The organism is Natrialba taiwanensis DSM 12281, assembly GCF_000337595.1.
GTDB lineage: Archaea > Halobacteriota > Halobacteria > Halobacteriales > Natrialbaceae > Natrialba > Natrialba taiwanensis.
Genome location: NZ_AOIL01000070.1, coordinates 115,344 through 208,865, shown reverse-complemented (window position 1 = coordinate 208,865; position 93,522 = coordinate 115,344). Strand labels below are relative to the sequence as shown.

Annotated in this window: 97 protein-coding genes and 1 pseudogene (1 of these 98 cut by a window edge); 52 read left to right on the top strand and 46 right to left on the bottom strand. The window is 63.2% G+C overall.

All coding sequences use genetic code 11. The features are described from left to right. Positions 1 to 160 precede the first annotated feature (160 nt). Both C484_RS21815 and C484_RS23830 read left to right on the top strand, forming a co-directional pair. Positions 161 to 559 carry a type II toxin-antitoxin system death-on-curing family toxin gene (locus tag C484_RS21815; protein WP_006828030.1) on the top strand — a complete coding sequence of 133 codons (399 nt, stop codon included), beginning with the start codon at positions 161 to 163 and terminating at the stop codon, positions 557 to 559. Between the two features lie 33 nt (positions 560 to 592). After that, on the top strand, positions 593 to 763 hold the full coding sequence (locus C484_RS23830) for a hypothetical protein (RefSeq protein WP_006664308.1): 171 nt from the start codon (positions 593 to 595) through the stop codon (positions 761 to 763). Between the two features lie 156 nt (positions 764 to 919). On the opposite strand, the gene C484_RS25075 is transcribed toward C484_RS23830, so the two are convergent. The 3 genes from C484_RS25075 to fdhF form a co-directional block, all read right to left on the bottom strand. Beyond that, on the bottom strand, positions 920 to 1,138 hold the full coding sequence (locus C484_RS25075; protein WP_083867393.1) for a hypothetical protein: 219 nt from the start codon (positions 1,136 to 1,138) through the stop codon (positions 920 to 922). A 137-nt stretch (positions 1,139 to 1,275) separates the two neighbouring features. After that, entirely contained in the window at positions 1,276 to 1,701 is a 426-nt protein-coding gene (locus C484_RS21805) for a methylated-DNA--[protein]-cysteine S-methyltransferase (RefSeq protein ID WP_006828029.1), read from the bottom strand. Positions 1,702 to 1,798: 97 nt separating this feature from the next. Further along, on the bottom strand, positions 1,799 to 3,907 hold the full coding sequence (fdhF, locus tag C484_RS21800; RefSeq protein WP_006828028.1) for a formate dehydrogenase subunit alpha: 2,109 nt from the start codon (positions 3,905 to 3,907) through the stop codon (positions 1,799 to 1,801). A 156-nt stretch (positions 3,908 to 4,063) separates the two neighbouring features. On the opposite strand from fdhF, the gene C484_RS21795 reads away from it, so the two are divergent. After that, the gene (locus C484_RS21795; RefSeq protein WP_006828027.1) at positions 4,064 to 4,681 is read left to right on the top strand and encodes a hypothetical protein; all 618 of its coding nucleotides are present in this window, start codon (positions 4,064 to 4,066) and stop codon (positions 4,679 to 4,681) included. 57 nt (positions 4,682 to 4,738) lie between these two features. Next, on the top strand, positions 4,739 to 5,452 hold the full coding sequence (locus tag C484_RS21790; RefSeq protein WP_006828026.1) for a molybdenum cofactor guanylyltransferase: 714 nt from the start codon (positions 4,739 to 4,741) through the stop codon (positions 5,450 to 5,452). Between the two features lie 24 nt (positions 5,453 to 5,476). On the opposite strand, the gene yqeC is transcribed toward C484_RS21790, so the two are convergent. The 4 genes from yqeC to C484_RS21770 all read right to left on the bottom strand — a co-directional run bounded on the left by yqeC (position 5,477) and on the right by C484_RS21770 (position 8,380). Then, complete coding sequence (yqeC, locus tag C484_RS21785) at positions 5,477 to 6,238, bottom strand: selenium cofactor biosynthesis protein YqeC (RefSeq protein WP_006828025.1); 762 nt, start codon at positions 6,236 to 6,238, stop codon at positions 5,477 to 5,479. Positions 6,239 to 6,316: 78 nt separating this feature from the next. After that, the gene (locus C484_RS21780) at positions 6,317 to 7,159 is read right to left on the bottom strand and encodes a BKACE family enzyme (RefSeq protein WP_006828024.1); all 843 of its coding nucleotides are present in this window, start codon (positions 7,157 to 7,159) and stop codon (positions 6,317 to 6,319) included. Then, entirely contained in the window at positions 7,156 to 7,440 is a 285-nt protein-coding gene (locus C484_RS21775) for a hypothetical protein (RefSeq protein WP_006828023.1), read from the bottom strand. Before C484_RS21775 ends, C484_RS21780 begins: the two co-directional genes overlap by 4 nt. A 151-nt stretch (positions 7,441 to 7,591) precedes the next feature. Next, entirely contained in the window at positions 7,592 to 8,380 is a 789-nt protein-coding gene (locus C484_RS21770) for a hypothetical protein (protein ID WP_049915898.1), read from the bottom strand. A gap of 119 nt (positions 8,381 to 8,499) precedes the next feature. On the opposite strand from C484_RS21770, the gene C484_RS21765 reads away from it, so the two are divergent. Beyond that, positions 8,500 to 9,480, top strand: coding sequence for a ring-cleaving dioxygenase (locus tag C484_RS21765; protein WP_006828021.1), 981 nt, complete (start codon positions 8,500 to 8,502; stop codon positions 9,478 to 9,480). Positions 9,481 to 9,510: 30 nt separating this feature from the next. On the opposite strand, the gene C484_RS21760 is transcribed toward C484_RS21765, so the two are convergent. Beyond that, on the bottom strand, positions 9,511 to 10,710 hold the full coding sequence (locus tag C484_RS21760; protein ID WP_006828020.1) for a M48 family metallopeptidase: 1,200 nt from the start codon (positions 10,708 to 10,710) through the stop codon (positions 9,511 to 9,513). A gap of 118 nt (positions 10,711 to 10,828) precedes the next feature. Here C484_RS21760 and C484_RS21755 point away from each other — a divergent pair, with 118 nt between their 5' ends. Then, a complete protein-coding gene (locus C484_RS21755) occupies positions 10,829 to 12,082 on the top strand; it encodes an iron-containing alcohol dehydrogenase family protein (RefSeq protein ID WP_006828019.1) in 1,254 nt (417 codons plus the stop codon). 12 nt (positions 12,083 to 12,094) lie between these two features. Here C484_RS21755 and C484_RS21750 read toward each other — a convergent pair whose 3' ends face one another. The 5 genes from C484_RS21750 to C484_RS21730 form a co-directional block, all read right to left on the bottom strand. Then, a complete protein-coding gene (locus C484_RS21750) occupies positions 12,095 to 12,547 on the bottom strand; it encodes a hypothetical protein (RefSeq protein ID WP_006828018.1) in 453 nt (150 codons plus the stop codon). Positions 12,548 to 12,611: 64 nt separating this feature from the next. Continuing rightward, the gene (gene queC, locus C484_RS21745) at positions 12,612 to 13,388 is read right to left on the bottom strand and encodes a 7-cyano-7-deazaguanine synthase QueC (protein ID WP_006828017.1); all 777 of its coding nucleotides are present in this window, start codon (positions 13,386 to 13,388) and stop codon (positions 12,612 to 12,614) included. 30 nt (positions 13,389 to 13,418) lie between these two features. After that, a complete protein-coding gene (locus C484_RS21740) occupies positions 13,419 to 14,240 on the bottom strand; it encodes a 7-carboxy-7-deazaguanine synthase QueE (protein ID WP_006828016.1) in 822 nt (273 codons plus the stop codon). Positions 14,241 to 14,245: 5 nt separating this feature from the next. Further along, positions 14,246 to 14,734, bottom strand: coding sequence for a 6-pyruvoyl trahydropterin synthase family protein (locus tag C484_RS21735; RefSeq protein WP_006828015.1), 489 nt, complete (start codon positions 14,732 to 14,734; stop codon positions 14,246 to 14,248). Positions 14,735 to 14,932: 198 nt separating this feature from the next. After that, entirely contained in the window at positions 14,933 to 15,286 is a 354-nt protein-coding gene (locus C484_RS21730; RefSeq protein WP_006828014.1) for a winged helix-turn-helix domain-containing protein, read from the bottom strand. Positions 15,287 to 15,426: 140 nt separating this feature from the next. Between C484_RS21730 and C484_RS21725 the strand changes: the two genes are divergently transcribed. Continuing rightward, positions 15,427 to 16,110, top strand: a complete 684-nt coding sequence (locus tag C484_RS21725) for a competence/damage-inducible protein A (RefSeq protein ID WP_006828013.1) — start codon at positions 15,427 to 15,429, stop codon at positions 16,108 to 16,110. A 27-nt stretch (positions 16,111 to 16,137) separates the two neighbouring features. Here the strand turns inward: C484_RS21725 and C484_RS24720 are convergent, their stop codons facing one another. Further along, the gene (locus tag C484_RS24720) at positions 16,138 to 16,266 is read right to left on the bottom strand and encodes a hypothetical protein (protein ID WP_006828012.1); all 129 of its coding nucleotides are present in this window, start codon (positions 16,264 to 16,266) and stop codon (positions 16,138 to 16,140) included. A gap of 127 nt (positions 16,267 to 16,393) precedes the next feature. Here C484_RS24720 and C484_RS21720 point away from each other — a divergent pair, with 127 nt between their 5' ends. The 6 genes from C484_RS21720 to C484_RS21695 all read left to right on the top strand — a co-directional run bounded on the left by C484_RS21720 (position 16,394) and on the right by C484_RS21695 (position 20,709). After that, positions 16,394 to 17,581: an ATP-NAD kinase family protein gene (locus C484_RS21720; RefSeq protein WP_006828011.1), complete on the top strand. Its 1,188-nt coding sequence runs from the start codon at positions 16,394 to 16,396 to the stop codon at positions 17,579 to 17,581. A 105-nt stretch (positions 17,582 to 17,686) separates the two neighbouring features. Then, positions 17,687 to 18,718: a phosphate signaling complex PhoU family protein gene (locus tag C484_RS21715; RefSeq protein ID WP_006828010.1), complete on the top strand. Its 1,032-nt coding sequence runs from the start codon at positions 17,687 to 17,689 to the stop codon at positions 18,716 to 18,718. 106 nt (positions 18,719 to 18,824) lie between these two features. Beyond that, positions 18,825 to 19,013: a DUF7525 family protein gene (locus tag C484_RS21710; RefSeq protein ID WP_006828009.1), complete on the top strand. Its 189-nt coding sequence runs from the start codon at positions 18,825 to 18,827 to the stop codon at positions 19,011 to 19,013. Positions 19,014 to 19,081: 68 nt separating this feature from the next. Then, complete coding sequence (locus C484_RS21705; RefSeq protein WP_006109764.1) at positions 19,082 to 19,318, top strand: DUF7123 family protein; 237 nt, start codon at positions 19,082 to 19,084, stop codon at positions 19,316 to 19,318. Between the two features lie 102 nt (positions 19,319 to 19,420). Further along, the gene (locus tag C484_RS21700) at positions 19,421 to 19,855 is read left to right on the top strand and encodes a CoxG family protein (RefSeq protein ID WP_006664287.1); all 435 of its coding nucleotides are present in this window, start codon (positions 19,421 to 19,423) and stop codon (positions 19,853 to 19,855) included. Continuing rightward, a complete protein-coding gene (locus tag C484_RS21695) occupies positions 19,852 to 20,709 on the top strand; it encodes a nitrilase-related carbon-nitrogen hydrolase (protein WP_006828008.1) in 858 nt (285 codons plus the stop codon). Before C484_RS21700 ends, C484_RS21695 begins: the two co-directional genes overlap by 4 nt. Before the next feature lie 440 nt (positions 20,710 to 21,149). On the opposite strand, the gene C484_RS21690 is transcribed toward C484_RS21695, so the two are convergent. The 3 genes from C484_RS21690 to C484_RS21680 form a co-directional block, all read right to left on the bottom strand. Then, a complete protein-coding gene (locus C484_RS21690) occupies positions 21,150 to 22,685 on the bottom strand; it encodes an aldehyde dehydrogenase family protein (protein WP_006828007.1) in 1,536 nt (511 codons plus the stop codon). A 279-nt stretch (positions 22,686 to 22,964) separates the two neighbouring features. After that, complete coding sequence (locus C484_RS21685; protein ID WP_006828006.1) at positions 22,965 to 23,693, bottom strand: helix-turn-helix domain-containing protein; 729 nt, start codon at positions 23,691 to 23,693, stop codon at positions 22,965 to 22,967. Between the two features lie 124 nt (positions 23,694 to 23,817). Next, complete coding sequence (locus C484_RS21680; protein WP_006828005.1) at positions 23,818 to 24,990, bottom strand: M24 family metallopeptidase; 1,173 nt, start codon at positions 24,988 to 24,990, stop codon at positions 23,818 to 23,820. Positions 24,991 to 25,133: 143 nt separating this feature from the next. On the opposite strand from C484_RS21680, the gene C484_RS21675 reads away from it, so the two are divergent. Beyond that, on the top strand, positions 25,134 to 26,543 hold the full coding sequence (locus C484_RS21675) for a sodium:solute symporter family protein (protein WP_006828004.1): 1,410 nt from the start codon (positions 25,134 to 25,136) through the stop codon (positions 26,541 to 26,543). A gap of 56 nt (positions 26,544 to 26,599) precedes the next feature. Here C484_RS21675 and C484_RS21670 read toward each other — a convergent pair whose 3' ends face one another. Continuing rightward, on the bottom strand, positions 26,600 to 27,409 hold the full coding sequence (locus C484_RS21670) for an RIO1 family regulatory kinase/ATPase domain-containing protein (RefSeq protein WP_006828003.1): 810 nt from the start codon (positions 27,407 to 27,409) through the stop codon (positions 26,600 to 26,602). Between the two features lie 190 nt (positions 27,410 to 27,599). Here C484_RS21670 and C484_RS21665 point away from each other — a divergent pair, with 190 nt between their 5' ends. After that, on the top strand, positions 27,600 to 28,811 hold the full coding sequence (locus tag C484_RS21665) for a DUF7544 domain-containing protein (RefSeq protein WP_006828002.1): 1,212 nt from the start codon (positions 27,600 to 27,602) through the stop codon (positions 28,809 to 28,811). A gap of 125 nt (positions 28,812 to 28,936) precedes the next feature. On the opposite strand, the gene C484_RS21660 is transcribed toward C484_RS21665, so the two are convergent. The 4 genes from C484_RS21660 to C484_RS21645 form a co-directional block, all read right to left on the bottom strand. Continuing rightward, positions 28,937 to 29,758, bottom strand: coding sequence for a DUF6517 family protein (locus C484_RS21660; protein ID WP_006828001.1), 822 nt, complete (start codon positions 29,756 to 29,758; stop codon positions 28,937 to 28,939). Positions 29,759 to 29,856: 98 nt separating this feature from the next. Further along, a complete protein-coding gene (locus tag C484_RS21655) occupies positions 29,857 to 30,360 on the bottom strand; it encodes a DUF2062 domain-containing protein (protein WP_006828000.1) in 504 nt (167 codons plus the stop codon). 137 nt (positions 30,361 to 30,497) lie between these two features. Next, positions 30,498 to 31,754, bottom strand: coding sequence for a Glu/Leu/Phe/Val family dehydrogenase (locus tag C484_RS21650; protein ID WP_006827999.1), 1,257 nt, complete (start codon positions 31,752 to 31,754; stop codon positions 30,498 to 30,500). Positions 31,755 to 31,899: 145 nt separating this feature from the next. Next, a complete protein-coding gene (locus C484_RS21645; RefSeq protein ID WP_049915874.1) occupies positions 31,900 to 32,784 on the bottom strand; it encodes an HpcH/HpaI aldolase/citrate lyase family protein in 885 nt (294 codons plus the stop codon). A gap of 673 nt (positions 32,785 to 33,457) precedes the next feature. Here C484_RS21645 and C484_RS21640 point away from each other — a divergent pair. Together C484_RS21640 and C484_RS21635 are read left to right on the top strand one after the other, a co-directional pair. Continuing rightward, a pseudogene (locus C484_RS21640) lies at positions 33,458 to 33,880 on the top strand (pyridoxamine 5'-phosphate oxidase family protein); the annotation flags it as partial. A gap of 312 nt (positions 33,881 to 34,192) precedes the next feature. Further along, positions 34,193 to 35,485 carry a Cdc6/Cdc18 family protein gene (locus C484_RS21635; protein WP_006664274.1) on the top strand — a complete coding sequence of 431 codons (1,293 nt, stop codon included), beginning with the start codon at positions 34,193 to 34,195 and terminating at the stop codon, positions 35,483 to 35,485. Between the two features lie 154 nt (positions 35,486 to 35,639). Here the strand turns inward: C484_RS21635 and gdhB are convergent, their stop codons facing one another. Next, complete coding sequence (gene gdhB / locus C484_RS21630; RefSeq protein WP_006827996.1) at positions 35,640 to 36,923, bottom strand: glutamate dehydrogenase GdhB; 1,284 nt, start codon at positions 36,921 to 36,923, stop codon at positions 35,640 to 35,642. A gap of 322 nt (positions 36,924 to 37,245) precedes the next feature. Between gdhB and C484_RS21625 the strand changes: the two genes are divergently transcribed. The 4 genes from C484_RS21625 to C484_RS21610 all read left to right on the top strand — a co-directional run bounded on the left by C484_RS21625 (position 37,246) and on the right by C484_RS21610 (position 40,669). Then, positions 37,246 to 38,643 carry an NAD-dependent succinate-semialdehyde dehydrogenase gene (locus C484_RS21625; protein ID WP_006827995.1) on the top strand — a complete coding sequence of 466 codons (1,398 nt, stop codon included), beginning with the start codon at positions 37,246 to 37,248 and terminating at the stop codon, positions 38,641 to 38,643. A gap of 87 nt (positions 38,644 to 38,730) precedes the next feature. Further along, on the top strand, positions 38,731 to 39,216 hold the full coding sequence (locus tag C484_RS21620) for a MaoC family dehydratase (RefSeq protein ID WP_338041841.1): 486 nt from the start codon (positions 38,731 to 38,733) through the stop codon (positions 39,214 to 39,216). Continuing rightward, positions 39,213 to 39,977 carry a PH domain-containing protein gene (locus C484_RS21615; protein WP_006827993.1) on the top strand — a complete coding sequence of 255 codons (765 nt, stop codon included), beginning with the start codon at positions 39,213 to 39,215 and terminating at the stop codon, positions 39,975 to 39,977. Before C484_RS21620 ends, C484_RS21615 begins: the two co-directional genes overlap by 4 nt. Then, the gene (locus C484_RS21610; protein WP_006827992.1) at positions 39,974 to 40,669 is read left to right on the top strand and encodes a PH domain-containing protein; all 696 of its coding nucleotides are present in this window, start codon (positions 39,974 to 39,976) and stop codon (positions 40,667 to 40,669) included. Before C484_RS21615 ends, C484_RS21610 begins: the two co-directional genes overlap by 4 nt. Before the next feature lie 46 nt (positions 40,670 to 40,715). On the opposite strand, the gene C484_RS21605 is transcribed toward C484_RS21610, so the two are convergent. Then, the gene (locus tag C484_RS21605) at positions 40,716 to 41,066 is read right to left on the bottom strand and encodes a DUF5658 family protein (RefSeq protein WP_006827991.1); all 351 of its coding nucleotides are present in this window, start codon (positions 41,064 to 41,066) and stop codon (positions 40,716 to 40,718) included. 648 nt (positions 41,067 to 41,714) lie between these two features. Between C484_RS21605 and C484_RS21600 the strand changes: the two genes are divergently transcribed. Next, positions 41,715 to 42,917, top strand: a complete 1,203-nt coding sequence (locus C484_RS21600) for a hypothetical protein (protein ID WP_394295324.1) — start codon at positions 41,715 to 41,717, stop codon at positions 42,915 to 42,917. Positions 42,918 to 42,982: 65 nt separating this feature from the next. Beyond that, positions 42,983 to 43,345, top strand: a complete 363-nt coding sequence (locus C484_RS23305; RefSeq protein ID WP_152422771.1) for a hypothetical protein — start codon at positions 42,983 to 42,985, stop codon at positions 43,343 to 43,345. A gap of 175 nt (positions 43,346 to 43,520) precedes the next feature. On the opposite strand, the gene C484_RS21595 is transcribed toward C484_RS23305, so the two are convergent. From C484_RS21595 to C484_RS21585, 3 genes are all read right to left on the bottom strand, one after another. Next, positions 43,521 to 44,414 (bottom strand): class 1 fructose-bisphosphatase, encoded by an 894-nt coding sequence (locus tag C484_RS21595; protein WP_006827989.1) that lies wholly within the window; start codon positions 44,412 to 44,414, stop codon positions 43,521 to 43,523. Positions 44,415 to 44,420: 6 nt separating this feature from the next. Beyond that, positions 44,421 to 45,209 carry a class I fructose-bisphosphate aldolase gene (locus C484_RS21590; RefSeq protein WP_006664264.1) on the bottom strand — a complete coding sequence of 263 codons (789 nt, stop codon included), beginning with the start codon at positions 45,207 to 45,209 and terminating at the stop codon, positions 44,421 to 44,423. 134 nt (positions 45,210 to 45,343) lie between these two features. Continuing rightward, a complete protein-coding gene (locus C484_RS21585) occupies positions 45,344 to 46,276 on the bottom strand; it encodes a helix-hairpin-helix domain-containing protein (protein WP_006827988.1) in 933 nt (310 codons plus the stop codon). Positions 46,277 to 46,537: 261 nt separating this feature from the next. Between C484_RS21585 and C484_RS21580 the strand changes: the two genes are divergently transcribed. After that, positions 46,538 to 47,761 (top strand): hypothetical protein, encoded by a 1,224-nt coding sequence (locus tag C484_RS21580; protein ID WP_006827987.1) that lies wholly within the window; start codon positions 46,538 to 46,540, stop codon positions 47,759 to 47,761. Between the two features lie 84 nt (positions 47,762 to 47,845). Here the strand turns inward: C484_RS21580 and C484_RS21575 are convergent, their stop codons facing one another. Next, positions 47,846 to 48,898: a phytoene/squalene synthase family protein gene (locus tag C484_RS21575; RefSeq protein WP_006827986.1), complete on the bottom strand. Its 1,053-nt coding sequence runs from the start codon at positions 48,896 to 48,898 to the stop codon at positions 47,846 to 47,848. A gap of 166 nt (positions 48,899 to 49,064) precedes the next feature. Between C484_RS21575 and C484_RS21570 the strand changes: the two genes are divergently transcribed. From C484_RS21570 to C484_RS21560, 3 genes are all read left to right on the top strand, one after another. After that, a complete protein-coding gene (locus C484_RS21570; RefSeq protein WP_006827985.1) occupies positions 49,065 to 49,724 on the top strand; it encodes an SDR family oxidoreductase in 660 nt (219 codons plus the stop codon). Between the two features lie 78 nt (positions 49,725 to 49,802). After that, on the top strand, positions 49,803 to 50,948 hold the full coding sequence (locus C484_RS21565) for an acyl-CoA dehydrogenase (RefSeq protein WP_006827984.1): 1,146 nt from the start codon (positions 49,803 to 49,805) through the stop codon (positions 50,946 to 50,948). A 105-nt stretch (positions 50,949 to 51,053) separates the two neighbouring features. After that, entirely contained in the window at positions 51,054 to 51,887 is an 834-nt protein-coding gene (locus C484_RS21560) for a hypothetical protein (RefSeq protein ID WP_049915897.1), read from the top strand. 56 nt (positions 51,888 to 51,943) lie between these two features. Here C484_RS21560 and C484_RS21555 read toward each other — a convergent pair whose 3' ends face one another. The 3 genes from C484_RS21555 to C484_RS21545 all read right to left on the bottom strand — a co-directional run bounded on the left by C484_RS21555 (position 51,944) and on the right by C484_RS21545 (position 53,917). Next, positions 51,944 to 52,312, bottom strand: coding sequence for a helix-turn-helix transcriptional regulator (locus tag C484_RS21555; protein WP_006827982.1), 369 nt, complete (start codon positions 52,310 to 52,312; stop codon positions 51,944 to 51,946). 51 nt (positions 52,313 to 52,363) lie between these two features. Beyond that, positions 52,364 to 52,849 carry a hypothetical protein gene (locus C484_RS21550; RefSeq protein WP_239641028.1) on the bottom strand — a complete coding sequence of 162 codons (486 nt, stop codon included), beginning with the start codon at positions 52,847 to 52,849 and terminating at the stop codon, positions 52,364 to 52,366. A 120-nt stretch (positions 52,850 to 52,969) separates the two neighbouring features. Beyond that, positions 52,970 to 53,917 carry a DUF3267 domain-containing protein gene (locus C484_RS21545; RefSeq protein WP_006827980.1) on the bottom strand — a complete coding sequence of 316 codons (948 nt, stop codon included), beginning with the start codon at positions 53,915 to 53,917 and terminating at the stop codon, positions 52,970 to 52,972. Between the two features lie 167 nt (positions 53,918 to 54,084). On the opposite strand from C484_RS21545, the gene C484_RS21540 reads away from it, so the two are divergent. Beyond that, on the top strand, positions 54,085 to 54,402 hold the full coding sequence (locus C484_RS21540) for a DUF7111 family protein (RefSeq protein WP_006827979.1): 318 nt from the start codon (positions 54,085 to 54,087) through the stop codon (positions 54,400 to 54,402). 26 nt (positions 54,403 to 54,428) lie between these two features. On the opposite strand, the gene C484_RS21535 is transcribed toward C484_RS21540, so the two are convergent. Continuing rightward, positions 54,429 to 54,704 carry a hypothetical protein gene (locus C484_RS21535; protein ID WP_006827978.1) on the bottom strand — a complete coding sequence of 92 codons (276 nt, stop codon included), beginning with the start codon at positions 54,702 to 54,704 and terminating at the stop codon, positions 54,429 to 54,431. 137 nt (positions 54,705 to 54,841) lie between these two features. On the opposite strand from C484_RS21535, the gene C484_RS21530 reads away from it, so the two are divergent. After that, positions 54,842 to 56,353 carry a heme o synthase gene (locus tag C484_RS21530; RefSeq protein ID WP_394295323.1) on the top strand — a complete coding sequence of 504 codons (1,512 nt, stop codon included), beginning with the start codon at positions 54,842 to 54,844 and terminating at the stop codon, positions 56,351 to 56,353. A gap of 15 nt (positions 56,354 to 56,368) precedes the next feature. Here the strand turns inward: C484_RS21530 and C484_RS21525 are convergent, their stop codons facing one another. Then, the gene (locus C484_RS21525) at positions 56,369 to 57,373 is read right to left on the bottom strand and encodes an aldo/keto reductase (protein WP_006827976.1); all 1,005 of its coding nucleotides are present in this window, start codon (positions 57,371 to 57,373) and stop codon (positions 56,369 to 56,371) included. Between the two features lie 186 nt (positions 57,374 to 57,559). Between C484_RS21525 and C484_RS21520 the strand changes: the two genes are divergently transcribed. Further along, positions 57,560 to 58,498, top strand: coding sequence for a bifunctional methylenetetrahydrofolate dehydrogenase/methenyltetrahydrofolate cyclohydrolase (locus C484_RS21520; protein ID WP_006827975.1), 939 nt, complete (start codon positions 57,560 to 57,562; stop codon positions 58,496 to 58,498). Between the two features lie 101 nt (positions 58,499 to 58,599). Here C484_RS21520 and C484_RS21515 read toward each other — a convergent pair whose 3' ends face one another. The 3 genes from C484_RS21515 to C484_RS21505 all read right to left on the bottom strand — a co-directional run bounded on the left by C484_RS21515 (position 58,600) and on the right by C484_RS21505 (position 62,057). Next, complete coding sequence (locus C484_RS21515) at positions 58,600 to 58,959, bottom strand: PqqD family protein (protein ID WP_006827974.1); 360 nt, start codon at positions 58,957 to 58,959, stop codon at positions 58,600 to 58,602. A gap of 32 nt (positions 58,960 to 58,991) precedes the next feature. Beyond that, positions 58,992 to 60,971 carry an OPT family oligopeptide transporter gene (locus C484_RS21510; protein ID WP_049915869.1) on the bottom strand — a complete coding sequence of 660 codons (1,980 nt, stop codon included), beginning with the start codon at positions 60,969 to 60,971 and terminating at the stop codon, positions 58,992 to 58,994. Positions 60,972 to 61,328: 357 nt separating this feature from the next. Further along, positions 61,329 to 62,057, bottom strand: a complete 729-nt coding sequence (locus tag C484_RS21505; RefSeq protein WP_006827972.1) for a DUF7117 family protein — start codon at positions 62,055 to 62,057, stop codon at positions 61,329 to 61,331. A gap of 321 nt (positions 62,058 to 62,378) precedes the next feature. Here C484_RS21505 and C484_RS23825 point away from each other — a divergent pair, with 321 nt between their 5' ends. From C484_RS23825 to C484_RS21490, 4 genes are all read left to right on the top strand, one after another. Next, positions 62,379 to 62,525, top strand: a complete 147-nt coding sequence (locus C484_RS23825) for a hypothetical protein (protein ID WP_006109722.1) — start codon at positions 62,379 to 62,381, stop codon at positions 62,523 to 62,525. Between the two features lie 439 nt (positions 62,526 to 62,964). Further along, positions 62,965 to 63,240: a PadR family transcriptional regulator gene (locus C484_RS21500; protein WP_006827971.1), complete on the top strand. Its 276-nt coding sequence runs from the start codon at positions 62,965 to 62,967 to the stop codon at positions 63,238 to 63,240. A gap of 84 nt (positions 63,241 to 63,324) precedes the next feature. Continuing rightward, positions 63,325 to 64,617: an MgtC/SapB family protein gene (locus tag C484_RS21495; protein ID WP_006827970.1), complete on the top strand. Its 1,293-nt coding sequence runs from the start codon at positions 63,325 to 63,327 to the stop codon at positions 64,615 to 64,617. A gap of 89 nt (positions 64,618 to 64,706) precedes the next feature. After that, positions 64,707 to 65,051 (top strand): hypothetical protein, encoded by a 345-nt coding sequence (locus C484_RS21490; protein WP_006827969.1) that lies wholly within the window; start codon positions 64,707 to 64,709, stop codon positions 65,049 to 65,051. Positions 65,052 to 65,064: 13 nt separating this feature from the next. Here C484_RS21490 and purD read toward each other — a convergent pair whose 3' ends face one another. After that, positions 65,065 to 66,357: a phosphoribosylamine--glycine ligase gene (purD, locus tag C484_RS21485; protein WP_006827968.1), complete on the bottom strand. Its 1,293-nt coding sequence runs from the start codon at positions 66,355 to 66,357 to the stop codon at positions 65,065 to 65,067. 141 nt (positions 66,358 to 66,498) lie between these two features. Here purD and C484_RS21480 point away from each other — a divergent pair, with 141 nt between their 5' ends. Continuing rightward, positions 66,499 to 66,798: a hypothetical protein gene (locus tag C484_RS21480; RefSeq protein WP_152422770.1), complete on the top strand. Its 300-nt coding sequence runs from the start codon at positions 66,499 to 66,501 to the stop codon at positions 66,796 to 66,798. 52 nt (positions 66,799 to 66,850) lie between these two features. Here the strand turns inward: C484_RS21480 and C484_RS21475 are convergent, their stop codons facing one another. After that, on the bottom strand, positions 66,851 to 67,525 hold the full coding sequence (locus C484_RS21475; RefSeq protein WP_006827966.1) for an HD domain-containing protein: 675 nt from the start codon (positions 67,523 to 67,525) through the stop codon (positions 66,851 to 66,853). Positions 67,526 to 67,673: 148 nt separating this feature from the next. Between C484_RS21475 and C484_RS21470 the strand changes: the two genes are divergently transcribed. The 4 genes from C484_RS21470 to C484_RS21455 all read left to right on the top strand — a co-directional run bounded on the left by C484_RS21470 (position 67,674) and on the right by C484_RS21455 (position 69,841). Next, positions 67,674 to 68,015 carry a winged helix-turn-helix domain-containing protein gene (locus C484_RS21470; RefSeq protein WP_006827965.1) on the top strand — a complete coding sequence of 114 codons (342 nt, stop codon included), beginning with the start codon at positions 67,674 to 67,676 and terminating at the stop codon, positions 68,013 to 68,015. A gap of 2 nt (positions 68,016 to 68,017) precedes the next feature. Then, positions 68,018 to 68,356, top strand: coding sequence for a DUF7521 family protein (locus C484_RS21465; RefSeq protein ID WP_049915868.1), 339 nt, complete (start codon positions 68,018 to 68,020; stop codon positions 68,354 to 68,356). A gap of 122 nt (positions 68,357 to 68,478) precedes the next feature. Further along, positions 68,479 to 69,483 (top strand): CPBP family intramembrane glutamic endopeptidase, encoded by a 1,005-nt coding sequence (locus C484_RS21460; RefSeq protein WP_006827963.1) that lies wholly within the window; start codon positions 68,479 to 68,481, stop codon positions 69,481 to 69,483. Positions 69,484 to 69,532: 49 nt separating this feature from the next. Further along, positions 69,533 to 69,841 carry a hypothetical protein gene (locus C484_RS21455; protein ID WP_006827962.1) on the top strand — a complete coding sequence of 103 codons (309 nt, stop codon included), beginning with the start codon at positions 69,533 to 69,535 and terminating at the stop codon, positions 69,839 to 69,841. Positions 69,842 to 69,859: 18 nt separating this feature from the next. Here C484_RS21455 and C484_RS21450 read toward each other — a convergent pair whose 3' ends face one another. Further along, the gene (locus C484_RS21450; protein WP_006827961.1) at positions 69,860 to 72,649 is read right to left on the bottom strand and encodes a DEAD/DEAH box helicase; all 2,790 of its coding nucleotides are present in this window, start codon (positions 72,647 to 72,649) and stop codon (positions 69,860 to 69,862) included. Positions 72,650 to 72,651: 2 nt separating this feature from the next. Continuing rightward, positions 72,652 to 74,214 (bottom strand): ribonuclease H-like domain-containing protein, encoded by a 1,563-nt coding sequence (locus C484_RS21445; protein ID WP_006827960.1) that lies wholly within the window; start codon positions 74,212 to 74,214, stop codon positions 72,652 to 72,654. A 116-nt stretch (positions 74,215 to 74,330) separates the two neighbouring features. Here C484_RS21445 and thyA point away from each other — a divergent pair, with 116 nt between their 5' ends. The 4 genes from thyA to C484_RS21420 all read left to right on the top strand — a co-directional run bounded on the left by thyA (position 74,331) and on the right by C484_RS21420 (position 79,552). Further along, positions 74,331 to 75,347 carry a thymidylate synthase gene (gene thyA, locus C484_RS21440; RefSeq protein WP_006827959.1) on the top strand — a complete coding sequence of 339 codons (1,017 nt, stop codon included), beginning with the start codon at positions 74,331 to 74,333 and terminating at the stop codon, positions 75,345 to 75,347. Beyond that, positions 75,344 to 75,877 carry a dihydrofolate reductase gene (locus C484_RS21435; RefSeq protein ID WP_006827958.1) on the top strand — a complete coding sequence of 178 codons (534 nt, stop codon included), beginning with the start codon at positions 75,344 to 75,346 and terminating at the stop codon, positions 75,875 to 75,877. The genes thyA and C484_RS21435 overlap by 4 nt, the downstream gene beginning before the upstream one ends. Before the next feature lie 705 nt (positions 75,878 to 76,582). Then, complete coding sequence (locus C484_RS21425; RefSeq protein WP_006827956.1) at positions 76,583 to 77,275, top strand: hypothetical protein; 693 nt, start codon at positions 76,583 to 76,585, stop codon at positions 77,273 to 77,275. A 123-nt stretch (positions 77,276 to 77,398) separates the two neighbouring features. Then, positions 77,399 to 79,552 carry a thioredoxin domain-containing protein gene (locus C484_RS21420; RefSeq protein ID WP_006827955.1) on the top strand — a complete coding sequence of 718 codons (2,154 nt, stop codon included), beginning with the start codon at positions 77,399 to 77,401 and terminating at the stop codon, positions 79,550 to 79,552. Between the two features lie 66 nt (positions 79,553 to 79,618). Here the strand turns inward: C484_RS21420 and C484_RS21415 are convergent, their stop codons facing one another. Next, positions 79,619 to 80,086, bottom strand: a complete 468-nt coding sequence (locus C484_RS21415; RefSeq protein WP_006827954.1) for an SHOCT domain-containing protein — start codon at positions 80,084 to 80,086, stop codon at positions 79,619 to 79,621. 177 nt (positions 80,087 to 80,263) lie between these two features. Continuing rightward, complete coding sequence (locus C484_RS21410; RefSeq protein ID WP_006827953.1) at positions 80,264 to 80,632, bottom strand: TlpA family protein disulfide reductase; 369 nt, start codon at positions 80,630 to 80,632, stop codon at positions 80,264 to 80,266. Positions 80,633 to 80,774: 142 nt separating this feature from the next. Here C484_RS21410 and C484_RS21405 point away from each other — a divergent pair, with 142 nt between their 5' ends. The 3 genes from C484_RS21405 to C484_RS21395 all read left to right on the top strand — a co-directional run bounded on the left by C484_RS21405 (position 80,775) and on the right by C484_RS21395 (position 83,690). Next, positions 80,775 to 81,833: a Leu/Phe/Val dehydrogenase gene (locus C484_RS21405; RefSeq protein WP_006827952.1), complete on the top strand. Its 1,059-nt coding sequence runs from the start codon at positions 80,775 to 80,777 to the stop codon at positions 81,831 to 81,833. 104 nt (positions 81,834 to 81,937) lie between these two features. Beyond that, entirely contained in the window at positions 81,938 to 82,918 is a 981-nt protein-coding gene (locus tag C484_RS21400; protein WP_006827951.1) for a PLP-dependent cysteine synthase family protein, read from the top strand. A gap of 70 nt (positions 82,919 to 82,988) precedes the next feature. Beyond that, positions 82,989 to 83,690, top strand: a complete 702-nt coding sequence (locus C484_RS21395) for a hypothetical protein (RefSeq protein ID WP_006827950.1) — start codon at positions 82,989 to 82,991, stop codon at positions 83,688 to 83,690. 84 nt (positions 83,691 to 83,774) lie between these two features. Here the strand turns inward: C484_RS21395 and C484_RS21390 are convergent, their stop codons facing one another. Together C484_RS21390 and allB are read right to left on the bottom strand one after the other, a co-directional pair. Further along, a complete protein-coding gene (locus C484_RS21390) occupies positions 83,775 to 84,401 on the bottom strand; it encodes a DUF5804 family protein (RefSeq protein WP_006827949.1) in 627 nt (208 codons plus the stop codon). A 106-nt stretch (positions 84,402 to 84,507) separates the two neighbouring features. Beyond that, entirely contained in the window at positions 84,508 to 85,884 is a 1,377-nt protein-coding gene (gene allB / locus C484_RS21385) for an allantoinase AllB (protein WP_006827948.1), read from the bottom strand. A 145-nt stretch (positions 85,885 to 86,029) separates the two neighbouring features. Between allB and C484_RS21380 the strand changes: the two genes are divergently transcribed. The 4 genes from C484_RS21380 (at position 86,030) to C484_RS21365 (ending at position 91,269) form a co-directional block, all read left to right on the top strand. Beyond that, the gene (locus C484_RS21380; protein ID WP_006827947.1) at positions 86,030 to 87,127 is read left to right on the top strand and encodes an NAD-dependent epimerase/dehydratase family protein; all 1,098 of its coding nucleotides are present in this window, start codon (positions 86,030 to 86,032) and stop codon (positions 87,125 to 87,127) included. A gap of 240 nt (positions 87,128 to 87,367) precedes the next feature. Next, on the top strand, positions 87,368 to 87,721 hold the full coding sequence (locus C484_RS21375) for a hypothetical protein (RefSeq protein ID WP_006827946.1): 354 nt from the start codon (positions 87,368 to 87,370) through the stop codon (positions 87,719 to 87,721). Between the two features lie 243 nt (positions 87,722 to 87,964). After that, positions 87,965 to 88,558 (top strand): helix-turn-helix transcriptional regulator, encoded by a 594-nt coding sequence (locus tag C484_RS21370; protein ID WP_006827945.1) that lies wholly within the window; start codon positions 87,965 to 87,967, stop codon positions 88,556 to 88,558. A gap of 287 nt (positions 88,559 to 88,845) precedes the next feature. Beyond that, positions 88,846 to 91,269: a DUF7282 domain-containing protein gene (locus tag C484_RS21365; protein ID WP_006827944.1), complete on the top strand. Its 2,424-nt coding sequence runs from the start codon at positions 88,846 to 88,848 to the stop codon at positions 91,267 to 91,269. A 248-nt stretch (positions 91,270 to 91,517) separates the two neighbouring features. On the opposite strand, the gene C484_RS21360 is transcribed toward C484_RS21365, so the two are convergent. Next, positions 91,518 to 92,021, bottom strand: a complete 504-nt coding sequence (locus C484_RS21360) for a DUF7344 domain-containing protein (protein WP_006664222.1) — start codon at positions 92,019 to 92,021, stop codon at positions 91,518 to 91,520. A gap of 289 nt (positions 92,022 to 92,310) precedes the next feature. Continuing rightward, positions 92,311 to 92,481, bottom strand: coding sequence for a DUF7563 family protein (locus C484_RS22640; RefSeq protein WP_006827943.1), 171 nt, complete (start codon positions 92,479 to 92,481; stop codon positions 92,311 to 92,313). Between the two features lie 420 nt (positions 92,482 to 92,901). On the opposite strand from C484_RS22640, the gene C484_RS21355 reads away from it, so the two are divergent. Further along, entirely contained in the window at positions 92,902 to 93,234 is a 333-nt protein-coding gene (locus C484_RS21355; protein WP_006109693.1) for a winged helix-turn-helix domain-containing protein, read from the top strand. Positions 93,235 to 93,476: 242 nt separating this feature from the next. Then, on the top strand, positions 93,477 to 93,522 hold the 5' portion of the coding sequence (locus tag C484_RS21350) for a PadR family transcriptional regulator (RefSeq protein WP_006109692.1). The gene runs 230 nt beyond the window's last position; the window shows 46 of its 276 coding nt (coding positions 1-46); the start codon lies at positions 93,477 to 93,479; its stop codon lies beyond the right edge, outside the window.

Sequence of the window (93,522 nt, the reverse complement as noted above, 5' to 3'; positions counted from 1 at the left end):
CCTCAATCGTTCTGACGACTTACCCCGATGCCGTCCGTGGATTCAATAGAACCGTTTGCACAGAACGCCCACGCATGCCTGAATCACGTAACTAGACAGTACTGACAGGGAAGATCACTCATCAGAAACTACTATCGGGTGGCCCGAGAGAGTCGGGAGCGTGACTGACGACATCGGGTATCCCTCCGAGGAACTAATTCTCGATCTCCACGAGCAGATCGTTGCGGAAGGCGACAATACGGAACCAGGAGTTCGGTCGGAGGACGCGATTGAATCCGCACTGCAGTACGTGTCAGAAGGGTTCTTCGGGGAGGTACCGCAAACACGTCACGAAAAAGCAGTGCATTTGATGCGACTCCTCGTTGCGAATCATCCGTTTGTCGATGGGAACAAACGAACTGCACTCCGAACAGTGGTTGTCTTCTATACGTTGAACGGGTATACGTTCGAATACGGCAACGAAATTCGCACCTTACTGCACCGATTTGCAACGGACGAAGCCGGGGTCGACACCGAGACGGCAGTCATCTACTTCCGAGCGTGTGCTCGTCGCAACTGATAAAGGGATTCAATGCGTATTTGGGATACAGCGATGGCGTCCAGTACTGACTCCTCGGCAGCGGTCGATGAAGAGGTCCGCCGGCTGTACGAGCGATATCAGTCGGCTGAGAGCGACGAGGAACGCCACGAGATCGCACTCGAGATGGGAAAACTCGACGGACGCCGCCACGCCGAAATCTACGCGGCTCTGGAGAACGAGTAGATTCCTGTTCTGACCAAATCCGTTCATCAGGCCTCTCAGATCCTGTTCAGTGTTCCCGACTCTGGGGGCCATAGAACGATTCACACAGGCTGAATTCCAGACCGTATTCGGAGAAACGTACCGGTAAGTCTACATGTGGATCTAACGATGCGTCACTCAACAATTGCGTTCACCAGGCGGCCATTCACACGCATTCCCCGTCATACGGCTGTTCTCGTCGATATATGTCGAGAGACACGCGTAGTTACAGAAGTACGCGGGTGAGCCACAGTCGTCAGTACAATCACGTACACAGATCGGATCGTGGTCGAAGATACGCGATCCACAGTACGCACATTCCTCGTCTGCATCGGGTGTTGTGATGGTCGTGGACATATCTGAGCTATGGAGCAAGCTGCGGAACGTGTTTTGCGGACAACTCTGGAAGCGATGAACACCAGTCAGTTCTTCGTCCGTACTTACCGATTATTGTAATCATTAGATCGGGGTGTGAGAGCAGTTCTATGACAGCCTCACGTCGTCGGCAATCGCGTCTGTACCGGGCCGCCGCTCGCGCGCGCCTCAAGTTCGAGCAGTCGGCGCTTCGTCGCGACGCCGTCGGCCGCCGAGTAGCCCGTGAGCGCGCCGTCGCTGCCGACGACGCGGTGACAGGGAACGACGATCGGCACGGGATTGCGGCCGCAGGCCTGACCCACGGCGACTGGACTTGTTCCGAGGTCAGCGGCGAGGTCGCCGTACGTGCGCGTTTCGCCGTAGGGGATTGCCATCATCGCGGCCATTACGTCGCCGGTTAGCCCGTCAGGCACGATCACGTCGAGGTCGAAGCGCCGCCGGTCGCCCCGCTCGTACTCGCGCACCTGCGCCCGGATTTCGGCGGCCGATTCGGCGATACTCGACTCGTCAATCACGATTTCGCCGTCCAGAATTTGTAGTTTCATTGGCTCTCTCCGTTGGTCGCTCTTGGGTCCCGGTGGGCATAAGTGCCGTCCGCACGCCGAAACTGATCGGCGGCCGTCGATCGTCGGTCGCCGAGAATTAGTCGGCGTCGGGCTCGAGTTCAACCTCGATCTCTGCCGCCGCGGCCTTGTATTCGGGAATCTTTGCCCGGTCGTCGAGCACGTCGTTCGTCAGTTTGTTCGCCGAGGCGGCCGCGAAGTGCGGCGTCGTCCAGACGACGCCCTCCTTGGTGTCGTCGGTGACCTTCGCCTCGACGGTGATCTCGCCGCGCCTGGATGCGAGGGTAACCATCTGGCCGGCCTCGATGCTGTATCGCTCGGCGTCCGCCGGATGCACGTCGACGAAGTTTTCCGGCGTCTGTCGGTTGAGCGTAGACGACCGACGGCTCATCGTGCCGGTGTTGTAGTGCTCTTCGAGGCGGCCCGTCGTGAGGATCAGCGGATAGTCCTCGTCCGGCGTCTCGGCCGGCGGGGTGTGGCTCACGCCCTCGATGTGTCCGAGTCCGCTCTCGGTGTCGAATTCCTCCTCATAGAGGTAGGGATCGCCCTCGTCACCCAGTTCGTAACAGGGCCAGTGGAGACCCTCCTCGCCGAGCAGGTCGTAGGTCATCCCGTGGTAACTCGGACACACCTGCCGGAGTTCTTCGAAGACGGCTTCGGGGGTGTCGAAGTCGAACCCAGCCGCGCCGAAGAGTCGCGTACCGATTTCCGAAAGGATCTCGAGATCGTGTTTCGTGTTCTCGTGGACTTTCTCGACGCCGCGCATGCGCTGGACGCGACGATCCGTATTGGTGACCGTCCCGCCGCGCTCCGCCCAGGTCGTCGCCGGCAGAATCACGTCGGCGTACTCGGCCGTCTCCGTCGGGAAAATGTCCTGCACTACCATGAACTCGAGTTCTTCCATCCGTTCTGCGACCCGGTTCGCGTCGGGTTCGCTCATGATCGGGTTCTCGCCCATGACGTACAGGCCGCGAATCCCGTCGCCGAACTCATGTGAAACCTCGACGTTGGTGAGGCCGGGCTCGTCGGGGATGTCGAAGCCCCAGACTTCCTCGACGCGCTCGCGGGCCTCGTCGTCGTCGACGAGCTGGTAGCCCGGCAGGACGTTCGGCATCGCGCCAACGTCGCAGGTCCCTTGAACGTTGTTCTGGCCGCGCAGCGGATTGACGCCGGTCCCAGGGCGACCAAGGTTCCCCGTGATCAGCGCCAGGTTGATCTCGTTCTGGACGTTGTCGACGCCACACCGGTGCTGACTCATCCCCATGCCGGTGAAGATAGCCGCGTTGTCGGCGGTCGCGTACTTTTCCGCAGCGAGTTCGATGTCCGCGAGCGGGACCGCACACTCCTCGGCGGCGGCTTCTGTGTCGAAATCAGCGAGCGTCTCCTGCAGATGCTCGAAGCCCTCGGTTCGCTCCGCGATGAACTCGTCGTCGAGCCAGTCGTTCTCGAGCACCGTTTTGAGGACGATGTTCAACAGGGGAACGTCGGTCCCCGGATTCAACTGGAGGTGCATGTGTCGATCCGTCTCATCGATCTGGAACGAGCGGGTCGTCTTGTTCGCGTGCGGATCGATCTGGATGACGGTCGCGCCGTCAAGGACGGCCTGCCGGAAGTACTGGCTGTTCGCAATGGGGTGTTGCTCGCCCGGATTGGCCCCTTGAATCCAGAATACGTCGGTTTCGGCCCGCAAGTCGGCCATACTGTTCGTCATCGCGCCCGCACCCAGGCTCGTCCGCAACGCCCAGACCGTCGAGGCGTGGCACATCCGCGTGCAGTTGTCGACGTTGTTCGTCCCGTAGCGGCGGGCGATCTTCTGCAGGAGGTAGTTCTCCTCGTTCATCGTCTTCGAGGAGCCGAAAAAGCCCACCGCGTCCGGGCCGTACGCCGCACGAATCCGCTCGAGTTCATCGACGATGAACTCGTAGCACTCGTCCCAGGTCGCCTCGCGGAACTCGCCGCTGTTGTCTTTGATGAGCGGGTCGGTCAGTCGGTCCTCGTGGTCGACGACCTCCGTCGCCGCGCCGCCTTTGATACAGATGCGGCCCTCGTTGACCGGCGCGTCGCCCCAGGGCATGAACTGCACGTCACCTGGGTCGTCGCCCTGTTGAACCTGGATACCACAGCCGACACCGCAGTACGGGCAAATCGTTGTGACCGGTTCGTCGGTCTGGTGTTGATCACTGGACATTGGCTGCTCCGTTCGGTGGTGAATCGCGGTGCGTGCATTCACAACGCGAGTGTGCAAGAGTTTTTCTATCACACTAGAGACGAGCGGCCAGACGACGGGTGGAACGCGACCCCCTCGGGCGAACGCTAACAGCGCTCCACGACATACAATAGCATGATGGAGTTCACACGCGAGCTAGTGCGCTCCGAAGCGGCCGACTACCGGGCAGAGAACCCCTTCTATCCTGTCGAACAGGAGCAACTCGAAACGCTCCCGCAAGCGTTCGAGACGGCCGCGTTCGGGTGGCGCGACGCCGCCTGGGTCGTCAGGTGGTACTACCGGCGGTTTCTCGGCTCCTATCCCGACGCCGAGCGGCGGGCCGCAGAAGAGCGCTTTCAGGAGAACGAGTTCGACGCCGTCCGAACTGCGATCGCGGACGCCGGCGCTGCGATCACCCGCCTGGAGCAGGACGCCGTCGACGCGACCACCGTCACAGTGCGTGACGCCGCCGCTGCGATCGATGCCCTCACTGCCCTGAACGGTGTCGACGTGCCGGTCGCCACCGCCTTTCTCATGTTTCTCGCCCCGCAGCGGTTCACCGTCCTCGGGCCTCGCGAGTGGGCCGTTCTTCACGACGCTGGTGAACTCGCGGAGCCGTACCCGACCGCACCAACAGCGAGCGACTACGAGACGTATCTCGACCGCTGTCGATCGATTGCGGCGACGGTCGACTGCGAGTTGTGGACGGTTCATCGGGCGCTCTGGCGTCTCTCGGCCACCACTGCCGACCAGTAACGCTCGATTCAGACAGTCGGCCGCGGACTTTTGCCGCCGGTTGCCCAACATGCACGTATGCCCCCTGCAACCGGACCGGGCGGTGCAGCGCAACCGGACGCCACGCCGGATAAGCGGACGGCTGTCATCCTCGCGGGCGGCCACTCGACCCGCTTCGGCGACGAAGACAAGGCCGTCGCTGAACTCGCGGGAACGCCCATGATCCGCCGCGTCGTCGATCGACTCAGCCCCGTCGTCGACGAGTTCATCATCAACTGTCGGGACGACCAGGTGCCCGTTATCGACGATGCACTCACAGCCGATGCGGGCGACTCCGATAGCGCTGGCGAGCAACCAGTCTCCTTCGCCGTCGATCCAGTCCCCGACCGCGGGCCGATGGCGGGCATCATGACCGGACTTCGCGCGGCACAGACCGAGTTCGCCGTCGTCGTCGCCTGCGACATGCCGTTCGTCGATCCCGAACTCGTCTCGGCCCTTTTCGATCGGGCGGCAAGTGCAGACGCGGACGCTGCGGTCCCGCGACTCGAAGACGAGTGGTTCCAGACGACGCAGGCGGTCTACCGAACCGAGCCGATGGGAGAGGCCTGCGAACGCGCCGTCGACCGCGGCGACCGACGGGTCGTCGAACCCCTGTTCGATCTCGACTACGTCGTCGTCGAGACGGACGAGATACGCGACTACACCGATCTGGAGACGTTCGAGAACGTCAACACGCGAGAGGAGTTCGAAGCCGCGTGTGAGCGACTCGCCGACTCGTCCTCGCAGGGGTGACATCGGAACCCGCTTTCGTTAGGATCAGGACTCGAGAACTGCAACCACCGGCTTATCATCGATCAAGCACGTGAGCACGACGCGAGAGACAGCCGGTGTGCGATCGAGCAGGGCCGCTGCGATCTCCTCGCCGGTCGCCCGGAGCGACGGGTCGTCTACCTTGTTAAGCACCGGCACGACCGTCGCCCCGTCCGGAACGCCCTTCAACCCGCCGCGCTCGCTCGCGAGCACCCGCGCCACGTCGTCGGGCCGGATCGGCTCGCCGAGTTCACGATCGGTGATCGCCGCGACGCGCTCGGGCCGGTGGACGAACTCGGCCGAGAGGGGCTTGCCGACGGCCTGCACGCTCGCGATCGGGACGACGGTATCCGTACGCCGCGGCAGTTGGGGCTCGTGATCGCCCGGCGCTTTGAACTCGCGCGTTCGCGCGCCATCGGCTTTAACGAGAACGAGGTCGGCCGTGTCAGCGGCTGCGAGTTCGTCAATGGTGGCGGGATCGTAGCCGACGTAGCGGTCGCCCTCTCGCTCCGGAACGACGCCGAGGGGCCAGCGATCCGCGGCGGCCGCGGTTGCGACCGGATCGTCCGAGACGGCGACCCGCTGGACGTGTCGATCGAAGACGGGAATCCGAACGGTTGCGGTGAGGACGGTTCTCGAAGACGGCAGTCGGGCGGCGCGTTCCGCCAGCATGTAGAGCGTCGTTTTCTTGCCGCCGGCGCCGACGACGGCGACCACGCCGGACCCGATCTGGAGTGCCTCCATGAGAGGCGAGTCGTCCGCGACCATAGGCCCGGTACGATGGAAGGGGGCTAATGATTTGGGTCGATTTCGCCGGATTCGTCAGAGGACGGGGGCAGAAGCGACTCAGAGACCCAGAATTTCGCGTGCCTGCGACGGCGTCGCGACCGGGCGGCCGAGTTCGTCGGCGATGCGGACAACTCGCTCGACCAGTTGCGCGTTGCTCGTTGCGAGTTCACCCTGTCGGTAGTAGACGTTGTCCTCCAGACCGACGCGGACGTGGCCGCCGAAGAGGAGGCCCATCGTCGCGAACGGAAGCTGGTGGCGGCCGAAGCCGAGGGTGTTGAACTGCGCGCCCGCGGGCAGGTTGTCGATCGCGGTCAGGAAGTTCCGCGGCGCCGGCGGGGTGAGCGTGCCGGGGCCGAAGATCAGAGTTCCGTAGACGGGGTTGGCAAGGTCGCGCCGATCGAGCAGACCGAACGCCTCGTTCAGGTGGCCGTCGTTGAAGAGTTCGAGTTCGGGTTTCACGCCGCGTTCGACCATCTCCGCGTGGAGCGAGTCGACGAGGCCGCGGGTGTTCTCGCTGGTGAGGTGATCGTACCGGTTCAGCGGCCCCATGTCGAGCGAGGCCATCTCCGGGGCGGGGTCAGTCCGCAGGGGAAGATGTCGATCCGCATCCGGCGCGCCCGTTCCGCCGGTGGAGTGCTGGATGATCACGTCCTCAGCGCGGCGGCGGATGGCATCGTCGATCTCCTGGAAGCGCTCGGTCGCGAACGTGCGCTCGCCGTTCGGTTGGCGCGCGTGAACGTGGACGACGGCCGCGCCGGCGGCTTCGGCCTCCGCCGCCGCTTTCCCGATCTCTTCGGGCGTTTCAGGGAGGTGCGGCGTGGTCTCCTTGCCGTGCACGCCGCCGGTCAGGGCGGCGGTGATGATGACCGGTTCGCCGGCGAGGAACTCGTCGTAACTCACGCGTCTTCACCGGACCCGGCCCGATTCTCGTCGCCGTCACCGCTTCGGTTCTCGGTCCCGTTTTCCGGCTCCCGCTTGTTCTCGCCCTCGTTCTCGTCGGCAGCCCCGGCGTGCTCGAGGTAGATTTCGCAGTCGCTGTCGTGTGCCAGGTCGTAGCGGTCGTTGCAGATATCAGCGCGCATAGGCTGGACGAATCGCGCCGCCGCCTCGCAGTATGCCCGCGGTTCGTCGAATTGCCGCTCGTTCGCCTCGAGTCGGTAGTCCAGGAACGGACAGGACATAGGCATCGTTCCGGGCCGATCGTGTTAGCTGTTCGCCGTCCGGGTTCGTCGTCCGCCCTCTGAGGATCGCCGTTCGCTACTCGCCGCTCGCCGTCCGCCATACGCCGAGCGGTTGATACTGTGGAAAACCGCGAACCGCAAAACCGTTCGATCAGGGGTACAGCATCGTCGACCAGTCGAGCCACGCCTCAACTGTGACAATGCTCCCGGGATCGCACCGGGGATACGGGAAGAGTACCGCTCTCGTCTCGCCGGGTGCGACGTCGATGGCCGACTCGATAGCCGTCCCGCTGTACGCCACGGTCGTCTCATCCAGGTACGCTTTCAGCCGCGGGTACAGTTCGATGGCTTCGTCGTGATCGTTCGCAACCGTCGCGCTGTAGCCGTAGACCGGCGACCCGTCGTACGTTCCGATCTGCCCCCAGTCGCCGTCGACGGTGGCGTACTGCTCCGAAACGCGACCGATATCCGCGGTTTCCCCGTCACGAACGGTGAGCGTGTACTCGCCGATTTCGTCGGCCGCTCCGTCTGCGGTCGTGATCGTAAACAGAGACGTTTCGTCCGCATCGTGACCGTACACCCGAGTCGACTCGCTTGATCCGTCGTCGAACGCCGCCCGAATGCTCGGTATATTCCCCCGCTCTCCGGGCTCGATCCGACCGCGAACGCCGTACCGCCCGCTCTCGGTATCGCGGACGAACTCGTGGGCGGCCACGGCATCCGCGTTCGGTCCGTCGACGGTCGCGGTCAGCGACTCGCCCTCGGCACAGATCGGCGTCACGTCCTCGTCGAACATCGTCGAGGAGACCGTCTCGACATCTCGGTCGTCGGTCGGTGTGAGGTTCAACTGCTGTGTGCCGCCCGGTTCCCGCGAGAAACACCCTGCGACGGCGCTCGAGGAGAGGGTGGCGATACCGACCACGCACTGTCGTCGGTTCATATTTCTAATCTGTTCCGGAAGCATATAAAGAAATCGCGATTCGCGAGCCGGTAACGGTCGCGTCCCCTGGTGACACGACCGTGGACAACCCTCACAAGGGCCGAGTGCCTACACGCTGTATGTCACCGACCACGCCCGGATTACACCACGTCACGGCGATCGCTGGCGATCCCGATCGAAACGCCGAGTTCTACGTCGGCACGCTCGGCCTCCGGTTCGTCAAGCAGACCGTCAACCACGACGACCCTGGTTCCTACCACTTCTACTTCGGCGACGAAGGCGGGACACCCGGCACGAATATTACGTTCTTTCCCTGGACCGACCGCGGCCGCCGGGGCGAGTTCGGTGCCGGCCAGACGCAGGCGACCGCCTACCTGATCCGCCCCGACTCGATCGACTACTGGCTCGACCGACTCGAGAGCGAGGGTATCGACGTCGAGCAGACGCAGCGCTTCGACGAAACCGTCCTCCGGTTTGCCGACCCCGACGGGATCGAACTCGAACTCGTCGCGCCGGCCGACGATGCGGCCGCCGAGAGCGATGCGACGCCGTGGGAAGACGGCCCCGTCCCGACCGCCCACCAGCTCCGCGGCTTTCACAGCGTCACGCTCGCCGTCAGCGAGTTCGGGCCGACGGAGGCGATCCTGACCGACGTGCTCGGCTACGAACTCGAGGACGAGACGGACGGCCGTCGCCGGTACCGAAGCGCGGCGGGCGGGCCGGGCTCGATCGTCGATTTGATCGAGATCGACGCTGGTCGCGGACAGACGGGTGTCGGAACGGTCCACCACGTCGCCTTCGAGGCGGCCGATCTCGAGGAACAAGAGCGCTGGCGGGAGGCCTACGCCGAGCAGGGACTTTCCCCGAGCGAGATCATCGACCGAACGTACTTCCAGTCGGTCTACACCCGCGAGCCCGGCGGCGTCCTCTTCGAGATGGCGACGACGGAGCCCGGGTTCACGGCCGACGAGGACCGCGACGAACTGGGGTCAAGCCTGGCGCTGCCCGAGTGGCTCGAGGACGAACGCGAGCGGATCGAGGCACAGCTGCCGTCGTTCGACGGCCCGGCGGTCGATTCCGGGCCATCGTCGGACCGGTAGTTCGTCGGCGTCGCACCCCTGGGAGCAGGCTTACCCGCGCCGACGCCGTTCGAGCGTCCGCAACTGTTCGATCCGCTCCTCGGTCGCCGGATGCGTCGGGGGCCGCCACGCGAGCGCCCGTCGAATACGCGTCCGCACCGGCTCGATGATCCGCTCGCGGAGCCACGTTTTGACGCGCTCCTTGCGCCGGGCGATGGGTCCCGGGGGACCCTCGGATGCTTGCTCGTCGACTGTCTCTATGGAGAACTGACCGACAAACCACCGATCGAACCAATGTTGCTCTCCGTCGCCGTCCTCAGCCGCGCGCTCGAACGCCAGCGGCTGCGGAACGATTCCGAGCGTCGCGCTCGCGTGCAGTCGCGCATCCTGATCCGGTTTCGATCGCTCGTCCTCGAGCGTCTCGAGCGCGCTCGCCACCGCCGCCGGCTCGCCGGTCAGTCGACTCGCGCCGCGATCGGCGGCGAACTCGCGGGTCTTCGAGAACAGTCCGAGCGCGATCGAGTTCAGTCCGAGCAGCGCCCGTGCAATGACACTCACGGCGAGGTATACCACGCCGACCACGAGAATCGGGACCGCGAAGATGAGGAGCCCGATCCCGGTAAAGAGGGCGACCACTGCCATGCCGGCGAGAACGCCGCGGAGTTTCCGCTCGCGCTCGAGCAACCGATCGCCGATCGCGACCGTCGCGGCGACTGCGGTCACGACTGGCAGGTCGCGGTTGGCGACGTGGGCGACCTCGTGTGCGAGGGCTGCGTCGAGTTCGTCGTCGTCGAGTTGCTCGAGCAATCCCGTCGTGACCACGATCGTCGGCGAGCGTTGCGTTCCGACGGTCAGACAGGCGGGTTCGGCTCGGTTTGCGACGGCCACCGACGGAAGCGGGACGTCCGCCTGCGCTGCGAGTCGCCGAACCCGGCCGCCGAGGGTTTGCGGGTTGGTTCCTTCGAGGTCGTCGGGGTCGTCGAGCTCGCCGAGTTCGTCGAGATCGAGCCCGGAGACGATCGTCCGCGAGCCGTATCGCGCCTGCACGGCGACGAGGCCGACGGCGGCGAGGAGGAGCGTCCCGACGGTGAGCGGGAGGCCGAGTTCGACCGGCACCGACCGGCCGCTCGCGGAGAGGAGGCGGAGAGCGCTCCAGGCGAGCGCCGCGAGCAGGAGTCCGTTCACTCCCACGACCAGCGCGAGCGCGGCAGCGATTCGAACCCGGAGTCGCCAGTTCGGTGTGAGAGCCACGTTGCAGTATCGTTCCGGAAACGGCAACAGTGTTTTGGAGCGACGGATCGAGACGGACCCTCGGACATGGCCCGCCGGGGACTCCACTGTTAACAGTCCCCCGTCCGTAGACGACCCCATGACCGCACCCGATTCGAACGGCTTCGCCCAGAGGGCGCGAGATCGAACCCCGTTTCGCTTCGAGTTCACCTCGCCAACGATCCGCTTCGGCCGAGGCTGCGTCGCCGACCTCGACGCTGAACTCGAGCGGCTGGACCGCGAGCGCGCGCTGGTCGTCTGCGGGTCGACCGTCGGGAGCACGCCGACGGTGATCGACCCGGTCCGAACGGGACTCGGCACTGAACTCGCGGGTGTCTTCGACGAGACGACGCCGAAGAAACGGCTCGGGACAGCGTTCGACGGACTCGATTGCCTGCGCGGCACTGACGCCGACGCGATCGTTGCGGTCGGCGGCGGCAGCAGCCTCGACGTGGCGAAGGTGATCAGCGTGCTCGCAGCCGACGAGCGCTCGCGCGCTGATATCGTCGCCGAGTTCAGCGAGACGGGAACGATCACCGTTCCCGAGTCGGGGCTGGTGCCGATCCTCGCAGTGCCGACGACGCTCGCGGGGGCAGATCTCTCGCAGGCCGCTGGCGTCACGGCCGCACCGGCGTCAGACGGATCGGGTCGGATCGACGAGGAACTCGGGGGCGGAATCGGTGGCCGGGAGCTGATGCCTGCGGCCGCCTTCTACGACCCCGAATTGGTCGCGACGACGCCCGAATTCGTCCTCGCGGGGTCCGCGATGAACGGCTTCGACAAGGGTCTCGAGACGATCTATGCCGCCAACGCGACGCCGATCACCGACGCGACGGCGTCGCGCGGACTGGCCGCACTGGAGTCCGGATTGCGCGCGTACGGCCGCGGCGAGCGCGACCCCGAGACGTTCGAGACGATTCTCGAAGGGATCGTCCTCGTCCAGTACGGCATCTCCCGCCCCGGCGAGACGACGCTGTCGATCATCCACGCCTTCGGCCACGGGCTGACGCGCACGAACGACGTGCAACAGGGGACGGCTCACGCGGTCGTCGCCCCGCACGTCCTCGAGTTCGTCTTCGCCCAGGAAGGCGTGGACGCCCGCGTCGACTTGCTCGCGGACGCGCTCGGCGTCGGCGCAAACGCGGAGCCGGCCGCCGCGGTCGTCGACCGCGTGACCGCGGTCCGCGACGCGCTTTCGCTTCCAACCCGGCTTCGGGACGTGGACGGCCCCGAACCCGACGAGTTCAGCGCCGTCGCGGAGGCGACGCTCGCGGATCGCATGATGGCGAACGCGCCGCCGGGGCTCGACCCGTCGGTCGACGAACTCGTCGCCGTACTCGAAGCGGCGTGGTAAGCAGAGCGGCGTTCACTCTATCGCGGGCGGCGGCTCGACTCCGCGACGCGAGGGCTGTAACCCGTCGTGGAGGGGAGAAACGAGTCGAATCACGTAGATTCCAAGGATCGTCACACCGGCAGTCACCAGGAACACGACGGTCGGCGTTGCGAGGTGAACGATTTCGAGCAGCGAGAGACCGGCTCCGCCACTGAGCAGTGACAGCACAGTCATGTCGCTGAGACCGTCGGGAAGCAACTCGAACACCGTGGATCGAACGGATGCCGCATAGTAAACGCCACAGCAGACGCCAAGTACCATGACCGGCCAGTGCTGGCTCGGCGCGAGCGGCCCCACATCGTCCGCGACAAACCAGGCGAACACCGGGAGACCAATCGCGAGGCCGATGAACTCGCGGCGACGGCCGTCGGGGAGCGTCCAACCGCCGTCCCCGTCGCGAACCCACGAGACGATCGGGAGGAACATAGCGGGAGAACGATGGGATGGACAAAGAACGTTTGCTTCCCCGAACGTATCACGCAGTCGTCACTCACTCCTCGACGTAGGACGGCCGCTCGGCGTATTCGATCGGATCGCGGCGATCGTTGCGCTGGAACGCCTGGAGTCGGTAGGCACAGGCGTCGCAGGTGCCACAGGCCGGCTGATCGTCGCGATAGCAGCTCCACGTGTGTTCGTAGGGAACTTCGAGTTCGGTGCCGCGGGACGCGATGTCCGTCTTCGACCACTCGACGAAGGGGGCTTCGATCGAGATGTCGGTTGCGGGTTTCGTCCCCACGTCAACCACGGTTTCGAACGCCTCGAAGAACTCGGGGCGGCAGTCCGGATAGCCAGAGAAGTCTTCGCTGTGGGCACCGATGAAGACGGCTTCGCAGTCGTTGGCTTCGGCGTAGGAGACGGCCATCGCGAGCAGGTTCGCGTTCCGGAAGGGGACGTAGGAGGTGGGGATCTCGTCGCCGTCCATGTCCGCGTCCGCAACAGCGAGTTCGTCGTCGGTGAGACTCGAGTCGCCGATCGCCGAGAGGTGTCCGGTTTCGACCTGCAGGAAGTCGTTCATCTCGAGGTCGTCGGCGAGGCGTTTTGCACAGTCGAGTTCACGGGTTTCAGTGCGCTGGCCGTAGGAGGTGTGGAGGGCGTAGAGGTCGTAGCCGCGCTCGCGGGCCTCGTAGGCGGCGGTGGCGCTGTCCATGCCGCCCGAAAGGAGGACGACGGCGCGCTTGCGGTCGGTGGTTGAGTCGGTGCTGGAGTTAGCGGCTGATTCGGTGTTGGGGCCGGTACTTGAGTCGGTGGTGGGTGAATCGGATGTCATCGTGTCTCTTCGTATCGGGATGGCGCTTGGTTATGTCTCGGGTGCGTCGTTCCACAGATCCACGTGCAGCCGCGGCGTGTACCGGAAGCCGTGCTCCATTGCGAGTTCGGCGGTGCGCGTTCGCGTTTCGGCGAGGCGCTCGCGGGTCGCGCCCTCGGGCATCAGCAGGACGTTCTCGTCGCGGATGGGAACGGTCGCTGCGTCCCGAAGTTCGGAGAGCAGGTCGAGGATCTCCGGCATATCGTCCGCGTCGGTGACGACGAACTTCAACTGGAACGGGTGGGTCTCGACGAGTTCGGTGAGTGCGTCGAGGTCGAGTCGGGCGTTCTCGTGGCGCTGTTCCCATTCGCCGTCGCCGTCAGGATCGCGCTCGGGAGTCGGGGTGCTGCTTTCGAGTTTCGGGCTGATCGAGGCGAGGTCGATGGGGGCGTCGCGGTGGATCGTCCCGTTCGTCTCGACGGTGGTGTGGTAGCCGCGGTCGTCGAGTTCGGAGAGCAGGTCCGCGCTCGCGTCGTGCAGCATCGGCTCGCCGCCGGTGAGGACGACGTGGTCCGCGTCGTAGGATTCGATCTCGGCGAGGATTTCGTCAAGGCTCATCCAGGCGTGGGTCGGTTCCCAGGAGGTGTGATAGGAGTCACAGAACCAACAGCGGAGGTTACAGCCGCTCGTGCGGACGAAGACGGAAGGGACACCGGCGAGAGTCCCCTCACCTTGCAGCGAGTAGAAGAGTTCGTTGATCGGGAGTCCGTCGTCGGGTCGGTCGTCGTCGTTGTCAGTTTGGTTTTGGTGCTCGTTCTCCGTGCTGTTCGTCGCCCCGGACGGTTCCTGGTCGACCGAGTGAGAGACCGGCATTGTGATCAGAACTGGCTTCCGCCGCAGAGTTCGTTCGTTTCGTTGACCTGAACGGCGATGTCGGTAACGTTCGCTCCGAGTTCAGTGCGGAGTTTGTCTTCGAGAAGGACGCTCATCACCTCGGCCGTTGGCGGCTGGTCGAGGACGACGATTCCGTCCGCGTCGCCGGCCGCTTCGAAGGCCTCGACGAGCGGATCCCCGCGCTGGAGGAGGAACCGGTGGTCCCACTCGTATATTACTGCAGTAATATCTCCCTTGTCGGCGATCCAGCCCTCCTCGGTGAGCGTTCCCTCGATGGTAACCGCGACTTCGTAGTTGTGGCCGTGCGGTCTGGCGCACTTGCCGTCGTGGTGGAGGATTCGGTGGCCGGTGCTGATTCTGATCGGGCGGTCGCGGCCGATGTGGAGGGTTCGAGAACGACCGACCAGGCGCTCGTCGGCCGTCGCCGACCCGTCGGCCTCGCCGTGATCGTCGTCCGAGGCGTATTCAGTCACACGCGAGTATTCTCTCGAGAATACTTAAATCTGGTCGAACGCCCCGCTCCGGGATGAACTCGAGCGAGGGGTAACCGCGACGGTGAGTGTGGTGGTGGCGGTAATGGCGGTGGTGACGGCACCCGTGACGGTGACGACGGTGGAGTTGCGACTACGAGTTCGGTTGCTATCGCGCCGACGACACTACCGGTCGATCGATCAGTTCTCGAGCTGGTCCTGCAGTCGGTTTTTGGCCTCGGTGCGGCGCTTCTGGGAGAACGTCGGTTGCTCGTCGGAGAAGTCGACCTCGAGTTCGTCGACGGTGCGGCGATAAATGTTCGTTCGTCGCCCCTCTTCGGAGAGTTGTCGTCCTTCGCAGGTAAGCAGACCCGCGTCGACGAGTTCTTCGATGCGTCGATAGCAGGTCGCGATGGGTATTTCGATGTCTTCGCTCAGCGTCTGTGCCGACTTCGGAGTTCCCGCAGCACAGAGGATTTCGGCGCTGTACTTGCTGCCGAGTGCTGAAAGAACCGTAGTCGAATTGGTGTCAGTTCGTTGCGTCCGACGAGGCATTGTCACACCGTTACTAATTATCAGAATTGAATCTTATGGTTGTGGTGAGTAACAGGGAATTTGAGTGGTCAGAAAAGAAATATTTTAAATCGAATGACGCGGACGAGACACATTTGAGGGGGGACCGCGAACGAGCGGGTATGAACGCTGCGGTCGTCACGGTCGGTGACGAACTTCTCGCCGGACGGACGGCAAACACGAACGCCACGTGGCTTTGCGAGCGACTCGCCGAGCGCGGTGTCGACATCGAGCGAGTGACGACGATCCCGGACCGCGTTTCGGACATCGCACGCGTGGTCAACGAGTATCGAGCGGCCTACGACGCCGTGATCGTCACGGGTGGACTGGGACCGACGCACGACGACGTCACAATGGACGGCGTCGCCGCCGCACTCGGCCGGTCGCTGACGGAACACGACGCCGCCCGCTCCTGGCTCGAAGAAAACGGCTACTCTCACGCTGAACTCGCGGACGGAACGGCGGAGTTGCCGGCAGGCGCGCGGGCGCTACACAACGATGTCGGGGTGGCCCCGGGTGCGGTCCTCGAGGACGTCTACGTGCTTCCGGGGGTCCCCGAGGAGATGAAAGCGATGTTCGAGACGGTGGCCTCGGAGTTCAACGGCGAACCGACGCATCGGCTCGTCGTCGTCGCGGACGAACCCGAGAGCGCGTTACTCGATCGGATCGCCGAACTTCGCCGGCAGTTCGACGTGTCGGTCGGCAGCTATCCCGGTGACGGCGTTCGGATTTCGATCGAAGGAACGGACGAACGGACGGTCGCGGAGGCCGCCGCGTGGCTGCGCGAGCGGGTCGAAAGCGCGTAGTCGGCGTCCACCAGTCGTGCCGTCGAATTACCGGTAGAAGTAGGCGAGCCAGGCGATCGTGACGAGAAGACTCAGGGCCAGGGCGCTCCACCCGACGTACTCCATCGGCATCGGAAGTTCCGACTCCGCCGCAAGAACGTATGGTAGTTCGTTCATGAACGGTGCTCTAGCCCGATCCCTCTTAGTTTTTGAGAAACGGCCCAATAACGACGGACTCGGCGACCGGTCGCCGTGACAGGGGCGCAATCGCACGGCTTTTTGAATCGCCCCCCGTAGCCCGGCCATGGACGCGCTGGGCGTCGTCGTCAACCCGATCGCCGGCATGGGCGGCCGAGTTGGACTCAAAGGAACCGACGAGACACTCGCCGAGGCTCGCGAGCGCGGTGCCGAACCGCGCGCCCCGACGCGAGCGCGCGAGGCGCTGACTGCCCTCTTCCGCCACGCCCCGGACGCGACCGTCTACACCGCGACCGGCATCATGGGCGAGTTCGCCGCGCGCGATGCCGGCTACGAACCGGTCACCGTCTACGATCCGACCGCCGACTCGACCGTCGACCCCGCTACCGCCGAAACGACCGCCGCAGACACCCGCCGGACCGTTCGCGCGCTGCTCGATCACGACGTTTCCCTCGTCCTGTTCGTCGGCGGCGACGGAACGGCGGTCGACGTCGCTGCGGCTCTCGAAGACACCGAAGGGGCTGAGCACAGCACGGGCAATGAACGGCCGCCACTGACGCCGATGCTCGGCGTCCCCGCCGGCGTCAAAATCTACTCCTCCGTCTTCGCCGTCACCCCGACCGATGCCGGTCGAATCGCCGCCGAGTTCGACCGCGTCGAATCCCGCGAGGTCAACGACATCGACGAGGCGGCCTACCGCGAGGGCGAAGTCCGTTCGGAACTCAAAGCCGTCGTCCCCGTCCCGGTCGCTCCGAACGTCCAGTCGAGCAAACAGCTCTCGAGCGGCACCGTCGACGCGCTGGCGGCCGGCTTCGCCCGCGACATCGAGCCCGGACGAACCTACGTCTTCGGCCCCGGCGGCACCGTCGGCGCGATCGAATCCGAACTCGGCATCGATTCCGCTCCGCTCGGGGTGGATGTCTGGCGCGCCGGTCCCGGTTCGAACACCGAGTCAGCGGGCGACAGAGACGAGGCAGACGAAACGCGAAACGGAACGCTGCTCGCGCGCGATGCGTCGGAATCCGAGATTCTGGCTGCACTCGACGAACCCGCGACGATCGTCGTCTCACCCATCGGCGGCCAGGGCGTCATCTTCGGCCGCGGCAACCACCAGATTTCCCCGCCCGTCATCGAGTTCGCAGACGAACTCGTCGTCGTCGCCGACGAGGACAAACTCGACGGAATCGAGGCGCTGCGCGTCGACACGGACGATGAAACGATCAACGATGAACTGCGCGGCTGGCAGCAGGTTCGAACGGGGCGGTTCACGACCCGACTCGTAAACGTTGTTTAAGGGGGCGGAGATAAACGGGTGAGAACCAGAACCATATAACTCTCGGCGTTTCACATAATGGGTGTATAGTCAATATTAAGGTCGTGTCGCTACTACGGGGAGAGCATGGAAACGCGGAAAGTCCAGCGACTCGGGCCATCCACGCTAGCGATGACCCTGCCTGCCGAGTGGGCGTCCGAACAGGACGTTGAGAAGGGAGACGAGGTCTCACTCCGAACGAGCGGCAAGGGGACGCTAACGGTGATGCCCGAGTCTGCGAGTTCAGAAGAGACGGAGGCGATTATCCACGCGGACAACCTGGACGCTGGGGCCGTCGAACGGGCGATCGTCGCCCAGTACGTCCTCGGCCGGCGTGTCATTCGAATCGAGCGCGAAGAGGGGGCGCTCGAATCTGCGCACATCAACGCGGTGTACCAGGCCGAGACGCAACTGATGGGCCTGGGCGTCATCGAGGAGACGCCCGAGAGTATCGCGATTCGCTGTTCGGTCGACCCGGAGGACTTTACGCTCGATAACCTGCTCGAGCGACTCGAACGAACCGGACAGACGATGCGAGGCGAAGGGATCAAGGCGCTCGCTCACGGGAATACCGACCTTGCACAGCGGGCGCTCAACCGCGAGCGACAGGCGAACAAGATCTTCGTCCTCCTCTTGCGACTCATCTTTACGGCCTACCAGAACCCGAACCTCGCGCGTGCGGTCGGCCTCAACAGCGGCTTTCCGCTCATCGGCTACCGCTCGATCGCGAAGAACCTCGAACTCACGGCCGACAACGGCGAGGACATCGCGGAGATCGTCATCGAGACGAACGGCCACACGCTCGACGTCGAGGGTTCCGTCATGCGCGACATCCGCGAACTGAACGATCTGGTCGACGAGATCACCTCGCTCGCGGTCGAATCCGCCGTCGAACGCGATTACGACAAATCGAACAAGGTTCGTGAACTCTTCCACGAGATCGCCGACCGTGAGGACGAAATCCTGGTAGAGCTACCGGAGATGTCGAACGAAGAACTCCTTCGCGTTCGGGAAGTCCTCGTGAGCCTCCAGCAGACCGCCCAGTACGCGATGCGAAACGCGGAAATCGCGGCAAACCTCGCGCTGAACGAGGAATCGGAGCACACGACGATTAACTGAAACGGTGTGCGGTGCCGGGCGGCGACGACGATCAACCGGGTGTGACACACCCTCTCGCTGGCCGGAATAAGTGCAATTAAGAGACCCCATTGACAAACCCACGAGTATGGCTACGCAATCGGAGACAACGACGGACAAGGGCGTCGGGTTGGCGCTTGCACTCGGTGCGCTCGCCACGATCGGCGCACTCGTGATGGTGACGGGCGCGCCGGAAATCGATGCTGCCTTCGGGTTCGCCGGTGCCGTCCTCTTCAGTTCACTCGCAGTTGTTGGCATTCATCTCTACTGGGACTGACGCGCCAACACATGCCATAACGGCCGTCAAGAGTTAAGAGCGGCGGCCTCCTATGTTTCGTACGGACGATGACCGACTACTCCGACGAAGAACAGCGGATTATCTCGTATCTGCGCGAGAGCGCTACCCGTGGTGAACGTTACTTCCGGTCGAAAAACATCGCCGATGCGATCGGACTTTCGTCGAAACAGGTTGGCGCGCGCCTCCCACACCTCGCGGAGAAATCCGACGACGTGGACATCGAAAAGTGGGGCCGTGCGCGTTCGACCACGTGGAAGGTAACCCTGAGCTCCTCAACCGCCTGATGACTCCCAGTTCGAATTGCGTTACCAGACCGGTCTTCGACTCTCCGTTCGATTCATGACGGTCCCACGGTCTTTTTATCCACTACGCGCACAGTTAGTGGCATGACTGTACGGGTCGACCGGTCGTTCGAGCTATCGGCACCACCCGAACGCGTCTGGTCGTTTATCGCCGATCCCGAGAACCGCGCCCGCGCGATCAGCGTCGTCGACGAGTTCACCGTCACCGACCCGGCAAGCCACAAGGTTACCTGGCAGGTCGCCCTGCCGATTCCGTTCGTTCGACGGACCGTCACCGTCGACACCGAAGACGTGACACGAAGACCGCCGGAATACGTCAAGTTCGTCGGCAACTCGAGCGTCCTGGACGTCACCGGCGAACACGAAATCGTCGCGACCGAAACCGGGGCGCGCCTCGAGAACCACTTCGTCGTCGACGGCAAACTCCCGGGCGTCGAGCAGTTCTTCAAACGCAACCTCGACGACGAACTCGAGAACCTCCGCGACGAACTCGAGCGTCACCTTCAGGCGACACGATGACTGCCGAAACCACATTCCAGGCAACGCCACCGCTCACGCTGGCCCTGGCCCAACTCCGCGTCGAAGCCGGTGCACTCGAGGAAAACGTCGACCGGGCACTCGACGCGATCGACCGCGCGGCCGCCCGCGGTGCCGATCTGGTCGCCCTCCCCGAACTGTTCAACGTGGGCTACTTCGCGTTCGACCGGTACGAACGTGATGCACAACCCCTGCTCGGCACGACGAACGCGCGCCTCCGAGAGGCGGCCGACGAACACGACATCGCCGTTCTCGCCGGCAGTATCGTCGAGGATCTCGGCGCGACCACCGCCGTAGACACGCCCGCCGACAGCGGACTCGCCAACACTGCCGCGCTGTTCGACGCCGACGGCGACCTGCAACTGGTCTACCGCAAACACCACCTCTTCGGCTACGACTCCGCCGAATCCGACCTGCTCGTTCCCGGCGAACGGATCGAAACCGCAACCATCGGCCGACTGACCGTCGGCGTGACGACCTGCTACGACCTGCGCTTTCCCGCACTCTACCGCCACTTGGTGGATGCTGGCGCTGAACTCGTCCTCGTCCCGAGCGCGTGGCCCTACCCGCGACTCGAACACTGGCAGACGCTCTCGCGAGCGCGAGCCATCGAAAACCAGTGTTACGTGGCGACGATCAACGGCTCCGGCCAGTTCACCGACGGCGACACCGGCGACACGACGACGCTGCTCGGCCGCTCGACCGTCACCGATCCCTGGGGCGTCACGCTCGCCTCGACCGGCGACGATCCCGACCTCGTAATGGCCGAACTCGACCGCGAAACGGTGTCCGCCGTACGCGAGGAGTTTCCCGCCCTACGCGACCGACGGTTCTAGATCGCCTCGAACTGGAAATCCGAGACCGCGACGACAACACGGAAACGCGGAACCGGCAGCGAGATGCTGTGTCACTAGATCACATTCGACATTCGCTGACCGCTGACTTTTTGGTCCAGCAAATCGAAATACGGATGCCGGTACAGACGCTTTTCACGTCGTACCCGGCAAGCGCGTCTCCGGCCCGGCACTGCTCGTTCCCGGGAACGAGCACTCCCGTCTCCTCGTCACCTCGTCCGCATCTTCCTTTCGCCTTTTACCAGTTACCAGCCATTGCTCACTACTTACTACTCATTGCTCACTGCTCAGTTCTCATTGCTACCGTTCAGCACTCACTGACACAACCAGTAACTGACAACTGAACTCGTCGTTCTGCCTGGCCGGTTGAGACAGACTCACAAGAGAAGAAAAGCCCAGGAACAGCGTGTCGGCAGCGACGGTCAGTCGTCCTGCGTGGTGATGTCGGCCGAGAGGCCCTGCGCCATCTGGATATCTTTGGAGTTGTTCATCGTCCAGGCGGTGCGCTCGGTGACGGCCTCGATGGCCTCGCGAGCCGAGGGGTAACCGTTGCCGGACTTTTTAACTCCGCCGAACGGCAGGTGCACTTCGGCACCGATACACGGCAGATTCGCGTACGCGAGACCGATCTCGGCGTGATCGCGGAAGTAGTTGATCTGGCGGTAATCCTCGGAGATCACAGCGCCGGCGAGACCGTAGGGCGTGTCGTTGTGAATCTCGACGGCATCCTCGATGTCGCCCTCGTATTCGAGCAGGGCGACGTGGGGTCCGAAGCACTCCTCTTTGAGACAGCGCAGATCCGTGTCGTACTCGATCTCGTACACGAACGGACCGACCCAGTTGCCGTCTTCGTGGCCGTCCGGGATCTCGTCTTCGCCGAGTTCGAAACGGTCGACGAGGACGTTCGCTCCCTCCTGCTCGGCGAGTTCGTTGTGCTTGCGGATCTTCTCGACGTGTTCGGGCTCGATCGCCGGCCCCATGAACGTCGATTCTTCGAGCGGATCGCCAACGGCGACGTCTTTGGCGATCTCGACGTAGCGCTCCTTGAACTCGTCGTAAACGTCCGTGTGGACGATCAGGCGCTCGGAAGAGACACAACGCTGACCCGTGGTCTTGAACGAGGACATGATCGCCGAGTGAACGGCGATGTCCAGATCGGCTTCCTCGGTGATGACGATGCCGTTCTTGCCGCCCATCTCACACGCTGCGAGCTTGCCGGGTTCGCCGCCGACCTTGCCGGCGATTTCCTGGCCGACCTCTGCCGAGCCTGTAAAGAGAACGGTGTCGACGCGGTCGTCGTCCGTGATCGCTGCGCCGGCGTCGCCGAAGCCCTGGACCATGTTGAACACGCCGTCGGGAATGCCGGCGTCGTCGAACATCTCGGCGATAATCTGGCCACACCACGGCGTCTGTTCGGCCGGCTTCCAGACGACCGTATTCCCTTCCACGAGGGCGATAGCCATGTGCCAGAACGGAATCGCGACCGGGAAGTTCCAGGGTGTGATACAGCCGACGACGCCCCGTGGCTTCCGGCGCATGTAGGCGTCCTTGGCACCGACTTCCGACGGAACCACGTCACCGTGGGGGTGGCGAGCGTTGCCCGCCGCCCACTCGACCATGTGCCAGGCTTCGGTCACGTCGGCTTTCCCTTCCGAAATCTCCTTGCCACACTCCTTGGAGACGACCTCGCCTAATTCCTGATGCCGGTCGCGCAGTTCGTGATAGATCTCCCAGAGATACTCCGCACGGTCGATATACGAGAGTTCACGCCACTCCTCGGTGGCCTCGTCCGCTGCGGCCAGCGCAGCATCGACATCGGCCTCGGTGCCGCGTGTGAACTCCGCCAGCGTCTCTCCCGTTGCGGGGCTCTCGCTTGCGAACGTGTCCGAGCCGTCGCCGTCGGTCCACTCGCCGTCGATGTAATGTTGGTTCAGTTGCGTTCCGGATTGGTGCGACATAGTTCGTGATTACGCGCTAATCCCATGTAATCCCCACCGATCATGGTCACGTGTCGACAATTTATTTCAATACTAGTAAAGACAATGAATACGGCGGGAACGGCCTTGAACGCCTGCTCCCGGGCGAATCTCGAGCGAACTCGGAAGGATCCCGAACGACTCCCCGACGTCTCCCGACGAGTTCGAGAGCGAAAGGAGGATCTCGTCCGTGTCTGTCGTCTGTCTTCGACGGGGATTCTGCGTTGATCGGCCGTTTGGAGCGAGATTACGGGAGCGCGACTACGGGTCCAGAAGCTTCGATTCAGCCGTCCGCAGATGTTCGAGCAGCGTCGACTTCGCGATGTCGAGTTCGGCCGCCAGTTCGCGGGTCGTTATTTCGCGGGGCCACTCGTAGTAGCCGGCCTCGCGGGCGTGTTCGAACACTTCGCGCTGGGCCGTCGTGAGCGTATCGAGACGCTGGTCGCGCGTCGAACGCTCGGGCGAATCGGCGGTCGTAATCGACGTGATCGTTACCTCCGCGCCAGCCTGATCGCGCACGTCGTCTAGGGACTCTTCGATCCGGGATCGATCACCCGCGAAACAGAGGTTCCACTCCTCGCTCCCGTTCTGGATTCGGACCGGCGCGCTGTGAACGAAGCCGTTCTCCAGGAGCGTCGGACAGACCATCTCGTCGGGATCGTACTCGAGGAAGAACTCGCGGACGACGTTGCCGGGGGCGTTGCGTGCACGTCCGAACCGCTTTTGAAGCTCGAACAGTTCTCCGGCATGGTTCGACGCACGGATCGCATCGAGGAGGTCGCGGACCTCTGCGGCGGTATCGCCGAACGCGGTGAACAGGCCCTCGACCGTATTCGGACTGGGCTTATCGCTCTTGATCTTCGGAGAGTTATAGATCGCGTGTGCGAGGACGCCACCGCCCGTTCGGTCCGTCGCTTCGATGGCCCAGCAGTCCGGGTGCCACAGGTCGAGGGTTAATCGAACGCTCGATAACTCGTGCTCCAGGCTCATGTCTCTGCGTGTCTGTAGCAAGGGCTTCTATGTTGCGCTTTGTCCGCTAATTGTGTCGATTGAAAAGAGTATGGGCATCAATCTAGTAGATATGTGGTTTCCCCGGAGCTGTGTCGGCGCTTTCTCAAACGATCAGGCTCTCGAGATCGCGGGGATAGTACGTCAGCGTCTCCGTTCCATCGTCGGTCACGAGCACCGTATCGGAGTGGCGAAAGCCGCCCAGATCGGGGACGTAGAATCCGGGTTCGACAGTGAACAGTTCTCCCGGGCGGATTTCACCGTCACTGTCGACATCGAGAAACGGCCGTTCGTGGCCCTGCATACCGATGTTGTGGCCGGCGTGATGTTGGGTGAACTCGGCCACGCCTTGCTCTTCGTAGTAGTCGACGACGGCCTCCTCGACTGCGGCGTACTCGACACCCGGTCCGATCGCGTCGATCGCGATCTCCTGGGATTCCGTCATGATCTCGAAGTACGTCTGTTGCTCATCGGAGACCTCCCCGACGAACATCGTCCGCTCGAGTTCAGTTGTGTAGCCGCCGACGTTCGGTTTGACGATCGTGACGATGTTGTCCCCGCGTTCGATTCGCGTCGTCTGGTCCATGCTGTGGGGTCGTGCCGTCACGTCGCCGGTCGTGAACAGACACTGCATCGGGTTCGCCCACGAGCGCATCTCGTAGCGGTCGCCGAGCGTATCGAGCATCGTCTTGACGGCCTCGGCCTCGACTTCCGCCCGGACTTCGATGGGGCGTCGGCCCGGCTCGATGTGTTCCTGCAGGAGTCGATGGCCGAGGTTGGCCCAAACGCTCGCCTCGCGGATGAGTTCGATTTCGTGGTCGCTTTTCGTTTCGCGCAACTCGGTGATGTACTCCTCGACACCGACATCCGCGGCGACGACCGACGAGAGCGCGGGGCCGGTGTATCCGTTTCGGGCCGGGCTCCCGTCAGCATCGACCGCAATGCTCCCGTCGGCGATTCCGAGTCGGGCACACATATCGGCGACCGCCTCCATCGGCTCACCCTGGGGATAGTCGAAGTACGTCGTGACATCGTCGATTATGAACTCGTCCCGGGAGGCGTGTTCCTGTTCGAGTCGCGGAACGACGGCCTCGACGCGCTCGTCGGTGATCCCGAGCGCGACCGGCCGCTCGGTCGGCAGGTGATACATGCCGGTGACGTAGTGAATGTTTAGCGATCCGAAGAGAACGAGCCCGTCGTACCCGTCCGCGTCGGCGCGCTCCAGCACTGTTCGCTTTCGCTCGCGGTGTTCCGATTCGGGGATAGTGAGGTCTGCCATCACACGCCATCAAACGGCTCGCGATATTAAAACCGGACCCGACCAGGTCGGTCTTGCCGCGTTTATATTTGATATCTGTATGTATCGATCAGGAACGATTGGTCGGTGAGGTATTTAACACCCGTGTCTCTTATTCTCACGCCATGGCAGTCGAGAGCGACATGACGTTACTGTACATCGTCGCCGCGTATCTGGTCGTGATGCTCGGCGTCGGTGTCTGGGCGTACGGAAAAACGAACACGGCGGAGGACTTCATGGTCGCGGGCCGAAGCCTCGGCGCGGTGATCATCGCCGGAACGCTGCTTGCGACGTGGATGGGGTCCGGAACGGTGACCGGCGGTGCGAACTCGATCGCGTACGACAACGGGCTGTGGCCCGCGATCATCCTCGGTACGGGATCGCTCCTCGGTATCGGCATTCTGAAGGCGCTCGCACCGCGTATCAGGGCCTTCGACAAGCTGACGGTTCCCGAAATGATCGAGGAAGAACTGGGCAAGGAAGGGCGCATCATCAGCCTGCTCGTCATCGCGTTCGCATACGTCGGAATCGTTTCCTACCAGTTCACCGGGCTCGGGTTCGTGCTGAACGTCACGACCGGCATCCCGGTTGCCCAGGGGACGCTCATCGGAACCGTCCTCATCATCGCACTCGCCGCGATGGGCGGCCTCATGTCCGTCGCGTACACGGACGCGATCAGCGCCTTCCTGATGCTCGTCGGCCTCGTCGTCGCAGTCCCGTTCGTCCTCATCGAAGCCGGCGGCTGGAGCGGAATCTCAGCGAACGTCCCCGCGACCCACTTCGACACGCTCGGAAACCTCTCGTTCTTCGATTTCTTCGCGCTGTGGGCCCCACCGCTGCTGTTAATCCTCGCCGACCAGAACATGTACCAGCGCATCATCGCCGGCGAAACCGACGAAGGGACGAACACCGGACTCATCGCCTGGTTCGGCGGCGCTATCGCAACCATGACGCTTGTCCCCCTCATCGCGTTCGCCTCGCGAGCGATGTTTCCCGAACTCGATCCGGGAATGGCGCTGATCGCAACGACAACGGAGATCCCGACCTGGATCGGCGGCATTTTGCTGGCCGCCGCCACGGCGTTCATCGTCACGACGGGAAGTTCCTACCTGCTGTCTGCCTGTACCAACCTCTCCCAGGACCTCTACAAAGGGCTCATCAATCCCGATGCATCCGACCAACAGGTGTTCTGGCTGACCCGCGCGTTCGTGGTCGTCCTCGGTATTTTCGCGTTTGTCCTCGGGCAGTACTTCCCGACGATTCTTGAGGTCCAGATGTACTCCTATACGGCCTACGGGGCCGCAATCACGCCGCCGCTGCTCGCGATCTTCCTGATGCGAGAGCGCCTGACCAAGATCGGCGGCCTCGCCGGAATGATCGTCGGTGCCGTGCTCGCGGTCTCCTGGGACACGGTCATGGGAAGTCCCTACGGACTGGATGCGGTGATCATCGCGGCACCGGTCGCCGGCGTGCTCATCGTCCTCGTCAGTTACCTCACGAGTTCGTTGTCGTCGCCGTCGCCGTCTCGCGCCTGATCGCTCTTCGGTAGTACTGTACTATCGAACTCGAACTTTGAAATCCGCTTCGAACGTCAGTGCTGGCTCAGATCCGCCGCCTTCTCGAGTTCACTCCGGAGGAGCGTCGAGTCGAACTCGTGGTCGGGGCGCAGGCGGACGAAGTCGAGGAAGCGCCGCGCCGAGAGGAGTTCGTCGGTGTCGTAGACCGACGAGGCGGCGAGGACGGCCTCGCGGGCACCGATACGCGGTTCCAGAACGGCGAGCGCACAGGCGAGGTCGTAGGCGGTCGTCTCCGCGACGCGGTTCTCGTGGACGCTGGTCGCATCGATGAAGTAGAGGTCGCCGTCGCAAAGCAGGATGTTTTCGTCGCGCAGGTCGCCGTGGGCCAGGCCGTGGTCGTGCAAGAGCGAGAGCATTTCGAACAGATCCGGCGCACGCTCGGCGACGACGGCGTCGGAAACGTCTCCGAGCGACTCGAACTCCGGAAGGTACTCGAGAACGAGCACGCCCAGGCCGTTGACCTCGAAGGCTTCGATCGGGCGCGGGGCGTTGAGACCGACTTCGCGCATCCGCTGGGTCGCCTCGTACTCGTGTTCGACCATCTCGCGGGGCGTATCGAAGCGGCCGAAAAAGCCCTCGGTACCCGAGGACACCGCGCCGACGTTTCGCCCCGTCGTCAAGAGCGCGTGGACGAGGGCGTTCTGACGGCTGACGATTTTGACGAACCACCGCTCGTCGATAACGCAGGGCGTCGACAGCCAGTTATCGGCTTCGAGGAACTCGACGCGGACGAACTCGCGGTCGTGGCGTTCCGCCAGCGTGCGGATGACGCGCTCGATGCGTCCCCACTCGACGGTCCCGCGAGCGAGCTGGCGGAGGTCCATTACTAGACCGTGAGTGGACTCGCGGTTAAATGCGTCTCGAAGTGTTGCAAACGAGATGTATCCAGTCACCTGAACGCTACTAGCATCGACAGTCATCGGTGAGCCATCACTCTCGGCTCGCACTCGAGTGCAGATTGGACACGAGAGACAGCACCATTTTTATCGTTGCTCTGAGACGTTTACCGTAGCTATGGATGCTGTCGACGATCTCGGGGATGCGATCGAAACCACGCGAGCGCTGTTACTCCCGGTGCGCGCGTGGTTGTGGCTCAAGCTATCCGTCGTCGTGCTCTTCGTCGGCGGGAGTCTGGGTTCACCGGGGAACCTCGCAACCAGCGACCCGCAGATGGTCGGCGACGAGCCGATGCCGCAGGGCGGAATCGGCGAGATTCCGGACGACGTGCTCACAGCAGCCGTTGTTCTCGCCGTTGTTGCTATCCTGCTCTGGGCCCTGTTCGCGCTCCTCGGTGCCATCATGGAGTTCGTCTTCATCGAAACGCTCCGGTCGACGGAGATCCACGTGCGACGATACAGCAGGGCGAATCTCGGTCGCGGCATCCGGCTCTTTGCGTTTCGGGCGCTTGTCTCGCTCGGTCTGCTTGCAATCGTCGCCGTTCCAGTCGGCTACCTCCTCACCAGCACGGCCACCATGGACGAGTTCATCGGCGAACTCGCGCTGATCGCGCTCGTGGCGATTCCGCTCTATATCGTCTACGCCATCGTGATGCGCTTTACGTCCGAGTTCGTCGCGCCGATCATGCTGCTCGAGGACCGCGGCGTGCTCGGTGGGTGGCGACGATTCTGGGCGACGCTTCGGGGGAACGTCGGCGAGTACGTCGTCTACCTGCTTTTGGTCTGGATTCTGCAACTCGTGACGGGTATCGCCGTCGGATTCGTCGTCCTCTTCGGCGCGGTCGTCCTCGCGATTCCGTTCGTAATCGTCGGCGTACTGGCATATGCGCTCGGCGGTGGCGGGGTCTACCTCGCCGGTGTCATCAGTGTCGTCGGTCTGCTCGCGCTCATCGCACTCGTCGCTCTCGTCCAGATGCCGGTCCGAACCTACTTCCAGTACTACGCGTTGCTCCTGCTCGGCGACACCGATTCCGAACTCGACCTCGTTCCGGAACAACGAGACGCCGCCCGGGCCAATCACACCGGTGCCGGCGAGACGGTTCGAGCCGACGAGCGGATCGACCGCACTGATCGCTCCGACGACGCACACGACGAGTTCGACACCGAATCCCGCGACGAAACCGACGACTACGGGTGGCTCGATGAGTCCGGGTTCGATGATGATCGAACCGGGACCGACGCTACTGATGACCGCAATGACGACGCTACTCCCAACGACGACCGCGACGACCGTGACGACCGCGACGACAACGCTGACCGCGGCTGGTAAGACAGTCACTCGCTGAACTCGATTACGCATCGAAATCGGCTCGTACCAACAAGACAGCTTAGTGTTGACACGCAACCAGACGGTCGGGTTTGGCACTCCACCAGACGGGACGGGATTGACACCCGTCAGTTGCTATCAGAAAGAAGGCCGCCGTCGTCGTCGTCGTCGTTGTCACCGTTTTCGTCCGTCCCGTTACCGGTGTCAGTATCGTTGCCCTCGGTATCGCTCTCGGAGCCAGTCTCGGTGTCGTTACCGTCACTGTCCGACTCGCCGGTTCCGTTCTCGGTATCGCCAGCAGCCTCCTCGTCGATATCCGGAACGACACCGTCCATCAGCGAGAATATCTGTTCTTCCTCGCTCCAATCGAATTCGTTCGGATAGACGCCGACCGTTACGAGCAGATCGTCGTCGGTCTCGATGGCCTCGCTCACGTGCAACGCGACATCGACAGGCTGTCCCTGGAACGACACCTCGGCGGTGTATCTGGACTGCGTCGTCGACTGGTCGAACACCGTCACCGACGTTTCCTCGACGAAGGACACGGAGCCGATATCGTCGTAATTGCTCGCGACCAACTCGACGAGTTCGTCGGTGGACATGTCCTCGACGGGATTGAACTGCGAGCCGAGCGCGTTGACCTGCGGCGTCGTCAGGACGATGAAGACGGCCCCGCGTTGCTCGCCCAGCGGACCCATGTCGACCGCCTTCTCGTGTTCGGTCATGTAATTCGTGATCACGACCGTCTCGCTTGCGATACTGACGCCAACCTCGCGCTCGACGGTGAACTCGTCGATTGCGGTCTGCTCGTACCCGGTATCGTTGCGAACGGACGCATCGACACCGGCGGGCAAGGCTTTGTGGCGTGCCAGGCCGACGAGCCCCAGACAGCCTGAAAGGCTAGTAAGGCCGGCGACACCGAGGCCGCTCAGAAGCGTTCGACGTTTCATGGTATCACAATCAACGATCAGTTGATAAGTGTTTACTGGTCCCCTGATTGTCTCTCGATTTCCTAACAGGACGCTATCGTCGTGTGGTATCCGTATCCTTAGTTGCGACGGAGCATGCGACGGATCGTCGAGACGACCGAGCGATCGGTCGAGCGTTGCGCTCGGCGGCGGTGAAGCCGCGTCAGTCGCCGAACGATAACGTAACCGATGGCCGCAAGCACCGTCGCGAACACGACGTTGCCGACGATCAGTTGGTGAACGGTGGCGGTGGCGGATTCGGTTATCGTTTCCTGCGAACGGATCGGACTGGTGCCGAGGAGGACGCCGCCGACGTGAACACTCGAAAGGTAGACGACGGGTTTGACGAACGGGTTGAGGACGGCGATGGAGGCGAACAGTGCCGGCTTGCAGATCCACGACCACAGGGCGCTGAACACGAAGAACAAGCCGATACCGAGACCACCGGATGGCAATGCCGTCACGAAAATCCCGATGGCGAAACTGGCGGCGACCTCGTGGGGCGTGTGTTCCTCCTGAATCGCGACAGTAAGCTTGTGGAGGGCCTCTTCGCGATAGTGATCGAGTCGGTCCCGTATGCTCACGCGTTGTCCATGTGTCCTATCGGGTGGACGTGGAAAAAGACCGCGATCGGTGAAGAACTACGTATCGCTCTAACAGAACCTCACGGGAACTCAACGGTAACTGACGGTCGAGAGCGATACGACAGTTGGGTTGCCGATCAGGGGAAGCTACCCGCTTCCTCGTAGGCGTTGGCGACGCGGTCGACTGCGACGACGTAAGCGGCAGTCCGAGGATTGTCGAGGTCGTACGTTTCGTAGGTATCGACGAGCGCATCGAAGGCGTCGACGATGAGCGTCTCGAGTTCGTCGTTGACGCGCTGTTCGCTCCAGGAAAAGCGCTGGCGGTTCTGGACCCACTCGAAGTACGAGACGGTAACACCGCCGGCGTTTGCGAGGATGTCCGGGATGACGAAGGTGTCCTGTTTCTGAAGGACTTCGTCGGCTTCGGGCGTCAACGGTCCGTTCGCGGCCTCGGAGATGACGTCGGCGGTGACGTCCGTGGCAAGGTCGCGGTCGATTGCGTTCTCGAGTGCGGCGGGGATGAGCAGATCGACATCCATCGTGAGTACGTCCTCGTTGGTTACCTCCTCGACGCTGTCCTCGTAGCCGACGACGCTGCCGGTTTCGTTTTTGTGGTCCCTCGCGGCAACCGGATCGAAGCCGTCGGGATTGTAGATACCGCCGCTCGAGTCGCTCGCGGCGACGACGGTGGCTCCCATCTCGTCGATGAGTTTGGCGGCGATCCAGCCGGCATTTCCGTAGCCCTGGACGGCCACGGTCGCGTCCTTGAGGTCCTTGTCGAGGTAGTCGAACGCCTCGCGCGCGGCGATGACCGTCGAGCGCCCGGTCGCCTCGACGCGGCCCTCGCTACCGCCGCTCGCGATGTTTTTCCCCGTAATGACGCCCGGTTCGGTGGTGTTCTCGAGCGTTTCGTAGGTGTCCTTGATCCAGTTCATCTCCCGCTGACCCGTGTTCACGTCGGGGGCGGGGATATCGCGGTCCACACCAATGAGCGGACGGAGTTCGGTTGCGAACGACCGCGTCAGGCGTTCGAGTTCGCTTTCGGAGTAGTCATCGGGGTCGATGATAATACCGCCCTTGCCGCCGCCGTAGGGGATGTCGACGATGGCGCACTTGTAGACCATCCAGCCCGACAGGGCCTTGACCTCGTCGCGGGAGACGTTCGGGTGGTAGCGGATCCCGCCTTTGTACGGGCCGCGGTCGCCGTTAAACTGCGAGCGGAACGCTTTGAACCGCTGGAGTTCACCGTCGTCGAGTTCGACCGTGAGGTTCGTTTCGAGAACTCGTTCCGGGTGTTTGAGCCGTTCGATGACGTCGTCGCCGATGTCGAGGTGCGCCGCCGCGTCGTCGATCTGCGACTGGAGGCTCTCGAATGGATTGATGTCTGCTACCATTACACCCCAGTTCTAGCGAACCGGAAATAAGCGTGACGAAGACATCCATAGTAAGTAAAACACAATATAAGGATTATAGATCCCATTATATTCTGTGCGATGGCACTGAGTGACAATTGGGGCGGATCGGGGACAGACGGAGCAGCTAGCTGTCGGGACTGCCGTCTTCGTCCGTGGAATCCGCCGCGGCTCGGGCCTCGATTCGTTCTGCCTGGGCGATCAGCGGCGCGTCGATCATCTGTCCGTCGACTTCGAAGACACCGCGGCCGTCAGCGTCGGCGTCTCGTTTCGCGTCCAGCACGTCTCTTGCCCACTCGAGTTCTTCAGCCGTTGGCGTGAACGCGTCGTTGATCGGGTCGACCTGGGCAGGATGAATCGCGAGTTTACCGTCGTACCCGAGTTGGATCGCGAACTCGGTTTCGTCGATCAGTCCCGTCTCGTCCCCGAAATCGGTGAAGACGGTATCGATTGCGGAACAGTCGTTCGCAGCGGCGGCGAGCACGACGCGTTCGCGGGCGTAGAGCACTTCGGTCCCGTCGTCGGTTCGCGTGGCTCCGATATCGGCTGAGAGGTCTTCAGCGCCGAAGACGAGTGCGTCGGTTACCGGAACGGTGGCGATGTCGGGTGCGGCGAGGACGCCGCGAGCGGTTTCGATCAATGCGAGAACGGGGACGTCAGCGTCGCCGCTGTCAAACCGTTCGAGTTCACCGACGAGGGCTTCGACGTCGTCAGGGTGCTCGACTTTCGGGAGCAACAGACTGTCGAGTCGGATGGGTCCGTGAGCGAGCAGTGCCTCGAGATCCGCGGCGATGGACGCGGACGACGTGTTAACGCGCACGCAAACTTCACAATCCGGCACGAACTCGGGGTCCGAGAGGACCTCGCGGACCGTTTCTCGGGCCGTGTCTTTCTGACTGGGTGCCACTGCATCTTCGAAATCGAAGACGATCGTGTCGGCACCTGATTCGGGCGCTTTGCGGAGCATTTTCGGACGATCACCGGGTGTGAAGAGGAGACTACGCCGTACCATATCTCAGTGTGCGTGAAGTGGTGACGTGAAAGTACGGATTACGGAGTTCGCCCATCGTAGTGGAACCGAGTGTGCTCACCGCCCGATTACTCGCTGAGACACCCGTCGTTCAAAGTGAAACGGCCGGCGTGAGAGGCGGGGGTCCGTCGAATCGTTTTCACTCTGAATCGGGGGTGGTATTCTCGTGAACTATCGACGATCCTCACGGTAAGCAGTACCTGTTTTCGAACGTGATAGCGGGTGAGAGCCGGTGCAGTAATTGCCGAACCGATACGTCGGGTGTACTCGACCAGGGGCACCCCCGATTCAGAGTGTATTCGGTCAAGGGCCGGGTGGGGGGTGGAAGAGGCGGGGGGTTCGTCGCCGGTTTCGGTGAGGGGACGAGTGTGAGATATAGATGAACCGTTTTCGGCGAGTATTTCTGGTATCATAACATACAATACAAAACTAGACTAGGACGGAAGAACAACTGGGGAAAGAACGGTTACAGATTGGACAGAGCGGTTACACACTGGTTATCGTCGTTTTATCGTCTATTTGCCGTGTGGCGCGCTGTTCCTGTGGGTAGCGACCGAAGAAAGTATGGTGAGCATCGATGACTCGAAGAAAACAACCGGAAACACAGCCCCTCAAAGACGGTAACGCGACTGCGTAGGCGGATGCGCGCGAGCAGCTTGCGGCAGCCGATTACTACTGGCTCGCAACGGTGCATCCGGACGGTCGGCCGCACGTCCGGCCGTTGCTCGCCGTTTGGGTCGCGGACGCGATGTACTTCTGTTCGGGAGCAGCCACGCGGAAGGTTGGGAATCTCACAGCCGGTCCCTTCTGCAGTCTCGCGGCCGAAACGGACACGTTCCACTTCGTGATCGAAGGCGAGGCGGCGAAGCGGAGCGACGAAACCGCGCTCCAGGACGCGGCCGATATGTATGCGACTAAATACGAGTGGGAAGTTGAGATTCGTGACGGTGCATTTTACGCTGCTGGCGCTCCCACTGCAGGGGACCCACCGTACGAGGTGTACGAAGTAACCCCGGAGACGGTCTTCGGCTTCGGTCTGGATGCGTCGGTTTCCTCGACGCGCTGGCAGTTCGAGTAGGAACGGCTCACAGTTTCGTCCGCTTGGTGATCCGTACTTGGCGATCCGTCCCTCCTCGCCGTATCGCTCTATTTAGGACCACCGCAACGGTACGCTCGGTACCGACCCGTCGTGACCCATCCCCACCTTCGCCCGTTTCACTCTGAATCAGGGGCGGGCCCGTTCGGAGCACTGGTTCCGAGAACTCGAACACGAACTCGTGCTATACGGTGGTATCTGACGCTCATCTCGGAATATTTCTATCATTGCTGTTCGTTATCAGTCTGAATTCTTTCCCCTGGTTTTATAACACCTGTCTTCCAGAATGGAAGCATGGCTGATACGGCTGGTGGGGACCCGCTCTTTCAATCTCACGATCCGATTTTCAATCGGAAAGAACTCTTACACGTCGGACACGTTCCCGATGAGGATCGCATTGTCGGCCGGGACAACGAAATTCAGTCAGTCGCTGCCGAAGTCGGCGCGATCACTCGCGGCGATCCGCCGAACAACGTGATGATCTACGGCAAGACCGGTACCGGAAAGAGTCTCATCTCTCGCCACGTTGCGACGCGAGCACAGGATGCCGCTCGGGACAACGATATCGACTGTAGCGTCCTCTACGTCGACTGCTCCGAGGCGAATACGGAAACGCGGGCAACGCGACAACTCGCGCTCAACCTCACGGAACAAACGAGCTACCAGGACCACATCCCGCTTCGCGGCGTCGGGACGATGGAGTACTACCAACACATCTGGAGAATCCTGGAGTCGTTTTTCGACGCGACGATCATCATTCTCGACGAGATCGACAAACTCGATAACAGCAACATCCTGATGCAACTCTCCCGCGCTCGCGAAGCGCGTAAAACCGACGCCTACATCGGCGTGATCGGCATCAGCAACAAGGTCCAGTACCGCGAAACGCTCGACGAACGCATCGACAGCAGTTTCGGTCATCGCGAACTGTTCTTTCACCCCTACGACGCCTCCCAGCTCCGTGAGATCATGCGAAACCGCGAGGACGCCTTCCAGCCCGACGTTCTCGAGGACGGGACGATCGAACTCTGCGCCGCCCTCGCCGCGAAGAAACACGGCGACGCCCGAAAAGCAATCGAGATTCTCAAGGAGGCAGGTGAACTCGCTCGGCGGACGGGCTCGGAGACCGTCTCTGAGAGCCACATCCAGCAGGCCCAAGAGGTCGCCGAGATCAATCGCATCGAAGAACTGACGAGCGGGGCGACGGTCCATGCAAAACTCGCGCTCTACTCGCTTGCGAGCCGTATTATCACCGGTGACCGCGAGACGTACAAGACGCGGGAAATCTACCAGCGATACGTCGGAATCTGCGAGATGGTTGCAAACGATCCGATCACGGAGAACGGTCTGTACCGACAGCTCAAAGAACAGGCCTTCCTCGGCGTCATCGAGTCAGAAAAGACGGGCGGTGGCCGTTCGCAGGGGAGCTATCTCCTCCATCGGCTCGTGACGGACCCGAAACACATCGTCAAGGCGGTTCGACGCGACTCGTCGCTCGAAGAGTTACCAGCCTACGATCAGCTCGCGAATACCGGCGGGTCCTCGCACAAGCGCGATATCGAGACGGACCTCTCCTCGTTTTCGTGAGTTCAGTCTGAACGACGGGGGTGGGGGAGACAGAATCTCGCGTGAGTATGTCGAGTTCTACCCCGGGGCGGTTCGCGCCGCTTTCAGTCTGAACAGGGGGTGGGGGCGGCGAGAATCACTGCGATACTGAAGCGGAGAATCGATCGCGGTCGTGTTACGGCCAGAGGCCGCGGGCGTCGTGTGCCTCGGCGATTCGTTCGAGTGCGACGATGTAGGCTGCATCGCGCCAGGTGATATCGCGGGCGTCGTACTCGTCGCGGACGCACCCCCAGGCGCGCAGCATTTCCGTCTGGAGTTCTTCGTGGACGCGTTCGAGCCGCCAGGAGCGTCGGTTGATGTCCTGCAGCCACTCGAAGTACGAGACGGTGACGCCGCCGGCGTTGGCGAGGATGTCGGGGATGACGGGAATATCGCGCTCTTCGAAGATTTGACCCGCCGTCGAGGTCGTGGGTCCGTTTGCCCCTTCGACGATCATGTCCGCCTGGACGCGGCGAGCGTTTTCGCCGGTCAGCACGTTGCCGATTGCGGCGGGGATAAGCACGTCGACGTCGAGTTCAAGGAGTTCTTCGTTCGAGAGAGACTGCGCGTCAGCGTAGCCGGAGACCATACCGGGGGTTTCGTCGTGGTCTTCGACGTCGTTCGTGTCGAAGCCGTCCGGGTCGTAGATCGCGCCGTCGATGTCGGAGACGGCGACGATGGAAGCGCCGAGATCGTCGAGATAGCGGGCGGCATTCGCCCCGACACTGCCGAATCCCTGGACGGCAACGGTCGTATCGGTAACGTCCCAGTCGTAGTAGTCGATCGCCTGTTCGGTGATGATACCGACGCTGCGGCCGGGAGCCTTCTCACGGCCGTAAGAGCCGCCGATGACCGGGGGTTTGCCGGTGACGACGCCGGGCTCGGTTTCGCCTTCCTGCATCGAGTAGGCGTCCATGAACCAGGCCATCGTCTTCGGATCGGTGCCCATGTCGGGTGCAGGAATGTCGGTTTTCGATCCGATGACTGGACGAAGCTCTTCCGCAAAGCGGCGGGTGAGCCGTTCCTTTTCGTCGGAGCTGAGGTCCTTGGGGTCGACGACGACGCCGCCTTTCGCGCCGCCAAAGGGGAGGTCCATCACGGCGCACTTCCAGGTCATCCACATCGAGAGCCCAACGCACTCCTCCTCGTTGACGGCTGGGTGATAGCGCAGCCCGCCCTTGTAGGGGCCGCGAACGCTGTCGTGGTGGGCGCGATAGCCGGTGAACATCTCGCGCGTTCCATCATCGCGCTCGAGGGGAATCGTGACGCGGTAGACGCTCGTCGGGTGGCGGAGCCGTTCGACGATGCCTTCGTCGACATCGAGATGGGCGGCTGCGCGTTCGAGCTGGCGGCGGGCTGTTTCGACGGCACTTTCCTCCTCCTCTATTTCCGATTCCGTTGTCGGTTCGGCTGCTGTCATAGTCAGAGAGTGGAGTCCCCGCGTGGAACGACGATCGGACGCCCCATAGTGAATGGGCAGTCACAGCGTGACTGTCAGGCGGGTGTAGATGTGGCAGTTTCCGGTCCACTGCCATAACCCTTGTTACTCAGATTGAATTCGTGCAATACTTGCAATTGCCGGTTCGATCGGTCTTCGGTCAATTTGTTCTCGAGGATCCCTCGCTTGCTGCCATTGATTTTTGCCACCCATCGAGTTCAGCGCGACGGTCACCCGGTGACCGCGAGTTGTGGTTGCGTCCTAACCGGGGCTGTTCAAGTGTCTCCTCGTGGTGGCTCTCCGCATGAGTATCGAGAGCACGAATCCGGCGACCGGCGAGACCATCGACACCTACGAGGCGGACTCGGACATGTGGGACGACCATCTCGAGAACGCGACGGAGACGTTCGAGGAGTGGCAGACGGTCCCCATCGAGACGCGCCAGCAACTGCTCGCCGCCGCGGGCGATGTGCTTCGAGACGGCAGCGAGGAGTACGCGGAACTGATGACGGCGGAGATGGGGAAACCGATCGACCAGGCGCGCTCGGAGGTCGAGAAGTGCGCGTGGGTCTGTGACTACTATGCCGAGCACGCGGCCGAGTTCTTAGGGGACGAGGTCGTCGCGGGCGAGCCGAACGCGCGGACGGTCGTCGCCCACCAGCCGCTGGGACCGATCCTCGCGATTATGCCGTGGAACTTCCCGTTCTGGCAGGTGTTTCGATTCGCTGCCCCGAACCTCGTCGCGGGCAACGTGGGGCTGTTGAAACACGCCTCGAACGTCCCCGGCTGTGCGCGCGCCATCGAAGACGTGTTCCGCGAAGCGGGCTTCCCGGAGAACGTCTTTTCGACGCTGTTGATCGGTTCCGACGAGATCGACGCAGTGATCGAAGACGACCGCATCGCCGGCGTTACGCTCACCGGCAGCGACGGGGCGGGTCGAGCCGTCGCCGAAACCGCCGGCAGCGAACTCAAGAAGACCGTTCTCGAACTCGGCGGCAGCGACCCCTTCGTCGTGCTCGAGGACGCCCCGATGGACGAGACCGTCGAGACGGCAGTCCAGGCCCGACTGCTGAACTCCGGGCAGTCCTGTATTGCAGCCAAGCGATTCGTCGTCGTCGAGGACGTCTACGACGAGTTCATCGATCGGTTCGTCGAGGAGATGGACGACCAGGTCGTCGGCGATCCGATGGCCGAGGAGACGGACATCGGCCCGCAGGCCCGCGACGATCTGGCTGATCAGCTTCACGAGCAAGTCCAAGAGACGGTCGATCAGGGCGGCGAGGTTCGACTGGGCGGCGAGCCGATGGACCGCGAGGGTGCCTTCTACCCGCCGACGGTACTGACGGACGTTCCCGCGGACGCGCCCGCCGACAGCGAGGAGTTGTTCGGCCCCGTCGCGACAGTGTTTCGCGTCCCCGATGAGGACGCCGCGATCGAGAAGGCGAACGACACCCGGTTCGGGCTGGGAGCGAGCGTCTGGACCGAGGACCTGGACCGCGGCGAGCGCGTCGCCCGCGAGTTCGAATCCGGCCTAGCGTTCGTCAACGAACTCGTCAAGTCGGACCCGCGACTGCCCTTCGGCGGCGTGAAAGATTCGGGCTACGGTCGCGAACTCGCGCGCGAGGGCATTCGCGAGTTCGTGAACACGAAGACGATCTGGGTGCAGCGGGACGCGGGCGAGGAGACGGATTTAGTCGAGTAACGCGCTCGCGTTTGTCCGCACGAGCGGGCAGGTGGTTCGCATCGATCGGTGATTGTGCCGGGACACGACACTAGTTTTTTGGTGGCGCTGGCCCACTGCGACTCTATGACCGGGCTGTACTACGAGGAGTTCACAGTCGGCGAGACGATTGCCCACGAGCGTCGGCGAACGATTTCAGAAAGCGACAACCAACGGTTCTGCGATATGACGATGAACCAGCAACCGCTGCATCTCGACGCCGAGTTCGCGGACGACACCGAGTTCGGCGAACGGCTGGTCAACGGGCTCTACACCATGAGTCTCGCCGTCGGCGTTTCGATCCCCGAGACGACCGACGGCACTATCGTCGCGAATCTCTCGTACGACAACGTCGAACATCCCCAGCCGGTCTTTCACGGCGATACCATCCGCGCCCAGTCGACGGTCACGGACAAGCGCGAGACCAGCGACGGCGAGCGCGGCGTCGTCACCATGCACGTCGAGGCCTTCAACCAGGACGACGACCTCGTCTGCGCGTTCGACCGGACCGTTCTCTCGTTGAAACGCGAGTTCGTCGACGACCCCACCCAATGAGCGCGCCACAGACTGACGCCGATCTGGAGTGGCTCACGATAGACGACGACGAAGAACTCGTCTGGGAGAGCGGCCCGGATCGGCGAACGCTCCTCCCGGTGGTGCTCATCGGCATTCCGCTCTCGATCGTGCTGATCGGGCTCGTCATCATCGCGGCCGAGTATCTCCGCGTGACGAACACCCAGTACGTCGTCACGAACCGTGCACTCTACCGGAAGACGGGTATCCTCTCGCGAGATGTCAAGCGCATCGAACACGAGAAGGTACAGGACAGTTCCTACTCCCAATCCGCCCTCGGAACGCGACTCGGCTACGGAACGGTCGAGATCAGCACTGCGGGCGGGTCGGGCGTCGAAATGTCGTTCAAATCAGTGCCGGATCCGACGGGAGTACAGCAACTGCTCAGCGAACAACTCGATCGAACACGGCGCGGTCGCCGCGGGCGAGGAGCACCGCAACAGACCGATTCCGAACCGCAAGCGGGCAGTGATGCAACGAAAGCGGACGTACTCGTCGATATTCGCACCGAACTCCGGACGATCCGCGAACTGCTGGAGGAGTCGGAGGGCGCTCACGGGACCGGCCCCTCGGACGACCGTGACCGCCACGCAGGGGCCGGTGCTCGCACGGGAACCGATCGGACTCACACCGACGACAACACAGAGACGAACGACGACAATACAGACGCAAACGGCAACGCAGAGACGAACGCGAACCGGTCACGCACGCACACGTACGACGACCAATCGTCCCGGTCATGAACTCATACGATAGCACGTCCGGTGAGCCTGCCGGCAAACGCGAGGCTGCAGCCGACTCTCCGGCTCCATCCGAGTCCACGGCGCTCGGTGACGCCGAACTCGCCTGGCTTGCACTCGCTCCCGACGAATCCGTCCGGTGGCGTGGCTGCCCGCGTATCCAGACCATCTATCCCTGGCTCGCCGTCACGCTCCTGGGAACGCTCACACTCCTCGCCGCCGTCGTCAGTGAACTCGTCCCATGGCAGGGACTCCTGCTGGTGGCGCTCCTTGCCGTTCCGACGGCCTGGCAGTACGCGCGTCTCTCGCGAACGGTATTCGTGATCACGACGCGGCGAGTTGCGATCAGGCAGGGGGTGCTCGGACGCTCCGTCCGAACGGTTTCACTCGAACACATCCAGAATACGACGGTCACGCAGGGCGTTGCGGGTCGGTTTGTCGGGCATGGCACCGTCTCGATCGATACTGCTGGCGGCGCGCCCCTCGCGTTCTGGAACGTCGATGACCCGAGTTCAGTTCGGCGGACGCTCGATCGGTATCGGTCCCGGTGTCGTGATCGGCGACTGCAAAATGAGGCTGCCTCGCGCTCGACTCGTTCGGAGTCGATTCCGGGGACGCTCGCGCAGTGGCAGGCGGTCCGCGAAGAGGTTCGTGCGGTGCGCCGGGCGCTCGATGAACGCGAAACGGTTCGGTGATCGGTCGGTGAAACCCGTCAGTTTGTGCGACGTCGATCGGGCGATATCAGACGACCGTCGAGATCATGTAGACGTTGATGCCGACGGCGAGCGTCCACGGAATCGCGAGGCCGGCTGGAACGACCGCTCGATACGTTGGCGGAAGCAGGGGTCGACAGGCGAGTCCGACGGCCAGTGCGCCGGCTTTGAGCGCGAGCATTCCGATGACGCCGTAGCCCGTGATTGCGCTGTGAGCGACCGGGTTCGACTCCGTCAGACCGAGGTGGAGTCCGACGAAGGTCGTGAGTACGTCCCCGATGAGTGAGACGGCGACGAGTCCCCAGAGCAGCCGTTCGAGTTCGGACGGCGTAATGGCGACCGCTAATCCGCGAGAGCGGAGGACGCCGTTGGATTGCATAGGCTCTCGCCCGGAATCGAACCGGGAGCGGCCCGAGACTGGCCACGTGCCCATCGAGAGGCTCTTCCGATCGATGGGTCGCGAAGCGGCGGTATTGTTATCCGAACCATAGATCGGTATCATCGGTCATTACGGCCGAGTAAGCAGTGATAAACTCGAACGAGGGGCGCGAACGAATACGGGCCGGCGAAGTGCTGTAGAGAGCCAGCGCCCGCTCCGGTCAGTTACTCACGAGGATTCACGGGAGTCATAACGAGAGCGGACGACGAGTCGAGCCACCCGTTGCACGACAGGGCGGCAACCCCCCTCGAACAGGCGACGGGAGGTGCGTGCTGGAACGGCTGGCACGACCCGCGTAGCGGTGTGTCGGTTGTGGTGTCTCCGCGGTCACCAGCACGGAGACGAGTTCAGGTAGTGACTCAGGACCCACGAACGGTTGCGTTCAGTGAGACAGATATTATAAGCAAATTCTCCGCCACGACAGATACCAGATATTTTATTTGTGGTGGCCAAAATGGTGGCGACTGCAGGCAGAACGTCTATTCGCAGCTCGCTCGATCGTACGAGGCGTACTTGAGTGACCCGTGTACGTGAATATTAGCTTTAGCGTGAGGTGGTGGAACCGAAGACGGAATCGGCTATCAGTTTATGTCAGAGAAGAGTGATTCGGGGGCTGTTCAGCGACTATCGACGCTCCGTGAGCAACTCGATGGGGGGATGGACCGCCGCGAGTTCATTCGGACGCTTGCGACCGGCGGGTACGCGATCGGGGTCGCGCAGTTTCTCGGTGTTGATGATTTTCTCTCGGCCGGCGACGGGGAGGTTCCGGTCGTCACTGCGCTGGTCAGGGAGGACCCGGATGATCCCTGGTCGCTGACGGAGCGGACGCGATACGTCCCTGCGGAGTGGTACGCTGCCGTCAAGAAAGCGTTCGAACTGAACGAACTCCTGGCACAGGTCGCCTTTACCGGGTATCTAGGCAGTGCGGTCGTCCCCGGTTCCTACGAGAACGGGACGGCGGCCGTCTCGGTCGGTATCTCGCGGGATTGGGTGTCACTGCGCGAGTTCATCGAACAGCTCATTGCTGGCTTCCCGGTCGACATCGAGACTATTTTCGAGGGAGACGATTTCGACGACGAGGGTATCGATGACCTCGACGATCTCGAGAGGGGTGCGGATTCGTTCGAACCGCGACTCGTCGAACAGGCCCACAATGGCTATGCTCCAAGCGGCGTTGCCTGTGAGACAGCCACGAGTCTGGCGACGCTCGGGCCAGCACTGTATCACCCGGAGAGGGAACAGTCGCTCTTCGTCACCGCGAATCACGCCTTCAAGTCGGCATCGGAAGATGAGACGCGCCTCACGCTTCCCATCGAGGGGGGCGATCCGGTCGCGATCGGCACGCTCTCAACTACCCCCCCCGTCCTCGACCTCGCGACGGTCGAGCCGACCGGTGAACTCGAGCCGACGAGTCTAATCGACTCGCCGTCGCCATTCCGCGTGCGCGGACAGTACACGAGATTCGGCCTTGCAGACCTCATGGCTCGCGGCGAGCGCCTCGAGAAAGTCGGTGCGATGACCGGCCATACGACCGGCGCCATTCAGGGAATCGACGCCGTTACCTGCTTCACGGAGGCGTTCTGTCGGCGTGGGCAGATTCGCTGGGGTGGCGAAATGGACCTGACCGACGGGGATAGCGGCTCGGTTAGCTTTCACGAAGATCCAGACGGTGCGGACGGCGATGTCCTCATTGCGGGATTCAACAACGCTCGAACCTGGTGGCCCGGCCAGAGTTACGTCTGGGGCGTTGGTGCATACAAGATGACTGAACGCCATGGCTATCACTTCTAACCACCAACCGACCAGCGAACCGGCCTCGGCGAGTACGTCCTGCAGTGAATACCGCTCGGTGAACGATGAGTGATCGACGATCACCCCGCGAGCGCGATCGAGAGCCAACGCGCGTTCGGCGTCACACTGCTGGCTCCAGTCCCACCTCCGGATCCGACGCCGACGGTGGTTCCGGAGGTGCATCCGCGGATGAGACAGCGACCGCCTCCCCGTCCGATTCCGGGCGTTCACCGGCCGAAGCAGGACTGGGGAGTGTCGCCATGGCCGGCCTCACGATCGTCGTCGATGCTATCGCGATTCTGGCCCTCGTCCTCTTGTTGACACTAGTCGCTCTTCGAACCGGGATACCGCAGGTGGCGTTCTACGGACTGGTCGTGGTCTCCGTTGGCGGCTACGTTTCCATAACTCGGCCCTGGCTCAGTAGCTGAGCCCCAACTGAGACGCCGACGGCCTCGCCGTCGGCAGGCGTTTGCCGCATCCACGCAGCCACCGAGAACCAGCGAGGAACAGCGAGAAGAATCGAACAGTATCGAATAGCAGCGAGAAGTGGTAGACAGCTACGAATAGCACCGCACAGCGCCCGACACGACCGATCGCACTCAGCTACACGCGTGCATCCGCGAGTTCAGCTTCGAGTCGATCGATCAGCGCGTCGTTGCCGACGAATACCGGCGTCCGCTCGTGGATGTCGTCAGCGTTCGGAGCAACCGTCAACAGCGACTGGTGTCCGTTCGAGGACCTGCCGCCCGCCCGTTCGACGATGTACCCGATCGGATTGCCTTCGAACTGCAACCGAAGCTTCCCCTCCGGACGGGAGACGAGTCCCGGATAGCCGAATACCCCGCCGTAGGTCAGCACTTGATTGATATCGCCGATCATCGCGCCACCGTACCGGAGTTTGTACTCCTGTTCGATCTCGCGAGCGTAACTCCTGAACTCGTCGGTCCAGTCGGGAACGCGGCCGCCGAAGCCGTAGACGACGGGGTCCTCGGGGAGCGTCACGTCGCGGCGAACGAGTCGTCGCTCGCCACCTGTCAATTCGTACTCTGAGACAGTCTCGTCGGTCGCCAAGACCATCGTCGTGATCGGTCCGTAGAGCACGTACGCCGCCGCGACGAGTTCATCGCCGCGGGCTGGCAGGTGGGCGTCGTAGATGCCGACGATGGTCCCCATAGCGTTGTTCGATTTGAGGTTCGAGGAGCCATCGAGCGGGTCGACTGCGACGGCGTAGCCGTCCCCGGTCGAGGTCCCGTCCCCGTCCCCACAGTCGAGAACCGTGTCTCGCTCTTCGCTTGCGTACTGACTGATGCCATCGATCGAGGAGAGACGGTCTGCGAGCAGATCATCCGCCCAGATGTCGGCTTCCATCTGGGTTTCGCCGCTCGGGTTCTCGGCGTTTGCACTCCCGCGGCGACCGACCAACCCCTGTCGAATCTCCGTTACCGAACGACTGAGCGTCGTGATGACGCTCTCGACGATCGGATCGGATACCGTCATGCAGCGTTAGTCCTCGAGTGCAGCGTCGGCGGTTTCCTCCTCGTAAATAACCTTTTCGAGCGCATCGAGGAGGCGGGTTGGGTCATCGCGCTGCCAGACGTTCCGGCCGACGGCAAGGCCGGTGCAGCCGGCGTTGACCGCCGCCTCGACCGTCGAAAGGAACTCGTAATCCGAGGTTTTCGAGCCGCCGCTCATGACGACGTTCATATCGCCCGCAGCCTTGCAGGCGTGTTGCATTGCCTCGGGGCTGCCGGGATACTTTACCTTCGCAATGTCAGCTCCGAGTTCGAGCGCGATGCGGCTGGCGTAGGCGATCGTGCCCGGTTTGGTGTCGTTCTTGAGCCCCTGTCCGCGCGGGTAGGACCACATGACGACCGGCAGGTCGTACTCGCGGGCCTTTTCCTGGGCCTTCCGGAACTCTTCGTACATCTCGACTTCATGGTTCGAGCCGCTGTAGACGGTAAAGCCGATGGCGTCGGCCCCCACCTCTGCAGCGTAGTCGACCGACCAGTTGATCGAGGAGTCGGGTTCGCCCATCCACATGTTCGAGGTGCCGTTGAGTTTGGCCAGCAGATTCACGTCGTCCTCGTAGCTCGGGTAGTACCCCTCCGCGATTCCCTTCTGGACGGCCATCGCGGTGACGGCGTCGTGGGTTGCCGTCTCGAAGACCGTCTCCGGGTCGAGTTTCTCCGGCACGTCCGCGAAATCGGTCGGTCCGTGTTCCAGCCCGTGGTCCATCGCGAGGATCAGTGTTTTACCGTCACGAACGATCGGGGAATCGTCGATCGGAATCATCTGTTTGATGGTCCACTAGGCCGCTATATATCTCTGATGGTCCGCATTATCGAAATTACTCATTTGGGTAGTAAGTGTTCGGAACCGGCGTCCAGTCCGGCGTTTGTGAGCTGGTTACACTCGCCAGTCCGTGATTAGTTGGTGACTTCGCGCGCGTTGTGACGCCACGTCCGAACGTGGAGCACGTCGAGTTCAAGGAGGCGGGCAACGGTCGCGGCGTTGATTGTCGCCAGTCGTTCCGCAGAGCGGATGCCCGCCTCGGCGAGTGTCTCGGCGTCGTCCGGGCCGACTCCGGTTACCGTCGTCACCGGCGTTGGTCGCGGCCAGGGCCGATTCTCGCTGTCGCGTTCGGCGTCTGTCTGGTCCCCGTCGATCACGGTTTCCTCGTTGTCATCAGCGTCCGGAGCCGTTTCCTCGAAGGTCTGCCACGCCTCGTCACCGCTCGCTGCGATCCAGGCGCGTTCGGCTGCTCCGAGCCCGCGAACTTCGTTCGAGCGTCGGTCGAGACTGTGGTCGTCGTCCGTCTGGAACGACCACGGCAGCGAAAACCGCCGCCGAAGGCGGTCCGCAAGGGCTTCGTCGACCTCCGTTTCGAGCAGCATCTGGTAGGAGTATTCCTTGTTCGCAACTGCCTCGGGCTCGATATCCGCGGCCGCAAGCGACGCCCGTTCTGCCGATTCGAACCGCGAGTTCGATCTGGGAAGCCCCCGTGACTGCCCGGTCGTCTCCACCTCGAACACCTCGTCGGCGTCGGGATCGATCTCGAGTTCGATCCCGAGGCCGATATCGAGGCTGATCGTTCGCGGTCCGGCGTCCGTTTCCTGCGCCCCGCTTTCGGCGGTGTCGGTTCTGCCGGCATCGGCATCGCCGTCAGCGTCGTTGTCAGCGTCAGCATCACTACTGGGCTCGGTATCGCACTCACTTCCACCGTCTTCGGCCCTCGTTTCGACCGCCGTTTGACTGGTGTCGTCCTCGTGCTGGTGGTCTGTTCTCGCCCCCGTACCCCGCTCTCGGCCGCGCCCCGAACTCGGCTCCCCCGACTCGGTTACGAACTGTTCTTTACTCACGCGAGTCACCGCTCGTCCGTAGCTCTCACTGTCTAGCCTTGAAACTTGTCCTCGAGTTGACTCCCGTCAGACGCGTTCGTACCGTGAACAGCGGGCGGGAGAAGGATGCTGCAACGGACTCAGGACATCCGGGCTAAATTCGGTGGTTCGCCTATCGATTATGCTGACAGACAGCCCGTACAACAGTTCGACGATCACGTTCCCGGCGACGATCGTTCAATTGATCCAAACAATTATAATTTCCAACATCAATTGTGGGATATGCGCTCACTCCCGTCCCTCGCTGTGGTCGCGCGTTCGGCGCTCGCTCTCTCTTTCGTCGCCCTCTGCTGTCTCACGGCCGTCTCGCTCGTCGCTGCTGCCCCACCACCGCTGTCTATCTGTGGCGTCTGCGGTCCGGACTCAATCGACGGAGCGACCGGGCCGGGAACGCTCGACATCCACGTCGACGAAACCGGTGACTCGCGCTGGGTCGCTCACGTCCCCGTCAACGACACGGCGGCCGAAACCTACCGCACGAATACCACCGCGCTCGAGGCCGCCGTCGAGGACGGCTGGCACCGCTACGACGTCGCTGCCGACGATGCCCGGGACATTACGCCGTCGGTCGATCCCGAAAGCCAGACGGTCCGCGTCAACTATACCGTTCCGGGCGTCGCGAGTTCAGCGGTCGGCGACGGCTGGGTTCTCGATTACTTCTACGCCGGCGACACGTCCGACCGGTACGACCTCGTCGCCGAGCGGGTTTCGATTCACCTGCCGGACGGGTACGCGGCGACGAACTCGCCGTCGGGTTCCGCCGCCGAGGATGGAACGCTGACGTGGACTCGTGAGTCCGCTGCAGACGAGTTCGCTACTGATGAGTTCAGCAGTCGGACATACGTTACCTACGGACCGGCCGGCGTTGCCGGCACGCTCGCTTCCTGGGGCGGGGCAGCGGTGACGTTCGGGCCGCTGGTAACGTCACACGCCGTCCGCGCAGGAGTCGTTCCCGTCGTCGTTCTAGGCTTTGTAACGGTTACGACGAGGCAGTTCGGGATCGGACGGACCGGGAGGTTCGGCGCTCGGCGCTCGATCAGCGCCCGCGGCCACACTGCGATCGAGACGGGCTGTGGTGCGCTCGGTCTCTCCCTCGGGCGACGAACGCTTTCGCTGCTCGCGTTCGGCGCGGGAGCCGTCCTCACCGTCGGAATTTGGATTGCGTTCGGATTCCCGAACGCAGTCCTCGTCGGCTCGTTCGTCCTCGCCGCCGCGGCGTTCCTCCCGCTCGGGCACGCGCTCGAACGCGGCGATACCGCTGCTGTGTGGGCTTACAGCGCACTCGCCGTTCTGGGACCGCTCGCAGTAGCGACTGCCTTTGCGCCGTACGGCAGTTCGCTTTCACTGCTGTATGTCGGCGTCTTGCTGTTCCTCCCGTGGTCGCTCGGGGCCGGACTCGTCGGATACGTTCTCTCCCTGATCGGCCGGCGCGTGGCAGCGGAGTGATTCTCGTCGTTGTGACTCACCGTCGGCACTTCCAGTCGTCGACACGCCTTCTGCGCTGTAGAATTCGACGGTCAGTTCGGCCAGTTAGTGGTGAAGCGGCTGTTCGGCCATCTTGCTCCGGAGTTCGTCGAGCCGCGAGCGGGACATGCCCTCCTCGAACTGTTGGATCAACGCATAGACCTCTGCGCGCGCGATTTTGACGTTCCCCTCCTCGACGACATCCTCGGGGCGTTCGCGAAGTTCGCGCATCGTCCCGACCGCGAGCAAATACGGAATCGCCCACGCCGAAAGGCGGTTTCCGTGGCATTCGGGGACGACTTCGAGATATCGCTGGGCATCATCGAGATAGGTTTCCGCGCGGCCCGTAATTCGTTTGACGACGTTCGTCACGCCGCTTTTGTTTTCCACCTCGGTGACGGCCTCGATGTCGACGTTCTCCTCGGCCAGCCACTCGGCGGGAAGATAGACGTTGTTCTCTTCGTGATAGTCAGTCTCGACGTCCTTGGCGATGTTGACCAGTTGTAAGAGCAACGCGAACGATCGTGCGTTGTCCCGCATCTCCGCGGCTCGGTCGGGGGAGGCACTGCGGGCGACCAGTCCGGTAATGAGCGTCCCCACGGTTCCGGCGGCATACCAGCAGTACTCCTCGAGTTCGTCGAGCGTCTGGAGGCGCAGTCCGCCCTCGTCGGCGTACCGGTCGGTGAACATCGCCATCCCGTCGACGAGTTCACGAACGGGTTCGCGCATGATCTCACGGGGTTCCTCGTCGAGCGTTTCGAACGTGGCTACCACGCGCGGCGTGTTGGCGACGACCTCCCAGTCGTTGGATCGGTTTTCCGGACCGGGAAGCCACGGCTCGATGTCGTCCATGAACGACTCCAGTGATTGTGCTGCGTTTGGATCGAGCAGGCGGTCGTATGTCGAGAGTAGGGCAGTCTGTTCCGCCGGCGGAATGTGGCCCGCGTCCTCGATCGTATCAGCAACCCGACACAAGAGGTAGCCCAGGCAGATGTGCTTCGCCATTGGTTCCTCGAGTCGGTCGATGGTGATCGAGAAGGTCCGCGAAACGCCATGAACCGCATCGTAGCACCACTCCATGTCGGCGTCAGTTGTGTGTTCGGACTGGCCCGTAGTCATCTACTCGCTCCTATTACGTCCCCATCCCGGAAAAACACCGCGGTCCAAACATTTCATTCTGTTGGAACTCGCGCCACGGAATCACTGCCGTTAGTGCTCGTGCCACACACTCACCCCGGCAGTCCTCGGGACCAACACTATCCCCTTTCATCGCCGACTGGGACGTATGGTAGACACCACCGATTCGAACGCGACCGTCCTCGTCGCCGGCTCCCACGGACAGGTCGGCCAGCACGTCACGACTGAACTCGTCGCGAGCGATCACGGTGTCCGCGCGATGGTCCGCGCGGACGACCAGGTCGAGGAGATGGAAGCAACGGGCGCGGAGGCGGTCGTCGCCGATCTGACCGACGCCGTCGATCACGCCGTCGAGGGCTGCGATGCGGTCGTCTTCGCCGCCGGCTCCGGCGGTGAAGACGTCTACGGCGTCGACCGGGATGGTGCGATCCGTCTCATCGATGCCACGGTAGAGGCGGGTATTGACCGGTTCGTCATGCTCAGTTCGATGGGTGCGGACGATCCCGAATCCGGACCCGACCCACTCCGGGACTACTTGATCGCGAAGGCCGAAGCCGACGCGTACCTCCGCGAGAGTTCGCTCGCGCACACGATCGTTCGACCGGGCGAGTTGACGAACGAGCCCGGAACCGGCGAGGTACGGGTCGGGACGGACTTCGAACTGGGCGATGGCGATATTCCGCGCGAGGACGTGGCCACTGTCCTCGTCGCCGCGCTCGACCGCTCGTCGCTCGTCGGCGAGACGTTCGAACTCCTTGCGGGCGAAGATCCGATCGACGACGCGCTGGCGTCGATGGCGTCGGAGTGAATAAACCCGATACAACCGGCCGTCAGTGGACGACCCGGAGAGACAACAATAAAGAATCGACCCCGCAATAGCTCCGCTATGGACTTCGCACTCTCGGCTGAGCAACAACAGATCCGCGACATGGTCTCGGAGTTCGTCGACGAGGAGGTCGTCCCCGTCGCCGACGAGATCGACCACACGGACGAGTTCCCCCAAGAACTCGTCGACGAGATGGCTGAACTCGGGTTGATGGGGATGCCCTTCCCGGAGGAGTACGACGGGGCCGGACTCGACTATCACTCCTACGCGATCGGAATCGAAGAGATTTCGCGCGGCTCAGGCGGCCTCGGAACGGTCGTCGCGGCCCACACCTCGCTCGCGGGGAACATGGTCTACGAGTTCGGCAACGAGTCCCAGAAGGAGTCGTACCTGACGCCGCTTGCGGCGGGCGAGGACATCGGTGCGTTCGCCCTCTCGGAGGCGGGTGCGGGCAGCGACGTGCCGTCGATGGAGACCACCGCCGAGAAGGACGGCGACGAGTACGTGATCAACGGCGGCAAACTCTGGATTTCGAACGGCTCCGTCGCCGATACGGTCACGGTGTTCGCGAAGACCGACCCCGACGCTGGCAACAAGGGTATTTCCTCGTTCGTCGTGCGCCCCGAGGCGGACGACGGTTTCATCGTCGAGAACACGGAGGAGAAACTCGGCGACAAGGGCTGCCCGACGGCTGAACTCCGATTCGACGACCTCCGCGTGCCCGAGGACCGCCTGCTCGGCGAGGAGGGCGAGGGCTTCGTGCAGGCGCTGAAAACGCTCAACGGCGGCCGGATCACCATCGCAGCACGCAGTCTCGGAATCGCGCGGGCGGCGTTCGACGAGGCCCGCGAGTACGCCGGCGAGCGCGAGCAGTTCGGCCAGCCGATCGGCGAGTTCCAGTCGATCAAACACAAGCTCGCGGACATGGACACGAAGATCCAGGCGGCTCGCATGCTGATGCACAAGGCCGCGGACAAGAAGATACGGGGCGAGGACTACATCAAAGACTCCTCGCAGGCCAAACTCTACGCCAGCGAAATCTCCCGCGAGATCGCAAACGAGGGCATCCAGATCCACGGCGGCTACGGCTACACCAAGGACTTCCCCGCGGAGCGGTTCTACCGCGACGCTAAACTCAACGAGATCTACGAGGGGACGAGCGAAGTGCTGCGGAACACGATCGGCGATCAGTTGCTCGACACCTGACTGAACTCGGTTTTCACGAGCCGGTCGGTGGCAGACGATTTTTCGAGATCACCGGCGCGATTCACTACATATATCTAATATGAATTGGACGATGAAAACGAACTCATGTCCGCACGCGTTCGAGCCACCCTCCTGATCGTCCTCGGCATCGGATTGCTCGTCAATCCGTTCTACCTCTGGCCCCACCACCCCGACGCGTACGAACTTCGTGCGGGCGAGGTCGACACCGTCTCGGAACCGACGACGGCGGTTCCGATCGAATCGCTGCCTCGCGAGACCACGGTCGCCGTCGAGACCGCGATCGAAACGACCGAGGCAGCCGATGACCTCCCCGACGGCTGGTTCCGCGAGGATCAGGGCGGCGGGCACGACTGGCCTCGGTACGAGAGTCGCGAGGCAGTTCCGACGACCGGGCTGTTCGAACACGTCTCGGAAGTCGTTATGGTAGACGATACCGCATACAGGCTCAGCGTCGTCGCGATGGACCGATCGCCGCCCGTCCTTCCCGAACGGTTTCGCGTTCCCGTCGGTTTTGCCGGGGCGCTCGCACTGACGCTCGGCGCGATGATGGCGCGGCACGGAACGCCGCAGTTGACGCCACGAAACGCGTGGGCCGTCGTCGGCGTCTGGACCGCCGTTCTTTTCGGAACCGCCGCCTACGACGGCAGCTTTTCGGGGGTGGCTCTCACTACCGTCCGCGAGATTCCGCTCGTCGGCACTGAACTCCCCTCGACAGTCGGTGCAATTATCGGCACCGCCATCTGGATTCTGCCCGCGATCGGACTCGTCCTCGGCGTCTGCACTCGCCGCGAACGGTGGCGGTCCGGCGTCGCCGGCGTCGGTGAACTCTGTTCCGTCCTCGCGTTCGTGACCGTCACGTGGCCGTTCACGCTCTCCGGTGCAGCGCTCGGATTCCTGATCGGCCGGGATCGAGAGTGATGGCCGGGACGTGATGGATTCACCGAGTTCAGGAGATGAAGCGGTACGCAGAACGGTCACGGAGATTCGAGACAATCGCGCATCCATTCGTAGTGGTCGTCCAGTCGGCGTTCGCCGGCCGCCGTCAGCGCGTACACGTCGTGGATGCCAGCCGTTCGCTTCTCGACGAATCCCGCATCGACGAGCGCCGAGAGCGAGCCGTAGAACGCCTTCGGTTCGATGCGGTCGTCGTAGTGCGATTCGAGTTGCGATTTGAGCCGCTGGCCGCGCAGTTCTCCGGTTGTTCCGCCTGCCTCTTCCCGTCCGTTCTCGTCTTCCGATTCGGCCTCGGTTGTCGCTTTCGTCGTCCCGCCGTCCGCTCTCCCTGCGGCCGCAAGAAGCACGCAGAGATCACGCCGCCGTCCGCTCTGAAGCCACTTTCCCATATTCTATACTCGGCGAGAATAGCCCACGAGCGTTACGATTCCCGCGCGAGTTCAGACGAATAACCGGATATCCTCGGCCATGGCACCGCTCTGCTCGACCGGCACGGACGACGCCCACTCGACCGAGTCGTATTGCTCGTGGGCAGCTCCCGTCGGCGTTACCTTCGCCGTCTCCTCGCTCTCCACGTCGAATATCACGTTGTACATCGAGATCTGTTCGTCACGTTGCTCGATCGCGAATCTCGTTCGGCGAACCTTTCTGACGGCTAATTCATACTCGAGTTCAGCGCAAATTCCTTCGACGATGGCCGTCGCTGCGTCGATCCAGCGATCGTTCCGACTCACCGCCCGCGCGGGAAGCCCCGGACCGTGAGCGCCGTCGTCGGCGAGGAGCACCTCCCCGCGTTCGTTCGTGATCCCCACCGCCGCGTGGCTGTCGAAGGTGCGATACTCCGGGGCCGCGTCCGGATCGATTCGAACAGTTTCGGTGGTCGAGACGATATCCGGACGCTCGAGAAGCCGTTCTGGATCGATCATCACGGACATGTGAACTCCCTCCCAGTAATGTATTCTGGTTGACGATCTGATTCCAGGAAGACCAAAAGCGAAGACGGGCGCGGTCGATACCACTCCGGCAGCTGCGAGTTCAGGTTCGTGTTAGTAGTAGTTCCTAAAGCGCGCGCGAACAGCGCCGAACCCGGCCCAGAGGAGACCGCCCGCGACCGCCAGCCCGAGCACCGGCCACTCGCCGATCTCGATCCATGCCGTCCCGGTCGCGTCCACCTCGTGGCGGAAGAGAACCCAGCGACCGGCGACTGGCCCGAGTTCGACCGTTCCGGAGCCGACGGCGAGCGAGGCGAGGGCGAGCACGATGGCGAGCGCGCCGAAGAGGGCGAGCGTGGCGATCGCGCCGGCGGCGATCCGCGAGAGCACTTCGCTGTTGGACCGTCGCGCGGTCGACTCGTCGGGCGGCCCGTAGACGCCGAATCCCTGCACGGTGCTGTTCGGCAGCGCGTCGACGCGGACCCCCGCAGGATACTGCAGCAGGACGCCGGCCATCCAGAGGTCACCGATCGAGCCGGCACCGTTGGCCGCGAGCGCGACCAGCACGACGGCCGAGAGCTCCGGGATCAGGGCCACGAGTGCGAGCCCGAGCACCGTAATCCCCACGACCGGCGCGAGCAGGACGACGAGCATCTGCGCTCTGGTGTAGCGAGCGCGCTCGACCTCGGTGTAGGCGTAGGGGAGGACGAAGTACGACACCCCGATTCCGTAGGAGGGATCGCTGCCATAGCGGGCCATCGCGACGCCGTGGAAGCACTCGTGGAGTCCGACGACGAGCGCCAGTATCACGAACGCGAGCCCGCCCCAGAGCACGGCGGTCTCCGGCGGGACCGCCGGCACAGCGATCCGCTCGAGTTGTCGCCCCTGTAGCGCGGCCGCCAGTCGCACACCGCAGTAGGCGAACGCGAAGAACCCGATGACTGCCACGACGAGCCACTGGAGCGCGACTGATCTCGTCAATCGAAACGCCGCGAGCAGCCGTGGAGACTGCCAGCGCCCAGCCGACCGGCTCTCGGACTCGCTCTCACGCACGCGAAACACTCGTGGTGGTGGCAAAAAAGCGGTATCGATTCGTCGACACCCGTCTGTGACACACGGTCCCGAGCGGCGACAGTCGGCCCAGAATCCACTGCGCCATCGCGAACACTGTTCATAGCGTCTCAACCGGAACCGATACTTTCCCGATGGCCCACACACGAGTTCAGCGCATGACCGACGAGACACTGACGGCGGAGGAACACGGCAACGGCATCCGAGCGACCTACGACGAGACGGAGACGGAGCGGCGTCTCGAGTTCAGCGTCGTGACGCCCGACGCCGAGAGTTCGGCCGGCGCGGGAACAACCGCCGCCATCGCACAGAATCGCGAGGGGTACGCCATGCTCAAGGTTCGGCCGACGGCCGACGGCGACGAACTCGAGCGCTATTATGGCTTCGACATGGCACTCGATCATGTGGCGGAGCTGCTCGAGGTGTCGCCCGGGACGTTGCCGGTTCCGGAGGCGGCGGCGGATATGGGGATGTGAACGGGTCGTGACTGTGAACTCTGAGATCAGGTGACGACGGCGTACAGAAACAGCGTACAGAAGTAAAGCAAGAGTACAGCGCCGAGTGCAAGCAACCGAAACCGTCGGATTGCGGCGGTTTCCTCGCGGTGGGCGCGCTCGATGGCGGCGCGCTCTCGGTCGGCGAGTTCGTCCGGATGCTCAAGCCCGCGGTGGAGTCGCTGGAGCCGCTGGGTGTAAAACGGCTGCCCGCAGTCCGGACAGCGAATCGGTGCATCCGACGCGTCGGCCGGTCTGTTCTCGCTTTGCACGGATGCAGACATACGCCGTCAACGGCTATGAAAACTGGGTCTCTCCCGGGCTGTGAATCGGTGCAGTGCCCGGACTGAGTGCAGGAGTCGGTAGGCGTTACTGGTCCGCAAAAACGGGAGCCATAAATACACGGACGCGAAGGCTCTAGATGAGACTAGCCGTGGCATCTGTATCCACGCCGTTCCCTCGTCCGATCGGCACGCGCCGTCGCTTCTCAGGACTGCTCACAGCGACCGCCCTCGGCGTCTATCTGCTCTTGATCGTCGGCGCAACGACATCACTGACGGACGCGGCTGCAGCGTGTTCGACGTGGCCAACCTGTCACACCCCAGCGGACCCACTGAACCAGACTGAACTCGTGATCGCGTGGGGTCACCGCATCGCCGCGGTTCTGGTCGGCATACTCGTCGCGACGACGGCGTTCGGCGCGATCGCCGGCGACGTTTCGCGCGGCGTTCGGGCGTCGATTCTCGTCGGCGCGGTGTTGTACGTCGTCCAGATCGGCGTCGGTGCGATGACGGCGACCGTGGGCGATGCCGCGATCGTGCCGGGATTGCACCTCGGACTCGGCGTCGTCCTCTTCGGGGCGATCGTGCTCGCGCTGGCCTGGAATCTCGAACGGACGACCGGGGACGAACACGACGACGGCATCGACCGCGAAAGCGGACTACTCGGAGGAGCGGATACCGAACCGGAACTGATCGCAGCCGAGAACGCCGACTCCGGAGTCGATTCCGACGCGGTCGGTTCCGGTATCGATCTACCGGCCGGTCGCCTCGCTCGCGCCCGCCTCACCGCGTTTGCCTACTTCAAGATGATGAAGCCGCGGCTGATGTGGCTGCTCTGTCTCGTCGCCGCGGCGGGGATGGCCCTTGCCGCCGGTCGCAATTTGGAAGTGCCGACGATCCTCGCGACGCTCAGCGGGGGCGTCCTCGCGATCGGCGCGTCGGGAACCTTCAACCACATCCTGGAGCGCGACGTGGACAAACGGATGTCCAGGACGGCAGACCGGCCGCTTGCGACCGAGCTGATTCCGGTCCGAAACGCCCTGCTCTTCGGCATCGGTCTGACGGCGGCTTCGCTCGCCGTGTTCCTGACGATCAACGTGCTGGCGGCCGCACTCGGCCTCGCCGCAATTCTGTTTTACAGCGTCATCTACACGCTGGTTCTTAAACCGAACACCGTCCAGAACACGGTCATCGGCGGATTCGCTGGCGCGTTACCGGCGATGATCGGCTGGGCTGCGGTCACGAACGAGATCGGTCTCGGGGGGCTCGCTCTCGCGGGCGTGATCTTCCTCTGGACGCCGGCGCACTTCTACAACCTCGCGCTGGCCTACAAGGACGATTACGCCCGCGGCGGCTTCCCGATGATGCCCGTCGTTCGCGGCGAGACGGCGACGCGAAAACACATCCTCTACTACCTCGCGGCGACGCTCGTCGGGACGGTCGCGCTGGCCTGGATCTCCGATCTCGGCGCGCTGTATGCGGGAACGGTCGTCGTCTTCGGCGGACTCTTCCTCTGGGCGGCGGTTCGCCTCCACTTCAAGCAGACCGAGGCCGCAGCGTTTCACGCGTTCCACGCGTCGAACGCCTTCCTCGGTGCCGTCCTCGTCGCGATTCTCGTGGACGCGCTCGTGCTCACGTCGCCGATCTTTTAGAGCGTCCAGTTCGGATTAGGCGTCGCCCTGTCGTGCCTCATCGATCCGTTCGAACTGGTCGGCCGTCAGATCGAGTTCAACCGCGGCGACGTTCTCCTCGAGCTGGTCGGGGGTTCGCGCGCCGACGATCGGCACGCACGTAAAGCGATCCTGTTCGATCAGCCAGCGCAGCGACACTTGGGCTGGCGTGGCGTCGACGTCGCCGGCGACTGACTCGACGGCCTCCAGTACGTCCCAGGCCTGGTCAGTCGCATAGCGGTCTTCGAACATCTCGGAGAGGCTGCCTCGAGAGCCGTCGGGGGCCTCGACGCCGCCGTCGTCGGTGCGCTCGTACTTGCCGGTCAGGAAGCCACCGCCGAGCGGGGAGTATGGACAGACCGCGAGGTCCTGATCGGCACAGACGTCGAGGTAGTCGCCGACGGCGTCGTAGGCTGCGGCGTTGACCATCGGCTGGGTCACGTCGAAGCGTTCGAGTCCCTCGACGTCGCTGGTCCACAGCGCCTTGGTGAGTTGCCAGGCGGCCATCGTGGAGGCACCGAGGTAGTTGACCTTGCCGTCGCGGACGAGTTCGGTGAGGACGGAGAGGGTTTCTCGGATGGGGGTGTTCTCGTCCCAGCGGTGGATGTAGTAGAGGTCGAGGTAGTCGGTGCCGAGTCGGTCGAGGGTGCCCTCGATTTGGGCGCGGATGTGTTTGCGGCCGAGACCGGAGTCGTTCGGACCGGGGTCGCCCCAGCCGTCGAAGGGGAAGTAGACTTTCGAGGCGATGACGAGATCCTCGCGGTCGTGGTCGCGGTCGTCGAGCCACTCGCCGATCCACTCCTCGCTGGTGCCGTTGGGATCGCCGTAGACGTTTGCGGTGTCGATGAAGTTGATGCCGTGCTCCCAGGCGGCATCGAGCAGGTCGTGGGCCTCGTCGCGGGTGGTTTCGACGGTATCGTCGTGTGTCATGCCGAATCGCCAGGTGCCAAAGCAGAGTTTCGAAACGGTCGTCCCGGTGGTACCGAGCGTGGTGTACTCCATAGGGGACCGTATTCCGCGGAGCATCAAAACAGATGTGGGCGAGCGATCACGGCTTGCGTGCTGTTGCTCACCTATACTCGACTCTGCCAAAGTAGTATCCACAAGAGTGCATATTTTGGGTCGTTCTACACGCCGTGGTAGGCACGAACCCGAGCATTGATTAGTGTCGCGACCGCCGGTTGCACTATGACGGAGATCATCGACGGCAACGCCGTCGCGAGCCAGATTCGTGACGATCTAACGGCCGCTATCGAGACGCTCGCCGACGCGGGCGCGCGGCCGGGACTGGCGACGGTGTTGATGGGCGACGACCCCGCCAGCCAGACCTACGTGAACATGAAACAGCGCGACTGCGAGGAGGTCGGCATCGAGAGCCACCACGTCGACGTCGACGGGGACGCCTCGCCCGCGGAACTGTACGACGCCATCGCCGACCTCAACGACGACCCGGACGTTCACGGCTACATCGTCCAGGCTCCCGTTCCGGACCACGTCGACTATCGCGAGGTCATCCGCCGCGTCGACCCGATCAAGGACGTCGACGGCTTCCACCCCGAGAACGTCGGTCGCCTCGTCGCCGGCGACGCCCGCTTTCGGCCCTGCACGCCCCATGGGATCCAGAAGTTGCTCGAGTCGGCCGGCGTCGATCCCGAGGGGAAGGACGTGACGATCGTCGGCCGCTCGGACATCGTCGGCAAGCCCCTCGTGAACCTCCTGATCCAGAAGGCCGAGGACGGCAACGCCACGGTGACGGTCTGTCACTCCCGCACCGACGATCTCGGCGCGAAGACCCGGAGCGCGGATATCGTCGTCGCCGCCGTCGGCGTCCCCGAACTGATCGACGGCTCGATGATCGGCGAGGGCGCGGTCGTGATCGACGTCGGCGTCAATCGCGTTGATGTCTCCGAACGGCGTTCGGAGGACAGTCAGACGGCGTCTGACCAATCTGACACCGAGAAGGGATACGAACTCGTCGGCGACGTCGAGTTCGAGAGCGCAAAGGAGCAAGCGAGCGCAATCACGCCCGTTCCGGGTGGCGTCGGACCGATGACGCGCGCAATGTTACTGTACAATACCGTCAAAGCAGCGAGTCTGCAGGAAGACGTCGCCGTCGACCTTCCCTAAGTCGCCCCGAGTTCAGCTCGAGCGACGCCGTCAGACCGTTCGTTGTCAGCCGTCAGTTCCGTTTTGCTGTCCGCCCGGTTGTCTCCGGCGGTGAGCGCGGTTCACCCAGTCTGCTCGTCGTCGAACCGAATCAGGTTGCGTTCCTCGAGTTGCATGAGGAAGTGAGCGAGCGTCTCGTCGACCGGTTCGACGCGCTCAGCCTCGTGCGCGTCTGCGACGATAGCAGCGAGTTCGGCGACGGTGTGCTCGCCGTTGCAGTGTTTCCAGACGGTCGTGCCGACGGGGTCGAGCGTGAGGTCGCGTTCCCGGCTCGTCCCGAAGAGATCGAAAAGGAATCGATCAATCCGGTTTCGCGGCGATTTCGTCCAAGTGATCGTGACCCGAGACTCGCCGTCGACGGTCGTCGCTTCCCAGTCGTCGGCGGCTCGAATCGGTGTTGCCGTCGGCCCGTGTGAGGTCATAGTTCTGATTTTGGTTCTGGTTCTGGTTCTGTTTACGCGTCGGCGACGTTACCGGTGTTCCGGAGCACGCTGGCCGTAAAGAGACCGATGAGGGCGACGATTGCGACGCCGCCGAGGATCGTCTGCGTGTCACCGGCGAGACCCAGCGCGAACGGTGCGCCGCTTGCGGCACCGGTGCCGGTGATGTACAGCGCGCCGATAACGATCCCCATGATCGCCTCGCCGGTAATCAGCCCGGCCGCGACGATCCGGCCTCGAGAGGTCGCCTGTGCCGCGAGTGTGCCGTCCTCGTCGTCCTTTCGCGCGACGTACTTATCGATTCCCGCACGAAGCAGGCCGCCGAGGAAGATCGGCGTTGCGAGCGTGATCGGCAGGTAGATGCCGACCGCGAACGGCAGGACGGGAACGTCCATGAGGATCAGGACGCACGCGAAGACGGCACCGATGAGGATCATTCCCCACTGGGCGGTGCCCGTGAGGACGCCCTCGGAGATGAGCGCCATCATCCCGGCCTGGGGAGCGGGAATGGTGTCGCTGCCGATTCCGTAGGCTTCGTTGAAGAAGTACAGAATCCAGCCGGCGAAGAGCGCCGAGAGCGCAATCCCGATCACCTGTGCGATCTGTTGTTTGCGCGGCGTCGCACCGAGGAGGTAGCCGGTCTTTAAGTCCTGAGACGTGTCACCGGCGACGGCTGCGGCGATCGCAACGACAGATGCCGTCATCAGCACGACGACGGGGTCGTTCACACCGGTCGATTTCAGGGCCAGCGCGGCGATCAGGATCGTCGCCACGGCCATCCCGGAGACGGGGTTCGACGAGCTGCCGACGACCCCGACGAGATAGGCCGACACGGCGACGAAGAGGAACGCGGCGATGACTGCGATGAAGCCGCCGAGAATCCCGACTTGCACCTGTGGGACGGCGACCAGTGCGAGCGCGATCAGCACGGCACCGCCGACGACGAGCTTCATCGGGAGGTCTCGCTGCGTGCGCTTTTGAGATTCGGTTGCGGTCGCTGCGGAGCCGCGGAGTTCCTCGAACGCGGTTCCGAGCGCGTCGACGATCGTGCCGCGCATCGAGACGATGGCGTAAAATCCGCCAACGATCATCGCGCCGGCCCCCACGTAGCGGATGTATTCGTCCCAGACTGCGTCGGCCTGGGCGATAAGTGCCGCGTCAGCGGCTGATTCGGGGACGAACCCACCCGTGATGAGCAGCGGAATCAGCATCATCCAGGCGATGAGCCCACCGCCGAAGACGTAGCCGGCGATCTTCGGGCCGATAATGTACCCGACGCCGACGAGTGCGGGCGTAAAGTCGCCGCCGATGGCGAACCCGCGGGTTTGACCCGCCGAAAACGCTGTCTGGAGCGTCGTCCGAAAGGCGGCCATCCCGTTGGCCAACCACATGTAGATGAAACTCACGATGAAGCCAAACGAGATGAGTTTCACACCGTCGTCGCCCTCGTTGCCGGCCTCGAGAACGTCCGCACACGCAGTTCCCTCGGGGTAGGGAAGCTCCTCGTGTTTATCGACGATGAGATACCGGCGCATCGGGATCATAAACAGAACCCCGAGCAGTCCACCCAGAACCGCGACCGCTGCGGTTCCGACGATATCGATCGGCTGATCGAGGAACGTGACGCCGGCGATCGTAAAGATCACACCAGCTGCCAGTGCCTCGCCAGCGGAGGTCATCGTCTGGACGATGTTGTTCTCGAGAATCGTTCCGCCGATACCCGCCCGGCGAAGACCGTAGAAAATCCCCATGCTGATGACTGCGGCCGGGATGGAGGCGCTGATCGTCATCCCCGAGCGCATCCCGAGGTACATATTCGCGGTGAGCATCACCACGTTGAGCGCGAGGCCGATCACGACTGCCTTGATCGTGAGCTCAGCCATACTTTTTCCCGCGGGGATATACGGGCTTGGGCCTCCGCCTGCTGAACTCGGTTCAGTTGCTGTTCGACTGCCGCTCGATTCCGTTCGTTCTTCCGTTGGTTCCTGCGACATGGTCACATACAGCAGACGTCTTGGATAGGCGGCATCTGTCGACCGCATGCCCCAATCAGGCCGTCAAAACCGAAGGGAAGCTCACTGGAGCGTTCGTCCGACAGGTCTGTCCATGGGAGACGTCCACTACGTCTGCTTCAACGATAGCCGATTGCGCGTATAAATGTGGTAAGATTTGGAACGACCGAATACTATATGTTGTCNCATGGGAGACGTCCACTACGTCTGCTTCAACGATAGCCGATTGCGCGTATAAATGTGGTAAGATTTGGAACGACCGAATACTATATGTTGTCACCTCTCACGGTTGGGTGATGCGAGCGTCACCCAGACGGCATCAAACGAGTCAAACTATCGTTATTCGAGTTCAGCTAACTGCTTTCGGGCGCGCGAGATGGCGTCTTCGTTGCCGGCTCCCCGCAAGCCGTCCGCGAGGTCGCGCGTTATCTCGACGAGGCGGTCGGCGACCGGCGGCTCGATATCGCCGTCGAGCATCCGCACACGGGTGACGTGCTCGCCGAGCGTTTCGAGGGCGGCGCGTTCGGTACTCGTCAGACCACGGTCGCGCTCGTCGAGCCAGGTTCGGAGGTCGCGGCGGTACGCGCTAATTGCGTTCGCGTATGCGAGGCCGCGCGCCGCTCGAAGCGGCGGCGGAACCTCGTCGGCGGGCGGGCGCGTCCCCGTATCGGCGTCGCGCAGCAAGGAGAGAAAGTACAGTTCCTCGCGCTCGTCGAGGGCGAACGACGACTCACGGGCGATGATATCGGCGACGTGGTGCAGTTCGGCAGCAGCAAGATAGGTGTCGGTGAGATCGCGGAGGTCGCCACCGCTGACGAACCCGCGCTGGCGGACGAACTCGCGACAGTGATCGCGGGCACGGTCGGCGAGTTCGTCGGTCGGGACGTCATTGATCGCGTTCCGGATCGACGTGAGATCGAACGAGACCGGTTGGTCGGTGTGTTCGGCTCGGTCGTCGATGCCGACGCTGTGGAGGCTGCCGCAGGCGGGACAGTCGATGCTTCCGGTTTCGTAGTACGACCACCGAGTTCCACACTCGGTGCACTCGCGCTCGCCCCGTATTTTCATGCGAGGTCGTACGGTGAGTGGACAAAAAGTCCTCACGGACTCCCCCGGTCGTGGACGCTGCTCGTAACAACTGATTGGCCGGTGATCGGCCAGTGGTGCCGTCGAGTCAGACGGTCTGCTGTGGCAGTTTCCCAGCGCACTTGTGACCCGTCCTGCGGGCGCGCCGGAACTGACTGACAGCGGTCCGTATCAGGGGCGAAAAACGCCCGACTACCGCGTGAAACAACGATGACCGAGCGACAGCCGCCGGACAATGTTCTATTGTCAACACGGGACACGACTCCCGGCGGTCTTTTGTGTCTCTCGAAAAAACACGGGACTATGCGCGACGAAGACGAAATCCGCGAGCAGTACGAGTTCCTGACTGAACACCTCGAAAGCGAGGAGATGAATCACGACGGCGTCGAGCAGATGTTCACCTACTACAAACGGGCCATCGGGTGGGTGTTAGAGGAAGAGCATATGTGATTCCCGGCGTGAATACATCATAAATCGACACTATGTCGGTAGGTTTAAGTAGGACCAGCGGAATCTTTCAGGTGACGCTTCGCTTGGAGGGCCGAAGCGTCAGCGGGGACCAATTCAGGGCGGCAAGCGATCGCGTGGCGTTTTTCCCGCCACGCGATTTGCTTTCCTGTTTACTATGCTCGTAAGCGGCTGTACTATCCGTCTCGCCTGTCCCAGTACCGACGAGCGAACTCGTTCGGCCGGTAAGATACGTGCCGAAATGAGACGGACACTAAACATGAACCGCTCATTATGTGTGTTTCCATCTAAAATGCGTCATGGGTGTTAGTATTCGAAATTCGGCGAAACAACCTGCTATCCAGGTAATAGGCCTATTTCTATCGAAACAACCCGATAGCCTTATTAAAATTCGACAGTAAGTGGAGGTGGTACTTTCCCAATGTACGACCTGACAGGATTCCAGCGTGATCTACTGTACGTCATTGCTGGCGAGGAAGAGCCCCACGGACTGGCGATCAAGGATGAACTCGAGCAGTACTACGAGAAGGAGATCCATCACGGTCGTCTCTATCCCAATCTCGACACGCTGGTCGACAAGGGACTCGTCGAGAAGGGCCACCGTGACCGGCGGACGAACTTCTATACGCTCACCCGGCGCGGCCGACGCGAACTCGAAGCTCGGCGGGAGTGGGAAGCACAGTACGTCGATCTATAGGTCTCGAGTCGGTCCGGTCGGTGGGTCCGAATCGCTGTCGAGTCCGACAGGGGGCTTATGTAGGACCGCGAAGAACAGCAGGAAGTGAACGAGGTCGTGTTGCAACTTGCCGATGCGCCACTCGACGAGACAGTCATTCGCATCGCGCTCGCGGGTGCGCTCGGAATGTTTCTCGGACTCGAACGGGAGTGGTCACAGAAGTCGGCTGGGATTCGCACGTTCTCCCTCGTTAGTCTGCTTGCCTCCGTCTTTACGATCCTCGTGCTCGAAACGAGCATCGGCGAGAGTCTGTTGTTCCTCGGCGGCCTGCTCGTGATCGTCCAGGGCGTGTTACTCGCGGTTCAGGGACTGCTCGGCGAGGAGGATGCCGGCCTTTCGCTGACGACCTCCGTCTCGATGCTCGTCGCCTACGGCGTTGGCTCGCTCGTCGCCGCGGGGTTCATCATCGAGGGCGTCACCGTGGCCGTCCTCTCGTCGCTGTTGCTCGTCTTAAAGCGCGAACTCCACGAGTTCGCCTGGGGGCTCACCAGAGAGGAGATGCGTTCGACGACGGAGTTTGCGATCCTGGCGTTCGTCATCTACCCGCTCTTGCCGGCGGAAACGGAACTCGAACTCGGCGGGTTGACGATTCCGCTCGAACCGCAGGTCATCTGGCTCATGGTCGTGGCCGTCGCCGGAATCGGGATCGTCAACTACGCGATCGTCTCGACCTATGGTGGGCGCGGCATCGCCGTGACCGGCTTCTTCGGGGGGCTCGCGTCCTCGACGGCGGTTGTCGGGACGATGCTCGATCACGTCAGGCAGCGTCCCGATGCGGCGTCGTATGCCGTCGCCGCGATCTTGCTCGCAAACGCCGCGATGGCGACCCGAAACCTGGCGATTGCAGTCGGCTTTACGATGGGAACGGAGACGGACGTGCTCGTCGAAGCAATCGTACCGCTCGGGGCCGTTATTCTCGTCGCGTTCGTCATCGCTGCGCTCACCGCAGACTGGCGCGAGTCGAGTGCGATGGATCTCGAAAGCCCGTTCTCGCTGAAGAACGCGCTCGCGTTCGGGGCTGTCTTCCTCGTCGTGCTCGTGTTCGGATCGCTCGCGGAGACCTGGTTCGGAACGCTCGGGTTCTACGCGACGGCCGTCGCGAGCGGGTTTGTGTCGAGCGCCGGTGCGACCACGTCCGCGGTCGTCCTCTATCGCGGCGGCCAACTCGGTCCGTCGGAGGCGACGATCGCCATCCTGCTCGCGACGGTGTCGAGTATCGTCGTCAAGGCGATGCTCGCAGCCACCTCGCCGAATACGAACTTTCGCAATCAGGTCGCCCTGTACAGCGGGTTGCTGCTGGTCGGTGGGGCGGCGGCGACGGCCGTCGTCGTCCTCTGATCGGTGGTCGGATCCGCGTTCGTTCTGCGCCGCTCGGCCTCCACACGAAGGGCGCAGGTTCATCCACCTGCCGCGGCTACAACAGGTACATGGCTATAATCGGGCTACTCACCGTCGGGAAGAAAGCGATGACGATCGGCTACCGGCGCTACGGCGTCCCGGGAGCGCTCGCACTCGGCGCGCTCACACTCGTCGGCTACGTCCTCCTGCGCCGCGCACTCGATCGGGCCGTCGATTCGGAGCGCGTGCCAAACGCCGTCGATGTCGAGACCATCCAGACCGCGGTCGAGAACGAGGGCGTCAGCGCGGTCGCCGATCCGACGACGCTCGGCGACGCGATCAACCCGGAGGGCATCAACGAGGCGTTTGCAGGGGACGACGGCGACTCCCAGCCGATCGAGTTCAGCGACGACGAAGAGTCAGCCGATCAGTAATCGGTTGTGACGCTTACTCGCCGCGGAGTTCGTCGACGTGATCGATCCGCTGCTGGACGAGTTCGGCGGTGCCGATGTCGTGACGGATGTGTAGTCCCTCCTCGCCGGCGACGGCGAGGGCGTCTTCCGCGAGTTCTTCGGCGGCCGAGATCGAGTCGGCGACGCCCACGAGCGCGAACGAGCGCGAGGTGGTCGTGTAGATGCCGTCGTTGCGTTCGTCCACGCTGGCGTAGTAGAGCAGCGCATTGTCGGCGCTCTCCGCATCGATTTGCACCTTCGCCCCCGCCTCAGGGTCCGTCGGATACCCCGCGGGAACGGCGTACTTGCAGACCGTCGCCCGCTCGGCGAACTCGAGTTCGGGGAGCGACTCCCCGTCTCGCGCAGCCGTCAGCACGTCGAGGAAGTCCGTCTCGAGCACCGGTAGCGTGTTCATCGCCTCGGGGTCGCCAAAGCGCGCGTTGAACTCGATGACTTTCGGGCCCTCCGAAGTCAGCATGAACTGCCCGTAGAGGATTCCGCGGTAGTCTTCGAGCGCGTCGACGGTCGCCTCGATGATCGAAACGGCCGCGTCGTAGTCCCCCTCGGTCATAAAGGGCAGCGCGGCCGTCGCGTCGGAGTAGCTTCCCATGCCGCCCGTGTTCGGCCCCTCGTCGCCCTCGTAGGCGCGCTTGTGGTCCTGTACGGCGGGTGCCGTTCGCACGTCGCCGTTGGCGACGAACGCCTGAATCGTGAACTCTTCGCCGATCAGGCGCTCCTCCAAGACGATTCGGTCGTAGTCCGACTCGCGGATGTACTCCTTGCCTTCTTCCGCCGTTACCTGATCGCCGATGACCTTCACGCCCTTGCCGCCCGTGAGACCTGCGGGCTTGATCGCCAGGTCGCCGTCGTACTCGTTGATGAAGTCACATGCGGCCTCCATGTCGTCGAACGTCTCGAAGTCCGGACAGCCAGGGATGTCGTTCTCGGCCATGAACCGCCGCTGGAAGGCCTTGTCCGTCTCGATTCGCGCCTCGTCCTCCTTCGGGCCGAACGCGTAGATACCGGCGGCCTCGAGTTCGTCCGCGACGCCGGCCTGCAGCGGTGCTTCGGGGCCGATGACGGCGAGCGTCGCGTCGACCGACTCGGCGAACTCGACGACGGCTTTGGGGTTCGTCGTCTCGAGCGTCTTGGACTCGGTTGCGATGTCGGCGATACCGGGGTTGCGGTTGCCGGCGCAAGCGTAGAGGTCAACCTCACTGTCCGCGAGCGCGCGGGCGATGGCGTGTTCGCGACCGCCGCCGCCGATCAGGAGCACGGTCTCTGTCATGGTCGGTATCGGAACGCACGAACCTGTAAGCGTTGCTTTTTCCGCGAACGAAAGTATGCACAATTGTGGTCACTACGAGCGGCGAGGCGTGACTTATAGTCAACCGAGAATGTTATTACGTGATCGGCGGAACGTCGCCTCATGGTCCCACAACGCGATCTTGACTCCCGTCCCTCCGCCGCGCTCTCTAGGCGAGCCGCGATAGCCAGTCTTGGAGCGGGGGCCGCAGTGGCTATTTCGGGCTGTTCTGCCGCGACGAACCGGTCGGTCGGTGATCCGGAGGTCGACGAACGAGACGGAATGACGATCCACGATTATTACGCCGGCGGCGACCGGGTCGCGGAAATTTCGTTCTCCGAACGGCTCCCCGGCCGAGGCTACGAACTCGAGGACGAGATCGAACGAACGGTGCCGGGTCGGGCAGCGCTCGAGAGCGAGTAGGAGCGCGACACGCCTTCCGGCCGTTCGAATACGGGTGAGCCGTCGGTACGCGTCACGCTGCTCCGAACCACTCCCGCTCGAACCGTTCGTGGAACTCGAGCAGGAACGCGTGCCGTTCCTCGGCGAGTCGACGACCGGTCTCAGTGTTCATGTTCTCGCGTAGGTGGATCAGTTTCTCCTCGAAGTGCTCGAGCGTCGAGCCACCCGACTCATCGGCCGACCACGCGACCCACTCGGGCGCAGGATCGGCGGTCCACAGCGGGTTGCCGCGCGCGCCGCCGTACGCGAACGCGCGAGCGATCCCCACGGCACCGGTGGCGTCGAGATTGTCCGCGTCCTGCACGACGGCGGCCTCGAGCGTCTCGGCGCCAGGTTCGTCGCCGTGACCGTAGTCGAAGTCGTACTCCTCGTGGACGGCGACGCAGTGACAGACCGGCTCGATCTTCTCGGACGGGAAGTCGACGCGCTCGAGGATCTCGCGGACAGTCGGCAGCGTTTCGTTCGGATGAACGAATCCCTCGCTCTCGACGACGCGGTGGAGGTCGTGGGTGAGCGCCGCCGCGCCGACGACGAGGCCGTCGGCTCCCTCCCGCTCCGCGATCCGCCGACCGATCGAGAAGACGCGCCAGGCGTGGTGGACGTCGTGGCCGCTGGCGTCGAGCGCCAGTTTGTCGGTCATGCGGTCCGCGATGGCCCCGAACAGTTCGGACTCGGTCGAATCGGTCATACGCCAGCGTCACAGGTGAGCGGAGTGACTCTTTCGGACTCGGCGCGTTTCGTCCGACGCGGGTCCGGTGCCCGAGCCGACGCGTTCACGGCTTCAGATCCTGAAGTTGCGGGGGTTACATTACGGCATCCGAAACGGAGTGCCACGCATGGACGAGGACTGCGACGTCGAAACGATAGGGGGCGTTCTGGAGGACGACGTCGCCCGGTTCATCCTCGTTCACGCCCGCACGGAAGCGCTGTCGGCGAGCACGCTCGCCGAGCGGTGCGATGTCTCGACGGTGACGATCTATCGGCGCCTCGAGACGCTTCGCGAGCACGACCTCGTCGCAGCGTCGACGGTCCCCGAAAGCGACGGGAACCATTACAAGGTGTACCGGACGAACGTCCGTCGCCTGACGGTCGAGCTCACTGAAGAGGGGTTCGAGCTAGATATCGAACGCGCGGACACGCCCGCCGACCGATTCACCCGACTAATCGAGGAAATGTGATCATGATTCCGACCACCGACCTGCCGATGGAAGCGATCGTTCAGGGAAGCCTGTTTCTCGTCCTAAGTGTCCTCGGTCTCGCGATCGTCTACTTCGCGTTTCAGGGATACCAACGGAACCGGAGCCGTCCCATGCTGTTCCTCGCGGTCGGCTTCGCCGCGATCATCGTCCCCGAGATGGCGATGGCGGTCGTCACGCGGTTCGTCGCGATTTCGCAGTTCGAGACGGTGACCGTCTACCAGGTGACGAACGTCTTCGCGTTCCTCTGTATCCTCCGCGCGATCACGATGGATCCCGATCGCTCGCGGGCCGACGACGGTCGCGGCCATCGCGACTACTGACCGACGCGGTCAATCGTCGAACTGATCTCACGCGCACGGCGTCGGACGCTCTCGGCGAGCGCGGGTTCTGCTTCTGAAGCCGCGATGGACGGTATTTGGAACCCGATCCGGTAATCGGATCCATGACCGAATCAGCGGTCGACGGAACGCCGAACCGATCCGCCAGAGAGCGGCTCCTGTACGACTCGAGTCGAAACCGGCTGCGCGCAACTTGGCGGGTGCTCGTCCCGCTCGCCGTCGCCGTCGCGATCTACGCCGTCGGTCAGCAGTTGGTCACCCGCTACGCAGCCGCGGTTCTCGAGCCGCTCGCGGACGAAACCTCGCGGATGATCGCGACCGCAGCGTTGCTCCTCGCGCTGGCGGCAGCGGTCGCTCTCGCGGGCGTCGCCGGACTGCTCGTCGCGTCGCGGCTCGATCGACGGCCCCTCTCGAGCTACGGGTTCGACGCGTCCCGCCGGTGGGTCGCGGACTTCACCGCGGGCGTCCTCGTCGGCGTCGTCGCCAGTGCGGGAGCGGTCGCCTATCAGGCTGCTCGGGGGTACGCCACGCTCGATACGGCGGTGACCGGCGTCGGCGTCGACTCCCCGCTGCTGGGCGGAATCATCCTCCTGGTGCTAGTGGTCTTCCTCCTCGCAAACAATACATTCGAGGAAATCGTGTTCCGCGCCGTTCTGATCGGGACCGCCGCCGAAGGGTTCCGATCCAGATCGGTGGGTCCGACGGCGGCCGTCGTCGGTGCAATCGCCGTCAGTCTCCCCGTATTCGGCGCGCTTCATCTGCTTAGCGGCGGCCTCGCGGCCATCGTCACGAGCGCCATCGGTGGCGTTCTGTTCGCGGCGGCCTACGTCCTCACGGGCCAGTTGGCGCTGCCGATCGGCGTCCACTTCGGCGGCGTCGCCATCCTCAGCGTTCACCAGCAACCCGTCTCGACCGATCCCGAACTGACGCTGCCGTCGCTGGTCGTCGCCGAGCAGACCGGCGACCCGTCGCTCCTTGTTGGCGTCGAGTTCTGGATCGTCAGACTACTCCTCGGCGTCGCGCTGCTCTGCCTCTGGGTGTACGCGACCTACGGCGACCTCTCGATCGCCGACCGGGTCCGCCCCGCCGAGAGCGATTCGGAGCGGTGACCCTCGAGAGTACGGAACAGTTATGACACTTCCGCAACCATTTTGGGCGATGCTCGAGTGGTTCGGCGGGACGGCGAACGTTTTCAATCTCGCCATCCCGCTGTTCGGCCTGCTCGCGCTCGTGACCCTCCCGAAGATCGCAGAGACCAACCGAAGCCGCCGATACTTCGTCCCGGCGTTTTGCTGTTGGGCGGGGCTTCGACTGGTGACCGGACTTCGTGAGGGAACGCTCGTTGCGGTCCCCCGTTTCCTCGGTGCGAGTCTCGCGGCGGTGCTGCTGGTCGGATTTCTCGGCCTGTGCGCTCGCGGACTGTTCGAGGTGTGGAAACTGCGGGACGAGTCCGCGTCCTCGTCGTAACGCGGCCGACCGAACCCGTCAGGCGTAGAACAGCGGCGGCCGCCTGTCGCCGCCGAACTCGTCGTCGGGCAGGTGCGCCTCGAGCGCTTCCTCACCGGCGTTCCCGAGTACCTGGTCCAGCACGTCGACGGCCGCGTCGCGGTGCAGCGGTCGATTGTTATTGCCGCATTGGTCGTCCATCACGCAGGCGGGGCAGCCGTCGACGCGGCCGCAGTCGCAGTCGGCGATGAGGTCGCGCGCCCGCGCTGCGACGGCCTCGAAGTTGTCGTAGATCGCCCGCGAGAAGCCGAGGCCGCCGTCGATCCCGTCGTAGATGAACCACCCGCTCGCGGGTTCGTGCTCGAGTTCACTTGCGATCTCCCTCACGGTCGCTTCGGCGGCGGCGATGTTCTGCGGGGTGGCACTCTCTTGAGCGGCGTCGCCGCTCTCTGTAGCGGTAGCGAGATGCGAGTCGATCGAGAGCGTCGCGAGTCCCCCGAGGTCGCGCTTGTCGACCATCAGTTCGAGCGGCGCGACGCCGATCGTGGCGTGCTCGGCGGCGTGGAGGCCGCCGGCGTAGCCGAGGTGGGCGGTTTCCGCAAGGTCGCCGTCCATTTCCGGAACCGAGAACTCGCAGTACTTCTCGATCAGCGCCGTTTCGACGCGGTCGGGGACCTCGAGCCAGCAGAGTTGCGTCTCCATCGAGAGCGGCGGGCTCTCGGTTGGAATCATCCGTTCTTTTTTCTGCCCGCCGTGGATGGCAACCTTGTCGTAGGTGCCGTGGTAGACCAGCACCCGACCGCGGCCGAAGTGCAGGGTGAACGGGCCGATTTCGCGGGACTCCTCGGAGACGGCGTCGAGGACCGTCACGTCCGTGCGCGTCCGCGTGTAGTAGTCCGCGTCGATCGGTCGGAGCGTCACCGAGGGTCGCGGCGTCGCGTGGTCGACCGCACAGATCTCGTACTGCCTGCCTTCGTGCAGTCTGACCGCGCCCTCGTGGAAGTCCCGCAGGACGCGCTCCTTGGCGAGCGGTTCCATTTGGGGATCGTGACGCTCGTCGGCATCTTCGGCGAGTTCGACGGCGTACTCCTCGCCGGTCGTGGCGTACAGCGAGACAGACCCCTGCGGCCTGGGTGGGCCGGTGTACGAGACGCCGGTTTCGAGGTGGCCGGCGAGTCGGCCCGCGCGTCGCCACATCTCGACGGCGCGCTCGAGTCGGTCGCGCTCGGCGAACCCCGCGGCACCGCCGTCCGACTCGTCGAGCGCGAGTTCGTCCGCCGCACACAGAAGGTGCCGAGCGAAGACGGCATCGTTCCGGGTGTCGACGACGGCGTCCTCCACGTCGGTTTCGAGCAGGTAGTCGGGATTCGAGACGACGTACTGGTCTAACGTCCGGTGGCCGGCGACGAGCACGGAGAGGGCGCGTTTCGTTCCGCGGCCGGCGCGGCCGAGCTGTTGCCAGAACGACTGGCGCTGGCCGGGATAGCCCAGCTGGACGGTTGCATCCATCTCGCCGACGTTGATCCCCAGTTCGAGCGCGTTCGTTGAGGCAACGCCGTCGAGCAGGCCGGTCTTGAGCCGGTGTTCGGTTCCGTGGCGGTTTCGCCGCGAGTGACCGGCGTGGTAGGGTTCGATGGCGCTTCCGCGGTCGGGATTCGTGTAGTACCGGCTCCGGTCGCGGCGGTGTTTCGACGCGCGCTTGACCGAGAGTTCGGCGAGCTTTCGCGACGGGGTAAACAGGAGCGTCTGGGCGTCGTGGTAGGTCAGATGCGAGAGGAGTTTCGGGGCCTCGACGGTTGCGGGAACGCGGTCGGTGATGGCGTCCTCGCCGCCATCGTCAGGGGTCTCGTCACCCGAACTGCCGCTGGCGCGCTCATCATCACCGTCCTCGCGCGCCTGCGGCGGCGGATTCCAGAGCACCAGCTCCCGCGGCCCCGTCGGCGAGCCGTCCTCGTCCACCACGGTCACCGGCTCGCCGACGAGCGAACTCGAGTGCGCGCCGGGATTGCCGATCGTCGCGCTCGTGAGGACGAACTGCGGGTCGGCGTCGTAGTACTCGAGGACGCGCTTCAACCGGCGGACGATCCAGGCGACGTGCATGCCGTGGACGCCGGTGTAGGTGTGGGACTCGTCGATCACGACGAGGTCACACGCGGAGAGAAAGCGGGCCCAGCGGTCGTGGTCGTGCAGGTAGGTGTTCACGCCGGCGAAATTGGTGATGATCACGTCGGCTGTCTCGCGGATCTGGCGGCGGGTATCGCCGCGTTCGGTGTCGCCGTCGTAGACGCGCACAGAGATGTCGAGCCCGAGGGTGTCGTAGAAGTCGTTCAGTTCGCGTTCCTGGTCGCGCGAGAGCGCTTTCGTCGGGTAGCAGACGTAGGCGGTCGCATCCGCGTCGCCGCTGCGGGCGCATGCATCCAGATAGTGGCGCGCAATCTGAAGCGCATAGATCCGCGTCTTTCCGGAGGCGGTGCTCGTCGCGATGCAGACGTTCTCGTCGCGAGAGAGCGCGGAAAGCGCCGCGGCCTGGTGGGCGTAGAGGTCGTTATCGAGCGGGCCGGAGAGTTCGGGGCGGAGCACCTCGGCGTTAGAAACCGTCGATGCGTCGCGGCCCGGGAGTTCGAGGACGGAGATGTCGCCCGATCCGCGAGCGCGGGGGAACGTCTCGAGCAGTTCGTCGCCGGTGATCGGAACGGCCGTCCGGTCGTCGGTTCGGTCGGCATTCCGGTCGCCGTCGATATTGGTGTCGGTGTCGGTGTCCGTGTCCGGGTCTCCATCTCTGCCTCTGTCTCCGTCTCCATCTGTATCGGTGTCAGTATCACTCCCCATTCTCAGAAGTCACCCAATCCGGTCTGCTCGCCGCTCGCCTGCTCCGCGGTCGATGAACTCGAGGCGGCCCCGCTCGCGGACGACCCTGCCGAGACCTGCGGCGCGTCCCGAAGCCGTTCGTAGACGTGCCACAGCGCCCGGCAATCGTCCTCGCAGTAGGCTTCGTGGCGGTCCCACTCGAGTTCAGATCCGTCGCCCGTTCGCATAAACCGCTGATATGCTGCTGCAGTCCGCGCGCCGTCGAGCCCCGTCGCCGCACCGTCGTAGCCGAGTTCGGCGGCGACGACGTCGAGTTCGTTCGTCCGGCCGGGGAGGAGCGCGTTGTCGTCGCCGTCGGCCCAGAGATAGAGGTCGAACTTGGGAATCGACTCCCATTCCGCGGCGTAGGCGGGGCAGTGGCGGGCGACGAACGCCCCGAGGTGGCGGTAGTCGAACCCCCAGCCGTTCCAGGTGAGCAGCGCCCTGTTCGGGTGAACGCCCAGCAGCCAGTCGCAGAACGCCTGGAGAACCGACGCCCGGTCGGCCGGATCGTCGCGTTCGACGAACGCTCGGTAGGTATCCGTGGACGGGTCGTAGACCCCGATCTGCCAGATGATCGTCGGCGAGAGGCCGTCGGTTTCGATGTCGATACAAAGCGGCGGCGTCGACCAGTTCTCGCCGGGCAGTGACGCATTGCCGACTCGCCGCGGCTCGCCCGTTTCGAGTACCGTCGCGTGCTGGTGCATCCTGCGCGCGCTCTTGGGTCCGATGCCCTCGATGTCCGCGAGCGCGGCGACCGGCGTTTCGAGCAACTCCGATCGGGTCGTCACGCCGCACTCCGCGAGCCGGCCGGCCGTTTTCGGGCCGATTCCGCTGATGGCTTCCAGTCCGAAGTCGCTCGCCGCGTGCGCGGTGCTCGATACGAGACCGTCGGCCGTGAACTCGAGTTCAACGACTGCGTTCGGGCCGCCGTAGCCGTCGACGGGACCGGCACCCCGGACGCGAACGGCGACGCAGTCGTCGGCCACTGAGTCGGACGAACGCAGCGGGTCGTGCTCGACGGTTCGAACCGTGCCCGTTTCGGCGGCGACGTGCCAGCGTTCGTCGTAGCCGGCCGGTAGCCCGCCGGTCAGTACGGTCGTCGTCCGTCCAGTGGGCAGTGCCGCCGCGAGTTCGGCCGCGTGATCGAGAGTCGTCTCGAGTGCGGTGGGGCGGGTCGTCGTCGCGATGTCGTCGCAGATGAGGGCGTCGACCTCGCGCTCGTCTTCGTTCTGGTCTGAAGCGCTGCGAATCCCGTCGCCAGCGCGGAGTGCGCTCGCACTCCGGGCGACCGCGAACGCGAGCCCGTCGTCGCCGATCGGCCGTCTCGAAAGCGCATCACCGCCCGTTTCGAGCGGCGGATGGATCACGGGCGCGTCGATCGCGTGGCGAGCGCGGGCGGCGGCTGTCGGCTCGCGGGAACGGCCGAGAACCCAGACCGCGTCTGGCTCAAGCGTCGCGCCGATATCGTGGAGGGTCGCGACCGGCCGTTCGAGTACCGTTTCGGGCGGGAGTGCGAGAACTCGAGCGCCGGTGCGACCTGCCATAGTCGTAGTCGGTGGCAGGCGCGCGGGGATAAAGACGGTTTTGACACCGGGGTGAAAGTGGACCGCCCGCCGGAAACGCGAACCCATTTTACGTCACCGCTGCGAATACCGCGACAATGCAACAGTACCTGGACCTCGTCGACGCGGCACTCAGCGAGGGGGCGTACAAACCCAATCGCACCGGCGTCGACACGATTTCCTCGTTCAGCGAGCACTACGAGGTCGACCTTCGGGAGGGCTATCCCCTCCTGACGACCAAGCAGATGGACGGCTACCGCTGGAACTCGATGCTCCACGAGGTCTGCTGGTATCTCTCCGGCGAGGAGCACGTCGAGAACCTCCGCGAGGAGACCAAAATCTGGGACGCGTGGGCCGACGACGAGGGCAAACTCGACACCGCCTACGGTCGCTTCTGGCGTCGCTACCCGGTCCCGGACGAACCCGCACGGCTCCCCGGCGAGTCCTGGCCCGACGAGAGCCACCGCTGGGTCACCGAGGAGGACGACGGTCGCCGAACCTTCGATCAACTGCAGTACGTCATCGACACGCTTTCTGACTCGCCGAACTCGCGCCGGCTCGTGGTCAACGCCTGGCATCCCGCGAACGCGGCCGTCTCGACGCTGCCGCCGTGTCACTACTCGTTCGTCTTCAACGTCCAGGGCGACCGGCTGAACTGCCACCTCACCCAGCGCTCGGGCGACATCGCGCTCGGGATTCCGTTCAACATCGCGGCCTACGCGCTCCTGACGAAAGTCGTCGCCCAGCAGACCGGCTTCGAACCCGGCACCTTCGCCCACACCGTCGTCGACGCCCACGTCTACTGCGGCCGCGGCGCGCGCGGCGAGTGGTACGCCGACAATCTCGGCGCCCTCCAGTCCCGACTCGCCGACGCCGAAGAGCGCGCGGACTACCGTGGGATCCGCGAGTGGCTCGCGTCCGAAGCCCCCGCCGAGGACGAGGGCGACGAGCGGTTGGACCACGTCCCGGGACTGCTCGAACAGCTCTCGCGCGAGCCGCTCGGCCGGTCGACGCTCGAACTCGACGCCGCGTCGATCGACGACCTGTCCGCCGACAACATCACCCTTCGAGACTACGAGTCCCACGACGGACTCGAGTTCGCAGTCGCCGAATGACCGCCGACCCCGCGCTCGAAACCGATCGCGAACTCGTCGGCATCGTCGCCGTCGCCGACAACGGCGTTATCGGGACAGACGGCGACATGCCCTGGCACATTCCCGAAGACCTGCAGCACTTCAAGACGGTCACGATGGACCATCCTGTCATCATGGGGCGGGTAACGTATGAGGGCATCGTCGACACACTCGGCGGACCGCTGCCCGGGCGGACGACGATCGTCCTGACGAGTCGCGACCTCGAAACGCCCGCGAACGCCGTCGTTGCACACGGGATCGAGGAGGCGATCGCGGCGGCCGAAACCGCTGCAGACGAGCGCCACGGAGGCACCGACCGCCTGTTCGTCGCCGGTGGGGCGACGGTGTACGAACAGTTCCTGCCTGCACTCGATCGGCTGATCGTCACGGAGGTCCACGCCGAACCGGACGGCGACGCGCGTCTCCCGGACTGGAACCACGAGTCATTTCAGACGGTGAGCCGCGACGAACACGACGAGTTCACCTTCGTTGAATACGTTCGTCGGGAGTGAGAGGTTGCCGGTGAAAACGCGACCGGCGAAAACGCGGCGGCGCAGGCGCTCGCGCCGTCAGTTGCATCCCGTTTCACGCCTCGCTTTCGCCGACACAATACGCCGTTTTGGAACGGTGGTCGTAGAAATTAGGGGCGCGGCGACGGGGGGCGTCACGGCCGACTAGCGCTACGAGCGCTGTGTCGCTCGCGTCCGGTCGGAACTCGACTCGTCGGTCGCCGTCGCGGTGGTCGACGACTGAGACCTTGCTTGTGTGGACAGTCACGAGATGGATCCGGTTTCTCGTATCGCTTTTCGACGGCACAGCCTCGGGAAATCGTTTGTTTTACTGTATAATGAACCCGCCGTCCTATCCGTATTTCCGTTGGGAACCGGGTGAACTGGCTACAGCACCGAACTCGAGCGTCGGGGTGGACGATCTCCGAGGGCAGGTTCGATTGAACGCCTTATCGGTATCTGATACGTTTTAACGGATCCAAACTCGGCCGGCCGAGCACCCCGGTGGATCGATAAAAAATCATTGTTGATAGCTCTCCCTTCGGTTTCCGAGGCCCGTGGAAATACGGACATATGGGGCATCAAACCGTCTGTTTCCGTCTGTTTCCCAAATACAGTCTATCTTAGACGGTGAAACAATGTCGTTCACTTATGCGAAAATTGGTTCAAGAACCGTTTGCCCCAGACACGGGGATTCAGGTGAGAGATATGACAGACGATGATAACGGACTATTCGACGATTCGAGACGATCGTTCATGAAAAAGGGCGCGCTCGCGACGACTGCAGTTGCCCTCGGTGCAGGTGCGACGGGAACTGCTGCGGCACAGGACGATGGCGGAGACGGAGGCATGGTCGTCGTGTTCGGTGAAGATTACTACCCTGGTGTTGAGTTCGAAGTCGCCTCGCAACTGGACCAGGGGACGAAAGACGACGTGTTCGAAACCGCCGGACTGAACGACGAGTTCGACACGCCGGACGATTGGGACCTCTATCTCATCAACACCGACATGGGCGGTTCTGCCCCGTCGCTTGGCTACCTCCTGACTGAGGATGCCGACCTCAGCGCCGGCGACAGCGAGACGATGGGCGAGGACGGCTCGTTCCGTAGCGGTGAGTTGAACCTGGTCGAGGCGAACCTCGGCGCGTCCGGCGACGGCGGCAACGGCGGCGACGACGGAAACGGCGGAGACGATGGAAACGGCGGAGACGATGGAAACGGTGGAGACGATGGAAACGGTGGCGACGATGGAAACGGCGGCGACGATCCCGGAGCCGGCGACGACGGAAACGGCGGAGCCGGTAACGGCGGGGCCGGTAACGGTAACGAAACCGGTGACGGCGGCGGAGCCGGTGGCGACGGCGGCAACGGCGGCGATGGCGGCGGTGGCGGCGGCAACTAACGCCAACACCACATATCCGACTCTGTTTTTTCCAGTGGCTATCGCGGACCCGACCGTAACGATCTAGAACCCGCATACCCGCGGTACGGCGGGCTTTTAGGACTGCCAGCCGTAGGCGAATCTATGGCTCACCCGACGCAGCGAAACCGGCTTGCGGACGAGGAGAGTCCCTATCTGCGCCAGCACGCGGACAACCCCGTCAACTGGCAACCCTGGGACGAACGGGCCCTCGAGACAGCTCGCGAGCACGACGTGCCGATCTTCCTCTCGATCGGCTACTCGGCGTGTCACTGGTGTCACGTCATGGCGGACGAGAGCTTCGCCGACGAGGCCGTCGCAGCGCAACTCAACGAGCACTTCGTTCCGATCAAGGTCGACCGCGAGGAGCGCCCCGATATCGACAGCATCTACATGACCGTCTGCCAGCTCGTCACCGGTCGCGGCGGCTGGCCCCTCTCGGCGTGGCTCACCCCCGAGGGCAAGCCCTTCTACGTCGGCACCTACTTCCCGAGGGAGGCAAAGCGAGGGCAGCCCGGTTTTCTCGAGATCCTCGAAAACGTGACGAACTCGTGGGAGAACGACCGCGAGGAAATCGAGACCCGTGCCGACCAGTGGACCGCAGCCGCCACGGACCGACTCGAGGAGACGCCGGATGCCGTCGGTGCGTCGCAGCCGCCGTCGAGCGACGTGCTCGAAGCGGCCGCAAACGCCTCTCTTCGGAGCGCGGACCGCGAGTTCGGCGGCTTCGGTTCCGACGGGCCGAAGTTCCCCCAGCCCTCGCGACTCCGCGTCCTCGCCCGCGCCGCGGACCGAACGGGGCGCGACGAGTTCAGCGATGTCCTCGTCGAGACGCTCGACGCGATGGCGGCGGGCGGGCTCTACGATCACGTCGGCGGCGGATTCCACCGCTACTGCGTCGACCGGGACTGGACGGTCCCTCACTTCGAGAAGATGCTGTACGATAACGCCGAGATTCCGCGGGCGTTCCTGCTCGGCTACCAGCAGACCGGCGACGAGCGCTACGCCGAGGTGGTCGCGGAGACCCTGGACTTCGTCGAGCGCGAACTGATGCACGAGGCAGGAGGCTTCTTCAGCACGCTCGACGCCCAGAGCGAAGCTCCCGAAACCGGCGAGCGTGAGGAGGGGGCGTTCTACGTCTGGACGCCGGACGACGTTCGCGATGTCCTTGCGGACGAGACCGACGCCGAACTGTTCTGCTCCCGATACGACATCACCGAGTCGGGCAATTTCGAGGGGACGAACCAACCGAACCGCGTCGCCTCGATCGACGAGCTGGCGGACCGGTTCGACCTGCCGACGGACGAGGTCGAAGAGCGGCTCGATTCGGCACGCGAGACGGCGTTCCAGGCGCGCGAACAGCGTCCACGACCGAACCGCGACGAGAAGGTGCTCGCGGGCTGGAACGGCCTGATGATCGCGACCTGCGCCGAAGCCGCGCTCGTGCTGGGCAAGGACGACTACGCTGAGATGGCCACCGACGCACTCGCGTTCGTCCGCGATCGACTCTGGGACGCCGACGAGAAGCGCCTCTCCCGGCGGTACAAGGACGACGACGTCGCCATCGACGGCTACCTCGAGGACTACGCCTTCCTCGCCCGGGGCGCACTCGGCTGCTACGAGGCGACCGGCGAGGTCGACCACCTCGCGTTCGCACTCGAACTCGCGCGCGTCATCGAAGCCGAGTTCTGGGACGAAGCGCAGGGGACGCTGTACTTCACGCCCGAAAGCGGCGAATCCCTCGTCACCCGCCCGCAGGAATTGGGCGACCAGTCGACGCCCTCTGCCGCGGGCGTCGCCGTCGAAACACTACTCGAACTCGACGGCTTCGCCGGTGAGACGGACGAGTTCGAACGGATAGCCACGACGGTGCTCGAAACGCACGCGAACCGCCTGGAGACGAACTCGCTCGAACACGCGACGCTCTGTCTCGCCGCCGATCGGCTCGAATCGGGCGCACTCGAGGTGACGATCGCCGCGGACGACCTCCCCGAGGAGTTCGTCGAGCCGTTCGCCTCGCGCTATCTTCCCGACCGCCTGTTCGCGCGGCGGCCGGCGACGGACGACGAACTCGCGGCGTGGCTCGACGAACTCGAGTTGATGGACGCGCCGGCGATCTGGGCCGGCCGAGAAGCACGTGACGGCAAGCCGACGCTGTACGTCTGTCGTGATCGGACGTGTTCGCCGCCGACGCACGATGTTGAGGAGGCACTTGAGTGGCTCGAGGACGGCAGGACGGAGACCGAAAGTCCGTTCTAGCGTCGACTCGTGTCGAGTCGGCGGTCGGTGTCATTGGGGGTTCGATGTTCGGTCCGGAACCCGTCGCTATCGGTCGACTTCTCGCTCCTTGCCATCATCTCCGTCTGTCTCGGCAAAATCCACTGACGCATCCTGTCCGGTCGAGTTCCCGGTCTCGACCGCTCTCGGTTCCCTCTCGCTACTGCCGTTCGATCCGCTGCGCTCGAACGCGTCGTCTGCCTCCAGCAGTCGACTGAGCCGATGTTCGAACTCGTCCTCGCTGAGTTCGCCGCTTGCATACCGGTGTTTGAGTTCGTCGAGTGCATCGCGCTCGCGCGTCGGCGCTTGCGTCTCGTGATCGCTACCGAGGGCCGCTGCAATCTCGTCGCCCCAGAACAGCAGTATCGGCGTGAGCAGAAACCAGCCGACGATGGCAATCGCGCCGGAGAGCAACCCGAATCCGGCAACCCCCGCGAGACTGATGAGCGCAAGCGTCACGATCGCGACCAGGAGCCAGAGCTCCTCCGCCACGAATCGCTGAAGCCGGCTCTCCATACCGTCCCTTCGTTCGCTAGACGCATATACACCCCTGAACGCGCACCCAAGAGGCGACGCAAAAGAACTCCAGCGGACTCCGTTTCGCTCGCACCGTCGGAGCGTCGGATGGGGCCGTTTCTCGCTCGTGTCCCGCCACCACCTTCCGGTGCGTATACCGACTCTATCGCCTATCGTCTATCGCTCGTCGTCGATCCGCTCGGCCAGCCAGATCGCCGGCGGCACGTCTTCTTCCTCGACGAAGCGAGTCACTTCGTCGCCGTCCTCGGTTTCGACGACGATCGTCGGAATGAACTCGATGCCGTACTCGTCGACGCCGGGGCCCTGCTTGTCCTCGTCGACGGCGATCTCGTCGATTCGGTCTTCGGGGACATCCGCCGCGTCGAGGGCAGCCCCGAAGTCCGGCAGGAGTCGGCGACAATCCTTACACCAGTCTCCGCCCCAGACCGTGTATACCAGATCATCGTGTGCTCCCAGGGTATCGACCGCGTCCTCGTAAGAGGCGGCGTCCCACGCGGGATTCGGCTGCATGGTTTCGAGACTCATACGCACGGATTGGATGCCGGGATGCTTAACGCCCATGTTTCCGACAGGCATTGCGGCTGCGGAGCGGGCGGACTTGACACGCGACAAATGTGACCCGCGCCGAGTCGGTGGTATTTTTACACCAAACACAAGCGTTATCAGTATGGTATTCGATTCGATCGCCGAGCCGGGCCACGAGCAGGTATCGTATTTTTCCGATCCGGAGACGGGATTGCAAGCCATCGTCGCGATTCACGATACCAGTCTCGGACCAAGCCTCGGCGGGACGCGCATCCGTGATTACGAGTCCGAAGACGCCGCACTGACGGACGTGCTTCGTCTCTCCGAGGCGATGACCTACAAAGCAGCCGCTGCCGATCTGCCGCTTGGCGGGGGGAAAGCGGTCATCGTCGGCGATCCGGCCGAGGTCAAAACCGAAGACGCGCTTGAAGCCTACGGCCGCGCCGTCGACTGTCTCGGCGGTCGGTATACCACCTCGGTCGACATCAACTCCGGAGCCGAAGAAATGGACATCGTCGCCCGCGAAACCGACCACGTCGTCGGCGGCAGCGACGGGCTGGGAAACCCCTCCGAAGTCACGGCCCACGGTGTTTTCTCCGGCATCCGCGCCTGTGCCGAGCACGTCTACGGCACCGATTCGCCGGGCGACCTCGACGTCGTCGTCCAGGGGCTGGGCAAGGTCGGCCATCTGCTCGCCGAAGAACTCCTCGAACACGGCGCGTCCGTGACGATTTCCGACGTGAACCGGGACGCTATCGACGAGTTCACCGCGGCCCACGACGTCGATGTCGTCGCGCCGGACGATATCTACGAGCAGCCCTGCGATGTCTTCGCTCCCTGTGCGGTCGGCGGCGTCGTCAACGACGAGACGATCGACCAACTCGAGTGCGACATCGTCGCCGGCTCCGCGAACAACGTCCTTGCGGAGCGGCGTCACGCCGACGAACTCGCCGCGCGGGATATCCTCTATGCGCCCGATTACGTGATCAACGCGGGCGGGCTGATCACCGTCGGCAAGGAACACCTCGGCGGCACCTACGACGAGGCCTACGCGGAGGCCGAAGCGATCGGTGACCGACTCGGCGAGATGATCGACCGCGCCGAAACCGACGACTGCACGGTCCTCGATGCGGCGGACGCCTACGCCCGAGAGCGCATCGACGCGTCCGAGACGGTGACGCCTGCGCTGCCGTCGAACTGACGCCCCGCAGACTGGACGGCGATCCTATCAGAACGTGAGTCACCACCGGCACGTCCTGCCTGTGTCCAGCACGGGTTTACGTCTCGACTCCATACCCTGGTCTAATGAAGGGAAGCATCCTGGACACCGTCGGCTCGCCGCTCGTCCAGGTCGACTCACCGGATGGGGCAACCGTCGCCGCAAAAGTCGAATCCTTTAATCCGGGAGGCTCGGCCAAGGACCGCCCGGCCCGCGAGATGATCCGTACGGCCGAACGCGAGGGCGCGATCGAACCCGGCGACTGGCTCGTCGAACCGACGAGCGGGAACACCGGCATCGGCCTCGCGCTCGTCGCCGCCGCCCGTGGCTACGACCTCACCATCGTCATGCCCGCCTCGAAATCCGAGGAACGCCGCCGCGTCATGGCCGCCTACGGCGCCGAACTCGAACTCGTCAACGGCGAGATGGAAGACGCCCGCGAACGCGCGGATGAACTCGCGGCGCAGGGCGCGGTTCAGCTCGGCCAGTTCGAGAACCCGGCCAACCCGAAGGCCCACTATCAGACGACCGGAGCCGAGATTCTAGAACAGGTCGGCGACCGCGAAATTGACGCGTTCGTCGCCGGCGTCGGCACCGGCGGCACGCTTTCGGGAACCGGTCGCCGGCTCCGCGAAGCGTTCCCCGAGATGGATATCATCGCCGTCGAGCCGGAACGGAACGCCGTCCTCTCGACCGGCGAGTCCGGCGAGGACGAGTTCCAGGGCATGGGGCCGGGATTCGTCAGCGACAACCTCGATCTGGACCTGGTCGACCGCGTCGAGACGGTCAGACTGGAAGACGCCGAGGACGAGTGTCGCCGCCTCGCCCGCGAAGAGGGCATTCTCGTCGGGCAGTCGAGCGGCGCGACGAGTCTGGTCGCGAACAGAATCGCCACCGAAATCGCCGACCCTGCCGGTGGGTGTCCGGAAATCCCGGACGCGTTCGATCGCCAGCAGCCGGCGACGCCGGAACCGGACGGCGGCACGGATATCGAGGACTGTCCGCTCGTCGTGACGGTCTTCTGGGACAGCGGCGAGCGGTATCTGTCGACCGGACTGTTCGGGTAACGCGTAGCCAAAATCGCTCTTTCACCTAGGGTAATCATCTTTATCCGGCCCGATGTAGGACGGCATAGCGATGTCACCACCCTCCAGACGGACGCTCCTCGGTAGCACCGCAGGACTACTCGCGCTCACAGCCGGTTGCGTCGCGAACAATAGCAACGATGACGACGATCCGGATCCCGGTGCCGGGCCCAACTCCGACGGGAACGGGAACGAAAACGGAAACGAGTCGGCAAACGGGAACGAGAGCGACGACACCGGAAATGGCGAGGACGAACTGACTACGGAAACCCATCAGTACCACCGACCGGATATCTCCGACAACCCCGAAATCGAGTATCTTCAGTCACGTGATGACGCCGACGGCTGGCTCGCTGACCACGATGTCGACGAGGACACCTCCGGATTCGTCGACGACACAGAGTTCGAGAACTCGAGGCTTGTCTCTATTGAGGCCGGTTCGCCGGACCTCTGTCATAAGCTGGTGGTCGAGTCTACTGAACTCGATGGTGAAAGGCTAGATATCGAGGCTGCAGTCAGCAACGAAGCACCGGACCAAGCCTGTGCCGAACAAGTAGGAACCGCTGGCGCACTCGTCCGCGCCACCTTCCCCGACGAGCCGGCGACGAAACTCTCGGTGACGGTCGTCGATGAAAATGGGGACGAACACAGCCCGAGTATGGCTTCGGGGAGCGGTAGTGCGAGTTCATCCACGTCTGTCATCGGATCAGATACTGCCTCGGAGGCGGAATCAGAGACAGAGACGGAGGAGTGAGTCTGTCGGTTCGTCTCCACTGATCCGTTCTCTTGCACATCCGAAACGCACGATTTTCGCGTTCGGAATCGATCACAACAGAGTTCAGGGCGAGTGTTCGGCTTCGGTGAGCCGAACGACGAGCGTCGAGTCGACATCCCTGAGGTCGTATTCGGGCAGCGTGTCGTCCGTTCGGCGGACGTAGAGCGGTTCGACGAGCCGCCGCGTTTGCGGTTGGCGGTGGGGTGATGACGTTTCATCGGTTGTGACAGCCGTTTCGGCTGCTTTGGCTGATTCGGCGGCTTCGGTTGTGGCGGTTCTCTCAGCGGTTTCAGTCATCTCCGTCCCCGACTCGTCCGCTTGCGCTTGCTCTGACGCCGACGCACCTGTCGGTTCGACCCGTTCGACGCCGTAGATCTTACAGAACTCGGCGGTTTCGTCCGGTTCGATCGCCCCGTTTCGCAGTTCCGTCGCGAGTTCACGCGAGAGCCATTCGTCTTCGCTCACGCTGGGGTCCTGGACGAGTGCTGCGTCGACGAAGCGAGTAAGATACCAGTCGAGATCGTTTAGCAGGGAGACGGCAGCGCCGACGCTGACGGTTCGCAGTGCGATCGTGTTTTCGAAGGGGCGTCGGAGATCGTAGGTTGTCAGAGCCTCGCGAGCGGTCTCGCGGGAGAGGAGTTCGTACTGGAGGGTACAGTCGTCAGTCCCGATGAGACAGACACGGGTCACTGTCAGACAGTGTGGTCGGTTCGGTAATGTCGGTTTCGGCTTTGCGATGCGGGCGGCACGCGCTGTCTTCGAGCGATGGCTTCGCGTACCGGAACCAGCGCCCGCACTAGTCGCCGTCGTCTACGTCAACTCGCGTCCCGTATCCGGATTCGCCGACCACGGTGCCGTCTTCGTAGACGAACTCGCCGCGGACGACCGTCGCGACCGCGTCGCCGGTGAACGTTTCGCCGACGAAGGGCGTGACGCAGTTCTTCGAATGGAGTTCGTCGCGGTCTTCGAGCGTCCACTCGCGGTCGGGGTCGACGATCGTAAAGTCCGCGTCCGTACCGACCTGTAACGATCCTTTCTGGGGATACATCCCCCAAACTTGCGCTGGACGGACCGCGTGGCGGTAGACCCACTCCTCGAGCGTGAGCCGTCCCTGATCGACGAAGGTGAGCAACGCGGGAATCTCGGTTTCGAGGCCGACGAAGCCGGAGATAGCGTCCCAGGTGTTGCCGAACGGATCGTCGACTTTCTTCTCTTCGGGGGTGTGCGGGGCGTGGTCCGTCGCGATACAGTCGATTGCGCCCTCGTCCATGCCGACCGCCCAGAGTCGGTCGCGCTCGTCGGCGTCCCGGATCGGCGGCTGGATGCGCGCGGGATTCCCGACGTCGCGCATGACGTCCTCGGTGAACCAGAGGTAGTGCGGCGTCGTCTCCGCGGTCACATCGACGCCGCGGTCCTTCCCGCGAGCGACGGCTTCGGCGGCCGACCCCGAGGAGACGTGGAACATGTGGACCTTCGTGCCGGTCTCCTCGGCGAAGGTGATCATCCGTTCGACGGCCTCTTGCTCGGCGATGACGGGCCGAGAGTGAGAGTGGTCGATTGGGTCGGTCTTGCCGTCCGCCTTGAACTGCGCCGTGTAGTGATCGATGATCTCGCCGTTTTCCTCGTGGAAGCCGAGTCGTTTGCCGGTCTCGCGGATGCGCTTCATCGCCTCCAGAATCTCGCCGTCGTTCGGCGGCGGCACGTCGCCGACGGTGGAGCCGAGGAAAATCTTGTAGCCGAGCGCGCCGGCCTCGTCCAGCGCCGAAATCCGGTCGAGGTTCTCCGAGGTGACGACGACGTAGCTCTGGAAATCGATGTGTGCCGAGGCCTCGCCGCGCTCGAATTTCAGTTCGAGGTGCTCGGGGCGGTCGATCACCGGGTCGGTGTTCGGCATTCCGACGACGGTCGTGACGCCGCCCGCGGCGGCCGCGCGCGTCGCGGACTCCCAGTCTTCCTTGTACTCAAGCCCGGGCTCGCGGTTGTGGATGTGACAGTCGACGATGCCGGGGACTAAGACCTTGCCCTCGCCGTCGACGACGCGATCGGCGTCGGGGAGCCGGTCGCTCCGGCCGACGGCGACGACGGTTCCGTCCTCGACGGCGACCCCCGAGTTCGGCGACCGCCCGGCGGGCGTGACGACGATGCAGTTTCGCACGACGAGGTCGACGCTCATAGGTGCCATAGCGTTGCCGAGGCGGGCGCATATAGCTTCTGTCTCTCCCGCTCGAGTTCGGATCGTCCTCGGCAGTGGCGTAGGCTCCGTGTACGGCGGCGGGAGGAGTGCTATACTAAACCGAGCGGCCGTCCTCGCGGGAGTAATGACCTCGCCAGCGATCCGCGACAGCACAGTCCTCGTAACCGGTGGTGCGGGGTTCATCGGGAGCCATCTCGTCGGTGCGTTGGCTCCGCACAACGAGGTTCGCGTGCTCGATAACTTCTCGACCGGCTCTCGGGAGTATCTTCCGCCCGTGTCAGCGTCGGTCTCAGGATCGACATCGACACCAACATCGACATCGGCCTCAGCATCGGAATCACCAGCAACGTCGACTGAAACGACGGATTCGACGACTGTCCACGACAACGTCACCGTGATCGACGGCGACATCAGCGACCCCATGGCACTCCAGCGAGCCGCTCGCGGCGTCGATCTGATCTTCCACCAGGCCGCTCTCGTCAGCGTCTCCCGAAGCGTCGACGCTCCAAGACGGAGCAATGAAACGAATCTCGACGCCAGTCTCCTCGTCTTGGAGCAGGCTCGCCAGGAAGACGCACGGGTCGTCGTCGCTTCGAGCGCCGCGGTCTACGGCCACCCCGATGAACTCCCGATCTCCGAAACCGCATCGACGGACCCGAACTCTCCCTACGGAATCCAGAAACTCGCTCTCGACCAGTACACCCGCCGCTACGCCGAACTCTACGACCTGCCTACCGTTGCGCTCCGCTACTTCAACGCCTACGGCCCGCGCCAGCAAGGCCCCTACAGCGGCGTCATCTCCACGTTTCTCGACCAGGCGCGGGCGGACGATCCGATCACCATCGACGGTGACGGCGAACAGACGCGGGACTTCGTCCACGTTTCCGACATCGTCCGGGCAAACCTGCAAGCGGCGACGACCGACGCCGTCGGCACCGCCTACAACATCGGCACCGGCGAACGCACGTCGATCCGCGACCTCGCTGAACTCGTTCGGGACGCGGTCGGCTCCACCGCCCAGATCGTCCACCGAGAACCCCGACCCGGCGACATCAGACACAGTGGCGCAGATATCACCAAGGCGCGCCGTGAACTCGAGTTCGAGGCGCAGGTGGGTCTCGAGTCGGGGATTCGGTCTCTCGTCCAGGAGACCGACCGGTCCACGACGAGTTCACAGCGGGCGGCGATGGCGACACAGCACGAGCAGTATTCACAGGAGTGAATTAGACATCGGGAGAGCGAAAAGAGCGTGTAATTGCAATCGAGACGAACTCGAAGGGGGAGTGACAAACCGACAACTGCTCCCCGATAACGCCTCGTCTTCGTTACGAAAGTACTGCGTAATTTCCCGGAAGAACCGGCGCGAACGCCGACGAACAGCGTATTGATAGACGGATTAATTATGCAGTCCAGTTCGTGTAGGTGAGTGATAACTATCGGTATGGGGGGACTCACTCAGTCTATGATCGAGAACCTCATCGTGTTCGTGGTTAGCCTGCTCATCGGCGCGCTCGGCATCTTCCTCGGTGCCAGGTTCGTCGTCGATACGGACGACTACACGTACGCGTTCATCACCGCGTTGATCGGAGCGGTCGTCTGGGCGGTCGTCGGGCTCTTCCTCGGCTGGATTCCGCTGCTCGGCCCGCTCCTGGTCTTCGTCGCGTACCTTGCTGTAATCAACGCCCGCTATCCTGGCGGCTGGGTTGATGCGATCGCGATCACGATCGTCGCCTGGATCTCGGTCCTGGTCATCCTGTACGTCCTCGCAGTCCTCGGCATCACCGGTTTCGAGGCCGCCGGTGTCCCGGGCATCTGATGGTGAGACGGGTGTCGGCTCCCACTGGCTTCCGCTCACGCATCGGCCTTCCAGCCGGATTATCGCTCACTGGTAAAATCGAATTACCAACGGCTACGGTATCCTTCGAAACCGGACGGAGACTGCTCCAGTATCGCGTCGGATTCCCGCACACACCACTTTCTGTGATATACTTAGCAAGTAATAACAATACATGACCCATAAAAAATACTTTGAAGGCGGGTGTCGACGGTTCAGAAACGAGTGAGCGAGTCTTCGTTCGTCGTCATCATGAGCATCCACTTCCCCACCACCGTCTCCGACGCGGGACTGCTTCGCTCGGCTAGCGACCACGCCGCAGTCGCTGAACGCGTCGGATTCGAGCCGACTTTTTCTGCGGTGCCACTTCAAACGAGCAGTGGTGCCCATCTCGCAGCACTCCTCGGATTACTCCTCTTGACTGCCCTGGGCACTATCCTCGTCGCTCGAGATCGGTTACAGAATCGCAGGGCCGACAGCTACGGTGACACCTCCGAACACGATTACGACCACGACAGCGAGCACGGACCCGGCTACAATCGTCGACACAAGCACAACCCCAACTACGACTCCCACCGCGACGAGTTCATGACCGACCAGGAACAGGTCCACAAACTCATCCGCGAGAACGGGGGGCGCATGAAACAGTCCCGTATCGTTGACTCGGTCGACTGGTCGAAAGCGAAGGTGAGCCGGCTGCTGGCTGAACTCGAGGAGGACGATCAGGTTACCAAGTTACGGCTGGGACGGGAGAATTTGGTCTGTTTGCCGGGGCACGAGCCGACGGCGTCGAAGTCGCCGGAGCAGTCGAACGAGTAGTGTATCGCACATCGCGTGTCGTGTGTTATGTTCCGTGTGTTATGTATCATCTGTCGCGAGTATGAGTAATGTGTGGCGAATCGGGGGCGCACACTGAAGGGCGACAACAAGTACGGCGAATGTCGAACGGCGACTGGTGTCGTTGTGGTTCTCAATCCGTCCTTTCTGCAGGCGACGGGATTGGCGTGTCTGGCGTCAGGAACGCGTAGTGTACAGTTTCCTGCCGAAATGGTTGTGGCAGTTTAAGCGCCACTCCAGCGATGAACGAGTGCCTTCAACGGCACACTATGAACGTACGCAAGAAGCTACTCGTACTGCTCATCACACTGATGATGATAACCTCGGGTGTTGCGATGGTCGCGGGGGCAACATCGGCGAGTGCTAGTGGGAACACGAGCGACCAGGCACACGAGGAGAGCAGTAACGAGGGAGAGACAGCAACCGAGACGACAGCGTCGGAGGCGGAGATGGACTCGGGGGCGACAGACGAGGCGGAAACCTCCGATGAGACAGGAACGAACGGCGATGCAGAAGCCGGCGATAATGGAAGTGATGACGGACCGGCACAGACGGCGACGGTGACCTTCGAAGACCAGACGACGGCGGGCGAGACGGTCGTCGTGGAGGAGGCAACGCTTCCTGACGGGGGCTTCGTGACGATTCACAACAGTAGTCTTCTCGTTGGAGAGGCTATCGAGAGCGTGATCGGTACGTCAGCATACCTCGAACCAGGGACGCACGAGAACATCGAGATTACGCTCGACGAGCCGCTTACTGAGGACGAAACGCTGGTCGCCATGCCGCACCTCGACACGAACGACAACCAGGAGTACGATTTCGTCGAGACTGACGGCCAAGAGGACGGCCCGTACGTCACCGATGCAGGCGACGCCGTCACTGCTGAGGCAGTTGTAACGGTCGAAGCGAACGGAACGGCCGACAACGGCGCTGCTGAGATGCCAGCTAACGACACCGAGTCGGCAGACGAGCAGCCGGCGGCTAACGAATCGGCGGACGATAAACCGGCAGACGAGCAGCCAGCAGATGAGCAACCAGCGGACGGCGAACCGGCAGACGATCAGCCAGCCGCTGATGCACCCGAAGACGAGCAGCCAGCGAACGACACGCCTGCAGCTGAGCAGCCGGCGGATGACGAACCGACGGATGACCAACCTGTCGACGATCAGCCAGCCGACACCGCCGCTGGCGATGGTGAACTCACCGTCACGATCAATCGGGCGACCCTTGTCGCACACGGCTTCGAGTGCAGCGACGACGACGCCATGTCCGACGAGAAACAGATCGAAGTGACGATCGAACAGCCAACGATCGCCCCACTCGGTCCAGGCGGAATGGAGTCGTCCATGGGCGACTATGCCGGTGACGGTGCGATGCAACCGAACGGTGAAAACGAAACGGCTGCGGACACTGAGACAGAGACTGACACTGACACCGAAACTACCACCGAGACCGAAACCGACACTGAAACTGACACTGGCACGGACACCGAGACGACTACCGAGACAGAGACTGACACTGAGACGGAAACAGACTCTGAGACAGAACCAGACACAGAAACAGAAACGGACTCCGTTAGCACGGCATCCATCGAGAACGCCACCATCTTCGTCCTACTCCACAGCGCAGACGACCTGCCGGCGGACGAGATGACCAACGGCAACCAGAGCGAGATCACGATCGAGCGTGCGACGATCTTCGTCCTCGTTCAGGGATTCGATTCAGCGGCTGACGAACAGCCCGACACCACCGAATCCGAGGACGAGATGGATGTCGACACCGACACCGAAACTGAAACTGAAACCACCACTGACACCGAAACCGACACTAACACCACCACCGACGACACCAACGACACTGAACTCGATGACGAAAACGGGGAGAACGACACGACTGCTCCCGTCGAAAACGAATCAGACGAAGCTGCCACGGAAGATACGTGCTGTGATGCTGGGGACGACGACGCAATGAACGAGACGGAGACCGAATCCCCAGAAACGGACGACGAGACCACTGAGACGGAGCCGTCGGAGGAGACGAACGACCAGAACGCCAGTGACGGTGCCGCTGACGATGAGCACGACGACGCAACCGATGAATCAGCGGTCGGAGATGCCGATGCCGGTGAACACGAGATAACGATCGAACAGGCGACCATCTTCGTCTTCGGTGCTGACGACAGTGCTGATACTGGGGTCGAGAACGGTACCGACACCGGTGAGGATGGCCACGAGACGGATACCGAGGCCGATTCGGCGGCGGCTGATACCAATGCTACTGACGATGGTATCGAAGACGACAACGGTGTCGCGGAGAACGACTCCACGACGACCGGAATCGAGGACTCGGACAATGCGAGTACCGAGACCGAAACCGAGACTGAGACCGAAACCGAAAACGGCGTCGAAGAGACGGATACCGAAGCGGACGACACAGACGACTACAACGATACCGAGACCAACGGCGATACTGACGAAGCGATGACTGACGATGCGGAAGAGACTGATGGCGATACCGACACCGACACTGGTACTGACACCGACACTAGTGACGACTCCGAGATTTCCGTTACGATCGAACAGGCAACGATCATCGTTGTCAGTATGCACGACTCGGGAATGGACGACATGACGACGAGTTCAGCAGCCGAGGAGTCGGGACCGAGCGCGAACGTGGCTGCGGCACTCGCGTAAGTCGGAAGTGCTGTCGGTCAGCCGATTTTTTCGTTCCGTGCGGATCAGGTGCTGTCGTGGGAGCGCGTGGTAGCGTTGTCTCTGTTGTGGCGAAAACGATAGTTGTGGCGAGTGAAATCGCCAGGAAGAGTGTTGTAAACGGTGGCTCTTGCGCATTTGAGTGCAGCGACCGTTGAGTGTCGCGGTCGGTGAGTGCGGCGTGAAAAGAGTCTCCCTGCTGGCGCGAGCGGTAGGTGAGTGGCGAGAGTTCAAGCGAAGAGTCGGTAGAGGCTGCTCCCGGCGATGGCGACCAGAATGAGAACGCTCCAGAGGACGGGATCGAGACTGGAAAGCAGCGGGAGGTCGAGTCCGGTGAGGACGATGAGGCCGAGACCGATGACGCAGGCGGCAAGGTGGAGTTGGAGAACTCGAGTGTGATCACCATCGTGGCCGTCGATATAGGTGATAACGTCCTCGAAGTTCGGACCCGGTTGGATTGTTTTGGTGTCCGAATCGTACTCGATGACTGCGTCTTCCTCGAGTTGAGGGAGATGCGTCTGTTGGAGGGAGACGTAGACGCTTTTGTAGAGGTTATTCGGTACTGATGTCGTTTCGGACTCGGTGGCGGCGATTTCGGTCGCGATGTCCGAGACATCGACCTGTCCGGATTGGTGTGCGAGTAGTTGGACGATTGCTCGTCGTCTGTCGTTGCCGAGAATGTGAAAGACCTCGCTTTCTGCGAGCGACTCGGGACGACTCCTCTGGACAGACATTGCTTATGTATCAGTCATTTGTCGTGTCTCGACGCACAGTCCATCATCGTCTCTCATGCACGTCCTCCACTTTGCTGACCACTGACTTTAACCTGCGGTATTAGTTGTTATATGAATACGGACGGAATCATCCGGCGGTGAACGCGGTCAGGATAGTACTGATGGCGGCACAACGCGATTACGATCCGATTTTCACACGGGTACCAATTCGATCAGTACCAGTCGTCTGCGATAAAAATTGTACGTCGTTCGACCGATTCCGGTCGTGTCTCGGCGAGCAGTCGTGGAGTCAGTCGGATTCGGTACCGGGGAGGTGGCCACCGGATTGCATCTCACGATATGTTGTACAGGCCGGACAGCCGTGGACGATGTCGCCGTTGTCGCCGAAGACGCGGGCGAACTGTTGGGTGACGTGTGTATCGCAGTTGCGACAGCGGGCACCTGCGGTCGACGATTCCATCGGTCGCCAGTTTTGGTGTGGAGAGTTCATGGTGGATGGTGGGTATGGGAGCGGTTTAGCGCATTCCAACCGAGGGGGGCAGATCCGAATAAAGGACTGCGACTGTTCACTCTCATCGGTGGATCTGCGCTGGAGAAATGCACGGTTTCCCGCCGAATAGCGGCTCTATCCGGACATCTCGGGCGTTCTGCTCAGAATTGATCCGAGTCGACTTCAATCCGAATTTGGATCGGTTGGACCGTGTTCGGTGGGAAACGACGCTGTGACCGTGAATCTCACTGACCGAAAGGATCGGTTTCGATATCGAAATCCCATGTTTCGCGCCGGAATGCGTGACTTTCCGTCTCGAAGGCACATCGTTATAAAATACCGCTTTCGCTTACCAGTTTGATTGCTGGACCATACCAGGTGAGTACGACGATGTCCACGAAAGCGAGTAATACCCAATCGAACCCGGCGACTGAGTCGACAGTCCAACTCGACGTTCTCGGCGACGAATGCGCGCGGACGATCCTCGTCGCAACGAGTTCAGGACCGAAGACGGCGAAGGAACTGACCGATCGGACTGATAGCTCGTCCGCGACGGTGTATCGACGGATAAATAATTTGCTCGAGGGAGATCTCCTCGCCGAATGTGTTCGGTTCGAGGACGACGGATCGCACACGACGGCGTACGAGGCGACCGTCGAACAGGTGCGCGTCCGGATTGACGACGAGGGTATCGATGTCGCGCTCTCTGTGACCGACGAGTGACGGAGTATGCGCGGAGGGGCGTGCGTGCGTATGTCATCCGCCCGTTCGTGATGTTGGGATGTTAATAATCGTGAAAAATACAGACAAGCCGATATTCAGGGTTCTTGGACAGTCATGAACGGATGGTTGTCACGGGAACAATCGATTTAGACACTTTGAAAAATACTGAAAGAAGTACTAACAGCACTGTATGATACGGATAACAAATATCTATTCTGTGGTACGGTCACTGTGATTGAGCAATGCACGATCTGACCGGTTTCCAGCGCGATCTGCTGTACGTCATTG

Excerpts from the sequence above, each read along its gene's own strand:
- C484_RS21355 (WP_006109693.1), top strand. The coding sequence starts at position 92,902 with ATGTCCACGAAAGCGAGTAATACCCAATCGAACCCGGCGACTGAGTCG.
- C484_RS21720 (WP_006828011.1), top strand. The coding sequence starts at position 16,394 with ATGGACGCGCTGGGCGTCGTCGTCAACCCGATCGCCGGCATGGGCGGC.
- C484_RS21560 (WP_049915897.1), top strand. The coding sequence starts at position 51,054 with ATGTCCGCACGCGTTCGAGCCACCCTCCTGATCGTCCTCGGCATCGGA.
- C484_RS21750 (WP_006828018.1), bottom strand. The coding sequence starts at position 12,547 with ATGTTCCTCCCGATCGTCTCGTGGGTTCGCGACGGGGACGGCGGTTGG.
- C484_RS21695 (WP_006828008.1), top strand. The coding sequence starts at position 19,852 with ATGACTGCCGAAACCACATTCCAGGCAACGCCACCGCTCACGCTGGCC.
- C484_RS21755 (WP_006828019.1), top strand. The coding sequence starts at position 10,829 with ATGACCGCACCCGATTCGAACGGCTTCGCCCAGAGGGCGCGAGATCGA.
- C484_RS21395 (WP_006827950.1), top strand. The coding sequence starts at position 82,989 with ATGTCACCACCCTCCAGACGGACGCTCCTCGGTAGCACCGCAGGACTA.
- C484_RS21360 (WP_006664222.1), bottom strand. The coding sequence starts at position 92,021 with ATGTCTGTCCAGAGGAGTCGTCCCGAGTCGCTCGCAGAAAGCGAGGTC.
- C484_RS21645 (WP_049915874.1), bottom strand. The coding sequence starts at position 32,784 with ATGGTACGGCGTAGTCTCCTCTTCACACCCGGTGATCGTCCGAAAATG.
- queC (WP_006828017.1), bottom strand. The coding sequence starts at position 13,388 with ATGACATCCGATTCACCCACCACCGACTCAAGTACCGGCCCCAACACC.
- C484_RS21595 (WP_006827989.1), bottom strand. The coding sequence starts at position 44,414 with ATGACGGTATCCGATCCGATCGTCGAGAGCGTCATCACGACGCTCAGT.
- allB (WP_006827948.1), bottom strand. The coding sequence starts at position 85,884 with ATGAGCGTCGACCTCGTCGTGCGAAACTGCATCGTCGTCACGCCCGCC.
- C484_RS21690 (WP_006828007.1), bottom strand. The coding sequence starts at position 22,685 with ATGTCGCACCAATCCGGAACGCAACTGAACCAACATTACATCGACGGC.
- C484_RS21730 (WP_006828014.1), bottom strand. The coding sequence starts at position 15,286 with ATGCCTCGTCGGACGCAACGAACTGACACCAATTCGACTACGGTTCTT.
- C484_RS21600 (WP_394295324.1), top strand. The coding sequence starts at position 41,715 with ATGTCAGAGAAGAGTGATTCGGGGGCTGTTCAGCGACTATCGACGCTC.
- C484_RS21710 (WP_006828009.1), top strand. The coding sequence starts at position 18,825 with ATGGCTACGCAATCGGAGACAACGACGGACAAGGGCGTCGGGTTGGCG.
- C484_RS21625 (WP_006827995.1), top strand. The coding sequence starts at position 37,246 with ATGAGTATCGAGAGCACGAATCCGGCGACCGGCGAGACCATCGACACC.
- C484_RS21610 (WP_006827992.1), top strand. The coding sequence starts at position 39,974 with ATGAACTCATACGATAGCACGTCCGGTGAGCCTGCCGGCAAACGCGAG.
- C484_RS21470 (WP_006827965.1), top strand. The coding sequence starts at position 67,674 with ATGGACGAGGACTGCGACGTCGAAACGATAGGGGGCGTTCTGGAGGAC.
- C484_RS21510 (WP_049915869.1), bottom strand. The coding sequence starts at position 60,971 with ATGTCGCAGGAACCAACGGAAGAACGAACGGAATCGAGCGGCAGTCGA.
- C484_RS21405 (WP_006827952.1), top strand. The coding sequence starts at position 80,775 with ATGGTATTCGATTCGATCGCCGAGCCGGGCCACGAGCAGGTATCGTAT.
- C484_RS21550 (WP_239641028.1), bottom strand. The coding sequence starts at position 52,849 with ATGATCGATCCAGAACGGCTTCTCGAGCGTCCGGATATCGTCTCGACC.
- C484_RS21460 (WP_006827963.1), top strand. The coding sequence starts at position 68,479 with ATGACCGAATCAGCGGTCGACGGAACGCCGAACCGATCCGCCAGAGAG.
- C484_RS21515 (WP_006827974.1), bottom strand. The coding sequence starts at position 58,959 with ATGACCTCACACGGGCCGACGGCAACACCGATTCGAGCCGCCGACGAC.
- C484_RS21480 (WP_152422770.1), top strand. The coding sequence starts at position 66,499 with ATGGTCCCACAACGCGATCTTGACTCCCGTCCCTCCGCCGCGCTCTCT.
- C484_RS21555 (WP_006827982.1), bottom strand. The coding sequence starts at position 52,312 with ATGGGAAAGTGGCTTCAGAGCGGACGGCGGCGTGATCTCTGCGTGCTT.
- C484_RS21505 (WP_006827972.1), bottom strand. The coding sequence starts at position 62,057 with ATGAAAATACGGGGCGAGCGCGAGTGCACCGAGTGTGGAACTCGGTGG.
- C484_RS21670 (WP_006828003.1), bottom strand. The coding sequence starts at position 27,409 with ATGGACCTCCGCCAGCTCGCTCGCGGGACCGTCGAGTGGGGACGCATC.
- C484_RS21775 (WP_006828023.1), bottom strand. The coding sequence starts at position 7,440 with ATGTCCTGTCCGTTCCTGGACTACCGACTCGAGGCGAACGAGCGGCAA.
- C484_RS21490 (WP_006827969.1), top strand. The coding sequence starts at position 64,707 with ATGGCTATAATCGGGCTACTCACCGTCGGGAAGAAAGCGATGACGATC.
- C484_RS21715 (WP_006828010.1), top strand. The coding sequence starts at position 17,687 with ATGGAAACGCGGAAAGTCCAGCGACTCGGGCCATCCACGCTAGCGATG.
- C484_RS21375 (WP_006827946.1), top strand. The coding sequence starts at position 87,368 with ATGATCGAGAACCTCATCGTGTTCGTGGTTAGCCTGCTCATCGGCGCG.
- C484_RS21680 (WP_006828005.1), bottom strand. The coding sequence starts at position 24,990 with ATGGCAGACCTCACTATCCCCGAATCGGAACACCGCGAGCGAAAGCGA.
- C484_RS21455 (WP_006827962.1), top strand. The coding sequence starts at position 69,533 with ATGCTCGAGTGGTTCGGCGGGACGGCGAACGTTTTCAATCTCGCCATC.
- C484_RS21665 (WP_006828002.1), top strand. The coding sequence starts at position 27,600 with ATGGATGCTGTCGACGATCTCGGGGATGCGATCGAAACCACGCGAGCG.
- C484_RS21765 (WP_006828021.1), top strand. The coding sequence starts at position 8,500 with ATGTCACCGACCACGCCCGGATTACACCACGTCACGGCGATCGCTGGC.
- C484_RS21380 (WP_006827947.1), top strand. The coding sequence starts at position 86,030 with ATGACCTCGCCAGCGATCCGCGACAGCACAGTCCTCGTAACCGGTGGT.
- C484_RS21740 (WP_006828016.1), bottom strand. The coding sequence starts at position 14,240 with ATGCCGGTCTCTCACTCGGTCGACCAGGAACCGTCCGGGGCGACGAAC.
- C484_RS21535 (WP_006827978.1), bottom strand. The coding sequence starts at position 54,704 with ATGTCTGCATCCGTGCAAAGCGAGAACAGACCGGCCGACGCGTCGGAT.
- C484_RS21705 (WP_006109764.1), top strand. The coding sequence starts at position 19,082 with ATGACCGACTACTCCGACGAAGAACAGCGGATTATCTCGTATCTGCGC.
- C484_RS21660 (WP_006828001.1), bottom strand. The coding sequence starts at position 29,758 with ATGAAACGTCGAACGCTTCTGAGCGGCCTCGGTGTCGCCGGCCTTACT.
- C484_RS21790 (WP_006828026.1), top strand. The coding sequence starts at position 4,739 with ATGCCCCCTGCAACCGGACCGGGCGGTGCAGCGCAACCGGACGCCACG.
- C484_RS21520 (WP_006827975.1), top strand. The coding sequence starts at position 57,560 with ATGACGGAGATCATCGACGGCAACGCCGTCGCGAGCCAGATTCGTGAC.
- C484_RS21410 (WP_006827953.1), bottom strand. The coding sequence starts at position 80,632 with ATGAGTCTCGAAACCATGCAGCCGAATCCCGCGTGGGACGCCGCCTCT.
- C484_RS21540 (WP_006827979.1), top strand. The coding sequence starts at position 54,085 with ATGACCGACGAGACACTGACGGCGGAGGAACACGGCAACGGCATCCGA.
- purD (WP_006827968.1), bottom strand. The coding sequence starts at position 66,357 with ATGACAGAGACCGTGCTCCTGATCGGCGGCGGCGGTCGCGAACACGCC.
- C484_RS21435 (WP_006827958.1), top strand. The coding sequence starts at position 75,344 with ATGACCGCCGACCCCGCGCTCGAAACCGATCGCGAACTCGTCGGCATC.
- C484_RS21590 (WP_006664264.1), bottom strand. The coding sequence starts at position 45,209 with ATGATTCCGATCGACGATTCCCCGATCGTTCGTGACGGTAAAACACTG.
- C484_RS21450 (WP_006827961.1), bottom strand. The coding sequence starts at position 72,649 with ATGGGGAGTGATACTGACACCGATACAGATGGAGACGGAGACAGAGGC.
- C484_RS21635 (WP_006664274.1), top strand. The coding sequence starts at position 34,193 with ATGGCTGATACGGCTGGTGGGGACCCGCTCTTTCAATCTCACGATCCG.
- C484_RS23830 (WP_006664308.1), top strand. The coding sequence starts at position 593 with ATGGCGTCCAGTACTGACTCCTCGGCAGCGGTCGATGAAGAGGTCCGC.
- C484_RS21425 (WP_006827956.1), top strand. The coding sequence starts at position 76,583 with ATGACAGACGATGATAACGGACTATTCGACGATTCGAGACGATCGTTC.
- C484_RS21575 (WP_006827986.1), bottom strand. The coding sequence starts at position 48,898 with ATGACTACGGGCCAGTCCGAACACACAACTGACGCCGACATGGAGTGG.
- C484_RS24720 (WP_006828012.1), bottom strand. The coding sequence starts at position 16,266 with ATGAACGAACTACCATACGTTCTTGCGGCGGAGTCGGAACTTCCGATG.
- yqeC (WP_006828025.1), bottom strand. The coding sequence starts at position 6,238 with ATGGTCGCGGACGACTCGCCTCTCATGGAGGCACTCCAGATCGGGTCC.
- C484_RS21525 (WP_006827976.1), bottom strand. The coding sequence starts at position 57,373 with ATGGAGTACACCACGCTCGGTACCACCGGGACGACCGTTTCGAAACTC.
- C484_RS21420 (WP_006827955.1), top strand. The coding sequence starts at position 77,399 with ATGGCTCACCCGACGCAGCGAAACCGGCTTGCGGACGAGGAGAGTCCC.
- gdhB (WP_006827996.1), bottom strand. The coding sequence starts at position 36,923 with ATGACAGCAGCCGAACCGACAACGGAATCGGAAATAGAGGAGGAGGAA.
- C484_RS25075 (WP_083867393.1), bottom strand. The coding sequence starts at position 1,138 with ATGTCCACGACCATCACAACACCCGATGCAGACGAGGAATGTGCGTAC.
- C484_RS21400 (WP_006827951.1), top strand. The coding sequence starts at position 81,938 with ATGAAGGGAAGCATCCTGGACACCGTCGGCTCGCCGCTCGTCCAGGTC.
- C484_RS21445 (WP_006827960.1), bottom strand. The coding sequence starts at position 74,214 with ATGGCAGGTCGCACCGGCGCTCGAGTTCTCGCACTCCCGCCCGAAACG.
- fdhF (WP_006828028.1), bottom strand. The coding sequence starts at position 3,907 with ATGTCCAGTGATCAACACCAGACCGACGAACCGGTCACAACGATTTGC.
- C484_RS21770 (WP_049915898.1), bottom strand. The coding sequence starts at position 8,380 with ATGAACCGACGACAGTGCGTGGTCGGTATCGCCACCCTCTCCTCGAGC.
- C484_RS21605 (WP_006827991.1), bottom strand. The coding sequence starts at position 41,066 with ATGCAATCCAACGGCGTCCTCCGCTCTCGCGGATTAGCGGTCGCCATT.
- C484_RS21685 (WP_006828006.1), bottom strand. The coding sequence starts at position 23,693 with ATGAGCCTGGAGCACGAGTTATCGAGCGTTCGATTAACCCTCGACCTG.
- C484_RS21570 (WP_006827985.1), top strand. The coding sequence starts at position 49,065 with ATGGTAGACACCACCGATTCGAACGCGACCGTCCTCGTCGCCGGCTCC.
- C484_RS21415 (WP_006827954.1), bottom strand. The coding sequence starts at position 80,086 with ATGGAGAGCCGGCTTCAGCGATTCGTGGCGGAGGAGCTCTGGCTCCTG.
- C484_RS21530 (WP_394295323.1), top strand. The coding sequence starts at position 54,842 with ATGAGACTAGCCGTGGCATCTGTATCCACGCCGTTCCCTCGTCCGATC.
- C484_RS23825 (WP_006109722.1), top strand. The coding sequence starts at position 62,379 with ATGCGCGACGAAGACGAAATCCGCGAGCAGTACGAGTTCCTGACTGAA.
- C484_RS21475 (WP_006827966.1), bottom strand. The coding sequence starts at position 67,525 with ATGACCGATTCGACCGAGTCCGAACTGTTCGGGGCCATCGCGGACCGC.
- C484_RS23305 (WP_152422771.1), top strand. The coding sequence starts at position 42,983 with ATGAGTGATCGACGATCACCCCGCGAGCGCGATCGAGAGCCAACGCGC.
- C484_RS21465 (WP_049915868.1), top strand. The coding sequence starts at position 68,018 with ATGATTCCGACCACCGACCTGCCGATGGAAGCGATCGTTCAGGGAAGC.
- thyA (WP_006827959.1), top strand. The coding sequence starts at position 74,331 with ATGCAACAGTACCTGGACCTCGTCGACGCGGCACTCAGCGAGGGGGCG.
- C484_RS21725 (WP_006828013.1), top strand. The coding sequence starts at position 15,427 with ATGAACGCTGCGGTCGTCACGGTCGGTGACGAACTTCTCGCCGGACGG.
- C484_RS21615 (WP_006827993.1), top strand. The coding sequence starts at position 39,213 with ATGAGCGCGCCACAGACTGACGCCGATCTGGAGTGGCTCACGATAGAC.
- C484_RS21650 (WP_006827999.1), bottom strand. The coding sequence starts at position 31,754 with ATGGTAGCAGACATCAATCCATTCGAGAGCCTCCAGTCGCAGATCGAC.
- C484_RS21675 (WP_006828004.1), top strand. The coding sequence starts at position 25,134 with ATGGCAGTCGAGAGCGACATGACGTTACTGTACATCGTCGCCGCGTAT.
- C484_RS22640 (WP_006827943.1), bottom strand. The coding sequence starts at position 92,481 with ATGGAATCGTCGACCGCAGGTGCCCGCTGTCGCAACTGCGATACACAC.
- C484_RS21700 (WP_006664287.1), top strand. The coding sequence starts at position 19,421 with ATGACTGTACGGGTCGACCGGTCGTTCGAGCTATCGGCACCACCCGAA.
- C484_RS21795 (WP_006828027.1), top strand. The coding sequence starts at position 4,064 with ATGGAGTTCACACGCGAGCTAGTGCGCTCCGAAGCGGCCGACTACCGG.
- C484_RS21500 (WP_006827971.1), top strand. The coding sequence starts at position 62,965 with ATGTACGACCTGACAGGATTCCAGCGTGATCTACTGTACGTCATTGCT.
- C484_RS21365 (WP_006827944.1), top strand. The coding sequence starts at position 88,846 with ATGAACGTACGCAAGAAGCTACTCGTACTGCTCATCACACTGATGATG.
- C484_RS21565 (WP_006827984.1), top strand. The coding sequence starts at position 49,803 with ATGGACTTCGCACTCTCGGCTGAGCAACAACAGATCCGCGACATGGTC.
- C484_RS21805 (WP_006828029.1), bottom strand. The coding sequence starts at position 1,701 with ATGAAACTACAAATTCTGGACGGCGAAATCGTGATTGACGAGTCGAGT.
- C484_RS21580 (WP_006827987.1), top strand. The coding sequence starts at position 46,538 with ATGCGCTCACTCCCGTCCCTCGCTGTGGTCGCGCGTTCGGCGCTCGCT.